The organism is Actinoplanes lutulentus (assembly GCF_003259845.1).
GTDB classification, from domain to species: Bacteria; Actinomycetota; Actinomycetes; order Mycobacteriales; family Micromonosporaceae; genus Actinoplanes; species Actinoplanes lutulentus.
Genome location: NZ_QLMJ01000004.1, coordinates 402620 through 513746 on the forward strand (window position 1 = coordinate 402620; position 111127 = coordinate 513746).

118 protein-coding genes, 2 tRNA genes, 1 pseudogene and 1 riboswitch (2 of these 122 cut by a window edge) are annotated in these 111127 nt (G+C 68.5%); of the genes and pseudogenes, 58 read left to right on the plus strand and 63 right to left on the minus strand.

The features are described 5' to 3' along the window. Positions 1-750 carry the 3' portion of a hypothetical protein gene (locus B0I29_RS45700; RefSeq protein WP_181557776.1) on the plus strand. The gene continues 210 nt to the left of window position 1, outside the view, so only the last 750 of its 960 coding nucleotides appear in the window; its start codon lies beyond the left edge, outside the window; the stop codon is at positions 748-750. Continuing rightward, positions 747-1142, plus strand: a complete 396-nt coding sequence (locus tag B0I29_RS12150; RefSeq protein ID WP_245972458.1) for a hypothetical protein — start codon at positions 747-749, stop codon at positions 1140-1142. Before B0I29_RS45700 ends, B0I29_RS12150 begins: the two co-directional genes overlap by 4 nt. Positions 1143-1205: 63 nt before the next feature. On the opposite strand, the gene B0I29_RS12155 is transcribed toward B0I29_RS12150, so the two are convergent. The 3 genes from B0I29_RS12155 to B0I29_RS12165 form a co-directional block, all read right to left on the minus strand. Further along, positions 1206-2678 carry a transcriptional regulator gene (locus B0I29_RS12155; RefSeq protein WP_111649013.1) on the minus strand — a complete coding sequence of 491 codons (1473 nt, stop codon included), beginning with the start codon at positions 2676-2678 and terminating at the stop codon, positions 1206-1208. Between the two features lie 52 nt (positions 2679-2730). Next, positions 2731-3867 carry a hypothetical protein gene (locus B0I29_RS12160; RefSeq protein WP_221401983.1) on the minus strand — a complete coding sequence of 379 codons (1137 nt, stop codon included), beginning with the start codon at positions 3865-3867 and terminating at the stop codon, positions 2731-2733. Positions 3868-3930: 63 nt separating this feature from the next. Continuing rightward, positions 3931-5931, minus strand: a complete 2001-nt coding sequence (locus B0I29_RS12165) for a prolyl oligopeptidase family serine peptidase (RefSeq protein ID WP_111649014.1) — start codon at positions 5929-5931, stop codon at positions 3931-3933. Positions 5932-6190: 259 nt separating this feature from the next. On the opposite strand from B0I29_RS12165, the gene B0I29_RS12170 reads away from it, so the two are divergent. Next, entirely contained in the window at positions 6191-6862 is a 672-nt protein-coding gene (locus B0I29_RS12170; protein WP_111649015.1) for a class I SAM-dependent methyltransferase, read from the plus strand. Here the strand turns inward: B0I29_RS12170 and B0I29_RS12175 are convergent, their stop codons facing one another. Both B0I29_RS12175 and B0I29_RS12180 read right to left on the minus strand, forming a co-directional pair. Continuing rightward, complete coding sequence (locus tag B0I29_RS12175; protein ID WP_245972460.1) at positions 6863-7681, minus strand: DUF4142 domain-containing protein; 819 nt, start codon at positions 7679-7681, stop codon at positions 6863-6865. A 233-nt stretch (positions 7682-7914) separates the two neighbouring features. Beyond that, entirely contained in the window at positions 7915-9264 is a 1350-nt protein-coding gene (locus B0I29_RS12180; protein WP_111649017.1) for a helix-turn-helix transcriptional regulator, read from the minus strand. Between the two features lie 53 nt (positions 9265-9317). On the opposite strand from B0I29_RS12180, the gene B0I29_RS12185 reads away from it, so the two are divergent. Both B0I29_RS12185 and B0I29_RS12190 read left to right on the plus strand, forming a co-directional pair. Continuing rightward, complete coding sequence (locus B0I29_RS12185) at positions 9318-10451, plus strand: 3-oxoacyl-[acyl-carrier-protein] synthase III C-terminal domain-containing protein (protein WP_111649018.1); 1134 nt, start codon at positions 9318-9320, stop codon at positions 10449-10451. A gap of 79 nt (positions 10452-10530) precedes the next feature. Then, positions 10531-11199, plus strand: a complete 669-nt coding sequence (locus B0I29_RS12190; protein WP_111649179.1) for an aggregation-promoting factor C-terminal-like domain-containing protein — start codon at positions 10531-10533, stop codon at positions 11197-11199. A gap of 7 nt (positions 11200-11206) precedes the next feature. Here B0I29_RS12190 and B0I29_RS12195 read toward each other — a convergent pair whose 3' ends face one another. Further along, entirely contained in the window at positions 11207-14014 is a 2808-nt protein-coding gene (locus tag B0I29_RS12195; protein WP_111649019.1) for an EAL domain-containing protein, read from the minus strand. A 411-nt stretch (positions 14015-14425) separates the two neighbouring features. Between B0I29_RS12195 and urtA the strand changes: the two genes are divergently transcribed. The 8 genes from urtA to B0I29_RS12235 all read left to right on the plus strand — a co-directional run bounded on the left by urtA (position 14426) and on the right by B0I29_RS12235 (position 22164). Then, entirely contained in the window at positions 14426-15724 is a 1299-nt protein-coding gene (gene urtA, locus B0I29_RS12200; RefSeq protein WP_111649020.1) for an urea ABC transporter substrate-binding protein, read from the plus strand. Positions 15725-15804: 80 nt separating this feature from the next. Next, positions 15805-16689: an urea ABC transporter permease subunit UrtB gene (urtB, locus tag B0I29_RS12205; RefSeq protein WP_111649021.1), complete on the plus strand. Its 885-nt coding sequence runs from the start codon at positions 15805-15807 to the stop codon at positions 16687-16689. Then, complete coding sequence (gene urtC / locus B0I29_RS12210) at positions 16686-17780, plus strand: urea ABC transporter permease subunit UrtC (RefSeq protein ID WP_111649022.1); 1095 nt, start codon at positions 16686-16688, stop codon at positions 17778-17780. Before urtB ends, urtC begins: the two co-directional genes overlap by 4 nt. Next, a complete protein-coding gene (gene urtD / locus B0I29_RS12215) occupies positions 17777-18580 on the plus strand; it encodes an urea ABC transporter ATP-binding protein UrtD (RefSeq protein ID WP_111649023.1) in 804 nt (267 codons plus the stop codon). Before urtC ends, urtD begins: the two co-directional genes overlap by 4 nt. A gap of 1 nt (position 18581) precedes the next feature. Then, a complete protein-coding gene (locus tag B0I29_RS12220) occupies positions 18582-19265 on the plus strand; it encodes an ATP-binding cassette domain-containing protein (protein ID WP_111649024.1) in 684 nt (227 codons plus the stop codon). Between the two features lie 6 nt (positions 19266-19271). Beyond that, the gene (locus tag B0I29_RS12225; protein ID WP_245972461.1) at positions 19272-21026 is read left to right on the plus strand and encodes a purine-cytosine permease family protein; all 1755 of its coding nucleotides are present in this window, start codon (positions 19272-19274) and stop codon (positions 21024-21026) included. After that, a complete protein-coding gene (locus B0I29_RS12230) occupies positions 21026-21592 on the plus strand; it encodes a TetR/AcrR family transcriptional regulator (protein ID WP_111649026.1) in 567 nt (188 codons plus the stop codon). Before B0I29_RS12225 ends, B0I29_RS12230 begins: the two co-directional genes overlap by 1 nt. After that, positions 21589-22164, plus strand: a complete 576-nt coding sequence (locus B0I29_RS12235) for a TetR/AcrR family transcriptional regulator (RefSeq protein ID WP_111649027.1) — start codon at positions 21589-21591, stop codon at positions 22162-22164. The genes B0I29_RS12230 and B0I29_RS12235 overlap by 4 nt, the downstream gene beginning before the upstream one ends. A 177-nt stretch (positions 22165-22341) precedes the next feature. Here the strand turns inward: B0I29_RS12235 and B0I29_RS47940 are convergent, their stop codons facing one another. From B0I29_RS47940 to B0I29_RS12260, 5 genes are read right to left on the minus strand one after another with little or no spacing between them, the layout of a single operon-like run. Further along, a complete protein-coding gene (locus B0I29_RS47940; protein WP_483887902.1) occupies positions 22342-22536 on the minus strand; it encodes a VapC50 family PIN domain-containing toxin in 195 nt (64 codons plus the stop codon). A 9-nt stretch (positions 22537-22545) separates the two neighbouring features. Further along, positions 22546-23016: a helix-turn-helix domain-containing protein gene (locus tag B0I29_RS12245; RefSeq protein WP_111649028.1), complete on the minus strand. Its 471-nt coding sequence runs from the start codon at positions 23014-23016 to the stop codon at positions 22546-22548. A gap of 40 nt (positions 23017-23056) precedes the next feature. Continuing rightward, complete coding sequence (locus B0I29_RS12250; RefSeq protein WP_245972462.1) at positions 23057-25417, minus strand: DEAD/DEAH box helicase; 2361 nt, start codon at positions 25415-25417, stop codon at positions 23057-23059. A gap of 44 nt (positions 25418-25461) precedes the next feature. Next, positions 25462-26601: a hypothetical protein gene (locus B0I29_RS12255; protein WP_111649029.1), complete on the minus strand. Its 1140-nt coding sequence runs from the start codon at positions 26599-26601 to the stop codon at positions 25462-25464. Then, entirely contained in the window at positions 26598-27020 is a 423-nt protein-coding gene (locus tag B0I29_RS12260; protein ID WP_245972463.1) for a calcium-binding protein, read from the minus strand. Before B0I29_RS12260 ends, B0I29_RS12255 begins: the two co-directional genes overlap by 4 nt. Before the next feature lie 115 nt (positions 27021-27135). Here B0I29_RS12260 and B0I29_RS12265 point away from each other — a divergent pair, with 115 nt between their 5' ends. Genes B0I29_RS12265 through B0I29_RS12280 form a run of 4 tightly spaced genes read left to right on the plus strand, consistent with a single transcriptional unit; the run spans position 27136 to position 28065 of the window. Beyond that, complete coding sequence (locus B0I29_RS12265; RefSeq protein ID WP_111649031.1) at positions 27136-27348, plus strand: type II toxin-antitoxin system HicB family antitoxin; 213 nt, start codon at positions 27136-27138, stop codon at positions 27346-27348. Further along, positions 27348-27494: a type II toxin-antitoxin system HicA family toxin gene (locus B0I29_RS12270; RefSeq protein WP_111649032.1), complete on the plus strand. Its 147-nt coding sequence runs from the start codon at positions 27348-27350 to the stop codon at positions 27492-27494. Before B0I29_RS12265 ends, B0I29_RS12270 begins: the two co-directional genes overlap by 1 nt. 56 nt (positions 27495-27550) lie before the next feature. After that, positions 27551-27808, plus strand: a complete 258-nt coding sequence (locus B0I29_RS12275) for a type II toxin-antitoxin system Phd/YefM family antitoxin (protein ID WP_111649033.1) — start codon at positions 27551-27553, stop codon at positions 27806-27808. Further along, a complete protein-coding gene (locus B0I29_RS12280) occupies positions 27805-28065 on the plus strand; it encodes a Txe/YoeB family addiction module toxin (RefSeq protein WP_111649034.1) in 261 nt (86 codons plus the stop codon). Before B0I29_RS12275 ends, B0I29_RS12280 begins: the two co-directional genes overlap by 4 nt. 21 nt (positions 28066-28086) lie before the next feature. Here the strand turns inward: B0I29_RS12280 and B0I29_RS12285 are convergent, their stop codons facing one another. Further along, complete coding sequence (locus B0I29_RS12285) at positions 28087-28281, minus strand: hypothetical protein (protein ID WP_111649035.1); 195 nt, start codon at positions 28279-28281, stop codon at positions 28087-28089. A gap of 550 nt (positions 28282-28831) precedes the next feature. Further along, complete coding sequence (locus B0I29_RS46620) at positions 28832-29323, minus strand: hypothetical protein (RefSeq protein ID WP_245972464.1); 492 nt, start codon at positions 29321-29323, stop codon at positions 28832-28834. Here B0I29_RS46620 and B0I29_RS47780 point away from each other — a divergent pair. After that, complete coding sequence (locus B0I29_RS47780; protein ID WP_375790588.1) at positions 29282-29500, plus strand: helix-turn-helix domain-containing protein; 219 nt, start codon at positions 29282-29284, stop codon at positions 29498-29500. The two genes, B0I29_RS46620 and B0I29_RS47780, sit on opposite strands and share 42 nt — an antisense overlap. 265 nt (positions 29501-29765) lie before the next feature. After that, complete coding sequence (locus tag B0I29_RS12300) at positions 29766-30002, plus strand: hypothetical protein (protein ID WP_111649038.1); 237 nt, start codon at positions 29766-29768, stop codon at positions 30000-30002. A 433-nt stretch (positions 30003-30435) separates the two neighbouring features. Here the strand turns inward: B0I29_RS12300 and B0I29_RS45705 are convergent, their stop codons facing one another. Then, positions 30436-30612, minus strand: a complete 177-nt coding sequence (locus B0I29_RS45705) for a hypothetical protein (protein WP_181557778.1) — start codon at positions 30610-30612, stop codon at positions 30436-30438. 690 nt (positions 30613-31302) lie between these two features. Further along, a complete protein-coding gene (locus tag B0I29_RS45200) occupies positions 31303-31599 on the minus strand; it encodes a hypothetical protein (RefSeq protein ID WP_146616774.1) in 297 nt (98 codons plus the stop codon). Between the two features lie 524 nt (positions 31600-32123). Between B0I29_RS45200 and B0I29_RS12310 the strand changes: the two genes are divergently transcribed. Beyond that, the gene (locus B0I29_RS12310; RefSeq protein WP_245972466.1) at positions 32124-32624 is read left to right on the plus strand and encodes a helix-turn-helix domain-containing protein; all 501 of its coding nucleotides are present in this window, start codon (positions 32124-32126) and stop codon (positions 32622-32624) included. On the opposite strand, the gene B0I29_RS12315 is transcribed toward B0I29_RS12310, so the two are convergent. After that, positions 32593-32997 (minus strand): hypothetical protein, encoded by a 405-nt coding sequence (locus B0I29_RS12315; protein WP_111649039.1) that lies wholly within the window; start codon positions 32995-32997, stop codon positions 32593-32595. The genes B0I29_RS12310 and B0I29_RS12315 overlap by 32 nt on opposite strands. A 91-nt stretch (positions 32998-33088) precedes the next feature. On the opposite strand from B0I29_RS12315, the gene B0I29_RS12320 reads away from it, so the two are divergent. Both B0I29_RS12320 and B0I29_RS46630 read left to right on the plus strand, forming a co-directional pair. Continuing rightward, positions 33089-33931 (plus strand): hypothetical protein, encoded by an 843-nt coding sequence (locus tag B0I29_RS12320; protein ID WP_245972467.1) that lies wholly within the window; start codon positions 33089-33091, stop codon positions 33929-33931. A 105-nt stretch (positions 33932-34036) separates the two neighbouring features. After that, on the plus strand, positions 34037-34321 hold the full coding sequence (locus B0I29_RS46630) for a hypothetical protein (RefSeq protein ID WP_245972468.1): 285 nt from the start codon (positions 34037-34039) through the stop codon (positions 34319-34321). A gap of 42 nt (positions 34322-34363) precedes the next feature. Here B0I29_RS46630 and B0I29_RS12325 read toward each other — a convergent pair whose 3' ends face one another. Beyond that, positions 34364-34762, minus strand: a complete 399-nt coding sequence (locus B0I29_RS12325) for a hypothetical protein (protein ID WP_146616775.1) — start codon at positions 34760-34762, stop codon at positions 34364-34366. 45 nt (positions 34763-34807) lie between these two features. Between B0I29_RS12325 and B0I29_RS12330 the strand changes: the two genes are divergently transcribed. From B0I29_RS12330 to B0I29_RS45710, 4 genes and pseudogenes are all read left to right on the plus strand, one after another. Then, positions 34808-36421 (plus strand): phage capsid protein, encoded by a 1614-nt coding sequence (locus tag B0I29_RS12330; protein WP_146616776.1) that lies wholly within the window; start codon positions 34808-34810, stop codon positions 36419-36421. 10 nt (positions 36422-36431) lie between these two features. Then, positions 36432-37433: pseudogene (locus tag B0I29_RS12335) on the plus strand (phage minor capsid protein); the annotation flags it as partial. Positions 37434-37475: 42 nt separating this feature from the next. Next, positions 37476-38249 (plus strand): ADP-ribosyltransferase, encoded by a 774-nt coding sequence (locus B0I29_RS46635; protein WP_245972490.1) that lies wholly within the window; start codon positions 37476-37478, stop codon positions 38247-38249. Next, the gene (locus B0I29_RS45710; protein WP_181557779.1) at positions 38233-38406 is read left to right on the plus strand and encodes a hypothetical protein; all 174 of its coding nucleotides are present in this window, start codon (positions 38233-38235) and stop codon (positions 38404-38406) included. Before B0I29_RS46635 ends, B0I29_RS45710 begins: the two co-directional genes overlap by 17 nt. Here the strand turns inward: B0I29_RS45710 and B0I29_RS12340 are convergent. The 5 genes from B0I29_RS12340 to B0I29_RS12365 all read right to left on the minus strand — a co-directional run bounded on the left by B0I29_RS12340 (position 38403) and on the right by B0I29_RS12365 (position 41332). Then, positions 38403-38855: a hypothetical protein gene (locus B0I29_RS12340; protein WP_111649042.1), complete on the minus strand. Its 453-nt coding sequence runs from the start codon at positions 38853-38855 to the stop codon at positions 38403-38405. The two genes, B0I29_RS45710 and B0I29_RS12340, sit on opposite strands and share 4 nt — an antisense overlap. Positions 38856-39462: 607 nt before the next feature. Then, positions 39463-39536 (minus strand) — tRNA-Ile (locus B0I29_RS12350). 51 nt (positions 39537-39587) lie between these two features. Continuing rightward, positions 39588-39758 (minus strand): hypothetical protein, encoded by a 171-nt coding sequence (locus B0I29_RS45715; RefSeq protein WP_181557780.1) that lies wholly within the window; start codon positions 39756-39758, stop codon positions 39588-39590. 5 nt (positions 39759-39763) lie between these two features. After that, entirely contained in the window at positions 39764-41029 is a 1266-nt protein-coding gene (locus B0I29_RS12360) for an NAD(P)/FAD-dependent oxidoreductase (RefSeq protein WP_111649045.1), read from the minus strand. Positions 41030-41256: 227 nt separating this feature from the next. Continuing rightward, positions 41257-41332: transfer RNA gene (locus B0I29_RS12365), tRNA-Asn, on the minus strand. A 199-nt stretch (positions 41333-41531) separates the two neighbouring features. Between B0I29_RS12365 and B0I29_RS12370 the strand changes: the two genes are divergently transcribed. Beyond that, positions 41532-41858, plus strand: a complete 327-nt coding sequence (locus B0I29_RS12370; RefSeq protein WP_111649046.1) for a hypothetical protein — start codon at positions 41532-41534, stop codon at positions 41856-41858. Positions 41859-41942: 84 nt separating this feature from the next. Here the strand turns inward: B0I29_RS12370 and B0I29_RS12375 are convergent, their stop codons facing one another. The 7 genes from B0I29_RS12375 to B0I29_RS12405 form a co-directional block, all read right to left on the minus strand. Next, positions 41943-42947 (minus strand): sugar phosphate isomerase/epimerase family protein, encoded by a 1005-nt coding sequence (locus B0I29_RS12375; protein WP_111649047.1) that lies wholly within the window; start codon positions 42945-42947, stop codon positions 41943-41945. Positions 42948-43156: 209 nt separating this feature from the next. After that, on the minus strand, positions 43157-44080 hold the full coding sequence (locus tag B0I29_RS12380; RefSeq protein WP_111649048.1) for an apurinic/apyrimidinic endonuclease family protein: 924 nt from the start codon (positions 44078-44080) through the stop codon (positions 43157-43159). A 530-nt stretch (positions 44081-44610) separates the two neighbouring features. Then, on the minus strand, positions 44611-45801 hold the full coding sequence (locus B0I29_RS12385) for a Gfo/Idh/MocA family protein (RefSeq protein ID WP_111649049.1): 1191 nt from the start codon (positions 45799-45801) through the stop codon (positions 44611-44613). Between the two features lie 11 nt (positions 45802-45812). Next, positions 45813-46850 (minus strand): substrate-binding domain-containing protein, encoded by a 1038-nt coding sequence (locus B0I29_RS12390; RefSeq protein ID WP_111649050.1) that lies wholly within the window; start codon positions 46848-46850, stop codon positions 45813-45815. A gap of 11 nt (positions 46851-46861) precedes the next feature. Further along, entirely contained in the window at positions 46862-47878 is a 1017-nt protein-coding gene (locus tag B0I29_RS12395) for an ABC transporter permease (protein ID WP_111649051.1), read from the minus strand. Next, complete coding sequence (locus B0I29_RS12400; RefSeq protein WP_111649052.1) at positions 47875-49416, minus strand: sugar ABC transporter ATP-binding protein; 1542 nt, start codon at positions 49414-49416, stop codon at positions 47875-47877. The genes B0I29_RS12395 and B0I29_RS12400 overlap by 4 nt, the downstream gene beginning before the upstream one ends. Next, a complete protein-coding gene (locus B0I29_RS12405; RefSeq protein WP_111649053.1) occupies positions 49413-50618 on the minus strand; it encodes an ROK family protein in 1206 nt (401 codons plus the stop codon). The genes B0I29_RS12400 and B0I29_RS12405 overlap by 4 nt, the downstream gene beginning before the upstream one ends. Positions 50619-50928: 310 nt before the next feature. Here B0I29_RS12405 and B0I29_RS12410 point away from each other — a divergent pair, with 310 nt between their 5' ends. After that, positions 50929-52035 (plus strand): YihY/virulence factor BrkB family protein, encoded by a 1107-nt coding sequence (locus B0I29_RS12410; RefSeq protein WP_111649054.1) that lies wholly within the window; start codon positions 50929-50931, stop codon positions 52033-52035. Positions 52036-53321: 1286 nt separating this feature from the next. Here B0I29_RS12410 and B0I29_RS12415 read toward each other — a convergent pair. From B0I29_RS12415 to B0I29_RS12440, 6 genes are read right to left on the minus strand one after another with little or no spacing between them, the layout of a single operon-like run. Beyond that, the gene (locus B0I29_RS12415) at positions 53322-54095 is read right to left on the minus strand and encodes an ABC transporter permease (RefSeq protein ID WP_111649182.1); all 774 of its coding nucleotides are present in this window, start codon (positions 54093-54095) and stop codon (positions 53322-53324) included. 10 nt (positions 54096-54105) lie between these two features. Continuing rightward, positions 54106-54855 (minus strand): ABC transporter permease, encoded by a 750-nt coding sequence (locus B0I29_RS12420; protein ID WP_111649055.1) that lies wholly within the window; start codon positions 54853-54855, stop codon positions 54106-54108. 1 nt (position 54856) lies between these two features. Beyond that, positions 54857-55780 (minus strand): ABC transporter ATP-binding protein, encoded by a 924-nt coding sequence (locus B0I29_RS12425; RefSeq protein WP_111649056.1) that lies wholly within the window; start codon positions 55778-55780, stop codon positions 54857-54859. 10 nt (positions 55781-55790) lie between these two features. Continuing rightward, entirely contained in the window at positions 55791-56321 is a 531-nt protein-coding gene (locus tag B0I29_RS12430) for a hypothetical protein (RefSeq protein ID WP_111649057.1), read from the minus strand. Beyond that, on the minus strand, positions 56318-58183 hold the full coding sequence (gene dnaG, locus B0I29_RS12435) for a DNA primase (protein WP_111649058.1): 1866 nt from the start codon (positions 58181-58183) through the stop codon (positions 56318-56320). The genes B0I29_RS12430 and dnaG overlap by 4 nt, the downstream gene beginning before the upstream one ends. 34 nt (positions 58184-58217) lie before the next feature. Further along, the gene (locus B0I29_RS12440; RefSeq protein ID WP_111649059.1) at positions 58218-59432 is read right to left on the minus strand and encodes a deoxyguanosinetriphosphate triphosphohydrolase; all 1215 of its coding nucleotides are present in this window, start codon (positions 59430-59432) and stop codon (positions 58218-58220) included. A 71-nt stretch (positions 59433-59503) separates the two neighbouring features. On the opposite strand from B0I29_RS12440, the gene B0I29_RS12445 reads away from it, so the two are divergent. Then, positions 59504-61042, plus strand: coding sequence for a methyl-accepting chemotaxis protein (locus B0I29_RS12445; protein ID WP_245972469.1), 1539 nt, complete (start codon positions 59504-59506; stop codon positions 61040-61042). A gap of 28 nt (positions 61043-61070) precedes the next feature. On the opposite strand, the gene B0I29_RS12450 is transcribed toward B0I29_RS12445, so the two are convergent. Then, positions 61071-61427: a VOC family protein gene (locus tag B0I29_RS12450; protein ID WP_111649183.1), complete on the minus strand. Its 357-nt coding sequence runs from the start codon at positions 61425-61427 to the stop codon at positions 61071-61073. Between the two features lie 297 nt (positions 61428-61724). Between B0I29_RS12450 and B0I29_RS12455 the strand changes: the two genes are divergently transcribed. The 6 genes from B0I29_RS12455 to B0I29_RS12480 all read left to right on the plus strand — a co-directional run bounded on the left by B0I29_RS12455 (position 61725) and on the right by B0I29_RS12480 (position 66408). After that, a complete protein-coding gene (locus B0I29_RS12455; protein ID WP_221401756.1) occupies positions 61725-62072 on the plus strand; it encodes a roadblock/LC7 domain-containing protein in 348 nt (115 codons plus the stop codon). A 33-nt stretch (positions 62073-62105) separates the two neighbouring features. Beyond that, positions 62106-63164: a DUF4388 domain-containing protein gene (locus B0I29_RS12460; RefSeq protein WP_111649062.1), complete on the plus strand. Its 1059-nt coding sequence runs from the start codon at positions 62106-62108 to the stop codon at positions 63162-63164. A gap of 37 nt (positions 63165-63201) precedes the next feature. Continuing rightward, a complete protein-coding gene (locus B0I29_RS12465; protein WP_111649063.1) occupies positions 63202-63690 on the plus strand; it encodes a roadblock/LC7 domain-containing protein in 489 nt (162 codons plus the stop codon). Positions 63691-63735: 45 nt separating this feature from the next. Then, positions 63736-64107, plus strand: coding sequence for a hypothetical protein (locus B0I29_RS12470; protein WP_111649064.1), 372 nt, complete (start codon positions 63736-63738; stop codon positions 64105-64107). A gap of 71 nt (positions 64108-64178) precedes the next feature. After that, positions 64179-65255: a DUF2786 domain-containing protein gene (locus B0I29_RS12475; protein WP_111649065.1), complete on the plus strand. Its 1077-nt coding sequence runs from the start codon at positions 64179-64181 to the stop codon at positions 65253-65255. Positions 65256-65319: 64 nt separating this feature from the next. Beyond that, the gene (locus B0I29_RS12480) at positions 65320-66408 is read left to right on the plus strand and encodes an MFS transporter (protein WP_111649066.1); all 1089 of its coding nucleotides are present in this window, start codon (positions 65320-65322) and stop codon (positions 66406-66408) included. 575 nt (positions 66409-66983) lie between these two features. Here the strand turns inward: B0I29_RS12480 and dusB are convergent. Beyond that, positions 66984-68147, minus strand: a complete 1164-nt coding sequence (gene dusB, locus B0I29_RS12485) for a tRNA dihydrouridine synthase DusB (RefSeq protein WP_181557781.1) — start codon at positions 68145-68147, stop codon at positions 66984-66986. A gap of 8 nt (positions 68148-68155) precedes the next feature. Between dusB and B0I29_RS12490 the strand changes: the two genes are divergently transcribed. Further along, a complete protein-coding gene (locus B0I29_RS12490) occupies positions 68156-68641 on the plus strand; it encodes an XdhC family protein (RefSeq protein ID WP_245972470.1) in 486 nt (161 codons plus the stop codon). Between the two features lie 40 nt (positions 68642-68681). Here the strand turns inward: B0I29_RS12490 and B0I29_RS12495 are convergent, their stop codons facing one another. The 3 genes from B0I29_RS12495 to B0I29_RS12505 form a co-directional block, all read right to left on the minus strand. Continuing rightward, positions 68682-70061: a glycine--tRNA ligase gene (locus B0I29_RS12495; protein ID WP_111649067.1), complete on the minus strand. Its 1380-nt coding sequence runs from the start codon at positions 70059-70061 to the stop codon at positions 68682-68684. A 70-nt stretch (positions 70062-70131) separates the two neighbouring features. Continuing rightward, on the minus strand, positions 70132-70620 hold the full coding sequence (locus B0I29_RS12500) for an Rv0361 family membrane protein (protein WP_111649068.1): 489 nt from the start codon (positions 70618-70620) through the stop codon (positions 70132-70134). Positions 70621-70636: 16 nt separating this feature from the next. Next, positions 70637-70978: an antibiotic biosynthesis monooxygenase family protein gene (locus tag B0I29_RS12505; RefSeq protein WP_111649069.1), complete on the minus strand. Its 342-nt coding sequence runs from the start codon at positions 70976-70978 to the stop codon at positions 70637-70639. A 33-nt stretch (positions 70979-71011) separates the two neighbouring features. Between B0I29_RS12505 and B0I29_RS12510 the strand changes: the two genes are divergently transcribed. The 7 genes from B0I29_RS12510 to B0I29_RS12540 are packed head-to-tail and all read left to right on the plus strand — an operon-like array spanning position 71012 to position 75320. Continuing rightward, a complete protein-coding gene (locus B0I29_RS12510; RefSeq protein WP_111649070.1) occupies positions 71012-71266 on the plus strand; it encodes a DUF6703 family protein in 255 nt (84 codons plus the stop codon). A gap of 53 nt (positions 71267-71319) precedes the next feature. After that, positions 71320-72240 (plus strand): metal ABC transporter substrate-binding protein, encoded by a 921-nt coding sequence (locus tag B0I29_RS12515; RefSeq protein ID WP_111649071.1) that lies wholly within the window; start codon positions 71320-71322, stop codon positions 72238-72240. Next, positions 72237-73022, plus strand: coding sequence for a metal ABC transporter ATP-binding protein (locus B0I29_RS12520; RefSeq protein WP_111649072.1), 786 nt, complete (start codon positions 72237-72239; stop codon positions 73020-73022). Before B0I29_RS12515 ends, B0I29_RS12520 begins: the two co-directional genes overlap by 4 nt. After that, positions 73022-73888, plus strand: coding sequence for a metal ABC transporter permease (locus tag B0I29_RS12525; protein ID WP_111649186.1), 867 nt, complete (start codon positions 73022-73024; stop codon positions 73886-73888). Before B0I29_RS12520 ends, B0I29_RS12525 begins: the two co-directional genes overlap by 1 nt. 30 nt (positions 73889-73918) lie before the next feature. After that, positions 73919-74218 (plus strand): ArsR/SmtB family transcription factor, encoded by a 300-nt coding sequence (locus B0I29_RS12530; RefSeq protein ID WP_014441320.1) that lies wholly within the window; start codon positions 73919-73921, stop codon positions 74216-74218. Further along, positions 74215-74616, plus strand: coding sequence for a Fur family transcriptional regulator (locus B0I29_RS12535; protein ID WP_111649073.1), 402 nt, complete (start codon positions 74215-74217; stop codon positions 74614-74616). The genes B0I29_RS12530 and B0I29_RS12535 overlap by 4 nt, the downstream gene beginning before the upstream one ends. A 59-nt stretch (positions 74617-74675) precedes the next feature. Further along, positions 74676-75320: a hypothetical protein gene (locus tag B0I29_RS12540; protein ID WP_111649074.1), complete on the plus strand. Its 645-nt coding sequence runs from the start codon at positions 74676-74678 to the stop codon at positions 75318-75320. On the opposite strand, the gene B0I29_RS12545 is transcribed toward B0I29_RS12540, so the two are convergent. Both B0I29_RS12545 and B0I29_RS12550 read right to left on the minus strand, forming a co-directional pair. Next, positions 75250-75750: a DUF6328 family protein gene (locus B0I29_RS12545; protein WP_111649075.1), complete on the minus strand. Its 501-nt coding sequence runs from the start codon at positions 75748-75750 to the stop codon at positions 75250-75252. The two genes, B0I29_RS12540 and B0I29_RS12545, sit on opposite strands and share 71 nt — an antisense overlap. A gap of 31 nt (positions 75751-75781) precedes the next feature. After that, positions 75782-76600 carry an alpha/beta fold hydrolase gene (locus B0I29_RS12550; protein ID WP_111649076.1) on the minus strand — a complete coding sequence of 273 codons (819 nt, stop codon included), beginning with the start codon at positions 76598-76600 and terminating at the stop codon, positions 75782-75784. Between the two features lie 37 nt (positions 76601-76637). Then, positions 76638-76742: riboswitch (TPP riboswitch) on the plus strand. 36 nt (positions 76743-76778) lie between these two features. Here B0I29_RS12550 and B0I29_RS12555 point away from each other — a divergent pair. The 6 genes from B0I29_RS12555 (at position 76779) to B0I29_RS12580 (ending at position 83049) form a co-directional block, all read left to right on the plus strand. Continuing rightward, entirely contained in the window at positions 76779-77369 is a 591-nt protein-coding gene (locus tag B0I29_RS12555) for an ECF transporter S component (RefSeq protein ID WP_111649187.1), read from the plus strand. Positions 77370-77372: 3 nt separating this feature from the next. Then, a complete protein-coding gene (locus tag B0I29_RS12560) occupies positions 77373-78803 on the plus strand; it encodes an ABC transporter ATP-binding protein (RefSeq protein WP_111649077.1) in 1431 nt (476 codons plus the stop codon). Continuing rightward, on the plus strand, positions 78800-79603 hold the full coding sequence (locus B0I29_RS12565) for an energy-coupling factor transporter transmembrane component T family protein (protein ID WP_111649078.1): 804 nt from the start codon (positions 78800-78802) through the stop codon (positions 79601-79603). Before B0I29_RS12560 ends, B0I29_RS12565 begins: the two co-directional genes overlap by 4 nt. Before the next feature lie 222 nt (positions 79604-79825). After that, a complete protein-coding gene (locus B0I29_RS12570; RefSeq protein WP_111649079.1) occupies positions 79826-81535 on the plus strand; it encodes a PHP domain-containing protein in 1710 nt (569 codons plus the stop codon). Next, entirely contained in the window at positions 81532-82101 is a 570-nt protein-coding gene (locus tag B0I29_RS12575; protein WP_245972471.1) for a hypothetical protein, read from the plus strand. Before B0I29_RS12570 ends, B0I29_RS12575 begins: the two co-directional genes overlap by 4 nt. 24 nt (positions 82102-82125) lie before the next feature. After that, positions 82126-83049, plus strand: coding sequence for a methylenetetrahydrofolate reductase (locus B0I29_RS12580; protein WP_111649080.1), 924 nt, complete (start codon positions 82126-82128; stop codon positions 83047-83049). Positions 83050-83157: 108 nt separating this feature from the next. Here the strand turns inward: B0I29_RS12580 and B0I29_RS12585 are convergent, their stop codons facing one another. After that, positions 83158-83388: a PIN domain-containing protein gene (locus B0I29_RS12585; RefSeq protein WP_111649081.1), complete on the minus strand. Its 231-nt coding sequence runs from the start codon at positions 83386-83388 to the stop codon at positions 83158-83160. After that, positions 83381-83626, minus strand: a complete 246-nt coding sequence (locus B0I29_RS12590; RefSeq protein WP_111649082.1) for a DUF2191 domain-containing protein — start codon at positions 83624-83626, stop codon at positions 83381-83383. Before B0I29_RS12590 ends, B0I29_RS12585 begins: the two co-directional genes overlap by 8 nt. 114 nt (positions 83627-83740) lie before the next feature. On the opposite strand from B0I29_RS12590, the gene B0I29_RS12595 reads away from it, so the two are divergent. Both B0I29_RS12595 and B0I29_RS12600 read left to right on the plus strand, forming a co-directional pair. Beyond that, on the plus strand, positions 83741-84034 hold the full coding sequence (locus tag B0I29_RS12595) for an MTH1187 family thiamine-binding protein (protein ID WP_111649083.1): 294 nt from the start codon (positions 83741-83743) through the stop codon (positions 84032-84034). Further along, the gene (locus B0I29_RS12600; RefSeq protein ID WP_245972472.1) at positions 84031-84723 is read left to right on the plus strand and encodes an HAD family hydrolase; all 693 of its coding nucleotides are present in this window, start codon (positions 84031-84033) and stop codon (positions 84721-84723) included. The genes B0I29_RS12595 and B0I29_RS12600 overlap by 4 nt, the downstream gene beginning before the upstream one ends. A gap of 45 nt (positions 84724-84768) precedes the next feature. Here the strand turns inward: B0I29_RS12600 and B0I29_RS12605 are convergent, their stop codons facing one another. From B0I29_RS12605 to recO, 3 genes are read right to left on the minus strand one after another with little or no spacing between them, the layout of a single operon-like run. Next, entirely contained in the window at positions 84769-85293 is a 525-nt protein-coding gene (locus B0I29_RS12605) for a phosphoglycerate mutase family protein (protein WP_111649085.1), read from the minus strand. Positions 85294-85315: 22 nt separating this feature from the next. After that, entirely contained in the window at positions 85316-86098 is a 783-nt protein-coding gene (locus B0I29_RS12610; RefSeq protein WP_111649086.1) for an isoprenyl transferase, read from the minus strand. Further along, positions 86095-86871 carry a DNA repair protein RecO gene (gene recO / locus B0I29_RS12615; protein ID WP_111649087.1) on the minus strand — a complete coding sequence of 259 codons (777 nt, stop codon included), beginning with the start codon at positions 86869-86871 and terminating at the stop codon, positions 86095-86097. The genes B0I29_RS12610 and recO overlap by 4 nt, the downstream gene beginning before the upstream one ends. Positions 86872-86979: 108 nt before the next feature. Here recO and B0I29_RS12620 point away from each other — a divergent pair, with 108 nt between their 5' ends. Next, positions 86980-87744 (plus strand): DUF4097 family beta strand repeat-containing protein, encoded by a 765-nt coding sequence (locus B0I29_RS12620; protein WP_181557782.1) that lies wholly within the window; start codon positions 86980-86982, stop codon positions 87742-87744. Here the strand turns inward: B0I29_RS12620 and B0I29_RS12625 are convergent. From B0I29_RS12625 to B0I29_RS12660, 8 genes are all read right to left on the minus strand, one after another. Next, positions 87703-88758 carry an acyltransferase family protein gene (locus B0I29_RS12625; protein WP_111649089.1) on the minus strand — a complete coding sequence of 352 codons (1056 nt, stop codon included), beginning with the start codon at positions 88756-88758 and terminating at the stop codon, positions 87703-87705. The genes B0I29_RS12620 and B0I29_RS12625 overlap by 42 nt on opposite strands. Positions 88759-88841: 83 nt before the next feature. Then, complete coding sequence (era, locus tag B0I29_RS12630; RefSeq protein ID WP_111649189.1) at positions 88842-89762, minus strand: GTPase Era; 921 nt, start codon at positions 89760-89762, stop codon at positions 88842-88844. A 293-nt stretch (positions 89763-90055) separates the two neighbouring features. After that, entirely contained in the window at positions 90056-90436 is a 381-nt protein-coding gene (locus tag B0I29_RS12635) for a cytidine deaminase (RefSeq protein WP_111649090.1), read from the minus strand. Then, positions 90429-91799, minus strand: coding sequence for a hemolysin family protein (locus tag B0I29_RS12640; RefSeq protein ID WP_111649091.1), 1371 nt, complete (start codon positions 91797-91799; stop codon positions 90429-90431). The genes B0I29_RS12635 and B0I29_RS12640 overlap by 8 nt, the downstream gene beginning before the upstream one ends. A gap of 2 nt (positions 91800-91801) precedes the next feature. Then, a complete protein-coding gene (gene ybeY, locus B0I29_RS12645) occupies positions 91802-92272 on the minus strand; it encodes an rRNA maturation RNase YbeY (protein WP_111649092.1) in 471 nt (156 codons plus the stop codon). 24 nt (positions 92273-92296) lie between these two features. Then, positions 92297-93373 (minus strand): PhoH family protein, encoded by a 1077-nt coding sequence (locus B0I29_RS12650; protein WP_111649093.1) that lies wholly within the window; start codon positions 93371-93373, stop codon positions 92297-92299. Positions 93374-93489: 116 nt separating this feature from the next. After that, positions 93490-94929 (minus strand): serine hydrolase domain-containing protein, encoded by a 1440-nt coding sequence (locus B0I29_RS12655; protein ID WP_111649094.1) that lies wholly within the window; start codon positions 94927-94929, stop codon positions 93490-93492. After that, positions 94926-95273 (minus strand): HIT domain-containing protein, encoded by a 348-nt coding sequence (locus tag B0I29_RS12660; RefSeq protein WP_245972473.1) that lies wholly within the window; start codon positions 95271-95273, stop codon positions 94926-94928. Before B0I29_RS12660 ends, B0I29_RS12655 begins: the two co-directional genes overlap by 4 nt. Before the next feature lie 69 nt (positions 95274-95342). Here B0I29_RS12660 and B0I29_RS12665 point away from each other — a divergent pair, with 69 nt between their 5' ends. Next, complete coding sequence (locus B0I29_RS12665) at positions 95343-97748, plus strand: beta-glucosidase family protein (RefSeq protein WP_111649096.1); 2406 nt, start codon at positions 95343-95345, stop codon at positions 97746-97748. Positions 97749-98058: 310 nt separating this feature from the next. Here the strand turns inward: B0I29_RS12665 and B0I29_RS12670 are convergent, their stop codons facing one another. The 3 genes from B0I29_RS12670 to hrcA form a co-directional block, all read right to left on the minus strand. Then, positions 98059-98793 (minus strand): 16S rRNA (uracil(1498)-N(3))-methyltransferase, encoded by a 735-nt coding sequence (locus tag B0I29_RS12670; protein WP_111649097.1) that lies wholly within the window; start codon positions 98791-98793, stop codon positions 98059-98061. A 314-nt stretch (positions 98794-99107) separates the two neighbouring features. Further along, positions 99108-100244, minus strand: coding sequence for a molecular chaperone DnaJ (gene dnaJ, locus B0I29_RS12675; protein WP_111649098.1), 1137 nt, complete (start codon positions 100242-100244; stop codon positions 99108-99110). A 34-nt stretch (positions 100245-100278) separates the two neighbouring features. Further along, complete coding sequence (hrcA, locus tag B0I29_RS12680; RefSeq protein WP_111649099.1) at positions 100279-101301, minus strand: heat-inducible transcriptional repressor HrcA; 1023 nt, start codon at positions 101299-101301, stop codon at positions 100279-100281. A 155-nt stretch (positions 101302-101456) separates the two neighbouring features. On the opposite strand from hrcA, the gene B0I29_RS46640 reads away from it, so the two are divergent. After that, on the plus strand, positions 101457-101975 hold the full coding sequence (locus B0I29_RS46640) for a DUF4870 domain-containing protein (protein ID WP_221401759.1): 519 nt from the start codon (positions 101457-101459) through the stop codon (positions 101973-101975). Here B0I29_RS46640 and hemW read toward each other — a convergent pair. Then, positions 101968-103170: a radical SAM family heme chaperone HemW gene (gene hemW, locus B0I29_RS12690; RefSeq protein WP_111649100.1), complete on the minus strand. Its 1203-nt coding sequence runs from the start codon at positions 103168-103170 to the stop codon at positions 101968-101970. The two genes, B0I29_RS46640 and hemW, sit on opposite strands and share 8 nt — an antisense overlap. Positions 103171-103197: 27 nt before the next feature. On the opposite strand from hemW, the gene B0I29_RS12695 reads away from it, so the two are divergent. The 3 genes from B0I29_RS12695 (at position 103198) to B0I29_RS12705 (ending at position 106597) form a co-directional block, all read left to right on the plus strand. After that, a complete protein-coding gene (locus B0I29_RS12695; RefSeq protein ID WP_111649101.1) occupies positions 103198-103944 on the plus strand; it encodes an enoyl-CoA hydratase-related protein in 747 nt (248 codons plus the stop codon). Between the two features lie 57 nt (positions 103945-104001). Continuing rightward, on the plus strand, positions 104002-104868 hold the full coding sequence (locus tag B0I29_RS12700) for a hypothetical protein (protein ID WP_111649102.1): 867 nt from the start codon (positions 104002-104004) through the stop codon (positions 104866-104868). Positions 104869-104959: 91 nt separating this feature from the next. Continuing rightward, on the plus strand, positions 104960-106597 hold the full coding sequence (locus tag B0I29_RS12705) for a PAS domain S-box protein (RefSeq protein WP_111649103.1): 1638 nt from the start codon (positions 104960-104962) through the stop codon (positions 106595-106597). A gap of 59 nt (positions 106598-106656) precedes the next feature. On the opposite strand, the gene B0I29_RS12710 is transcribed toward B0I29_RS12705, so the two are convergent. From B0I29_RS12710 to B0I29_RS12725, 4 genes are all read right to left on the minus strand, one after another. Next, the gene (locus tag B0I29_RS12710; RefSeq protein WP_111649104.1) at positions 106657-106932 is read right to left on the minus strand and encodes a GlsB/YeaQ/YmgE family stress response membrane protein; all 276 of its coding nucleotides are present in this window, start codon (positions 106930-106932) and stop codon (positions 106657-106659) included. A gap of 81 nt (positions 106933-107013) precedes the next feature. After that, complete coding sequence (gene lepA / locus B0I29_RS12715; RefSeq protein ID WP_111649105.1) at positions 107014-108894, minus strand: translation elongation factor 4; 1881 nt, start codon at positions 108892-108894, stop codon at positions 107014-107016. A gap of 142 nt (positions 108895-109036) precedes the next feature. Then, entirely contained in the window at positions 109037-109747 is a 711-nt protein-coding gene (locus B0I29_RS12720) for an MOSC domain-containing protein (RefSeq protein ID WP_111649106.1), read from the minus strand. A gap of 118 nt (positions 109748-109865) precedes the next feature. Next, positions 109866-110402 (minus strand): DUF4240 domain-containing protein, encoded by a 537-nt coding sequence (locus B0I29_RS12725; protein WP_111649107.1) that lies wholly within the window; start codon positions 110400-110402, stop codon positions 109866-109868. A gap of 36 nt (positions 110403-110438) precedes the next feature. Between B0I29_RS12725 and B0I29_RS12730 the strand changes: the two genes are divergently transcribed. Further along, positions 110439-111127: the 5' portion of a phosphotransferase gene (locus tag B0I29_RS12730; protein WP_111649108.1), read on the plus strand. It continues 289 nt past the right edge of the window; the window shows 689 of its 978 coding nt (coding positions 1-689); the start codon lies at positions 110439-110441; its stop codon lies off the right edge, out of view.

A 111127-nucleotide genomic window follows, 5' to 3' on the forward strand; every position in this document is an offset into this window, starting at 1 on the left:
GGCGCCGGCCTGCTGGTAGCCCTGGTCCGAGGCATCGTCCGCGACTTGATCGCCGAGTTCGTGGCCACCCTGGCGGTCCGCCTGCCGCAGTGGCTGGCCATGGAGGGCCTGACGCTGGGCATAGCCACACCCGCGGTGGTAGGCCAGGTGTCAGCGCTGGTCCTCAAATGGACAAACCGAATCCAGCAGTTCATCCGAGGCCTACTGTCCAGCCTCCGCCGCCTGCACCCCCTGCTCGACAGGCTGATCGGGGCCCTGACCAAGCTGACCAGCGGCAGCAAGGCCCAGGCGAAGGCGGATCCGTTCCAACCTCAGCACCGTCAGTACCTACGCCACTCGGAGGCTGATCCGCTGGCGCGCTGGGGACCCGCACGCCAAACTCATCCGGAGCAGTGGGACGCCGCGATCCGGGAGGCGGAGGAGGCCGGCGTAGAGGTGAGTTTCCGGTCCGGCGGTCTGGCCTACGGCCCGAGTCCGTCGCCTGGACAGCCCGGCGTCATGGTCCTCGACCCGGAGGCGTCCTATGGGGCGTTGCTGCACGAGATGCAGCACCTGCGTGACGACCGGGATGTCGGGTGGGCCGGCATGCGAGGCTGGTTCGAGAGCCGGGAAGTGCGATACGCCGGCGAGGCTCGCGCCTACGACCAAGAGATTCGGTACGCGGAATCGATCGGCGACCACGAGTCCGTCGCCAAACTCAAAGAACTGGTCGCCGAGGAGTACCGGCGGATTTTCGAGGAGATGCCATGACGTTTTCGATTCCGCCCGGCATGCCGGTGCCGCCCCGGTTGCCCGAGCCGCCGGTACGCGAGATGAGCAATGCGGAACTCGCCGAGCTGGTCCGCGCGGGCAGCCCGTTCCGCGGCAAAGCGGTCTACGCACTCGGCGACCGGGCGGTGTCCGACGACGATGCCGCGACGGTCCTCGGTGAGCTGACCTACCTGCCCGTGCTTCGCGAGGACCGGTTCCATCTCGTCTCCATGGCCGGGGCCGCAATCGTCGCGTTGCTGGCCGCGGCAACTCCGCACGCTCGGCAGGTGGCATACCGCGCTTTCGCCGCCCTGCCCGAGTCCGAACAGCGCGACCTGCTCCTGCACCTCCGCAGCGACCGCATCGAGAACGCCCACCCCACCACCCCCTGAAACGTGTCGACTTCAGGCGCAATCCGCGCCTCAACTCGACACGCTTCCGGGTGGCCGGTGCGGTTACTCGGCGTTCTTTGCTGACCGGGCTGCCCAGAACCTCTGGCCCGCTTCCGCATAACCCTCGGCCGCCGACCGGAACCGGACCCGTGCGCCCACCCCATCCCCCGCCGCCGACAGTGCCCACCCAGCCGCCGAGTCAGCCATCGCGCTCCACCCCGAGCCAGCGAACGACCCCGCGACCCGCTCCGCCGAAACCGCCAGGGCCTGGGCACTGTCCACCGCCCCGACCAGCGCATACGCCTGCGCGCCGATCGGGTTCACCAGTGCGCTGCAGGACAAGCACTCGCCGTGCCGGGCCGCTGCGCTCTGCACCGCGCGTACCGATCGGATCGCCTCCGAGGGTGAGCCGCGTTCCATCGCCGCGAGGGCGGCGGTCGCGTGCAGCCGCGCCCAAGCGTGCCGTGGCATCGGGGTTTCCTCAGCGATCACGGTGGCCCGCTCAAGATGAGCCAAAGCCTCGGCATGTTCCCCGACGCAGGCGGCAAGTTCAGCGCGACGCAACCAGGGCAACGCCACCGATCCGCGAGTGAAAGAAACGGATAGCGACTCATACAGATCGCAACTGCGCTCCAGACAAACCGCCGCCTCGTCCCACTCGGCACGCAGCAGAAGCGACTCCCCCAGCAGACACCAGGCAAAAGCCTGCCCCGGGACAGCGCCAAGGCCGGCGGCCAAGAGACGCCGCGCATCCTCGACCTCGTAAAGACGCGACTGGCTGAGGCAGTGGTTGTAATCCCACACGTGAGGCAATTCGTGCAGTTCAGGACGCCATTCACCCCGCAGATGCGCGATGAGCGAAAGCGTCTCCCCGGAAACCCAGGCGCCCTCAGCGTCGCCGTGCGTTAGAGCAACCTCCTGCGCCCGCACAGCAAGCTCCTGCGCCCCGCCGAAATCACCGAGCTCAACAGCGAGATTCGCCCGCACACCCAGCAACCGCCCACTCTCAGCGGGATCCGGACCGAGCGCCGCCGCAGCCGCGAGATGAGGCTCCGCCTCATCCACGTCATGCTGCGACAACCACGCACTCGCGCATTTGCGATGGATCCGGCCTTCTTGGGTACGCGAAACCGACTCCAACGCCTGATCAAAAGCGCTCAATGCCCCGCCCGGATCACCCGCTCGCACCCGCAGATCACCGACCTGTTCCCACAGCCCGGCCGCCCGTTCACCACCCTCGGCAAGCACAGCGATCCGGGCCAGCCAGGCCTGCGAATCCAAAGAAGCAGAAGCAGAAGAGGAAGCAGCAGAAGCATCGATGAGCAACCGCACAGCCCCCGCCGCCCCACTCAAATCCCCGGCAGCCTCCAGCAGCCCCGCATACTCCTCGACGAGCAGAAAGAACTCATCCTCGGAATCTTCACCAAACGAACCATCCCGATAGATCGATATCGCCGTCGCATAGGCCTCGGCGCTTTTCGCCCGTCGCGCGACAGCGACAAACGCCCAGAAGAGATCTACCCGCTCGTCCGTCACGCCGGGAACGCTGTCACATCCGCAGGTCAGCGCCGGTCAGGCGTTCGGTTCGTCATTTTCGGATGCGGGATCCGTTGACGGACGGCTCACCGGATCCCAGATAGAAGATGCCCGGCAGTCCGGGCGTCTCAAATCCGTCGTTGGGGTTCTTGCGGAGCGTGGAATTCCGCACGGTCAGCGTCCCGGTCCGGTCGTTGCTCACGAAGAAGATCGCGCCGCCACCCTCGACCGCGGAGTTCTTCTCGATCACGGTGCCGTCGAGGGTCAGCGAGAACGTGTTGCCGTCCAGATAAATGGCGCCGCCGCTGCCGCCACCGGGTGTGCCCGCTTTCGCCGGGTTGGCGCCGCTGCCGACGGCCGAGTTGCCGGAGAAGTGGCTGTTCAGCACCTTCCAGGAGACTCCGATGCTGCTCAGCGCCGCGCCGTTGGAGCAGACGCCGCCGGTGAACGTGCTGCCGACGACGTAGACCGGTTTGCCACCGCCCTGGTCGAGCACGCGCATGGCCGCGCCGCCGAGGTCCGGCCCGGTCCGGTCGCACTTGTTGCCGGTGAACCGCGAGTTGACCACCTTGACGTGCCCGCCGCGCACGAAGACCGCGCCGCCACCACCGCCGTCGGTCTTGTCACCGGTGCTGTTTCCCTTGGTGAACGCCATGTTCTGGATCGTCAGGCGCGGTTCGTCCTGGTCGTTGCAGTGCGAGGTGGTCCAGACCTGCGCCTCGTCGCACGTGTTCATGTAGAGGATGCGTCGCTTGCCGGCACCGCTGAGCGTGACCCGCCCGCCGCCGTCGAGCACCACCTGTGAGCTGGTGTTCCGCACCTTCGCCGTCTTGGCCATGGTGATCGTCACCGGTTTCGGCCCGCAGTCGAACGTGATGATCCCGCCGGCCGCGACGGCTTTCACCACGGCGGCGGAGGTGCAGCTCGCCGCGGTGCCGCTGCCGACCGTACGCGTCGGTTTGCTCGTGTCGACCGCTTTGGCCGCGGCCGGAACTGACGCTTTCCCATCCGGATTGCCTGGCTTGGGAAGCTTCTCGATCTTGGTGGCCGACGGTGACGCGGAAACCGACGCCGACGGCGTCGCAGACCCCGACGGTGCTGATCCAGGCGCGGATGTCCCGCTTTTCGTGGGTACGGGCAAAGAGCTCACCCGTCCCGTGGAACCACCGCTCTGACAGGCGCTCAGCATCAGCACGCCGACCACTGCCAGAGCCAGTCCTCGATTTCGCACCGCCCGATGGTACGGGCTGGGTCACGCCTCGTCAGGGCTCAATTTCCGCCAGAGGAATTCGAGGGTCAGAGCCTCTTTCGTGGCGGCCTGTTCGTTGTCCGCCGCAGCGCCGTGACCGCCTTCGACATTCTCGTACAAAAGGCTCTCGTATCCGTGCTGGCGAAGCAGTGCCATCATCTTGCGGGCGTGCCCGGGATGCACCCGATCGTCACGGGTCGACGTGATGAAAAGCGCCGGAGGGTACGGCCGATCCGGCTGGACATTCTGATAGGGCGAATACTCCCGGATGAATGCCCAATCAGCCTCGACGTCCGGATCTCCGTATTCGGCGATCCACGACTTCCCGGCCAGCAGCTTGGTGTACCGGCGCATGTCGAGCAGCGGCACACCCGCGACGACGGCACCGAACAGCTCCGGATAACGGGTCAGCATGACGCCCATGAGCAGCCCGCCGTTGCTGCCGCCGGTGATACCGAGCCGCTCCGGCGTGGTGATGCCGCGGGCCACCAGGTCACCGGCGACGGCCGCGAAGTCCTCGTACGCCCGGGACCGGTTCTCCCGCAGCGCCGCCTGATGCCAGGCCGGGCCGTACTCGCCGCCGCCGCGGATGTTCGCGAGGACGTAGGTGCCGCCGCGCGCGAGCCAGCCCCGGCCGCGTACGCCGCTGTAGTTAGGGGTGAGCGGGATCTCGAAGCCGCCGTAACCGGTCAGCAGGGCCGGGCCCTTGCCGTCGCCACCCACCACGAAATAGGGCACCCGTGTCCCGTCGGCGGACTCGGCGAAGAACTGCCGCACCGCCAGGTCGTCGGCGGCGAAGAACGCCGGCGCCCGCTTCAGAACCGTCACCTCACCGCCGACGCTGCCCAGGCTGAGGGTCGCCGGCTGCAGGAAGCCTTCCGAGGCGATCAGGTACGCGTCATCGTTCTCCGGATCGGTGTCGACGATCCACGTCGTGCCGAACTCGGCAGTGCCGGGCAGCGGCCGGCTGGTCCACTCGGGCGCGCCCGGGGTGAGCGCGTGCACCCGCGTCACCACGTCGGTCATCGTGACGAGCAGCAGGTGGTTACGCGTCCACGAGTACGAGACGAGCGACGTGCTCGGGTCCGGCCGGAACAGGACGGTGAACTCCCGCTCCCCCGCCAGGAACTCCTCGAAGCCGGTGGCGAGCAGAGCCCCTGCCGGGTACGACAACCACGGCGACCGCAACCGGACCAGCATCCACTCCCGGTGCACGTCGAAATCGGCGTCCTCCGGCAGATCAACGAGCACCAGTTCCCCGCCGGCCCGGCGCAGGTAGTACTGCGTGCGGAAGAACTCCACCCGCCGGATCACGTAGTCCCGCTCGTAACCGGGTGTCGGATCGTGGCCGGCGCTGATCAGGACGTCGTCGGGCTCACCGGCGAACACCGTCTCCGCCTCGGCCAGCGGGGTGCCGCGCTGCCACTGCTTCACGACGCGGGCGTACCCGGACGAGGTCAGCGAGCCGGGACCGAAGTCGGTGGCCACGTAGATGTGGTCGGCGTCGATCCAGTCGACGTCGGTCTTCGCCTCGGGCAGCACGAACCCGTCGGTGACGAAGACCCGGTCCACCAGGTCGAACTCGCGCACGACCACCGCGTCGGAGCCGCCGCGGGCCAGCGAGATCAGGCAGCGGCCGTAACCGGGGCGCAGCACGGTCACGCCGCTCCAGGTCCAGTTCTCGTCCTCGGCCGCGTTCAGCGCGTCGACGTCGAGCAGCACGTCCCAGTCCGGCTCGTCGCGGCGGAACTGGTCGAGGGTGGTCCGCCGCCACAGCCCGCGCGGATGGTCGGCGTCGCGCCAGAAGTCGTAGTAGAAACCGTCGCCGCGCCAGCCCGGGAAGGAGATCCGGTCCTTGCTGTCCAGCACCTCGCGGATGGCGTCCTTGAGCCGGGTGAACCCCTCACCCCCCAGTGCACCCAGCGTCTCCGCGTTGCGCTCGTCCACCCAGGGGAGGACGTCGGCCGAGTCGAGCTCTTCAAGCCAGAGGTACGGGTCGATCACGCGCTTGACGATTTCATCAAGACGGTCGGTTGCCAAGAGTCAGTGCGCGAATACGCGTACAGAGGAATGGAGCGCAAGTGGGTCACCGTGCGTGCCCGATCGTGGCATACAGACCGGTTGTCCGATTGACCTTTGGGGCATCGCGTACCGTTGGTTGCGTCGTTGGGCCGCTCACGCCGTCCAGGCGCTGCCAACCAGCGGTGGGGCTGACGTACGAAAGTACGTGGCGGCCTACTGAGCGGAGCACTCCCTGCCTACCATGACCGAAACCCAGCTCACGCCCTTCATCGCCTCGCGCACTGATGGGTTCGATGGGCTGCGCCTGGTGCGCCCCTCGTTCGTCCCGGAGCTCCAATTGCACCTGGCGGACGACCCGATCGTGCTGCGCGCGCGGATCGAGGCGGAGTTCGGGCCGGGGTCGACGCCGTTCTGGGCGATCGCCTGGATCGGTGGGCAGGCGCTCGCGAGGTACGTCCTCGATCACCCCGAGGTGGTGGCCGGACGGCGGGTGCTCGACGTGGGTTCCGGCGGCGGGATCGCCGCCATAGCCGCGGCCAAGGCCGGCGCGCGCACGGTCATCGCGAACGACATCGACCCGTACGCTCTGGTCGCCGCCACCATGAACGCCCAGGCGAACGCGGTCACGGTGACGTTCAACGAAGACGAGCTGCTCGACGGCGACGGCGGCGACGCCGAGGTGATCCTGGTCGGCGACGCCTTCTACGCGTCCAGCCTGGCCGTCCGGATGCAGAGCTTCCTCCAGCGTGCCGTGGCGCGCGGCGCGCACGTCCTGGTCGGCGACCCGGACCGCGGCCACCTGCCGGCCAGCTGGCTGAAGGTGCTGACCAGTTACCGCGTCTCCGGTCTCGGCGCCGCCGAGGACTCCGAGATCACCCGGGTCTCGGTCCTCGGCCCCGCCAATCGCCGCTGATCAGCCTCCGTAATACCGGGTTCGACGGCTCCGGTACCCGGGCCGCCGGTTGCCGACGATCTGCCGGGTAGCGAAGACACCGGCGACGAGTCCGCCGGCGAGCGCGGCGAGGATCAGCGGCAGATTCTGGCTCTGTCCCCCGGTGCCCTGACCGCCCTGGCTCTCCTGGGCCGCCAGCGCCTGAGCGGGCGCCGACGTGGCAGCGGCCGGTGCCGGCGCGGTGGGCAGGGCCGCGAAGTCGACGATGCCACTGCTCTCCAGCAGCGTCATGTGCGTCATCACGAACTGGTTGGCCTGCTGCGCGAGTTTGCGCACCGTGTCGTTGCGGGTGCTGGCCCGGATCGTCGCGATCGCCGGGAAGATCTTGCCATGCGCGGCCCGGAGCCGGTCGATGTAGATCTCGTCGAAGTCGGTTCCCTGCGACTCATCCATCTCGTCGAGCCAGCCCTGCTGATCCTCGTTCGGCTCGTTCGGAAGCTTGATCTCCAGCTTCTTCGCGGCGTTCCGGGTGAGCAGGTCGAGCTCGGCGTGCTGGTCGGCGATGCTGCGGCCGATCCGCTTGACCCGGGTGCTCTCCGACTTCTCCTGCGCCATCTCCCCGGCCGGGATCTCCCACAGCCCCGCGAGACGGACCCTGATGACGAAGTCACGGTCGGCGTCGGTGAGCTTGCCCTCGCCCTGGTCGGAGAGCAGATTCTCCGGAGGCACCGGCACGTCGGCCGCCATCGCCTTCTCCGGAGCGAGCAGCGTCACAGCGGTGGCGATCACTGCCGCCGCCCACAGCCTGCGCCATGTGGTCATCGACCCGACAGCAGCCACGCGAACCTCCTGGACTCGAGCGTGTGCGCCCCCACAGCGAGGGCCGGCCACACAGGTGACAGCCGGTGATACGGATCACTGGCCGGATCGGATCACCGCGGGTTTCTGTGCCGCGCAACACAGTCGGTAACCTTTTCCCCATGCGGCCCGGCTCGAACGAGCGGGAACAGGCCCGTGCTCAGATCCGCGACGACATCGATCGCGTCCTCGACACGTGGCGACGCGGCTGAGTCCTAGAGGAGGCGGGCGAGTTCCGTACGGTTGCGGATGTCCAGCTTGCGGAAGATGTTGCCCAGGTGGAACTCGATGGTCTTGACCGAGACGAAGAGGTGCTCGGCCGCCTCCCGGTTGCTCAGACCGTCGGCGACCGCCACCGCCACCCTGATCTCGGCGCCGGTCAGGGCGGCCTCGCCGGGTTTCGCCGCGAACGGCTGCGGCGGCGGTGCGACCCGGCGGCCGGTCACCGCGAGCAGGTCGGCGGAGGCTTGTGCCAGCATCCCGCCGGCGCCGATCGAGGCGTACCCGGCGCAGGCGGCCTCGAGCAGGCGTACCGCCGGCGCCCGCCGACCGGCCCGGCCGTGCGCGGCGCCCAGCAGCCATGACATGCGGGCGCGTGGGAGACGTTCGGCCGGCTGGGTCAGCGCCGGCAGCACGGCCTCGAACTCGTGCATCGCCGGCACGTCCGACGGATTCTCGATCCACGAACGCCACGCCGCCATCGCCGCACCACCCGGCAGATGCACGGGTGCCGCCGGGACGCCGCGCATCAGGGCCGCCGCACGCGCTGGATCGTCGTGCAGCGCGTAATGGGTGGCCAGCTCCCAGCGGTACTCGAAGACCAGTCCTGAATCGACACCCAGACCGGCCGCCACCATCAGCTCCAGCATGGCGACCCACGCCTCGGTGTCACCCCGCGCCAGATGCAGCGCCGCCGACCCCTCGGTGATGTGCCCGGCCACCCACTCCGAGCCGTTCCGCGCGGCCAGCGCCCGGGCCTCCGCCAGGTGAGCCGCGGACGCCTCCAGATCACCGCGCAACGCCTCACACTTGATCAGCCAGGACGTCACCTCGGCCTGCACGTCCGACCGGCCCGCCGCGATCGCCAGGTCGCGCGCCTCCAGCATCTCGGCCTGCCCGCGGACCAGGTAACCCGCCCACGCGTCACCCAACCCGATCATCGCGAGCAACCGGGCCCTGCTTGCCGGATCAAAAGTCAAACGATCCACATAAAGGGCAAATTTCGTACGCGTCTCATGCGGCCGAATCAACGTCAGTGTCACGAAAATGGCGCATTCCAGGGCGAGCGGATCGCCGTACAGTCTCTGGTCTTGAAAGAGAGCGAGAGCGGTCTCGAGATGGGTGACCGCAGCGGGGTTTCCGGCGCGGCGCAGGGCGACGCCGGTGAGAACGTGGAAGAGGAACGGCTCGCTGTCGCGGAACTCGGCCATCGCCGTGACCAGCGGTTGTAGGTCGCGAGCAGCGGCGTTGCGGCTCAGCATCAGGAAAGCCTGGAACAGGACGCGGGGATCCGAAGCCTGGAGCGCCTCGGCCATCAGCCGGTCGACCTCAAGATCGATGGACACGGTACGAGCGTAGGAACTAGGGATCTCCCCGGTGTATCAGCCGATCGGTGACCATGAGACTCGGATTCATGACAGTGGACGGCGCGCTCCCTCTGCCCTATGTGATCACCGGAATCAGTACCCTTATCGGCCGTGTCCTGACAATCGACGAGTGGGCCTCGGCTGCCAAGATCCCGGCACGCACCGGCGGCGTCATGAGCGGGGAGCTGGTCGAGCGGATCCTCGGCATCCAGGGCAAGAGCTGGGACCCGTGGACCTTCGCCGATCTGGGCCGGATCGCGGCGACGGCACGCGACGCACTGCTCTCCGCCGACCTGGAACCGCACGACATCGACACGATGATCGTGGTGACCTGCTCGCCGTACGAGATCATGCTGGACCAGGACGCGTTCCGGATGGCCCGTGAGCTGCAGCTGCCCGACTCGGTGGTGCCGATCCAGATCGGCGCCGGCTGTGCGGGCCTGGCCCGTGCCGCCGCGCTGGCCGCCCGGATGAACTCGCGGCACGCGCTGATCGTCACCTACAACGCGCCGAGCCGGATCACCGGCGACCTGGACGGCGGCGTGAACCCGATCTACCTGAACAACGACGTCCACCCGCTCGGCCGCAGCCTCTGGGCGTCCGCCGGCATCTTCTCCGACGGCGCGGCCGCCCTGGTCCTGAGCCGGCAGGAGGAGGAGCCCGGCCTGGTCCTCTACTCCCGCGACTCACAGACGTTCGGCGACGAGCCCGGCTTCACCGACCCGCTGATCCACCACTTCGGAGGCGGCTCCAGCAAGCCCTACGGCACGCCGGAAGCCGCTGAGCTGGCGTGTTACGGCATGAACGGTCCACAGGTTCGCCGCTATTACACGCAGGGCATGATGCTGAACCACTCCGCCCTGAACCGCGAGCTACCGGGCTATGTGGACCGGGTCCGCCGGATCTACACCCACCAGGCCAGTCCCGCGCTGGTGCAGAGCTTCGCCCGCCTCGCCGAACTGCCACCGGACAAGGCCCCGACAAACGCCCGTCGCTTCGGCAACCTGGTAAGCGCCAGCACAGCCAAAATGCTCCACGACGATCTGTACGCGGGTGAGGTCACCAACAACGACCTGATCTGTGTTTCGGTGGTCGGCTCGGGCCCGGAACGAGGCGCCTTCGTCCTGCCACTCCAGGTCGCAAAGCTGATCCAGCCCGAATCCTGACCCCGTCGGCCCGTGGAGTAGCGGCTCGGTCACAAATCTGGTCTGGTCCGAACGCGCGGCAGAAACCATGATGGGCACGGTGAATCGAGCTTGGAGCGTGGCCGGAGCCAGAACTGCCTCGGTGGCGCTACTGATTGCCGGTGTGGCCGGGGGCGTCTACCTCGGCAAGCAGAGTTCGTTCTCGCCGTCCGTCGCCTCGTTCGCCCAGGCTGAGGTCAGCGACATGCAGCTGCTCAAGGACCGGCAGAACCAGCACACCGCCGCCCGCGCGATGCGTCACCAGGCCGAGAACGACGCCGCCAAGAAGGCCGCCGCCGAGGCGAAGAGCGCTGCCACCCAGGCCCGCAGCCTGGAGAAGAAGCGGATCGCCAAGAAAAAGGCGGAAGCCGAGGCGAACGCCGGCCCGGTCGCCTTCACCGGCCCGATCCCGAGCTCATGCCAGGAATTCAGCGGCAGTCGCGCGATCGGCTGCACCCTGATGCTCGACAAGGGCTTCGGCCTGGCCGAGTTCCCCTGCCTGAACCAGCTGTGGAACAAGGAGAGCGGCTGGAACTACAAGGCCGAGAACCGCAGCTCAGGCGCGTACGGAATCCCCCAGGCCCTGCCCGGCAGCAAGATGAGCTCGGTCGCCGCTGACTGGAAGAACAACCCGGCCACCCAGATCAAGTGGGGACTGGGTTACATCAAGGGCCGTTATAAGAGCCCGTGCGGCGCCTGGACGTACTTCCAGAACAACGGCCACTACTAAAGGCTGGTCAGGGGGTCGGGTTGCCCTGCTGGAGGATGCGGATCGGGTTGCCGGAGGGGTCGCGGAGGCCCATGTCGGTGCCGTAGAAGTGGTCGGCCGGCTCCTGGGTGAAGTCGGTGAACCCGCTCGCCTTGAGGGACTCGAACAGACCTCGGACGTCGTCGGAGTTGAGGACGAGGCCGGTCAGGGCGCCCTTCGCCATCAGCTCGCGGAGCTGCTCGGCTGTCGCTTCGTCGTGCAGTGGCGCGCCCGGCTGTTCCAGGGAGATCTCGGTGCCCGCGTCACCGGGGACGCGGACGGTCAGCCAGCGGTACGAGCCCTGCTGGACGTCGTTGCCCTTCTCCAGGCCCAGCTTGCCGACGTAGAACTCCAGCGCCTCGTCCTTGTCGAGGACGTAAATGGACGTGACGTTCAACTTCGTGATCATTACGCGCTCCTCGCTCATCGGATGGGAACGTCGTAAGGATAGGAAAACCACCGGCCCGGCGGCTTGTCCAAAACTGCTCGATCCGGCCGCTGCCGCCTGCTGGCGGGCCAGCAGGCGGGATACGCCCTCGGCGGGCATCGGTTCGGCCAGGTGGAAGCCCTGGCCGAGGGTGTATCCGAGTTCGCGGAGGGCGGTCACCTGCTCGGGGCTCTCGATTCCCTCGGCGACCGTGTCCAGGCCCAGCGCGTGCGCCAGCTGGATCACCGCGCGGGCCACCGCCTGGCGGGCGTCGGCGGCGGCAGGGAGGCCGTCGTCGATCTCGATGCCGTCGACGAACGACTTGTCCAGCTTCACGATCGCGGCGGGGAACGCGCGCAGCAGGCTCAGCGACGACTCGCCGGTGCCGAAGTCGTCCAGGGCCAGGCGGATGCCCATGCGGTCGAGTTCGTAAAGCGCCCGGGAGACCTGCTGGCCGCGGAGCACCGCTGACTCGGTCACCTCCAGGACCAGCCGCTCGCAGGGCAGGCCGCTGTCGGCGAGCACGCCGGCCACGTCGGAGACGAAGTCGGGGTCGTGCAATTGTCGCGCGGAGACGTTCAGGCCGGCTTCCTTCAGCGCGTCCGGGCCGAACTCGTCCAGCCACGCAACCGCCTGACGGCAGGTCTCACGCAGCACGAACAGGCCCAGCGGCACGATCAGGCCGGTACGCTCGGCGGCCGGGATGAACTCGGCCGGGCTGACCACGCCACGGGTCGGGTGATGCCAGCGGACGAGAGCCTCGACGCCGATCACCCGGTTGCCGTCCAGCCGCACGATCGGCTGGTAGACCACCCGGAACTCGTCGTGGTCCAGGGCCCGCCGCAGCTCACCGCCGAGTTGCATGTGCGCCAGGACGGGCTCACCCATGCCGTCCACATACCGCACGAAACCGGCCTTGCCCTGCTGCTTGGCCGTGTACATCGCGACGTCCGCGTTCCGCAGCACCACGTCGACGGTCTCGCCCGGCACGGCGACAGCGATGCCGATACTGGCCTGCACCAGCAGACGATGCTCACTTATTGGGTACGCGAGAGCAGCAAGCAGTCGTCCGGCAAGTTCCTCCGGGCCGGCGCCGGCCTCGGTCAGTACTACCGCGAACTCGTCGCCGCCCACGCGTACCGAAAGGCCGTTGTCTTTGACCTCGGCTTGTAAAAGCCGGGCGACCGAGACCAGCAGCCGGTCGCCGACGCCGTGTCCGAGCAGGTCGTTGACTGTCTTGAAGTCATCCAGGTCGATGAGAAGCACCGACACCGGGCCGGTCGCGCTCTCGGCCAGCGCGGTCGTGAGGTGGTCGCGGAACAGCGCGCGGTTGGCCAGCCCGGTCAGACCGTCGTGGCTGACCTCGTATTGCAGCCGTTCCTCCTGGACGCGCGCGATCCGGAGCAGGCGGGCATTGTCCTGATAGGCGACGTATTGCCGGATCATCACCAGCACGGTCACCACGACAGCGGCGATCAGAACGACCCGGACCGGCCAGCGCAGCGGCGCACCGAGGGCGACGGCGATCAACGGCACGTCGACCAGGATCATGGCGAGGTAGGGCAGGAGCGTACCCACGTGGTCCTCATCGCGGCGCAAGCCGCGGTCGGCGCGACCCTGGGCAGCGACGCCGAGTGTGATCAGAATCGGAGCCAGCGGCATCACGATCGCCTGAGCCGGAACGCTGGCGATGTAGCCGAACTGCACCGCGAGCACGGCGACGACCCCGGCCGGAACACCACCGGCCGCAGCGATGAAGCGGATCGCGACACGGTCGACCGGACCACCGGCGATGTACGAGACCTTCGTCGCGGCACCGACGGCGACCAGGAAACCGAGCCCGACCAGCAGCGTCGCCTGCGTGCTCCACGGCTCGCGGGCGGAGAGCATCGGGGCGAGGCCGACGTACCAGACGACGGCCGCGCAGCCGAGGAACGCGATCGTCCGGTCCAGCAGCATCCGCCACCGCTCGACACCGCCGGCCGCGACGACCGGGACCCGGCCCAGCGCCCAGATCGCGATCAGAAATCCGACGCCGGCGAAGGCCGCCGCCGGCGCCGGCATGCTGCGGGTGCGGGCCTGGTCAGCGTGGGTGAGCATGTCGACGGCGAGCCAGGCGTAGCCGACGGTGATCGAGACGAGGGCGATCAGGATGCCGCGCCAGAAACCTCGGGCTTGCGGGGTTCGGGTTCGGCGCGTGAGGTCGTAGACGGACGCGGTGGCGATGGCGGCACCGATCGGTACGAAGACGTAGGCAACCGCTTCGATGCTGAAGCCGGTCGTCAGGTAGGCGACGCACCAGAGGGTTCCGGCCACGGCGACCGCGGTGGCAGTGCGGTGGGCCGTCAACTGAGGTGCTTCCCGCGTCACGGGCCGAACACTAGTGGGTCCGATGTAGACCTGATCTCATCCAAACGTTCGACCTTCAACGATTCCCGGCCGGGCAGGTCCAGGCTTCCGGCTTCTTCGGCCTGGCCCGGTGAGGGCGGCTTGGTCGATGTCAGGACTGTGCCATACCTGTCGCGCCCTCTCCAGCGATGGCAGAACTCTGACATCGAAGTTTCGTGAATCTCCGTGCACTTCCAGGGGAAACGCAACTTGGCCGATGCGGTGGCTACAGAGTTGGAACAGTCAAGAAATGTCAGAGCAATGACTCGCAGTCAGTCTGCTTTCACTAGCGACAGCCGACGGCACCGGGTGTGGAGTCCGGGACAACGGCGGCTCGCCCTGAACTTTTCATCCGCACGATCGCCCCCTTCACCAGGAACGGAGTTCTCACATATGTCCAACTCCAGCAAGCGGATGCGCGCGCTTATGGCGACGGGTGCCCTCGGTACGGCCATGGCCCTTGTGCTCGCCGGCTGTGGCGCCCGGGCCGGTGACGACACGGCCGGCGCCGGGTCGTCCCCGGCGGCCAGCTGCGTCGACACGTCCGGAAGCACCGTCAAGCTCGGCTTCCTCAACTCCCTTACCGGCGGCATGGCGATCTCCGAGAAGACCGTCTCCAATGTGCTGCACATGGCCTCCGACGAGATCAACGCCAGCGGCGGCATCCTCGGCAAGAAGATCGAGTACGTCCAGGAGGACGGCGCCACCGACTGGCCGACCTTCGCGGAGAAGACCGAGAAGCTGCTCACTCAGGACTGCGTGGCCGCGATCTTCGGCGGCTGGACCTCATCCTCACGCAAGGCCGTGAAGCCGGTCGTTGAGAAGCTCAACGGTCTCTTCTTCTACCCGGTGCAGTACGAGGGCCTCGAGTCGTCGCCGAACATCTACTACACCGGTGCGACCACCAACCAGCAGATCATCCCGGCGATGGACTTCCTCGCCTCCAAGGGCGTGAAGAAGCTGTTCCTCGCCGGCAGCGACTACGTCTTCCCGCGGACCGCGAACGCGATCATCAAGTTGTACGCGGCCAAGCTCGGCATCGAGATCGTCGGCGAGGAGTACGTGCCGCTCGACAAGGACGACTGGACCAGCCAGGTGGCGAAGATCGTGGCGGCCAAGCCCGACTTCATCTTCAACACCATCAACGGCTCGTCGAACGTCGGCTTCGTCAAGGCGTACTACGACGCCGGCCTCACCCCCGCGAAGACGCCGATCATCTCGGTGTCGATCGCCGAGGAAGAGGCGCCGGCGATGGGCCACGAGGTCACCGGCAACTACGCGTCCTGGAACTACTTCCAGTCGCTCAAGACCGACACCAACCCGAAGTTCATCGAGAGCTGGAAGGCCTACCCGAACAGCAGCGGCGTCACCTCCGACCCGATGGAGGCCGCCTACATCTCGATGTACCTGTACAAGGCACTCGTCGAGGCAGCCGGCTCGTTCGACGTCGACAAGGTGAACGCCGCGGCGAAGGCGAACAAGATCACGTTCGACGCGCCGGAGGGCACCGTCACGCTCGACGGCGAGAACCACCACATCTCCAAGCCGGGCCACATCGGCCAGATCAACAAGGACAACCAGTTCGACGTCGTCTGGGCCTCCGACAAGTTCATCGAGCCCGACCCGTACCTCGAGGGCTACGACTGGTTCCCGGCTGACGTCCGCAAGCAGCTGGTGGACGCAGCGGGCTGACCGCCCGGCGGGGTCACGCGTCGCCTGCGGCGCGTGGCCCCGCACTCGGAGAACATCAACCCGCTACAGGGAGAGAGCACGTGGACGCACTGATCGCCCCACTGCTTAACGGCAGCGCACAGGGTGCGCTGCTCCTGCTCGCCGCGCTGGGCCTCTCGCTCACCTTCGGCCAGATGGGCGTGATCAACATGGCCCACGGCGAGTTCCTCATGATCGGCGCCTTCGCCGCCTACCTCGTCCAGCAGGTCATCAAAGCCAGCGACCTGTCGATCCCGGTCGCGCTGCCGGTCGCGTTCGTCGTCGCAGGCCTGTTCGGTCTCCTGCTGGAGGTCACCATCATCCGATGGATGTACCGCCGGCCCCTCGACACCCTCCTCGTCACTGTCGGTGTTGGCCTGATCCTGCAGCAGGCGGCACTGCAGATCTTCCCGTCCCAGGGCGTGCCGGTGGAGAAGCCCAGCTGGCTCGACGGGCAGCTGAACATCCTCGGCTACGCCTGGCCGTTACGACAGCTGTTCACCATCGTGCTCGCGGTCGCCTGCGTCGCCGCCCTGTCGGCCTGGCTCAAGTACACCTCGTTCGGCCGCCGCATCCGGGCGACCGTGCACAACCGGGACCTCGCCGAGACCACCGGGATCTCCACCCGCGCCATCGACCGCCTGACCTTCTTTGTCGGATCGGGCCTGGCCGGGGTCGCCGGCGTGGCGGCGTCGCTCATCGGCGGCACGAACTCCCAGATGGGCGCGCAGTACATCATCCCGGCTTTCCTCGTGGTCGCGGCCGGTGGCATCGGCCAGCTCAAGGGCACCATCATCGCCGCGTGGGCGGTGGGCGTCGCTCTCTCGTACTTCGCGTACTGGACGACCGGCAGCCTGGCGCAGGTGCTCGCCTTCATCCTCGTGATCGTGTTCCTGCAGCTGCGCCCGCAGGGCCTGTTCACGGTGCGAACCAGGAGTCTGGCATGACCAAGTCGAAGTCATGGCTTTCCCTCAGCGGTATCGGGGTGTTCGCCGTCCTGCTCCTCGCGGTGGCTCCCCTCATGCTCACCGATCACTGGCTCAACAATCTCGGCAAGTACTGCTGCTGGGCCATCGCCGCGGTCGGCATCGGCCTTGCGTGGGGCCGGGGCGGGATGCTCGTGATGGGGCAGGGGGTGTTCTTCGCCCTCGGCGCGTACTCGATGGCCATGCACCTCACGCTGGAGACCGCCGGTGACCGGATCCCCGGCTTCATGGTGCTCTACGACCCGCTCGCGCCGCTCCCGATGTTCTGGGAACCGTTCCGCAGCGCGACGTTCACCCTGCTGGCGATCGTGCTGCTGCCCGTGATCGTGGCCGGCATCCTCGGCTACGCGCTGTTCAAGCGCCGTGTGAAGGGCGCTTACTTCGCGATCCTGACGCAGGCACTCGCCGTCGCGCTGGCCGTTCTGATCAGTTCCACGATCCGCGAGACCGGCGGCGACACCGGGCTCAGCGACTTCAAGTACTTCTTCGGCTTCGTACTGAACGACCCGGCGAACAAGGCCATGGTGTACTTCATCGCGGCCGCACTGCTCATCGTGTGCCTGCTCGCGGTGTGGCAGCTCTACCGCAGCCGTTTCGGTGAGCTCCTCGTCGCCACCCGGGACGCCGAGGAGCGCGTGCGCTTCCTCGGTTACGACCCGGCCAACGTCAAGCTCGTCGCCTTCATCGTCTCCGCGCTGATGGCGAGCATCGGCGGCGCGTTGTTCGTACCCATCGTCGGCATCATCACCCCGGCCGAGATCGGCGCCGCCGCCTCGATCCTGATGATCGCGGGTGTCGCCTTCGGCGGCCGCGCATCACTCTTCGGCCCGGCGCTCGGCGCGATGGCGGTCGGCTGGGGACAGTCAAGCCTCGGCTCGACCTGGCCGGAGGGCTGGACCTACATCCTCGGCCTGCTGTTCATCGTCGTCGTCCTCTTCCTGCCGAACGGGCTGTCGTCGCTGCCCGCCCGGCTCGCCGCTGCCCGCCGGAAGCCGGACGTCCAGCCCACCCCGGTGATCGTCGCCGCAGAACTCGAAGAGGTGCGGTCATGACCGACGCTTCGCTCGTCGTCACCGACCTCCGCGTCGAGTTCTCGGGCTTCGTCGCGGTCGGTGGTGTCTCCTTCGACGCGCACCCCGGCGAGGTCCGGTTCCTCATCGGCCCGAACGGCGCCGGCAAGACGACCTGCATCGACGCCATCACCGGGCTGTCCAAGGGCACCGGATCGGCGAGGCTCGGCGAGAAGGAGCTACTCGGCAAGCAGGTGCACAAGATCGTCCGCCTCGGGGTCGGCCGCACGTTCCAGACCGCGAGCGTCTTCGACGAGCTCACCGTGCTGCAGAACCTCGACATCGCCGCCGGGCGCCACCGTTCGCCGATCTCGCTGCTGCGGGCTCGGCGTGGCGTCGACCCGTCGATCGAGCAGGCGCTGGAGGAGACCGGACTCTCCGGCGAACTCGCCACGCAGGCCGGCATCCTGTCGCACGGACAGAAGCAGTGGCTGGAGATCGCGATGCTGCTCGTGCAGGACGCGAAGGTGCTGCTGCTCGACGAGCCCGTCGCCGGCATGAGCCACGACGAGCGCACCGCGACCGGCGAGCTTCTGCAGCGCATCGCGGCGAAGCGGATCGTGCTCGTGGTCGAACACGACATGGACTTCATGCGCCGCTTCGCCACCCGCGTGACAGTGCTGCACCAGGGCAAGGTGCTCTCGCAGGGCTCGGTGGCCGAGGTTCAGGCCGATCCCAAGGTGCAGGAGGTCTACCTCGGCACCGCGGGCGCCGCCACCACGGCCGCCATGTCGGTCGTGCCCGAACCGGTGGCCGCGACGAAGAACCGGACGGAGGACTGACATGCTGGAGCTCACCGACATCGAGGCCGGTTACGGGCGCACGCGGGTGCTGCACGGTGTGACAGTGCCGGCCGGCAAAGTGGTGGCAGTGCTCGGCCACAACGGCGCCGGCAAGACGACCCTGCTGCGCCTCGCGATCGGCCTGATCAAGCCGTCGAAGGGCCGGGTGCTGTTCAACGGCGAGGACGTGACCTCGCTCGCCCCCAACCAGCGCGTCCGTCGCGGCATGGCGTACGTGCCGCAGGGTCAGCAGTCGTTCGGCCAGCTCACGACGCTGGAGAATCTGCAGCTCGTCGCCGACGGGCGCCGGGGCGGCAAGGCCCTCATCGACGCACAGATGGCCCGCTTCCCCGCACTGGAGCAGTTCGCCGCACGGAAGGCCGGCCTGCTCTCCGGCGGGCAGCGCCAGCAGCTCGCGATCGCCCGTGCCCTGATCACCCAGCCGAAGCTGCTCATCCTCGACGAGCCGACCGAGGGCATCCAGCCCACGATCGTCGCCGAGATCGAGCAGACCATCATGCAGCTCGCCGCGGAGGGCATCGATGTCCTGCTCGTCGAGCAACACATCGGCTTCGCCCTCGAAGCTGCCGAGCGTTACGTCGTACTCGCCTCGGGCTTCGTCACACAGACCGGGGTGGGTGGCATGACAGCCACCTCCACCGTGCGGGCCGCCATGGCGATCTGAGCCGGCATGACCCACGCCAGCAATGCCGTCGTAACACAGGATAGGGAGTATGCCCCAACGCAAGGTGCCTTAGGGGATGCCACTGTGTCGACGGACAACGCGCGCGCGGCCGCAGAGGACAGCCTGGAGGACTACGCCTTCCGTTATGTGCCACGCACTTTCCGGCGCTGGAGCGCGGCCTCCGTCGGCGCGACCGCGCTCGGGTCCATCGCGTTCCTCGCCGATTTCTCGATCGGCGCGAGCATCGGCATCGACCACGGCACCTCCAACGCCGTGCTCGGCATCGTGTTCGCGTCGGTCATCATCGTCATCGTGGGCGTGCCCGTCGCCTACTACGCCGCCCGCTACAACCTCGACCTCGACCTCATCGCCCGCGGCTCGGGATTCGGCTACTACGGCTCCATCATCACGACGGTGATCTTCGCGGGCTTCACCTGCATCTTCTTCGCCCTGGAGGGCGCCATCATGGCGCAGGGGCTGCAGCTGGCGACGGGGATGCCGCTATGGCTCGGCTATCTGATCTCCACCGTCGTCGTGATCCCGATCGTCATCTACGGCATGCGTGCGCTGGAACGCCTGCAGTTCTGGACCACGCCCCTGTGGCTCGCCCTCGCCCTGCTGCCGCTGCTGTGGATCGTCGTCTCCGACCCCGAGGCGGTACGCGCCTTCACGTCGTTCACCGGCGACTCCGACGGTTCGATCAGCTTCGGCGCCGTGGTCTCGAGTGCGGCAGTGTGCTTCGCACTCACCCCCCAGCTGGCGGAGCAGATCGACTACATCCGCGCCATGCCGCCGCGTACGCCGTCGAACGTCCGCTCGTGGTGGACCTCGTTCGTGTTCGCCGGCCCGGGCTGGGTCATTTTCAGCGGTACCAAACAGGTGATCGGAGTGTTCCTCGCCGTCTACCTGCTCGTGAAGGTCGAACCCACTCTCGGGCGCCAGGCGACCGAACCGGCCAAGCAGTTCGTCGTGATGTACCAGACCCTCCTCCCCGACTGGCTCGCGATCGTCCTCGCCCTGGTGCTCATCGTGGTCGCGCAGGTGAAGATCAACGTGACGAACGCGTACTCGGGTTCGCTCGCGTGGTCGAACGTCTTCACCCGGGTGGCGAAGCACTACCCGGGTCGCACGATCTTCGTGCTGTTCAACCTCGTGATCGCCTACGTGCTCATGATGCTCGACGTCTTCACCCTCATCTCCTTCGTGCTGAGCCTCTACGCGAACGTCGTCATGGCCTGGCTCGTGACGATCGCCACCGATATCGCGATCAACAAGTGGGTGCTGCGTATCTCGCCGCGTTTCCCCGAATTCCGCCGCGGCATGCTGCACGACTGGAACCCTGTCGGGCCCGTCTCGGTGGGGCTCGCCTCGGTGCTGTCGCTGCTCGCGTTCGCCGGGGTATTCGGCGCTGCCCTCAAGCCGTTCTCGGTGCTCATCGCGATCGGCGTCGCGTTCGTGGCCACGCCTGTCATGGCCCTCGCCACGCGGGGGCGTTACTACCTGCGCCGCCGCTCCGACGGCATCGACTCTCCCCGGTTCGACGAGAACGGCAACCCCTCGGGCGAGCGGCTCCGCTGTCACGTCACGGGGTACACCTTTGAGCGGCCGGATATGCTGGCCTCGGCTGAGCGGGGACCGCACGGCGAAGTGCAGTACGTCTCGTCGCTCGCGCTCACGCTCGACGATTCCGATGACTACGTGCTCCCGCCGGAAGCCACCGGTCCCCCGTACCGGACGGCCGCCCGACAGAGGGAGACGTGATGGAGGAGCCGGTCGACACCGCGACCGCGATTCTCGCGAGCGCGGCGGTGCTGCTGCGCGAGCGCACCTTCGACGACATCTCCTATCGTGCCCTCGCCGACGAGGTCGGCATCTCGGAGCGCACGATCTACCGCCAGTACCCGACGCGCGCGCACCTGCTCGCCGCGCTCTCGAACTGGATCGAGCAGACCCGCTTCCCGCTGCCGCCGTTCGTGACCGTGTCCGATTTCCGGGCCGCCGTGCACGAGCGTTTCCGGGCCTTCGACACGTTGCCCGCCTACGCGTACGTCGGCGCACGGGCGTCCGCGATCTCGCCGACGCTCGACATCGAGCCGGCCTACATCACACGTGCGATCGAGGCGATGCTCGACGTGGCGGCGCCGACGCTCAACCGGCGGGACCAGCGGCGGATCGCGGCATCCCTGCGCTTCTTCTCGTCGGCGATGTTCTGGGCGCGCCTGCGCACGGGCTTCGACATGGATGCCGGCGAGATCTGCGACGCGTTCGATCGCGCCGTCGACAACGTGCTTGCCAAGCTGCCCGACGGGACGCGGGCAGAGTCGTGACCGGGTCGAGTGCGGTCCCGGAGCTGAGCGGCACGCAAGCGTCGATCCTCGCCGCCTACGCCGAACTGATCGAGGAGCTCGGCAGCGACGACGTGTCGTACCGGGTCATCGCGCGCCGAGCCGGCATCGCCGAGCGCACGGTCTTCCGGAACTATCCCACGCGCGTCGACCTGCTGCTGGCGACCGCAGCGTGGATCGAGACGACGCTGTTCGCCCGCGAGGAGTCGCATTCGATCTTCGACATCCCCCTCGCGATCCGCGACGCGATGCAGCGTTACGACCTGCGGCCGGAGCTCGCGCATGTCGTCGCCGAGACGGCGATGCGCGGCGTGAGCGGCGCGGCGCCATCGCCCGACCGGGCGCACCTCGAGCGGCTGCTGGATGCCGAGGTGCCATCCCTCGACGCGGCGCAGCGCAGGGCGGTCATCGCGGCGCTGTCGCACCTCGACTCCGCGGGGACCTGGGTGACGTTCCGCCGCGAGTTCGGTATGGACCGGCGAGACATCGCCGACGCCGCTGCCTGGGCGGCGGAGGCGGTGCTCGACAGCATCCGCGATCGCGTCGCCTCGTAACGGGACGCAAGGCACAGCTCGCGGAGTGTCCGCGAGGCGAGTCGGGATCGTCGCGGCGATCGCCCACGCCGAAAAGCCCGTCCGCGTTCAAAGTAGACACCACTGGCGACGCGCCGCGACCTGGACCGACGCATCCAGCACACCACCGCCACGCGGGATCTGGGGGTCACGGCTGCGCTACCAGGCCGGGGGACCAAGATGACGTCGCACTTCAGCCGCGAATCCGGGCACGCCGGTGCGCTGAAGAAGGACGAGGACCTCCGGCACGGTGTTCGGCGCTCGCCGATAGCACGCGGCCTTGTGCCGGAGCACGTCCATGGTCAAGCCGGGGTGGAGCACACAGGTGTCAAGGAACGCCGGGAACGCCACCATGACCGGCTGTCACCTCGACGGCGGGGAGTCCCGGGTGATCTCGTACAGGTCGTCGTCCTCGGCATCGGCGGCCATCTGGTCCAAGGCGCGGTGGCGTTCGGTGCGAGTGCGTTCGGAGTAGTTGAGGATGTCACGCAGCAGGACTCGTCGATGCCGACCGCGCAGGCTGTGCGGAATCTCGCCGTCGGTGAGCAGGCGGACCAGCGTGGGTCGTGAGATGTTGAGCAGGTCAGCGGCTTCTTGGGTGGTCAGCATCGTGTTGTGCGGGGCGATCGAGATTGCCACACCCTGCGACAGGGCACCGACGACATCGCGCAGCAGTTCGTAGAGTTCGGCCGGGATGTCGAGCTGCGAACCGTCCGGGCCCACCAGCTTCGCTCGCGCGGAGGGCTCGGCGTCGGCCAGACCCCGCGCGAAGCGCACCAGGTCGGCGGGGTTTTCCGGCGGCAGAACGGTCCGTTCACGCAGGGTGCTCGACATGGGGGCCGGCCTACCGATATTCGAAAAATCCGAAAGACCGCTACGGCTTGACGAAGCCCAGCGCCCGGTAGCCGGGCATACGACGCTGCAGCGAAACGGCCAGGATCGGCGTCGCCGGATCGTGGTAGTCGTGCACCTCCGCGACGTCCTTTCCGGGCGCCGCGCGGATGACCCGGCCGGCGCACTGGACCAGGAGACCGTCGAAGGAGATCGGCCCGGCCAGGAACAGGGTGTCGAGTACAGGTGCGTCGAAACCTTCGCCGATGAACGGCGTGGTGCCGATAACCAGGATCCCGTCGCCGGCCTCCGCCTCGGCGAGCCGATCGACCGCAGCACGCCGATCCGCGGCAGTCATTCCACCCTGCAACAGAAGTGCTTGATGTCCGCGGTCCGCGAGGAGCGAAGCCAGAGATCCAACATGGGCAACCCGGCGGGTCAGCACGAGACAGTTACGCCCCTTGGCGATGGCAGCCGCGACATCGTCGACAATCTGGGCGTTTCGTGCTTCATCCCCGATCAGGGAGCGGTACACGGCCGCCAGTGCGCCCGGCGACGACAGGTCCTCCTCATCAGCCCGGAACCGGGTCTCGTGCACGAAAAACAGGCGGCGCGGACCGGCCTCTTTCTGCCAGACGGCGGCGAGCGTATCCGGATCCTCGTCGGTCACGGTGTGCCGAACAGGGCCGAGCTGCCAGGTCACGAGTTCCCCCAGGCCGTCCCGGCGAGCCGGTGTCGCGGTGAGCCCGAGCCAGAACTGCGCACCGATCCGTTTGACCGCATGGTCGTACGCGGCGGCGGCAAGGTGGTGACATTCGTCGACGATCACGTGCCCGTACCCGGCGGTGAGGTCCGCGACGTCGGCACGCCGGGCCAGCGAGGGCAGCATCGCGACATCCACGACACCGGTGAGCTTGCGCCGGCCCCCGCCGATCTGCCCCGGCCGTACGCCGAGGAACTGCTTGATGCGTGATCGCCACTGCTCGGCCAACGCTTTGCGATCGACGAGAATCAGGGTCGAGGTGGCGCGTTCGGCGATCATCGCGCAGGCCATGACGGTCTTGCCGGAGCCCGGTGGAGCAACCAGCATGCCGTCGTCGTGGGCGAGCATCGCACTCACCCCGGCACTCTGCCTGGTAGTCAGCTCGGCGGTGAAAGCGACCTCGATCTCCCTGCCGGCATCCCGCGTATCCGTGATCACCAGCCGGGATCCGGCGTCCTCAACGATTCGTCCGACAGCGTGCCGCAACCCGCGCGGCAGAACCAGACGGCCGTCCAGCGTGATGTCGTACCCGCGAAGGAACCGTGGCGTGTCCCAGGTCGACTTGCGAAGCCGCTGCAACTCGTAGAACTTCGGATTAGCCAGCGAGGCCGCGTGCTTGAACGTGGAGAGGGCGGCCGCTGGCAGTTGCGAAGCGTCGATACTCAGTCCCGCCGCAAGATCTGCCTGCACCGTCGTTGGCAGCGGTGGGTGAACCTTGGTGGCATCCGACCTGCTCATCTTCGCCACACCGGCGCCGACGACGGCCCGTTTCGCGCGACGGGCCACTCTTTCCGCGTCGCCTGGGCTGAGCCGGTCGAGGACCGACAGGAAAGTCCACTGATCCTCGTGTGGCTCCAGGGTCGCCAGGTCGAGGAAGAGCGTGAGGCCGTCTTTGCGGCGCCGACCCTGCAGCGGCGCTGCGATCAGGTTGCCGAGGCCGCCGTCGGGCAGGATGTCCTGGTTCGGGAACAACCGGTCGTACGAACGCAGGTCCATCGAGCCGCGCAGCACCATGGCCTCATGCACCAGGACCGTTCCCACCGATCGGGCCGTAGCAGAAGGAATCGGGTCGGTAAAGAAGACCCAAGCGTGCGCCCCACGTCCTGACTGGGAAATCTCCAAAGCCGCCGGGATACCGCTGACTCGGGCGGCTTTGCAATAGGCCAGCGCATCGAGCATCGCAGTACTCCCGTCGAAGTCCGCGACCAAGAACTGGCAGGTGTTGTCGGTGAACAGCGGATACAGACCCATGAACACGTCACCGACCAGATGGGCGGCAACCACCTCCGCGGTGAGCGGCAGATAGGCCGCCGTGCGCCGGTCCATCCCCTTGCGCCAGCCACCCGCCACAGCGGGAGACCACCCCGCCGTACCGAGCCGGTGGTTCTCCCATCGCTTCGCATAAGCATCCCGCCGCGTCCGGAACAGGCTGGCGTAGAACGCCAGCTTCTCCGGCACCGGAGACGCCATCGTGACCGGCCCCGGCGTGGCCATCGCGGCAAGCTGCTCCGGTGCTGGAGCGGTGTCCTGGCCCCGCAGCTCCAACAGGCGCGACAGCCGATGGTTCTCCGACCGTAACCGCTCCAGCTCACGACGCAGCCGAGCGACCTCGTCATCAGTCACCGCGTCAACGGACACCACCGGCCAATCTTCACACGCCAGGCGCCGCGAACCCGACAGCCGACTCAGTCAAGCCGGGCACGATCGAAACGGTCGATCAGGCTCGGTTTGCGGGCATGACGCTCCCGCAGCCGCATCATCTGCTCCGCAAACTCGAAGATCTCACCCTCCCGTACCGCAAGCGCCTGAAGATCCGAAAGCAGGGTCACCGCGGCGTCATAGTCCTTCGGACGCTTGGTCGCGATCAACTCGTCCGCCTGGTCCCAGGCCCGAACCGGGTTCCGTGCCAGTTCGTCCAAGCGCTGCTCGCGAGCCGCAGCGGCCGCTTCCTCACGACGCTGACGCTCGGCCGCTTCTCGCTCCCGCTTCTGCTGCTGCCGTGCAGCCCAGCGTTCCTCAGCGACAGCGAGCAGGTCCCCGGCGGTCCGCCGCTCGCCGGCAGGCGGCTCCTCCGTCACACCGCGAAACGTCCGCAGCAACTCCGACCGCAGCGACCCGGCGTCGTCACGCAACACCCGCAGCAGCATCTCGTCCTTGTCCGCCACCGGCAGATCCGTCACCCAGCGACGCAGCTCGGCGGCGGAGGGATTCTTCTCGACCAGCGGCCGGCTCGCCGCTGCCGCCGCATCCAGCAGATCGGGATCCAGGCGAAGGAAATCTGCCAGAGCCTGCAACGGCCCACTCAGCTTCGCCAGCCCCGCCGGGACCGGCGGCTCCGGCACGTCATCGTCCAGTTCCCGGTTCTGCACACACAGCAGCCAGGCCAGATACAGCAGCCGCCGATCACCACCGGCCAGCTCCGCCCGGGCCGGCACGATCGCCGCGAGCCGTCCCTCCTCGTCGCACCACTCCTCGTCACCGTCCTCATCCTCACTACAAAGATCGAGGATCACATGGGTACGAGTAGCCCACGAGCCGGCCGACTCACCGACGCCGAACCTCGACGCCGTCGCCGGGTCGAGCACCGTTTTGGGCAGCCGAAGCGTGATCCGCCGTGTGCCCCAGTTCGCCAGATACAGGTGCGCGTCGAAGTAGCGCTCCATCCACTTGGCCGGGTCAGCCTTGAGATCGCCCCACTGATAGTCGTTGACGAAACTCGACGACGTGATCCGGGCGCGCGACGACACCGCCCGCAACTCGCCCTGCTGTTTCGCTGACAACGCCTGATCAAGCGCCACGAACTCGTAATACTGGTACTCGCTCACTGCGCCCCCGCCCACCACCGGTAGGCCTCGATCCACTGCGCACCATCCGGCGCAGGATCCGGCAACGGCCGATCCAAAATCCCGATCGCCTGCCGCAGCCGCCCACGATGACAAATCGCCACGATCCCCGACGAACGCAGATCCATCTTCCGGACCACCACCGGCACACCGAGAACCTCGGTACCGAAAGGCACCGCCAGATTGTCCTCGATCATGACGAAGACACCACTGAGCTGCTCATGCTTGTCGTAGCAATCCACGACAACCTCGGCGACCAAGGCATCGAGCTCGGTACCACTGAGCGAAGACACCCGCGCAGGATAGAGAACCGCCTCCAGCGCAGCGCCAGCAACCGACGACAGCCAACCACCGGGCGGTGGTTCGCATGAAAGATCAACGTGGGGTGGACGTTGCGCCATGCGAACCACCCGATCCTCATCACCGGCAACCCACTCCCGGAGCGTTTGACCAGTTCACGCAGACAGGGACAGTCACGAGGGACTGACAGTCGCCCGCCCGCGCTATCGTGAGCTCATGGTCGGCTCTCGCACGGTAACTGTGCCGGTCGTCGTCGAGCGCGACGAGAATGGCGTCTGCTGCGCCCACGCCCAGATGCGTCCGGGCCTCGGAGCCCACGGCGAAGGCGACACCGAAGAGGCCGCACTGGAGGACCTCCGCGAGGCACCTACCGGGCTCATCGAAGAATTCGGCGCCCCACGGGAGCTGTCGATCACCATCGCCGCCTGATGCCCCCGATCCCCTCCATCTCCGGCCTGCGGATCGTCCGCGCCTTGGAACGACACGGTTTCAAGACCGCAAGGATCGCCGGCAGCCACCGCACCATGCGCCACCAGGACGGGCGTGGCACCCCCCGTCCCGGCGCACGGCAATAACGGGCACGACGGCCATCCTGAAGTGGTACCGTATCTGGTACAACTTTGGAGGCGTCGTGACTTCAGCGATCAGCGCCAGCGAGGCGCGCAAATACCTCTTTCCGCTCATTGAGCGCGTCAACGAGGACCACACCCCGATCGAGATCGTCTCCAAGCGCGGTAACGCCGTCCTGGTGAGCAAGGAAGACTGGGACTCGATCATGGAGACCAACTACCTGCTCCGATCCCCCGCCAACGCAAAGCGCCTCGCGGAAAGCGTCGAGCAGTGGAGAGCCGGCCGAGCCACCGAGCGCGATTTTGGGCCCGAGGAGTGAAACTCAGCTGGACCGACCACGCCTGGGACGACTACCTGTACTGGCAGACTCAGGACCGTAAGACTCTCAAACGCATCAACGCACTGATCGCCGACATCAAACGCGACCCCGACGGCCCTGGCATCGGAAAACCGGAGATCCTCCGAAACAACCTCGCGGGGCTCCGGTCCCGGCGCATCGACGACGAACACCGCATGGTGTACGCCGTCGAGACCAACGAGATCACCATCATCTCCTGCCGATACCACTACGAATAGCCGGCGGCCTATCACCCCTCATCAGCGGCATTTGGCGAACTCCGCCAAATGCTCACTGAGCGGGCTCAGCCTCGGGCGCGGCGGCCGGTTCGAATAACCCGGCTTGACCTCACGCAGCAGCCCCTCGCTGTCCCGCGCCGCATCGAACCCCACCGGTCGGCCGCGGGCTTCGTCACCGGGCTGCTCGCTGACCTTCAGGTCAAGACGTCCGGCCACGCGCGATCGAAACGTCGCTCAGGTGAAGACGACGCCGAGGAAGCCGGATGCCACCACGCCATGTCGATCATGCCGCCTGGGAGCCGCCTGAGCTTTCGCCTGCCAGTGGCGCAGCGAACCTCCGCAGCTCCACGCATGTCCGCTGTCGAATCGATGACTGCCTGCATTGTTCGTCATCATCCCGGACAAGCGATTCCGCGTTCTCCGCACGTTCGACGGCCACGGCAAGCGCTGACTGCAACTGCTCAGCCTCGAGGCCGCGATCGAGCGTCGCAAAGGGACAAATGCCACTCGTGGACGGGCCCGCCGCCAGCGGCTGAAAGAGCAGCGTGTGGATCCTGCGTCCGCACGTGTGGATCCTGAGCGCACACGTGTGGTCGCAGCGCCCCCGAACCACCCACGAACCTCCCGAGAACCCTCCCGGGAACCGCCCACTGGGGGCGCGCCGCCCCCAGACCCCCCGCGGCTCCCGCCGACTACGCCGTCGGGACTCAACTCAGATCGCTCACTCTCCGAGCCGCTTACCCCAGCCCAAGACCAACAGGGTGAGTCACTCCCGCATGCGAGCGAGCGCGAGAGCGGCCCGGAACTCCGGCTCGTCCCCGGAGACGGTGAATCCGGCACAGCCCCACAGCGCGGCATCTTTCCCATCGGCGTACCCGGCCCACGGCGTACCGCCGCCGAGATCGAGATCGCTGCCGCAGCATCCCGACGCGAGGCAGCCCGAGTTGCCCATCAGGCCCGCGAAGGCACCGCATAATCCGCTATCAAACGCACCGCTGCGCCGCTGAGACCGCCGTAGCCCGCGCCGTGGCCCGAGCACGTTTACCAGAAAGCCACCCAACGACGACACCCGCCGCGGTACAGGTGCTGGCAGGCCGCCCTGACTGCTGTGCTCGCCCTGGTGCCCACCCCCGGCATGATCCGCATCGCCAACCCCGAAGACATCGGCCTTGCCCTCGCCGACCTCCGCCACCTCCACCAGCTCACCCGCCGCCGGCTGGCCGACCGCGCGAGCGTCGACGTATCCGTGCTCGGTCACTACGCGCGAGGCAAGAACAACCCGTCCCTGCCCAGCCTGGTGCGGCTCATGAACGTCTACGGGTACGACCGGCGCTCGTCTCCCGGGAGCAGGCGTGACCGACCAGCTCCACCCTGCCCAGCTCCGCGCCAGCGCCGCCCTCTGGACGCTCTGCACCTCGATGGACGCCCTCGTTGACCGCTACGACGAGGACACCGCGCCATCCGGATCGAGCGCGCCGCCCGCTTCGAGCCGCTGAAGAGCCCAACCTTCGGCCGCTGGCACGCCTTGGGCGGCCACGGCGACCCCACGGGCGACGCAGTCGGCACCATCGGCACCGACCGGCCCAACCCGCTGGCAGTCCCTTCTCGACGAGGTCAGCGACCAGCTGGACGGCGTTGCCAAGCACCTGCCGCCGGCCAGTGGCGGCACCCTAGAACGGTTCGTCGCCGCGGTGCCGAGCATGAGCCGGGCCGCCGACGCCACCCGGATCCTCGCCGACCGCCTCGACGGCCGGATTCGCCGGCAAATCCGCAACGGCCACGACCGCCAGCTAGTGCCGCGCATCCCCTGCCCCGACTGCGACACCACCGGCCTGATGATGCGCCTCTCGCCGCCGCTGGCCGCCCGGGTGATCGAGTGCCCGACGTGCGGCGCAGCCTGGCCTCGGGCTGACGTGCTCGGGAGCGTCGCAGCGTGATCGAGCTGGACGGCGAGATGTGGGGAACCGCCGCCGAGATCGCCGACCACCTCGGCCGCGGCCGCACCGAGAAAGCCGTCCGGCGGTGGTAAGAGCGTGGCCAACTGCGTGGCGTGCGCATGACAGACGAGGCGGGCCGGCCCCAGGTCCGGCACCCGCTCACCGCCGCCGCAGGCATCGACGCCCGGATCCGTCGCGGAGGGCGTGTCCAGCGTTGCGGTTGACGCTGAGTCGATCTTTGGGGGAACTGGCCGCGGCAGAATTGTGCCCACAGCCCGGAGAGTTATTACTCCCGGGCTGTTGTGCGTCCGGGGGCGGATGGGCCAGGTGCCGGGCAGTCTCGGCAAGTCGCGCCCAACAGCGGCGCCCTGCTCTTGGTCGAAGCGGGTTGCTGGTGCGGGTCGACCGGGAAGCCGGCCCGCACCAGACGAGCTCAGCGGCGTGTGATGAAGATGCCGGCCACGACGAGGGCACCGACCATGATCACGCAGAAGACGATCAAAGCGACGATGACGACCCGCTCAGAAACCGCGCCGAACGCGCCAGCGCCGACAATTCCGGTGATGCCCGCCGCAGACACGCCCGCCGTGCGCAACGCGTATGTGCCCACCTTGCTGCGGTGAGACGTCGGCGAACCGCCATCGTTTCCATGACGTGCCGAGTTGGTGCTGGTTGAATGTGGCATGTCGTCCTTTCATTACTTGCTTTTGACCGGGCAGTTCTTGAGGCGGCGACACGGGCGGCCCGCTGGCAGGCGGGCCGCTCCGCTTTGTCGGTGGTTCACGAGCTCGATATCGCAAGGCGAGTCCTAACGTCTCGACCCGAGTGGCGACCTCTAGATGACCGATTGCCTTGTTGAAATCAGTTGTCATCATGGTTTCGTCGCCGACATCCTATTACGCTGCGTGAGCGGGCGAGCCGCCTCATAGGGCACTTGACCTGCTGTTTCATCAGGATGAAACATATACCCATTAGGGTATACGAAAACGATTTGTCCTGAATGGGAGCTTTGATAAAGCCGGGTCACGGCGCCAACTCTGGTCGCCGCGCTCGTACATATAGCAGTGACGAGGTGCCATCCCCAGTGAGGTGACCATGACCCGAGGACACCCGCCCGTCACTGAAAAAGAGCGGCAATGCGTTGCCGAGCTCCACGCCGAAGGCAAGAGCCGCAACACCATTGCCCATGCGCCACCTCGAATTTCAACATCGAGGTGAGGCTGACCCTTGACCACGTCTGCGCTGAGGACTGGTTGCTGGTGCGGGCCTACCCGGAGGCCGGCCCGCACCAGCGAACGGATCAACGACGCGTGATGAACATGCCAGCCACGATGAGCGCGCCGAGCATGACCGCGCCAAAGACAATCAAGGCAACGATGGCGACTCGCTCAGAAACCGCCCCAAATGCCGCAGCGCCGAGGATGCCAGCGACTGAGGCGCCGGCCGTGGTCAACGCGATCGCGCTGACCTTGCTCTGGTGAACCGTTGGCGAGCCGTGATCGGGGATACCGTGACCGGGCGTCGCTGCGTTGGGTACTTTGGCTATGTCACTCCTGCAGTAACGCTCGCGAGAAGGCATTGCGTGGATCGACGCCACGACGGCCCGCCCGCCAGCGGGCCGTCTTCATCTTTGCTATCTCTGATGAAGACCTCGCGGCGCTGTTGAACACCGTAACTGGCCCCCCATCCCGGCTCATGCAGGAGTTGTGGGTGTGAGGTATCTGTGACCTTCAAGGTGGCCGTACGGGTGAAGGTCTTGTCATGAGACAGGCCTCCTTTCTGCGTTGCGTCTCTCTTACCAAACGCCGTCGCTGATTGGTCTCCACGACCAGGTGATGTCCATCGCACACCCCTTGCCTGTGGACAAGATCCATTTCTGTGGATACCAGCGTTGTGTCCAGTGACCGTGATAGCGCCTCGGCAAAGGGCACTTTGGTGCACGAAGATCTCGGCGAGATCTCATTTGGAGGATGTCGACCGTCGGCCGAGCCGGACCCGCACCTCGCCGTAACTTGGTGCTGAGCCTCAACATGCGCCCAGCTCAACCGGTGGAACGCTCTCTTTCAAATCCCTACGGCGAGGTGACAGCGCGGTGAGGTGACCATGGCCAAACACCCGCCCGTGACCGACGCCGACCGGCAACGCGTTGTTGGGCTCCACGCCAAGGGCAAGTCGCGGAACGCGATCGCCACCGAGCTGGGCCGCTCCAGCAGGACGATTTCGAAAATCTGCGCCGAACACGACCCGCCGTTAAGCTTCGAGCGCACCCGCACCGCCGCCGCCACCGCGGCGAAGAAGGCCGACGGCGCCGCCCTCCGTGCCGAGCTCCAACTCAACGCCCCGGACGCAGCCGGCAAGCTCATGGCGCAGATGTTCGCCCCGACGAAGGTCTTCAACTTCGGCGGCAAGGAGAACGACTACAACGAGGTCCAGCACGACGAGCCGCCGTTCCACGACAAGCGCGACATCGCCACCGCCATCCAGGCGCTCGCAAACACCGCGCTCAAGCTCGCCGAGTATGACAAGGCCACCGGCCACGAAGACGACCGCTCCATGCTGACCGACTTGCGCGAGGCGCTTATCGAGGCGCTTATCGAGGCTCGTACCAGGACAGGCCGTTGATCTTGCGACCGTCGGCCAGCACACGCTTACGGTGGCGCAATCTCAAGATCGCAAGCGTGATGCCACCGAGGAGAAGGATCGAGGCCCAGGCGAGGCCTAGCGGGCTGTTGATGAAAGGGTCTGTCTCGACTCCTCCGATGTTTGCGATGACGAGCGATCCGCTAAAAAACACCAGGCCAACCGCTCTCGCTGAACGCCTCGACTCCTGCCGGAGCAAGCGAGTCGCCAGCATTGCCCCGTAGGCCGCAGCTAACAAAACCGCTGTTACAGCCGATGCGACGGCCTTCGGCTCACGCGGAAACAAGCCGATCATGACTCCGCCGAGGTAGATGACTGCAGCCGCGACGAGGTTGGCTACAACGTTGGTGATCACGTTTCCTACGAGGGCGATCCCTCTGCGCCGACTCTGACCGTTCTCCACTCCTTGATCTTGGCGTGAGCAAGCAACGCGGGCAGAGAGCAACATGATCTATTTACGTAAGTTGCCGCTGTCGGAGAAGCAGATCGAGTACGTCTGCGAGAGCAACTTCTTCGTCAACCTCGCCGAGGGCGCCATCCGCTCCGGCAAGACACCGTCCGGGCTGCTGCGCTGGCTGATGTTCATCGCCAACCCCAAGACCCCGAAGACCGGCGACCTACTCGTCACGGCGAAGACGTACGACACCGCGGTCCGGAACATCTTCAACCCGCTCCGTGACCCGGTCCTCTTCGGCCCGCTCGCCAAGGCCACCTTGTACACCCGGGGCACACCGACCGCGATGATCCTCGGCCAGCAGGTCGAGGTCATCACGTTCAACAACGCCCAGTCTGAGGAACGTCTCCGCGGCATGACCTGCCGGGACGCGTATGTCGACGAGTGGTCGCTGATGCAGAAGCCGTTCCATGAGCAGCTCCTCGGCCGCTGCTCCGTTGACGGCGCGCAGATCTTCGGCAACACCAACCCGGACAACCCCCGGCACTGGCTGATGACCGAGGGCATCGAGCGCGCGCTTCCGGGCGCCGAGCTGGCCGGCGACTGGTACGTGCTGAAGTTCCTGCTCGACGACAACCCGGTGCTGTCCGAGCGGGTCAAAGCAGGGTACCGGCGCCAGTACACCGGCCTCTACTACCGTCGGAACATCCTCGGCGAGTGGGTGCGTCGCCGAGGGCACCGTCTACGACATGTGGGACCCGGCGAAGCACGTCGTGAAGACGCTGCCGGGCATCACCCGGTGGATCTCCCTGGGCGTGGACTACGGCACCACCAACCCGTTCGCTGGCCTGCTCCTGGGCATCGGCGTGGACGGGCGCATGTACCTGACGCGTGAGTGGTGTTGGGACTCGAAGAAACAGCAGTGTTTGCTGACCGACGCCGAGTACTCGGTCCGCCTGCGGGGCTGGCTTGAGCAGCTGAGCGTCCGCCCGGACTGGGTTTGCGTCGACCCGTCAGCCGCGTCGTTCTCGACCCAGCTGTTCCGCGACGGCATCACCCCGGCCCCGCCGACAACGCCGTCCTCGACGGCATCCGTCTCATCGCCTCGCTCCTCTCCGAGGGCCTGCGCTTCGTCCACGAGTCGTGCGCCGGCTGGATCGAGGAGATCGGCGGCTACGTCTGGGACGAGAAAGCCGCGCTCCTGGGCGAGGACAAGCCGGTCAAGGTCGGCGACCACTCACTCGACGCCGGCCGATACGCGATCAAGGCCCCTGAGGTGTTGTAGCTCCCCTTGGTGAGGGGCGCCCTAGACCTTGCAGCCTGATCTTTAGCCCTTCTCGCCTCCACCTTGCAGGTGCCAGGTGAGGTCTTTGGCCAGTTCGCGGAGTTGCTCATCGCTGATCACGAATGTCAATGACTCCTCCGAGCCGCCAGCGCTCTTTGCAATCAAAGAGAGAACACGGCGTGGAGTCGCCGTTGAACTCGGTGAGGTTTCCCAGCTCATCCGAAATCCATGGAAGAGAAGGTCACCAGCGATGACGTCGTCACCGATCAAAATGGCGGACCCATCTGAACCGAGGTTTTCGATGCACCATGCGGCGCCACCCTCGATCGCGGCCAGGTGCTGCTGGCAAACCCAAAATTCGCGCCTCATGGCGGTCGCGCCGTCCGTAGCGAAGATCGTTTCGCCTGCTCGTGGGCAACGCATCACTTGACAATTAGCCATATTCAGACAATACGGCGTTCGAAGTAATAACGAGGAGGAGGGTTGGTGCCGAGCCCCACCGGCGGCGCCTGGCCGCCCCCGCACGTCGCCCCTGCCTACGACGCCTACCGCGACTGGGGTGCCTGGTACACCGGCGACCCGGACGGCCTTCGTGCCGACTACTCCGGCCGCGGACCGTCCGGCAAAGGGTTGTCCCCGCAGCAGCGCGTCCGGTCCGGTCAGTACGCCGGCGGCATCACCGGCATGGTCTCCCGCTGGCTGTGGGGCGCACCGCGCCCGGCCGGTCGGCGTGATGGCCGGCTGCACGTGCCGCCGCCCGCCGACCTCGCCGCGACCGCAGCCGGGCTGGTATTCTCCGAGCCGCCCAAGCTCACCGTGGAGAGCACACAGATTCAGGAGAGCCTGGACCAGCTGGTCTACGACGGCCTCTTCACCCTGCTCTTGCAGGCCGCCGAGGCGAACAGCGTGCTCAGCGACATCTACTTGCGGCCGGTGATCGACCGCGACGTCTACCCCGACCGGGCGTTCTTGGCCACGGTGCACGCCGACGGCGCAGCCCCCACGATCCGCTGGGGCAAGCTGATCGAAGTCACCTTCTGGTCGATGCTGATCGTCGACGGCGACACCCACGTCCGGCTCCTCGAACACCACGAAGTCATCAACGGCGCCGGCCGAATCGTCTACGCCGTGCACGAGGGCACCAGCGCCCAACTCGGCCGAGCCGTCCCGCTCACCGACTACGCCGCAACCGCGCACCTGGCCGACCTGATCGACGAAGAGAGCGCCCAGCCGACCGGCCTGGACCGGCTCGACGTGGTGCGGATCCCCAACTCGGGGCCGCAGCGCAGCTGGCGCACCAACGGCAGCCTGAAGTACTTCGGCCGCAGCGACTTCGACGGCAACGAACAGTGGTTCGACGCCCTCGACGACGTGTGGACGTCCTGGATGCGCGATGTCCGCCTTGCCCGCAGCCGCATCACCGTCCCGTCGTACATGCTGGCCTCGAACGGCCCCGGCCAGGGCGCCACCTTCGACGCCGAGCGGGAGATCTTCACCCAGCTGGAGATGATGCCCGGCCAGCAGTCCGGCGCGGCCATCACCCCGAACCAGTTCGCGATTCGCTGGCAGGAGCACCAGGCCACCGCCAACGAGGTTCAGCAGGTCGCGATGCGTCACGCTGGCCTGTCCTCGCAGACCCTCGGCGAAGAGGGCGGCGACGTCGCGATGACCGCCACCGAAGCCCAGGCCCGCGAGCGCCTCAGCTTCACCACCCGGGGCGCGCGGATTGCCGGTGCGTGGAAGCCCGGCGTCGCCGACGCGGTCGAGCTGCTCTTGGAGCTCGAAGCCGTCGCGTTCTCCCGGCCGGCACCGGAGCGGCCCAACGTCGAGTTCGGCGACAGCGTCTCCGAATCACCCGAGACCATAGCCCGGACCGTGCAGCTCTACCGCGCCGCCCAAGCCATCTCGATCGACACCGCCGTCCGCATGGCCCACCCCGGCTGGGAAGACCCCGAGGTCGCGGTGGAGGTCAAGAAGATCCAGGAGGAGATGGGCGGCGGCGCCGACCCGGAGGTGATCCTCGCGGGTGCGGCCGGCAACACGCCACCGCCCGGCACCGAGGACCAGGACGCAGAGGAGCAGGACGATCCGGAGGAGTAAGTCGTGGCCGTTGACCCCGACCGCATCGCTGAATTCGTCCGCGCCACCACCGACCTGTACCGCGCTGGCGAGGAGGGGCCTGCTCCGGCTCGTCACCCGCTACCTCGCCGCGGGCATCGACACGCCGAACTGGGCGGTCGAGCGCCTCGTTGCACTTGCGAAGCTGCGCGGTGCGGCCGAGGGGATCCTGAGCCGGATCAGCGACGAGCTGGCCGCCAGCGTTTTGCAGGCCGTGGCCGATGCGTACGCCGCCGGCGACGAGTCGGTGCTCGGCGAGATCCCGCGCGAGCTGTCGGCCACCGCGGCCGCCGGAGCAGCAGCCACCGCGGTCGTGCCCCGCTCGGCCGCCATGGAGGCGCTCGCCCAGGCGCTCGTGGAGGACATCGGCTCGCGGCACAGCAACGTGTTGCGCAACGTCTTGGACGTGTACCGGCAGGTCGTGACGTCGGCGACCGCCAGCAGCATCGCGAGCGGTCTCACCCGTCGCCAGGCCGCCCAGCTTGCGTACGCTCGCCTAGTCGAGCAGGGCGTCACCTCGTTCACCGATCGCCGTGGCCGCCGCTGGCGCATGTCCAGCTACGTCGAGATGGCGCTGCGCACGGTCACCCAGCGCGCCGCCGTCCAGGGCTAGACCGACAAACAGCAGCGCCTCGGCCTGCCCTTCGTGATCGTGAGCAACGAGAGCCAGGAGTGTGAGCGCTGCCGGCCGCATGAGGGACGCGTGCTCCGGATCGACTCCGGGCCGACCGACTCGATCACCGTGGCGCACCAGACCACCGGCGAGCCGGTCCGGATCGACGTAGAGGCGACGCTCGATTCCGCTCGAGCAAGCGGCTTCCAACACCCGAACTGCCGCCACTCGGTTAGGTCGTACCTGCCGGGGATCACGAAGCTGCCGAAGCAGCCCACCGCTGACCCGAAAGGCGACGAGGCCCGGCAGCGGCAGCGTGCAATCGAGCGCTCGATCCGGAAGTCGAAGGAACGCGAGCTCTCGGCGCTGACCCCGGAGGACGCCGCCAAGGCACACGCCAAAGTGCAACTGTGGCAGAGCCAGATGCGAGACCACCTGGCAGCCAACCCGAACCTCAAGCGCCTGCTCTACCGCGAGCAGATCGGCGCCGGGAACCTGCCGACCACAGCCACCAAGCCCGAAACGCCGGCCAAGCCGAAGCCCGCCTCGGCACCGAAGTCAGCTCAGGTCAAGAACGCAAAGGCCAGCTATCGCGACCGGCTCAAGACCGCCGCCACCGGCGACCAAGCGCTCAATGCGCCGAAACTCAGCCTGACCCGCCCCAGCAGCGGCCTCACCAGCGACCAGCGCCGTGCTCTGACCGACTACCAGGGCTCAGACTTCCGCCTGATCAACGGCAGGCTGCACGATCAAGCCGCAGGGCTCGACGCGGACGACAACCTGCGGACCACCGAGCAGATCCGGCACCTCGATGCGGCCATGGCCGCATCGACGCTGGACCGCGACGTGGTACTGCACAGAGGGTTCCGCCAGGCCAGTCGGACGTTCGGCGACCGCGCGGCCGGCGACCTGACGGGCGCCGAGTGGACCGAGCCGGCTTACCTGTACACCACGGCAACGAGGACATCACCAAGCACTTTTCCGGGACGCGCCGCGATCCGGTCGTCATGCGGGTCCTGGCATCGCGCGGTACTCACGGGGTCCAGATTTCGGAGGGCCGCGACGAGCGCGGGCACGAGGACGAGGCGGAGATCCTTCTCGCCCGTGGCCGGCGGCTCCGCGTCGTCGCCGACTATGGGATCGTCGGCGGTGTGCGCCGGATCGATGCGGAGGTCATCTCGTGACGGATCGTCCTGACCGCCCCGCCAATGACGAGCGAGAGCGGGAACTGCGCCGCGAGCGCCTGTTCGAGCGGATGGACCCCGGCCCCGTGACCATCGACCGCGAACCTGTCGGCGGGCCAATCCCGCAGCTCACAGACGAGGAACTGCGGGAAGCCGGCCTCGATCGCTAGGCCTTCGGACAGATGTACTTCACGATCACCTTATTGATCTTCTTCGCGGTGGCATCCCCGAATCCGTTCGGGTGATCAGGCGAGCTGAACCGGGTGTTGGTGAACATCAGGACCTTGTCCGGCTCATCCGGGAACGACTTGATGGTCACGCACTGGTCGCGGCCCCGGTCGACGATCCGTTCCGGGTCTCGGTCGTCCAAGATCTCCGGGTTGATCTTCTTCAGCGCGGCCAGGTACTTCGCGACCGTCTCATCGTCGGGGTACGGCGGGATACCAGCTGCCTTTTCAGCCTCAGCGATGGCCGCCGCAGCAACCGACGGGTCAACCGTCGGAGTAGCCGGCACAGCTGGCGCGGATCCTGCGTCGTCGGCGCCGCCACTACCGCAGGCGATCATCATCCCGGCCGCTGCCACCGCAGCCACCACCGCCCATACCTGACGTGCCCGCATTCCCGCTCCTGTCCCCTGTGGAGTGATCACGCGAGCACGGTACGGCGTTGCGGCAAGGCCCGGGACGGACGAACGGTCTGCGGCCAAGGGCCGCCACGACACATCGGAGTACCTGCATGTACCGCACCGCGCACAGCATCGCCCTGGGGCACCAGCCTGAGGACTACCCCGAGCGCCCGGTTGGCACCGGGCGGCTCCGGCGATAGGCCATACCCCCGATCGAGCACCCACGCCGGCGAGTTGAGCCGCGCCGTCCGGCAAGCGCCGGGCTACGCGCGCTGCGGCCTCCCAAGGCCCGCCGACGACGCATGTCCGCGCCGTGGAGCTGACACCGGAACGGCCAAATCGAGCGCTCCGACGCGCTGACAATCCGGCGGGACGGCATCGAGGACGTGCCCAGAGCAACGTCACCCGCGACGATCAAGCACATCCGCGAGCACCTGACGCGCATCATCACCGATAGCTCCACGACAGAGCGCACGTCCACTATGGAACAATTGATAACCGAGATTTGGATCACCGAGAACGACGAGGTCATCCCGGTCTTCAGAGTTCCCGTCCCAGAGGCCGAAACCGCTGACGCGGTTCGCCCCCAGGCGAATACGAGTGGGGCGGGCGGGACTCGAACCCGCGACCGAGGGATTATGAGTCCCCTGCTCTAACCCACTGAGCTACCGCCCCGTACCGGCGGCGATCCTATCCCGTGCCCTGCTCCCACAGCTAGGCGATCTATCACTGCACCAGGGATTTCGGCAGGAGGACGATCTGCCTGGCCGGATCCACCACCATCTCAGGCGGCTGTAGATCCTCTATCCGCGGTAACTCATCGTCGCCCACGCTCGGCTCTCCCGGGCCGTCCTGCGTGGTGAATTCTGCGTAATTCTCCGGGTTGAAATCGCTCATGATGGTCACACCCCTACATGGGCGCCGAGTGCGGACAGTACCGCTCCGGCGGTGCGCCAGCCGCCGGCGAGCGCGCCCTGGATTGACGGGCTGTCGCGATGATCACCCGCTACGAACAGGCCGTCGCCGAGGGCGACCGGCTTTCGGAGGCGGGATTGCGGCACGCGGGCCGCGGGGAGGGCGTACGGCATGCTGATCACTTCGAGCAGCTGCCAGTCGTCGGTGGGCACTCCGTAGATGCGGGACAGCTCGACCCGGATCACCGTCTCGGAGGCGCTGGACGGTGCTGAGACGCCGACGACGGTGGCCGCGATGAGGCTCATGCCGCCGGGTGCGTATTCGGGCGCCGCGTTGCTCATCACGACGGTGTTGGCGATGATTTCGCGCCGGTCGCCGTCGAGGAGCAGGATCGGCTCGTCGATGGGTGCGCGCGGCGCCCCGAAGTAGAAGGTCGTGAGCCCGTGCACGTCGGGTCGCGCGATCCGGCCGCCGAGCAGCTCGGAGGCGTGCAGCGGGTCGGTCGCGACGATGATGGCCCGGCAGTGGATCTCTCCGGCCTCGGTGACGACCATGCCCCGGCCCAGCGACAGCGTGCGGGCACCGATCAGCAGCTGCGGGAACGGCAGCGGCCCGGCGATGGCGGCGGGCAGCGCGGCCATCCCCGCCGAGGGCACACCGAGCCGGCCGCGGGTGAAGGATCGCAGCGTCATCGCGGCGACGTGGCTGGAGGTGTCGAGGCTGCGGTCGCCGAAGACACCGGAGAAGAACGGCCGCAGGACCTCTTCGATCATCCGGTGCGAGAGGCCGGCGTTGCGCAGCATCTCCTGGGTGGTGATCTCCGGCATGTCGAGCAGCTTCGCGGCGGGCACTGTCGCGCACCGGGTCGCGAGTGCGGCGAACTTCAGCCGGTCGGCGAGACTGCCCACGCCGGAGAGCAGGGTCTTCGTGGTGGTGAGTGGCTCGCGCAGCGGGTTTTCCAGGCGATGCAGCGAGCTGCCGCGGCGCACCAGCACACCGGACGTGAAGTACCGCATGTCCAGCGCGTCCACGTCGACGAGCGCGGGCAGCAGCGGATAGGCCGTGTTGATCGTCTGGAACCCTCGATCCAGGTGCCAGCCGTCGATGACGTCGGTGGCGACACGCCCGCCGATCCGATCGCTCGCCTCGACGAGAAGCCATTCGACCCCGGCGCGATCGAGCCTGCGGGCAGCCGCCAGCCCGGCGAGCCCGCCGCCAACGATGACGACGTCCACCTCAACCGGCTGCGACATAACCACCTCACATGCTGCATTCAACGCGGAACTCAGCGTAACCGGGCAGACGTGCCCGAGGAGGCGAAAGGCCAGGCAAGGCAAGACCATCAAGATCAAGAGCCTGCTTGGGTACGCGTAAAGCACGCACCAGTCGGATAACCGTCAGCACACAGGGCCGGGCCTGGGGTTATACAAGAGTGCAGACGACAGAAAACCCCAGGCGAGTGATCGCCTGGGGTGATGTGTGGCTCCCCGAATTGGACTCGAACCAATAACCTGCCGGTTAACAGCCGGCTGCTCTGCCAATTGAGCTATCGGGGATCGTTCCGTTCCTCGCCGCCGGGTTTCCCTGGCAACGGAGAACAGACTACATGACCATCCGGGGTCCTCAGCAACAGGGATACCCACCCCGACAGGGCGACATCCGGGAAACCGGCTGAACGGGAGTATCGCCCCGACAGGATGGGTATGCACCACTCGTAAGACGCACGCGCGTCAACGAACGGAAGGAGCCGCCACCATGCGCGGAAAGCTGATGTTCCTCACGGGTCTCGCGGCAGGCTTCGTCCTGGGCACCCGTGCCGGCCGGGAGAAGTACGAAGAGATCCGGGCCAACGCTCAGAAGATCTGGGAGAACCCCACGGTGCAGGAGGCGGCCGGCGTCGCACAGGCGCAGGCCAACAAGCTGTACACCGAGGGCAAGGACAAGATCCAGGCGTCCAAGCTCGGAGAGAAGCTGAGCACCACCGGCACGACGTCCAGTTCCACGAGCACGACCGACGAGCTGCTGGCCCCCAGCGACTCGCTCGCCGGGTCGAAGGGCACCAGCACCGGTACCACGTACTGAGGTACCGCTAGCCAGTCAAACGTCGCCCGGGCCGCCCCGCACTGTTGCGGGGCGGCCCGGCGGCATTTCACGGCACCAACTACCTCAGCGGGATGAGAAGGCCGCGTCGAACGCGGCCGACGGCGCGTCGAACGCCAGCTTTCGCACGAACTCGAGCGCCTCGGGCGCCCCGACCAGACGGTCCATGCCGGCGTCCTCCCACTCGATGGAGAGCGGCCCCGCGTACCCGATGCTGTTCAGCGCCCGGAAGCAGTCCTCCCAGGGAACGTCGCCGTGCCCGGTGGAGACGAAGTCCCACCCGCGCCGCAGATCCGCCCAGGGCAGGTGCGAGGCAAGCCGCCCGCGCCGCCCGTCGCCGGTGCGTACCTTCGCGTCCTTGCAGTCCACGTGGTAGATCCGGTCCTTGAACTCCAGGATGAACCCGACCGGGTCGAGGTCCTGCCAGACGAAGTGCGACGGATCCCAGTTGAGCCCGAACGCCGGCCGGTTGCCGATCGCCTCCAGTGCCCGCCGGGTCGTCCAGTAGTCGTACGCGATCTCGCTGGGGTGCACCTCGTGCGCGAACCGGACGCTCACCTCGTCGAAGACGTCGAGGATCGGGTTCCAGCGGTCGGCGAAGTCGGCGTACCCACGGTCGATCATCGAGACGGGCACCGGCGGGAACATCGCGACGGTGTGCCAGATCGACGATCCGGTGAAGCCGACGACCGTACGCACACCGAAGCGTGCCGCGGCGCGCGCGGTGTCCTTCATCCGCTCCGCCGCCCGCTGCCGGACGCCTTCCGCCTCGCCGTCGCCCCAGATCGAGGCGGGCAGGATGTCCTGGTGCCGCTCGTCGATCGGGTGGTCGCAGACGGCCTGCCCGACCAGGTGGTTGGAGATCGCGAAGCACTTCAGGTTGTGCTTGGCGAGCTGCTCGTGCTTGCGATCGAGGTAACCATCCTCGTTGAGCGCCCGGTCAACCTCGAAGTGGTCGCCCCAGCAGGCGATCTCCAGACCGTCGTATCCCCACTCCGACGCGAGCCGGCACACCTCCTCGAACGGCAGGTCAGCCCACTGGCCGGTGAAGAGTGTGATGGGTCGTGCCATGGTCCCTCCTCGTGGCTGGTGATGTGGCCACGAGACGTGGCCGCGTTACCGGCCGGCGAGGGAGACCGGCCCACGAGGGCGCGCCACAACAGACGGCGTTTCGATGCCGGAACGGATCTGCGCATCCACCCCGGCCCGCGCGTCGCAGCGGTGCCTCTCCCCGGACTCTACGGCGGCAGCACCGCCCGCGAAAGAGCAAGAAGAGCGGATCAGGGCGCGGTGCAGGGTTGCTGCTCCGGCACCAGGCCGATCGCTGTCAGCTCCTCCAGGACGTACGGGAGATCCGCCGCCCCCGCCGGGGTGTCGACGTCCACGTACTCGGTCCGGGCCGTGTCGGCGGCGAGCAGGTGCCGCAGTATCGGCTGCCAGTCGGAGGCCGGGTCGGTGATCCGGGCCGTTATGACGGAGAGGCCGGCGTCGGTGATCCGGTCGATGCCGGCTTCCGGGTCGGGCCAGTCGCGGATCACGGTGGCGAGGTCGAGGCAGACGCCGAGCCGGTCCTTGTCGACCCGGGTGAGCGCGGCGACCGTCGCCTCCGGGCTGTCCAGCACCAGGCCGGGTCCGGGCTCGAAGCCGCAGCGGACCGCGCGGCCGACTCGCCAGGCGAGGTCGGCCAGCCCGCCGGAGAGGCGGGAGATGTGCCGGGCGCCGGCTTTCTGATGGTTCTCGTCCCACTCGGCGGCCGGCCCGAGGCCGCAGGTGGCTATCGCACCGCGGACCTCCTCGAAAGGCAGCAGGTCGACGAGGATCCGGGCCAGGGCGAGGGTGTGGCGCACCCGGGACGGCGTGCTCCAGTCCCCCGGGCTCCGGGGGTCGCTCTCGACATCATCCGCTGTGGTGTCCTCGCCGCCGCCCTCGGCGTCGGGCACTCCGCTCAGCGTGACGACCTCAAGCCCTTTGGCGTCGAGCTCGGCGCGCAGCCGGGTGCGGGCGCGCCCGTCGTCAGCGAGGGCGGCGGCGAGAGGGTACGAGAGCCGCAGGGCCACACCGAGCAGCCCGGTCCCGAAATGGGTCCGCAGCTCGCCGGCCGCGGCCTCGAGCCGCTCCAGCCCATCTGTCGGCGTCTCCGCGTGGACTAGGCTGATGCCGCAGCTCAGGTGCACGATCCGGCCGGAGGGATGGCGCAGCCGCATCAATTTCCTCCCCGGACGAGGTCTCCCGTGCAGGTGCACGTGCATCCGCTCGTGCTAACGCCTCCAGTATGGACCATCCGGCGACCTGTCTCGGATCGGCCGCTGCCACGCCACCGGGTTGTCATCGTCGCCTCCATCCGTGGAATGCATGTCCTCGGATACGAGACTGCGTCACATGACGGATCACCGGCACACCGGCCGTGCGACATCCTGACCGGCCACAACATGATCTAAAACAGACCAGTAAATTTACCGACGCCAATGCCTCCGACCCGGGTGACCAGCGAGTAGCTTTTGTTGTCACGCACCGGAAGGGCATAGTCGGACAGCCGTATTGTTCATACTCTGAACAAACGGACATGCAACGACCGGCTGCTCGTGCGTTCGGCGCGTGCCACGCGCCGGTGCGGATGCACAGGGGATCCCCGTACACCCGCACCGCCCGTCGCGGACGGCCGGCGCGGGGCGCAGCCACGCCGTCCCTCGCCGCCCCCGACGGGACGTCATCGGCTCTGAGCAGCCGTTACCTCTCAGCCCTGCACGGGCTCCAGGACGGTCTCCACCTCGGCCCAGGAGCCGTCGGCGGCAGACCGCTCGACCGCATCCAGAACCAGCTGAACCTGCAGCGCGTCGGTGAACGACGGCGCCGGCGGCCGCCCCGCCGCGATGTCCTCGATCAGGTCACGGACCTCATGGGTGAACGAGTGTTCGTACCCGATCGCGTGGCCCGGCGGCCACCAGGCGGCCAGGTACGGGTGCTCCGGCTCGGTGACCAGGATCCGGGTGAAGCCCTGCTCGGTGCTCTCCCGGGTGCCGTCGTAGAACTCCAGTTCGTTCATCCGCTCGAAGTCGAAAGCGAGCGAGCCGAGCGCGCCGTTGAGCTCGACTCGCAACGCGTTCTTACGGCCGGTGGCGAACCGCGTCGCCTCGTACGTGGCGACCGCTCCCCCGTCCAGCCGGGCCAGGAAGAGTGCGGCGTCGTCGACCGTCACGTCCCCGAACAGGGTGCCGTTGGCGGACGCCGCCAGACCCGACGACTCCGACGGCAGTGGGCGGGATCGGACGAACGTCTCGGTCAGCGCCGACACCGCGCTGATCGACTGCCCGGTGACGAACTGGGTGAGGTCGACGATGTGCGCGCCGATGTCACCCAGCGCCCCGGAACCGGCGATCTCCTTGCGCAACCGCCAGACCAGGGGGAACTCCGGATCAACGATCCAGTCCTGGAGGTATTGCGCCCGGACGTGCCGGATCGCACCGATCCGTCCGGACGCCACCAGGTCCCGCATCAACGCGACAGCCGGGACCCTGCGGTAGTTGTAGCCGCACATTGCGCGTACCCCATGGGTCTGGGCTTGGGCCGCGGCCGCGGCCATCTCTCTCGCCTCGGCCACCGAGTTGGCCAGGGGTTTTTCGCAGAGAACGTGCTTGCCGGCGGCGAGCGCCGCGAGCGCGATCTCGGCGTGGGTGTCACCCGGCGTGCAGATGTCGACCAGATCGATCTCGTCGCTCTCCACCAGGGCACGCCAGTCGGTGGTGTGGTTCTCCCAGCCCAGGCGCACGGCGGCGCGTGCCACCTGGTCCGTGGAGCGGCCGCACACCACCGACATCCGCGCCCGCAAGGGCAGATCGAAAGCGTGGTTGACGGTTCGCCAGGCCTGCGAGTGCGCGGCCCCCATGAACGCGTAGCCGACCATGCCGACTCGCAGGTCCTGCGACATGCTGCCCCCTCTTAGAACCCGAGCTTGGCGTACTGTGCGGCGTTCTCCTTGGTGATCGTCTCGGAGGCGAGCGTGATCTCCTTCGGCACCTGGAGCTCCACCAGGTCACTCATGCCCTTGCCCTGGGCGATCAACCGCGCCAGGGAGATCGCCGAGGAGGCCATCGAGGGGCTGTAGGTGACCGTCGCCTTGAGCACGGTGTCGTCCGCCGTGATCGCGTCGATGGCGGACTTGGCGCCGGCGCCGCCGACCATGAAGAACTCGCTGCGGTTCGCCTGCTTGATCGCGGCGAGTACGCCGACGCCCTGGTCGTCGTCGTGGTTCCAGAGGGCATCCATCTTGGGCAGCGCCTGGAGCAGGTCGGTCGCCGCTTTCTGGCCGCCGTCGATGGTGAAGTCGGCGGGGCGGCGGTTGGCGACCTTGAAGCCGTAGACGGCGAGCGCGGTGTTGAAGCCGTCAGACCGTTCCTGGGTCAGCTCCAGCGAGTCGATGCCCGGGATCTCGCCGATGATCGGGTTGCTGACGCCCTTGGCCTTGAGCTGCTCGCCGATGTACGACCCGGCGGCCAGCCCCATCCCGAAGTTGTCACCCTTGATCTGGAGCCGGTACGCGTCCCGCGAGGGGAACGCCCGGTCCAGGTTGACCACCGGGATGCCGGCCCGCATGGCTTCCTCGGCGGCCGAGTTCAGCTCCTTGCCGTCGTGCGGCAGCATCACGATGATCGTCGGCTTCTCGGCGATCATCGTGGCGAGTGCCGCACGCTGGGCCGCCGCGTCCGAGCCGGCCTCGGTGACCTTGAGCTCGACGTCGGAGTACTGCTGAGCCTGTGCCTTGGCGTTGTTGGTGATCGCGGCGATCCAGCCGTGGTCGGCGGCCGGAGCGGTGAAGCCGATCACCACCTTGTCGCCGGGCGCCGCGTTCGCGTCGCCGCTGTTCTGGTTGACCTGAGCAGGGGTACCGGTGTCGTTGCTGGTGCAGGCGGTGAGCAGGGCGCCGGCGCCGACGGCAGCGCCGCCGAACAGAACGCGCCTACGGGACAATGAGGACATTATTGCTCCCGTCATCGTTTGAATAGCTGCGTGAGCGACTGATAGCGGAACTGCTGGACCAAGACCGCGGCGACGATGATGCCGCCCTTGACCATGTTCTGAACTTCGGTGGAGAGGTTGTTGATCGCGAACAGGTTGGTGATGGTGGAGAACACCAGCACCCCGAAAAGGGCGCCGACGATGGTTCCGCGGCCGCCGCTGAGCAGCGTGCCGCCGATGATGGCCGCGGCGATCGCATCGAGCTCGTACAGGTTCGCCATCGCGGCCTGCGCGCTGGTCGCCTGCGAGGTCAGCATGATCGCGGCGATGCCGCAGCAGAGGCCGGAGAGCATGTAGAGCAGCAGGGTCTGCCGCTTCACGTTGATGCCGGCCAGCCGTGCGGCCTCCGGGTTGCCGCCGACGGCGACCGATCGGCGGCCGAACGTCGTGCGGTTGAGCAGCACCCAGCCGGCAGCGACCACCGCGGCCAGGATGATCACGAGCAGCGGGATCCCGACGATCTTCGTGGTGGCGATGCCGTTGATCACCGAGCTCTCGGAGATCTGGGTCTGCTTGCCGGAGATCTGCGCGGCGAGGCCCCGGGCCGCCACCAGCATGGCAAGCGTCGCGATGAAGGGAACAAGCCTTCCGTACGCGATGAGGACCCCGTTGACCAGGCCGACACCGAGACCGACGGCGAGAGCCGTGAAGATCATGCCGACGGCGCCGAAGCTCTGCGTCGCGACAGTGGTGCACCAGACCGCCGCGAGCGCGATGATCGCCCCGACCGACAGATCGATGCCGCCGCCGATGATCACGAAGGTCATCCCGACCGTCACGACACCGATCGCCGACGCCTGCTGAAGAATCGTCAGGAAGTTGTTCCGTACCCAGGTCGGGTCGCTGTACAGCTCCGGCCTGGTGATGATTCCGATGATCACCAGAATCACCAGGACGGCGACCAGTCCCAGGTTGCGAATCGTGCCCTCGTCGAGGCGGCGGCGCTCGCGGCCGGCTCGCGTCTCGGCGGGTGCCGTTTCAGTTGTCACGCCGGCTCTCCTTCCAGAAGCGACCCCGCCATCACGAGGTTGAGAACGGTGTCTTCTTCGAGCTCCCCGGCCGGGGCCTCGTGGATCAAGCGGCCTTCACGCATCACCAGCACCCGGTCGGCCAGACCGAGCACCTCGGGAACCTCGCTGGAGACCAGCAGCACACCCACACCGCTCGCGGCGAGGTCCCGGATCACCTGATAGAGCTCCGCCCGGGCGCCCACGTCCACGCCACGGGTCGGTTCGTCGAGCAGCAGCAACCTGGTGCCACCGAGCAGCCAGCGGCCCACCACGACCTTCTGCTGGTTGCCGCCGGAGAGTGTCCGGATCGGACGGATCACGTCGCGCGGGCGCAGCTCCAGCTGATCCGCGGTCCGCATGGCCGCCGCCCGCTCCCCGCCGGTGTTGGTGAAACCCACCCGGGCGAACTTGGCGAACGACGCGAGCGTCATGTTCTTGTAGACCGGCTCGTCCAGCAGCAGCGCCTGACTCTTGCGCTCCTCCGGGGCCATGCCCATGCCGGCCCGGACCGCGCCGCCCACCCCGCGGATCGTCTTGCCCTCGACCGTGACGGAGCCGGAATCCGGCCGGCGAGCGCCGAAGATCGTCTCCAGCAGCTCGGACCGGCCGGACCCGACCAGCCCGGCAACCCCCACGATCTCGCCGGGGCGGACCGTCAGGCTCACCTCGGCGAACTCGCCGGACCTGGTCAGGTTCTCCACGACCAGCAGCGGATTGTCACCCGGGCTGCCTTCGCGGGGCGGGAAGACGTACTCGATGGAACGGCCGGTCATCCGGCCGACCAGCTCCTTGGTCGGTGTGGTGCGGGCCGGCAGGTTCGCCGCGGTGGTCCGGCCGTCCTTCAGCACGGTCACCCGGTCGCCGATCTCGCGGATCTCGTCGAGCCGGTGCGAGATGTAGATGACCGCGATCCCGTGCGACGTCAGCTCCCGGATGATCCGGAACAGGTTCGCCACCTCGTCGTGGGCCAGCACCGCGCTCGGCTCGTCCATCACGATCAGGCGGGCGTCGTGCGACAACGCGCGGGCCATGCTCACCACCTGCTTGGCGGCGGCGGGCAGGCTGTGGACCATCCGGCGCGGTGAGATCTCCCCGTGCCCCAACCGGCCCAAGATCTCTTTGGTACGCGACGCCGTGACCCGTCGCCGGGTGAACCCGGCCCGGCTCGGCTCGTGCCCGAGGAAGGCATTTTCCGCCACAGACAGGTCGTCCACCAGATCGAGCTCCTGGTAGATCGTGGCGATGCCGGCCCGCATCGCGGCCTGCGGCGTGGGCGGCGCGAACGGCTCGCCCAGCCAGGTGACCTCGCCGGCGTCGGCGTGGTGCACACCGGCCAGCACCTTGATCAGGGTGGATTTGCCGGCGCCGTTCTGCCCGAGCAGGCAGTGCACCTCGCCGGCCCGGACCTCGAGCTGGACGCCGTCGAGGGCACGCACCCCGGGGAAGACCTTGACCACGTCGGTCAGCCGGAGAACGACAGGGTGTTCCTGCTCCTTCTGCTGATCCGGGGCGGTCATGACGCCTGCTCGAAGAGCGCGTCGCTGGCCAGCACGGTCGCGCCGGTGACGCCGGCCCGGCTGCCCAGCTCGGAGAGGACCACCGGCAGGTTGCCGGTGGCGAGTGGCAGCGACCGGCGGTAGACCACGCTGCGGATCTCGGCGAGCAGCACGTGGCCGAGCTGCGCCAACCCGCCCCCGATGACGATCATCGACGGATTGGCGAACGAGACCAGGGTCGCGAGCACACTGCCCACCCGGCGGCCGCCGTCGCGGATGAGCCGGATGCAGGTGATGTCACCCTCGGCGGCGCCGATCGCGACGTCCCGGGCCGTGAGCGTGGCCCCGCCGGATGCCGCGCCGCCTAGTGCCTCCAGGCGGGCGGCCAGTGCGGGTGACTCCCCCGACCGGGCTGCCGCCAGGGCGTCCCGCGCCAGCGCCGCGCCGCCGAAGAGAGCCTCCAGGCAGCCGGTGTTGCCGCAGGAACAGGCCGGGCCGTGCGACTCGACCTGGATGTGCCCGATGTCGCCGGCACAACCGTCGACACCCCGGAAGACGCCGCCGTTGAGATGGATGCCGCAGCCGACACCCGTACCGATCTTGACGAACAGGAAGTCGTCGACGGAGTGGGCGACGCCGCCGTGCCGCTCCCCGATCGCCATGATGTTGACGTCGTTGTCGACCACGGCGGGGCAGCCGTACTCCTGGGTGAGCAGTTCACGGACCGGGTACCGATCCCAGCCCGGCATGATCGGCGGGGAGACCGGCACACCGTCGCGGAAACTGACCGGGCCCGGCACGCCGATGCCCACCGCGTCCAGACGGTCGTAGACGCCGTCGGTCCGCGCTTTCGCCAGGAGCTCGTTGACCCGCAGCAGGATCGCTCGCGGCCCGGAGCGGATGTCAGCCGCCTCCTGGTACGCCGCGAGTGGCTCCAGCCGCCCGTTTGTCACCTCCACATTGATCGAGGTGGCGCCCAGGTCGACAGCGGCGAACCGCAGCCGTGGGTGCAGCTCGACCAGCGTCGAGCGCCGGCCGCCCCGGGAGGCCGCCATCCCGGCTTCGACGATCATCTCGGCGGCGACGAGGCGCTCGACCTCGGCCAGCAGACGGGGCCGGCTCAGCTCCAGGCGGTCACCGAGCTCGGCACGGGACACCGGGCCCTGGTCGCGGAGCAGCCGCAGAAGTCGCAGGTGAGGAGCCGCAGGCTGGTACACGTACACCTCCGTTAACAGCGTGTTACGCGGGTCACACTAGGGCGGTTCCGCCACATCGAGCCATACCTTTTTCTTGATCAACACAAACTTTTGCAAATCCTGGCGAAAGTTGGGTCTCGTGATCGACAAGTGACAATCAGCGGAGTCAGTGATGCGGCGGGAGCGTGCCGCTTACGGGTGGCTCGGGTTAGCGTCGGCGAACACGGGGAACTGTCCTGGCACGGCCGTTGTCGCACGTCGCAGCTGGGTTCTCGAACGTCGCAGCTGGGGTGAGCGACCACGAGCCATCGGTTCGGCACCCCGAAGGAGGTCCTCGATGAAACTTCGCCCCACCAAGGACGAGCAGTCCACCGACAACGAGAGCACCGAGGCCCGTGATCGGGGAGCGGCCGACTACGACGTTTCCGCCGCCACGAGCACCAGGACCGCCGAGGACAAGGGCACCGAGATCAACGCGCCCGGACCCGACGCCGGCCCGGACAAGCCCACCCAGCTGCGCGTGAAGGGCGTCTTCGCCGCGGTGAAGCGGACCTTCAAGCAGTTCTCCGAGGACAACGTCTCGGACTGGGCGGCGGCACTCACCTATTACGGCGTGCTGTCGATCTTCCCCGGCCTGCTGGTGATCGTCTCGCTGCTGGGCCTGCTCGGCTCGGACGGCCAGACGACGGTGCGGGACGCGGTCAGCCAGCTGGCGCCCAACCAGGAGCTACGTGACCTCGTCGAGACCGTGCTCACCCAGGTCAAGGGCACCGGCAAGGCCGGCCTCGCCGCCATCATCGGTGTCGTCGTCGCCTTCTGGTCCGCGTCCGGGTACATCGCGGCGTTCATGCGGGCCTCGAACGCGATCTACGACGTGCCGGAAGGCCGGCCGATCTGGAAGACCCTGCCGATCCGGGTGGGCGTGACAGCAGTCGTCGGCATCATGCTGATCGCCTCGGCCGCCATCGTCATCTTCACCGGTGACCTCGCACAGATCGTCGGCGAGAAGATCGGCCTCGGCGGTGTCGCCGTCACCACCTGGAACATCGTCAAGTGGCCGGTGCTGATCATGCTGATCAGCCTGATGTTCGCGGTGCTGTACTGGGCCTCGCCGAACGCCAAGACCGGCGGTTTCCGCTGGGTGAGCCCCGGCGGCATCTTCGCGGTGCTGCTCTGGGTGATCGCCTCCGCCGCGTTCGCGATCTACCTGGCCAACTTCGCGAACTACAACGCGACGTACGGCACGCTCGGCGGTGTCATCGCCTTCCTAGTCTGGCTCTGGATCTCCAACATCGCGATCCTGCTGGGCGCGGAGCTCGACGCCGAGCTGGAACGCGGCCGGGCCATCGCAGCCGGCCACCCGGCCGACGACGAGCCGTTCCTCCAGCTGCGCGACACCCGCAAGCTCAAGAAGGGCAGCGAGCAGGGCCTGGGCGAACACTGACCCACAGCTCGACCGCCGCCGCTTCAACCCTTTCCACGGGGTTGGGGCGGCGGTTGCCGTCTCCCCCACGCAATCTTGGAGCGCCCCGCCCCATAGTGCGGGGTCAATACTTCGCCTAGTGCGGGCGCGGCTTGCCAAGATCGCGCAGCGGCCGGGCGCTCAGCACACCCCTCCTCATCCGGTCACACCTGCGACTCGGGTGCAAGGACGGCCGGAGGGTTTGACCTGGTGAGTTCGCGGCTGACAGGGCGGCGCAACCTCACAAGATCCGCGAGCGACCACCGGTGCAGCCGCCCAATGACCAGACAGGCGCCGGTAGCCCCGCGTCGCGACTGCCCACTCATCCACTCGACGGCTCGCCCGCTCACCCGTCCGCCCGCCCGTCCGTCCGTTCGCCCGTCCGTCCGCTCGCCCGTCCGTCCGTCCGCTCGACCGCTCGACCGCTCGTCCGCTCGTCCGCTCGTCCGCTCGTCCGCTCGTCCGCTCGTCCGCGATCTTGGCAAATTTCGGTCGTTGGATTTTTGCCATTTGCGGGTCGGCCCGGTCTCGACGCGGGCCCACGTAACGGCTCGGCAGCGGAGATGGAGTCCCACCGAGCGCGTGCGTGATCCCCTGTCTCGGCCCTGGCGGTGATGAAGTCGCACAGTGTCGTTGCGTGCGACCTCATCCCCGCAAACCGTCCGTTGCGTGCGACCTCATCCCCGGACCGTCCGTTGCGTGCGACCTCATCCCCGCGAGCCGCGTCGGATTCGCCGGCTCACAGTCGCTTGATCGGCCGGCTCCGACCGAACCGGCCCCCGCGGTGAGCCTGCGCACACGACCCACGTCACGGATGGTGATGACCTGTGGAAATGGCAGGCATGTTTGTGGAGACCTGTGGGTGCTCAGCCCCCAGCAAGTCTCCAAGAACGCCTCGAAAAGCAGTCAGCCACCGCACATCCATCACCATGCGTAACGACGGCACGGCGGCAACGCCCAGTGCCCCGAAATGGCGAACTCAAGCACCCGAAACCCTCCAAGATCGCGCAAGGGCGGGCGCGGAAACAGCAGCGCGGAGGCCAGCACCCGCGGAGGCCAGCACCCGCGGGGGCCAGCACCCGCGGAGGCCAGCACCCGCGGAAACGACAGCGCGGAGGCCGACATGCGCAACGAGAAAAGGCGGCGGGCAGGGCGGCCTCCCCCGGGCAGCAAGTGAAATCGGCGCCCAGGGGCAACACGTCAAAACGACGCGTCGGGACCGCACGCTGCGGTGGCGGGCCGGGCCGGCGCGAGAACGGCAGCGGGTGTTACTTGCAGAGCAGCTTGTTCATCCGGCGGCCGGCCACGGTCAGGCAGAGCGCCATCAGCGCGAGCAGGTAAAGCACGTCGAGCACCTGCACCCACCCGACCGTGCCAGTCGTGATGCCGCGGACCAGGTCGACCGCCCGATAGAGCGGCGACGCCTCGACCACCCAGCGCACCACCTCCGGGTACGCCGTAGCGGGCACGAACGTCCCGGAGAACAGGAAGAGCGCGAACTGCGCCGACCCGATCAGATCGAAGTCCTGCCAGCTGCGGATCAGCGTGGCCGTGGCCATGCCGGCCGCACCGAACGCGAAGCCGGTCAGAACCGTGGCCGGGAACGCGGCGAGTGCCCGCAGCGGCGTCGTCAGGTCCATCAGCACCATGATCACCAGGAACGCCGCCGAGTACAGGCTGCCGCGGATCATCGCCCAGGTCAGCTCGCCCAGCGCGATCTCGATGGGCCGGATCGGCGTGGCGAGCATGCCGTCGTACAGCCGCATGAACTTCATCTTGCCGAAGAAGTTGAAGGTGGTCTCGGCGAGCGCCCCGCTCATCGCCGACGACGCGAGCATCGCCGGGGCCACGAAGGCCGCGTAACCCACCACCTCGCCGCCGGGCAGGGTGATGTCGCCGATCAGCGCGCCCACCCCGACGCCGATCGAGAAGAGGTAGAGCACCGGCTCGAGGAAGCCCCCGAGCATCACCAACCAGTACGCCGAACCGAGCGCCGTCACGTTGCGAGCGGTCACCGACGACGTCCGCCGAAGGGAAACCATCGTCAGCACGTCACACCACCAGCCGGCGGCGGAAGCGGCTCAGCGCGAGAAGCCACCCGCCCGCGCACCAGACGAGTAGGTAGAGCAGCTGCCACAGCCCGTCGAGGCCGGGGTTGACCCCGAGCGTGGCGGCCCGGCTCAGGTCGACGCCGTGCGAGAGCGGCAGCACCCACGCCACCGCGCGCAGCACCGGGTGCAGCGAGTCGATCGGGAAGAACACCCCGGAGAACAGCGACATCGGCAGAACCGCGAACCGGATCAGGATCGCCAGGTAACTGTCGCTGCGGATCGAGGCGCTGTAGGCGACGACCGGAGCGGCCACCGCCAGCCCGACCAGCACCGAAATCGGCAGCACGGCCACCGCCCAGGGCGAGCGCAGCGTGCCGAAAGCCGCCGCGATCACCAGGAACGCGGTGACGCTGAGCAGCACCCGGAACATCATGAAGGCCAGATGACCACCGAGGATGTCGGCGGGCCGCAGCGGCGCCGCGGCCTGCGCGAAATAGACCTTGAGCCACTCGAAGTAGCTGAGCACCGGCCAGGTGGCCTCACCGATCACGGTCTGCACGGCGGTCGAGGCGATCAGGCCGGGGACCATCCAGTCCAGATAGGAGACGCCGTCGATGCCGGCGGTCACGTAACCGCCGACGCCCAGGCCGAACCCGACCATGGTGAGCAGCGGCAACAGCAACGTGGACAGCACGCTGGACCGCCAGGTCCGCCGGTAATGGACCAGGTGGTATTCCAGGACGGAGGTCATCTCAGTCCACCAGCGTCCGGCCGGTGAGGTGCAGGAACACGTCCTCCAGGCTGCTGCGCCGGACCAGGGCGCTGGCCGGGCTCAGCTCGCGCCGGTGCACCTCGGCGAGCGCGTCGTCGCCGTCGGCCACATAGAGCAGGATGCGGTCGGGCAGCACCTCGAAGCGCTCGGCGATGCCGGACAGCTTCTCCGCGTAACTCCCCTGGTCGTCGGCGGTGAACCGCAGCTCGACCACCTCGCGGGTCGAATAACGCTCGATGAGCGCGCGCGGCGAGTCCTGCGCCACGATGCGGCCGCCGTCCATCACCACGAGGCGATCGCAGAGTTGCTCCGCCTCGTCCATGTAATGCGTGGTCAGCACCAGCGTGACGCCCTGCTGCTTGAGCCGGAACAGCCGCTCCCAGACCAGGTGCCGGGCCTGCGGGTCGAGGCCGGTGGTCGGCTCGTCGAGCAGCACGATGTCGGGCTCGTTGACCAGGGCGCGGGCGATGGTGAGCCGGCGTTTCATGCCGCCGGAGAGCGGCTCGACCTGGCTGTCGGCGCGCTCGGTGAGCTGGACGAAATCGAGCAGCTCGGCGGCGCGGGCGCGGGCCACCGCGCGCGGGATGCCGAAGAACCGCGCATACGTCGTCAGGTTTTCCCGGACGGTGAGCTCGACGTCCAGATTGTCCAGTTGCGGGCAGACGCCGAGCCGGGCGCGGATGGCCGGGCCGTCGCGGCGCGGATCCATCCCGAGGATCTCCAGCACGCCCTCGGTGGGTGGGGAGACACAGCCGATCATGCGCATGGTCGAGCTCTTGCCCGCGCCGTTGGGCCCGAGGAAGCCGAAGGCCTCACCGGGCCGCACGTCGACGTCGATGCCGTCGACCGCGGTGAACGACCCGAACCTCTTGACCAGACCACGAGCGTGGATGAGGGAAGACACCCCAGGGACCTTAGGGCGGGGGTGCGACAGTTTCTCGTGCGGCGCCGACCAGCTCGTCGGTCGCAACGATCACCTCGTCGTCCTCTGCGGGGGTGCCGCTGTCATATCGCACCGCCCAGGAGAGCCCGTCCTGACCGCTGACCCGCCGCCCGACCACCCGCACCGCACCAGAAGGCAGCGTGTGGTGCGTCGTGTAGGCCACCGATTTGGTCACCCGGGTCCGCACCTGGTCGGGCACCTCGCCCGGCTCCAGCAGCAGGAACGTCACGGCAGGCCCGTCCACCAGAACGGTGTACTCCTCGCGCTCGACGAGAACGGCGGCCGGGATGATCCGCAGCTCGCGCCCGGACCAGGCCACCTTGTGGATCTCGTGCCAGCCCAGGCGCTCGACCGCCGACGGCAGCCAGATCCCGTGGTTGGTGGCGACCACGACGTCCTCCGCCGAGTCACCGGAGGGGCACCACGCCACCACTCGTTCCCCGGAGGCGAGCGGCGGCCGGGACTCGGCCGGCAAGGAGGGACGCCGTCGGAAGAGCTTCACAATCCACCTGCCGCCTGATCGCGCAGGGCACGCGCCTGCTGTTCCAGCGAGAAGAGTTCCCCTGCCAGCGCCAGGTATTGATCCCTGTGCGTGACCGGGTTGAGCCGTTGCACCTTGGACTTGAGATCCCGGATCCGGGTGGTCAGCGCGGCGCCCTGCAGCCTTGCCAGGGTGACCTGCACATAACGAGGGTCGGCGGATCCGTCCACATAGAGCGGTTCGACCGCGAGCTCGCTCACCAGCACCTGACCGCCGAGGTCGGCGCAGGAGTCGCGCACCTTCTCGATCCAGACCGCGCCGCCGGTGGCCGCCGACGCGCCGCCGGCCTCGCTGACCGCCTCACGGACCGCCTGGAGCACCGGGTCGGCGTACATCTCGCTGCCGAGCGCGTCGAACATCGGGCCGGCCAGGACGGGCTCCTGAAGGGCCAGTTTCAGCGCCTCCCGCTCGACCATCCGCTGCGGCGAGTCGGCCGACGCCTGCGAAGCACGCTGCGGAGAAGAAGCCGAGGAATCCTGACGGACCGCGTTGTTCACCGCCCGCTGCACCGGATCCAGGTCCATGCCCAGGTCGCCGGCGAGCTTTCGCGCGTACTCAGGTCTTTTCTCTCTGTCCTTGATCTTGGCGACCAAGGGCGCGGCCTTGCGCATCGCCTCGACCCGGCCCTCGACCGTGTCCAGATCGAATTTGGTGAGAGTCTGCCGGAGCGCGAAGTCCACCAGCGGTTCGCGCGCGGCGATCATGTCGCGCACGGCGAGATCACCCTTGGCGAGACGCAGCTCGCACGGGTCCATGTTGTCGGGCGAGACCGCGATGAAGGTACGCCCGACAAAGCGCTGATCCTCCTCGAATGCCCGCAACGCCGCTTTCTGTCCGGCCGCGTCACCGTCGAACGTGTAGATGATCTCGCCGGTGAAGCTGTCGCTGTCCATCAGCAGGCGCCGCAGCACCTGGATGTGATCGACGCCGAACGCGGTGCCGCAGGTCGCCACGGCGGTCGGCTCGCCGGCCTCGTGGCAGGCCATCACGTCGGTGTAACCCTCGACGATCACCGCCCGGCCACGCTTGGCGATCTCCCGTTTCGCGTGGTCGAGGCCGTAGAGCACGTGCGACTTCTTGTAGATCGGCGTCTCCGGGGTGTTCAGGTATTTCGGCCCGTCGTCGTCATCGAAGAGCTTGCGCGCGCCGAAACCGATCACGTCACCGGTCACGTCCCTGATCGGCCAGAGCAGCCGGCGGCGGAACCGGTCGATCAGCGAGCCGGAACGAGCCGGTTTGCACAGCCCGGCCGCGGTCAGCTCCTCGGCGGTGAAGCCCTTGAGGCGCAGGTGCTTGGCGAGCGCGTCCCAGCTGTCCGGCGCGAAACCGCAGCCGTATTTCTCGGCGGCGTCCCGGCCGAAGCCGCGCTCGGCGAGGAACTCGCGGGCCTTGCGCGCGCCCGGCGAACCCAGCTGGTCACGGTAGAACTCGGTGGCCGCAGCGTGCGCCGCGATCAGCCGCTGCCGCTGACCGGTCTGCGGACGCGGCGTGGAGACACCGGGACCATCGGTCTCGTAACGCAGCTGGATGCCGCTCTTGGAGGCCAGCCGCTCGACCGACTCGATGAACGACAGATGCTCCGCGTCCATCAAAAACTTGATCGCGTCGCCGCCCTGACCACAGCCATGGCAGAAATAGACGCCTCTAGCTGGGGAAACGTTGAACGACGGCGTTTTCTCGTCGTGGAAGGGGCACAGCCCCTTCATGTTGCCGCCTCCGGCCGACCGGAGCGTCACCGTATCGCTGACCACGTCGACGATCGAGGATCGGTCCCGGACCAGTGCGATGTCTTCGTCCTTGACCCTGCCCGCCACGGCATACATCCTGCCTCGCCGGGCACCCGGCCCGCCAGCAGGGTCAGCGGCGCGCCGTGACCAGGCTTCGGTGCCACGCGACGGCCGCGTGGTCGGTCAGGGACGCGACCTGGTCGATCACCACTCTCAGTGCCGCGGCGTCATCCTCTGCCGCCGCATGCAGAGGACCAAAGAGAGGATCCAACTTCTCCGGGGTACGCGTGAGCGACTCCACCAGCTCAAGAAGGATGACGCGCTGCTCGGAGTACCAGTCCTCGGCCGCCCGGGTCCGCATCACGTACCGGAAGGCCATGCCCTTGAGCAGCGCGCACTGGTTGCGGACGGTCCGCGGCACGATCAGGTCGGCGTCGTAACGGCGCATCGGATCCGTCCCGAACCGGCTGTGTGTGGCGCCGACCGCGGAGGCCACGAACCGGCCGGTCAGCACGCTGGTCATCCGTTTCAGGGCGACCTGGGAGGCGTACCCGCCGTCGTACCCGGTGACGATGGACACGGCCGGGTCGGACAGCAGCTGGTCGAGGGCGGCGCCCAGCTCGTCGGTGCTCTCCTCGGAATAGGTGGCGGCGACGTCCCGGCACAGCTCGGCCCGCTCGTCCGCGTCGTTCAGCAGTTGCCCGAGCGTGAGATAGCCGCCGTGCACGCCGTCCTCGACGTCGTGCACCGAGTACGCGACATCGTCCGCCCAGTCCATCACCTGTGCCTCCAGGCACCGGCGCTCGTCGTCACGCCCGTCTCGCAACCATTCGAAGACCGGCCGGTCGTCCGCGTAGACACCGAACTTGCGGTACCCCGGCTTACGGAACCAGGGGTACTTGGAGCAGGCGTCGAGCGTGGCCCGGCTCAGGTTGAGGCCGGCACCGGGCACCTTCGCCTCCAACCGGGTCAGCACCCGCAGCGTCTGCGCGTTGCCCTCGAACCCGCCGCACGCCTCGGAGGCCTGGTCGAGCGCCGCCTCGCCGTTGTGACCGAACGGCGGGTGGCCGAGGTCGTGCGCCAGCCCGGCCACGTCCACGACGTCCGGGTCGCAGCCGAGCCGCGCGCCCATCTCCCGGGAGATCTGCGCCACCTCCAGCGAATGGGTCAGCCGGGTACGCAGAAAGTCGTCCGACCCGGCCGTGTGCACCTGAGTCTTGGCGGCCAGCCGGCGGAACCCCGCCGAATGAAGCACCCGTGCCCGATCCCGCTGGTACGGCGTACGTCCGTAACCACTGTCCTTCGCGGGCTCAGATGCCCACCGCTGGGCGTCCGCAGCCGTCATGATCTCACCCTAAGCCGATTGTCCAGGTTGCCGATGGGTCAACCGTGGAGTCCGTTTCCCGGCGGCGATCCGTGACAATCGTCGGCCGGCTGTTGATCCTGGGCGCGGCCGGTCTTTTCTCGGTCGCCCTGGTGACGGTCTTCGCGGTGCGCAGCTCCGACGACCAGGCGGCGGCGAACCTGGAGATCGCCTCGGTCAGCTCAGCCATGAGCGACCAGTGGAACGCCGACATGATGCACGACGCGCTCAAGGCCGACGTGATGAGCGCGATGTACTCCGGCGACGCCGAGGCCGAGGTCTCCGAGCACGGCGACACGATGGTGGAGAAACTCGACTCGGCGGCGGCGCAGGCACCGGCCTCGATGAAGGCGGCCTACGCGGACGTGCGGCCGGACGTGATCGCGTACGCGAAGTCCGCGGCAACCACCGTCGCCGCGGCCGCCGCGGGCCCCGCCACCGCCCGCGACGAGCTGTCCACCTTCCTGGAGCAGTACGCGAACCTGGAGGAGGACCTCGGCGCCCTGGACGACACGATGCTCGCCGAGGTGGCCGCGGCGAGCGCCCGGGGCCAGAGCGCGTCCGATTCGAGCAGCCAGTTCATCAAGATCGCGGCGGCCGTGGCGAACCTGCTCACCGTCGTCGTCTGCCTGCTCACCGTCCGGGCCGTCCGCCGCCCGCTGCGCGGGATGCTGGAGACACTGCACAGGCTGGCGAAACGCGATCTGACGGCACGAGCACCGATCGTCAACCACGACGAGCTGGGCGAGATGGCGCACGAGCTGAACGAGGCGATGGCCTCGATCCAGAGCACCGTGGCGGCCACCGCGGACCGGGTCGGCACCCTCACCAAGGCCAGCGCCGACCTTCAGGTGCTCGCCGGCGACCTGGATCGGTCGGCCGACCAGACCTCCGCACAGGCCCGCAGCGCGGACAGCTCGGCGGAGAACGTGTCCGGCTCGGTCACCGACATGATGACCGCCACCAGCCAGCTCTCCGCCTCGATCCGGGAGATCGCCAAGCAGACGCTCTCGGCGTCGTCGACGACGAGCGAGGCCACCGCGAGCGCCAACCGGACCGCCGAAGCGGTGGCCCGGCTCAGCGAGGCGTCCCGAGAAGTCGGCGACATCGTCCAGATGATCACCAACATCGCCGAGCAGACCAACCTGCTGGCGCTCAACGCCAGCATCGAGGCGGCCCGCGCCGGTCAGGCCGGCAAGGGTTTCGCCGTGGTCGCCACCGAGGTCAAGGACCTGGCGCAGGAGACCGCGCAGGCGACCGGCCAGATCACCGCGCGGATCTCGGCGATCCAGGGAATGACCACCAGCACCGCCGAGGCGATCCAGGCGATCGCCGAGGTGATCGGCCGGATCGATCACGGGCAGCGCACCATCGCGGCCGCGGTCGAGCAGCAGGCGGCCACCACCGACCTGCTGGCCCGCAATGTCGGAGCGGTCTCCTCGGCGGCCGGGGAGATCAGCGGCACGGTCTCGCACATCACCGCGTCCAGCGCCTCCACCGCCGACGGCGCGAACACCACCCGGCGCGAGGCCGAGCTGGTCAGCACCGCGGCCGAGGAGATCCGGACGCTGATCGGCCAGTTCCGCTACTGACCTCGTCTCATCGGCCGGGCTTCTCGTCTCATCGGCTGGGCTTCGCGGAGAGCACGCAGAACTCGTTGCCCTCCGGGTCGGCCAGCACCACCCAGCCGGCATTGCGCTGGCCGACGTCGACCGGGCGGGCGCCCATCCCGACCAGCCGCTCGACCTCGGACTCCTGGTCGTCCGGGCGCAGGTCGATGTGCAGCCGGTTCTTGCCCCTCTTCACGTCGGTCACCGGCGCGAACAGCAGCGCGGGCAGCTCGTCGGGAGTACGGCGGATCTCCACCTCGTCGGGGGTCTCGTTCACCAGCACGTAGCCGAGCGCCTCGGCCCACCAGCGCGCCAGCCGCGCCGGATCCTCCGCGTCCACCACGACCTGTTCCCAGCGGCTCGGCATCGCACCTCCCATTTATCGACGTGTGACGATCACGTTACGCGACCCGAGTGGGTGACCCGGTGCTGAACAGCGCACCGGAAGTGCGACTACGGCACGGATGAGAGGGCGCAGGATCCTGAGCGGCAGCGCGCTTACCAGGCGTTCGCCGACGACTGGACCATGACGCACAAGACGTGCGACTTGTCGCCTCAGTGTCACCGGAGGATGGCCCACGGTGGCGGCGAGGGGATCGACGAGACGCCACCGGGGCAACGAAGGAGAAAAGTGCCCGGCGTCGACCACTGTCTACAGGAGGCCATGACGATCCCCGGCGCTGTCGGGGCAAGCATCGTCGACTACACCACGGGATTCCCGGTCGCCACGACCGGGGCAGCCCCCAACGAGGACCACGAAGCGGCGGCGACCGGTACGGCCGACGTGGTCCAGGCCGCGAACAGCCGCTCGCTGTTCGTCTCGACCATCCCGCACGACCTGCTCGAAGACCTGATCATCACCACCGCCGGCGGCTATCACCTGTTGCGGATCGTGCATACCGAGTTCGACAGCCGGTTGGTGCTCTACGTATGGCTCGACCGGGTTCGCGGCAATCTCGCCGTGGCCCGCCGGAAGATGCAACGCCTCGCTGACGAGCTGATCACGACATAGCCCGACGCCCTACCACCCGAACAGGAGTAATCGGTGGCCTCCACGAAGCCCGCAACGCCCGGGGACCTGCTGACGCAGGTGGCCGGCGAGCGGCAGACCGGAGCCCTGGTGGTGAGCGGCCAGCCGGGCGGTGCGGTCTACGTCTTCGAGGGACGTGTCATCTACGCCGAGTCACCCGCCGCGCCGGGGGTGGGCGAGCTGCTCACCTCGTCGGGGCGGCTGGCCGGGCGTACCTGGCAGAGCGCGCTCGACCTGGGCACCTCCACGGCGCGGGTCGGGCGGCTGCTGGTCGAACAGGGCCATCTCACCCAGGGCGAGCTTGAACTCTGCGTACTCGGCTCGACCTACGACGCCGCGTACTTCGTGCTGGCCCAACCGGCCGCCACGATCGAGTTCCTGCCCGGTGCGACGCACTGGCTCGGCGCGGTCGTGCACATCGACGCGTCCGCGATCGTCCGGGAGGTGCACCGCCGGGTGAAGCTGCTCGACGACATCTTCCCGAACCCGCGGATCGACATCGCGCCGGTCATCCCGGTCACCCGGGCGCCGCGCGAACGCATCACCCTGACCGCGCCGCAGTGGGAGCTGCTGGCGCACGCCGACGGCCAGCGCACCCCCGCCGACCTGGCATTACTGCTGGGACGCGCGGGCTACGCGACCATCCAGGAGCTGCGGCGCCTCGCGGCGCTGAGCATGATCGAACTTCCCCGGGTACGCGCGGCGGAGTCGCCGGAATTCGTCCGGCTGCCACATCCCCGTGGCGCCGCCGTGCCCATCGATCACTCGGTCGCCGAGATCACCGGTGCTTCACCCGTACCCGTGATCAGTGGCCTGGACCAGGCAGCAAGCCGCAGCGCGCCCCCGCGGCCGGAGCCGGCACACGCTCGCGCCGCGCCGCCGAACGCTGATCCACCGCCGGTTCCTCCCCCCGGTGATCACAACGCCGGGCTCAACCGGCCGCGGCTGGCTCGCCGGAAACCCGGCGCGAAGCTGCCGAAGGAGATCGCGGCGACCGAGTCTCCGCCGGTGCATCAGGGCACCGACGAAGTCCTGCTCAAGCGCATTCGCACCGCTTTGAGGGCCCTGCGGTGACGCGCGCACCCCCTACAGCAGAAGGAGCGAGGATCCGATGACGGTGGATCCGGCGGTACTCGAGGAACTCGGCCGCCTGCGCAGCAGAGTGCCCGAGCTTGCCGGCAGTGTGCTGGCCACCGCCGACGGGCTGGTCGTCGCGCACGACTCGCACGGCCTCGAACCGGACACCCTGGCCGCACTCGCGGCGGCGCACCTGGCGCTGGCACGCAGGTTCGCGCACGCGGTCAACCACGGCGAATTGCGCGAATCCGTGGTGGAGTGCGACGGCGGTTACATCACGTCGTACACCGCAGGGCCGAACGCCCTGCTCACCGTGGTCACCTCGGGCGACGCGAACCTCGCCATGGTGCACCTGGAAGCACGCCGGTGCGTACGCCGGCTCACCAAGATCATGGCCCTGGAGTCCAAGCCGCAGCTGCGGCCGGAGATCCCCACGCAGGCCGGGCCGACGAGTCCGCTCGCCCGGCGGACCCCGATGTCCACGCTTTCCAACGTCGCGCGCCGCCGTCAGGCGACCGGCTGACCCAGCACGCATCAATCCCACCACCTCAATGGAGGAACGAATCCCATGGCAGACATGGACACCGCACTCAAGGAAATCATGGAGATCGACGGCTGCATCGGTGTCGCTCTCGTGGACCACACCAGCGGCATGGCCCTGGGCACCCTCGGCGGCGGCAAGGAGCTCGACCTGACGGTCGCGGCGGCCGGCAACACCGACGTGGTCCGCGCGAAGCTGCGCGCGATGGAGATGCTGAACCTCTCCGAGAAGATCGAGGACATCCTCATCACCCTCGATTCGCAGTACCACATGATCCGCCCGCTCACGAGCCGGTCGGGCAAGGGGCTCTTCCTGTACGTGGCTCTGCGCCGCGACCGGTCGAACCTCGCCATGGCCCGTCACCGGCTGCGCAGCATCGAGAATGACCTCGACGTCTGAGCCGTGAGCGCCACCCCTGGGCGGGGAGGGTCGCACCACCCTCCCCGCCCCCGGCATCTACCATTCTCCGGGTGTCTGCCAGGGAGATCGTCGACCAGGTGCGCCGCGGCGCACTCGAATTCGAGGCCGGCCTCGACGCTCTCACCGGCGTACCCGCAGCGGAGGCCGACTCCGCACTTCAAGCCGCGCTCAAGGCCGAGTTCGATCGGCTCTTCGGCAACGGCTGGCAACCGGCTGAGCTGCACCGGGCCGTGGCCCGCCGCGGCAACCCGATCCAGGCGGGGCTGGTCGCCGAGGCCGCGGTGACCTTCCTGACCGGTCGCACACCTGTCGACGAGCGCTGGAAATCACAGGCGGAGTCGCTGCCGGCGTTCCAGGGCCGCCGGCCGGACCGGATCGCGGTGATGGACGCGTCGCTGAGCCTGCTGTGCGAACTGCGCCTGCTGCCGGCCATCGAGATCCTCGTACCGCCGCCCGGCACCCCGCTCACGACCGTGCCGCACCACGGTGACCAGCGGATCCTCGGCCGGGTCCGCGCTCTGCTGGCGAAAGCGGAAGCCACCGACTTCGCGGCCGAAGCGGAGGCGTACAGCGCGAAGGCCCAGGAGCTGATCACCCGGTACCGGATCGAGGTGATCACCGCGCCGGCCGTGGACGTGGTGCCCTTCGCCCGGCGCATCGGGGTGGATCATCCGTACGAGAACGAGAAGGCGAGCCTGCTCGACGCGGTGGCCCGGGCGAACAACTGCCGCTGTGTCTGGACGCCGGAGCTCGGCTTCAGCACGATCTTCGGCTTCGACGCCGACATCGACGGCGTGGAGCTGCTCTACACGTCACTGCTGGTCCAGGCGAACCGGGCGATGACCCGCGACGAGCCGGCCAAGGGCAAGGCCAGGGTGAAGGCGTTCCGCCGCTCGTTCCTGGTGGCGTACGCCATCCGGATCGGCCAGCGGCTCCGGGAGACCGCCGACCGCGAGATGGCCGCCCGCAGCGACCTGCTGCCGGTGCTGCGCAACCGGGACGTCCAGGTGCAAGAGGCCCTGACCAAGGTCTTCCCGAACACGGTCCGCGCCCGGGGCAGCCGGGTGGACAGCCTGGAGGGCTGGGACTCCGGCCGGGCCGCAGCCGACGAGGCGCAATTGGGTTGACGTCCTCCGGTCGCTGAGCAGACTGGATGGCATGCACCCGATTTGACGCTGACACCTCTATGCGGTGCGCGCCTGTGCCGAGGGCGTGCTCCTCTACCCGGTCTACGCGCTGCTCTTCGCCGACACCGGGCTCACCACCGCCGAGATCTCGTCGCTCTTCGCGATCTGGTCGGTGGTCTCCTTCGTGTGCGAGATCCCGGCCGGCGCGCTCGCCGACGTCTGGTCCCGCAAACGCCTCTACGCCCTCGGCGAGCTCACCACCGCGACCGGTTTCACCCTGTGGCTGATCTGGCCGTCGTACCCGGGGTTCGCCCTCGGTTTCGCCCTGTGGGGGTTGGGCGGCGCATTCAGCTCGGGCACGCTCGAATCGCTGGTCTACGAACGGCTGGGTGATTCGTCCGCTTACGCCACGGTGATCGGCCGCGCCGACACGGTAGGCCTGCTCGCGATGCTCGCGGCCACGTTGCTGGCCGCGCCGGCTTTCGCCGCCGGCGGATACCTCCTGGTCGGCCTCACCAGCATCGCGCCGGTCACCCTGGGCGGTCTGCTTGCGCTCTTCCTAGTGGGTACGCCCGAAGCAGACGCCGTGGAATCCGATGGTTACCTCTCCACCCTCCGGGCCGGTCTGAGCGAGGTGACCGGAAGCGGCACCGTGGCCCGAGCCGCCGTCATCGCCGCCGCTGTGCCGGGCTTCAGCGCCCTGGACGAATATCTGCCGCTGCTCTCCCGTGACAAGGGCGCGAGCGCGGCCACCGTACCGCTGCTCTTCGCCGTGACCGCCCTGGCAATGGCCGCGGGAAGCGCCCTGGCCTCCCGGGTGTCACCAGCGTCATCCCGTCCGCTGACGGTGTCCCTGCTGCTGGCTGCGGGCCTCCTGGCGGCGGGCGCACTGATCCCGCACCTCAGCGGCATGTTCGCGGTGTCAGCGGCGTTCGGCCTCCTGCAGTTCGCCATGGTCCACGCCGAATCCCGCCTGCAGGAATCGATAACCGGCCCGTCCCGGACAACGGTCCTGTCGGTGGCAGGCTTCGGAGCAGAGGTGTTCGCGGTGGGCCTGTATGCGTTCTTCGCGCTGCCGATGCCGTTGGCGCCGCTGTTCGCCCTGGCAGCAATCCCCCTGCTGACAACAGCCCTGCTGACAACCCGCCGCTGACCACCCGCTGCCCGCTGCACCGCTGCCCGCTGCCGCGCTGCCCCGCTGCCCGCTGCCGCGCTGCCCCGCTGCCCGCTGCCGCGCTGCCCCGCTGCCCGCTGCCGCGCTGCCCGCTGCTGCTGCCCGCGGCCCGTCTCGCCCAGACAGCCGGCCCCGCCCGCGTGTCGATTTCGGGTTCGATACGCACCCAAAATCGACACGCTTGCCGGGAAACCGTTGGCCGTGTCGAGTAAGGGCGCGCTCCTACGTCGAGAGAACTCGTTCCCGCGAGGGCCGATCGCCTGCGCGTAGGGCGAGCCGTAGCTCCGACATGTAATCCGGCTGCGATGAGGTGTCTGAGCTACGGCTCGGCGGCCCGAGCCGTAGTCCAGCCACGTTATGAAGGTCCGATAACCCCGCTGCGCTACGGTTCCGGCCCCGCGGCGGCTCGCCAGTGAGCGGCCGCCCACGTTCCCAAGCCGCGCGGCCGTGCCCGCGGTCTTCTTCACCGTGTCCACGGTCTTCTTCACCGCGTCCGGAGATCGACAGGCTGTGGCTGCCGGCAGGGATCGTGTGAGCGGAGATCTGGGTGGCGGTCAGCCGCCGGACTCGTCGGTTTCCGCGCCTTCCGGGACGGTGTCGTCGTCGCGGCTGTCCAGCCAGCCGTGCGGCAGCGTCACCTTGCCGGGGGCGTTGACCCGGCCACGCGGCTGGCCGAGTGCGTCGGCCGGGAACGGGATCGATGGGTCGAGCTTGGCGAGCAGGTCGTCGAGCTCGGTCAGCGACGAGATCATCGCGAGGCTGCGGCGCAGTTCGCTGCCGACCGGGAAGCCCTTCAGGTACCAGGCGACGTGCTTGCGGTAGTCGGCGCAGCCGTGCTTCTCGTCCTCAAGCGCCTCGACCAGCAACTGAGCGTGCCGCGACATGATTTTCGCGACCTCGCCGAGCGTCGGCAGCACCGGCTGGTAACTCGCGCCCTGGGTGAACGCGGCCTCCAGGTCGGCGAAGAGCCACGGCCGGCCCAGGCAGCCACGGCCGACCACGACACCGTCGACGCCGGTGTGCTCGACCATGCGCAGGGCGTCGGAGCCTTCCCAGATGTCGCCGTTGCCGAGAACCGGCACGTCGAGCGCCTGCTTGAGGGTGGCAATCGCGTCCCAGTCGGCCTTGCCGGAGTACCGCTGCTCGGCGGTGCGAGCGTGCAGCGCCACCGCCGCCACGCCGGCCTCCTGAGCGGCAAGACCCGCTTCGACGTACGTCAGATGGTCCTCGTCGATCCCCTTGCGCATCTTGATCGTCAGCGGGATGCCGTACGGCTTGGCGGCCGCGACGGCCTGCGAGACGATCCGCGCGAAAAGCTTGCGCCGCCACGGCAGGGCCGAGCCACCGCCACGACGGGTCACCTTCGGCACCGGGCAGCCGAAGTTCAAATCGATGTGATCGGCCAGGTTGTCCTCGCCGACCATCCGCACGGCGGCGGCGGTCACATCGGGGTCGACGCCGTAGAGCTGCAGGCTGCGAAAACCCTCGTCCTCGGCGAACGCGATCATCTTGAGCGTCTTGGGAATCCGCTCCACCAGCGCCCGGGTGGTGATCATCTCGCAGACGTAGACACCACCACCCTGCTCCCGGCAGAGCCGCCGGAACGCCACGTTGGTGATCCCCGCCATCGGGGCGAGCACGACGGGCGGATTAACAGCATGGTTGCCGAGCAGAAGCGGTGCGGTCACGCGCTCTAGGGTGACACAAGCGCCTAGCATTCTGCCCTGTGGGAGACAGTGAGCTGAGTCCGCGCAAGCTGGTCGTCGTCTTCGAGTCGCCGGTGTCGGAGGCTCTCCAGCGGTTCGCGATCGATCTGGGCTATCACTCGGTGCTCGTGGAGCCTGATCCGACGCGGCTTGCCGGTACGCCTCGGGCGCACGGCGACATCTTCGTGGGTGACCTGGTGGCGGCTGATGTCGACGAGCACACCGACGTGGTGCTGAGCGACCACCACCGGCCGGAGATCGGGTCGGTGCTGCAGGAGGTGCTGGCCGGCAAAAGTCGCTGGATCGGCATCGTGGGTAACCCGCGCCACGAGGGGCCGCACGTGGCGGCGCTGCGGGAGCTGGGTGTGCCGGAGGACGAGATCGCCCGGGTGCACCGGCCGATCGGGCTCAACATCGGCAGCCGGACCGGGCCGGAGATCGCGCTGGCGGTGCTGGCCGGCCTGATCGCCGACCGCAACGGCCGCCCCGGCGGCTTCGCGTTCTGAAGCTCCCGGGACGGCCGGTCAAGAAACGATCAACAGCCCATCAGCAGCCGGGCAGGCGCTTGATCAGGTAATCCTCGATCTGGTCGAGGGAGACACGCTCCTGCTTCATCGTGTCGCGGTCGCGCACCGTCACCGCGTTGTCGGTGAGGGTGTCGAAGTCGACGGTGACGCAGAACGGCGTACCGATCTCGTCCTGGCGCCGGTAACGGCGACCGATCGCCTGGGAGTCGTCGAACTCGACGATCCAGCGCTTGCGCAGGTTCGCGGAGAGCTCGCGGGCCTTCGGCGAGAGCTCCGGGTTGCGCGAGAGCGGCAGCACGGCGACCTTGACCGGCGCGAGGCGCGGGTCGAAACGCATGACCGTGCGCTTGTCGACGCCGCCCTTGGTGTTCGGGGCCTCGTCCTCGTCGTACGCCTCGAGCAGGAACGCGAGCACCGCGCGGGTCAGGCCGGCGGCCGGCTCGATGACGTACGGAACCCAGCGCTCGCCCTTCTCCTGGTCGAAGTAGGAGAGGTCGACTCCGGAGTGCTTGGAGTGCGTCGACAGGTCGAAGTCGGTGCGGTTCGCGATGCCCTCGAGCTCGGCGAACTCGGTGCCGCCGAACTGGAAGCGGTACTCGATGTCGACGGTCCGCTTCGAGTAGTGCGAGAGCTTCTCCTTCGGGTGTTCGAAGAAGCGCAGGTTGCTCTCCGAGAGACCCAGGTCGCGGTACCAGTCCCAGCGCTGCTGCAGCCAGTACTCGTGCCACTCCTCGTCGCTGCCGGGCACGACGAAGAACTCCATCTCCATCTGCTCGAATTCACGCGTACGGAAGATGAAGTTGCCCGGGGTGATCTCGTTGCGGAAGCTCTTGCCGACCTGAGCGATGCCGAACGGCGGCTTCTTGCGGGCCGCGGTCGCGACGTTGTTGTAGTTGACGAAGATGCCCTGGGCGGTCTCCGGGCGCAGGTAGTGCAGCCCGTCCGCGCTCTCGGTCGGGCCGAGGAAGGTCTTCATCAGGCCGTTGAACATCTTCGGCTCGGTGAAGGTGCCCTTGTTGCCGCAGTTCGGGCAGTTCATCTCCTGCAGCGAGGCCGGCGGGTTGCCGTGCTTGGCCTCGTACGCCTCTTCGAGGTGGTCAGCCCGGTACCGCTTGTGGCAGGACTGGCACTCGGTCAGCGGGTCGACGAACGCGTCCAGATGGCCGGAGGCGGCCCAGACGTCACGGGAGAGGATGACGGCGGAGTCCAGGCCGACGATGTCGTCGCGCTGCTGGACCATGGTGCGCCACCACTGACGGCGGACGTTCTCCTTCAGCTCCACGCCGAGCGGACCGTAGTCCCACGCCGAACGGGTTCCTCCGTAGATCTCGCTGGAGGGGAAGACGAAGCCCCGGCGCTTGGCCAGGCTGACGACGGAGTCGATACGGTCGGCAGGCATGATGCGGTTTCCTCCTACGCCGGCTGGGTGTCGGCGGGGAAATTCGTGATTGACAGGACGAAAAGCGAGATTACTCCCCTACGCCGCACACCTCGAACGCGCCTGTCGACGTGTTCTGGGCGAGTTCCGCCTTGAGAACGGCGGTGTCGCCGTCGGCGTAGGTGACGTTGACCGGGACGGTTCCGTACGTCAGATCGACGTCACCCACCGCGAAATCCCGCACCGTCTCGGTGGCGCCCATCCGCGTGGAGAACTCCACCCGGCCCTCTTCAGCCTGTGAATCCTCGCAGAGCAGGTCGTACGCCTTGGCGAAGTCGCGGTCCTGCACGGCGTCCATGTAACGGGTGACGACCACGTCGGCCTGCTCGTTGATCGCGTTGTCCATCGCGGTGGCCAGGCCGAACAGCGCCGCCACACCGCCGCCGCAGACCAGCAGCGCGATGCCGCCGGCGATGCCGAAACCGAGGCCGATCCGCTTGCCGCGTCCCTCGACCGGGGGCGCCGGGAACGGCGGATGCACCCCGGGCCCGGCGGGCGGTGGCGAAGCAAGCACGCTCATGTCCCCAGCCTAATGTTCAGCGCCACGGATCGGCGGCCCGGTCACTGGCGGTCACCACGACGGCCTCACCGGGGCCGGCCTCGGCGAGGGTCTCGTACGCGGACGGCTCGTCGAGCGTCTGCGCGAGCAGCGGAGTGGCGTACATCTTCACGTCGAACGCGCCGAGCGCCCGCCGGTACGCTCCGACGGACTCCCATTCGGTGACCAGAGTCCAGGCGGCAGGGTCCTCCAGCGCGCGGGCCAGGCGGCCGGACTGATATCCCGGGCAGTTCGCCAGGGCGGCGAGGGCGGCGTGCGCACGCTCGACGAAGCCGTCCTGCGTGTCCGGTGGGATGTTGAAGCGGTTGAGCACCAGCATGTGACGAGGGTACGCACGCCGAAGGAGCCGCCAGTGACACCATCCGACCATCTACTGCGCCGGATCGCCCGGGTCAATCCGACAGTGGCGTTCGCCGTGGCCCTTGCCGTCCTGCTGGCCGGGTTGTTCCTGCCGGGCATCGTGGGCGCGCTGCTACTGGCCGTGATCGCCGCCGGGCTGGGTGCGCTGACGTTCACCACGTGGCCGGTGCAGACGCCGATCACCCGGACCGTCCGGCTGGTCCTGCTCGTCCTTCTGGTCGTGGGAGCCGTATCCAAAGCGCTCTGAAAGAACTCATGCGCCTTTGACAATCATTGTCATTATCGACAACAGTTGGTGGCATGATGCGCCGTCTGGTACCCGCCCTCGCCCTTCTCCTCGCTCTCAGCGGCTGCGGAGGCGCGTCCGCGGGCGCCGACGGGAAGCTTTCCGTCGTCACCGCGTTCTACCCGCTGCAGTTCATCAGCGAGCGGGTCGGAGGCGACGTGGTCAGCGTCAGCAACCTCACCAAGGCGGGCGCCGAGCCGCACGACGTGGAGCTCAACGCCCGCCAGGTGGGCGAGATCACCGACGCGGACCTGGTGGTCTACCTGAGCGGTTTCCAGCCGGCCGTCGACGACGCGGTGAAGCAGAACGGCTCCGGCCACGCGTTCGACGCCGCCTCGGCGATAACGATGCTGTCGGCGGACTCCGCGGACAGCCACAGCCACGAGGGCGAGGAGCACGTCGAGGAGAGCACCAGCGGCACCGACCCGCACTTCTGGCTCGACCCGACCCGGCTTGCGACCGTGGCCGAGCAGGTCGGCAAGAAGCTGGCCGAGGCCGACCCGGAGCACGCCGCCGACTTCACCGCCCGCGCCGCCGCGCTCAGCACCGAGCTGAAGACCCTGGACGGCGAGTTCTCCACGGGGCTGAAGACCTGTGAGCGCCGCGAGCTGGTGACCAGCCACACCGCGTTCCACTACCTCGCCGATCGGTACGACCTGACCCAGATCGGCATCACCGGCATCGACCCGGAAGCCGAGCCGTCCCCGCAGCGTCTGGCCGCGGTCGCGGAGGAGGCCAAGGAGCACGGCACCACCACGATCTTCTTCGAGACGCTGGTCAGCCCCAAGGTCGCCGAGACCCTGGCACGGGAGGTCGGCGCACAGACGGCGGTGCTCGACCCACTCGAGGGCTTGACGGACGAGAATGCGGACTACTTCTCGGTGATGCGCGCCAACCTGGTCGCGCTCACGAAGGCTTTGGGATGTGACTCATGACGAACGTGGTCGAGGTACGGCACGCCGCGGCCGGGTACGACGGCCGGGAGATCCTCAGTGACGTGTCGCTGAGCGTGGCACCCGGCGATGTGGTCGCCGTGCTCGGCGCCAACGGATCCGGCAAGTCCACGCTGATCCGTACCGTCCTCGGCCTGGTGCCTCTGCGCCGCGGCGAGATCGAGCTGTTCGGCACCCCGCAGCGCCGGTTCCGGCAGTGGCAGCGGATCGGGTACGTGCCACAGCGCCTCGGCGCCGGCAGCGGTGTGCCCGCGACGGTCGGCGAGGTGGTAGCGTCCGGCCGGCTGGCCCGGCGCGGCATCTTCCACTTCCCCGGAGCGGCGGACAAGGCCGCGGTACGCGAGGCGCTGTCCGACGTCGGCCTGCTCGATCGGATCGGCGACCCGGTCTCGACGCTGTCCGGCGGCCAGCAGCAGCGCACCCTGATCGCCCGGGCGCTGGCCGGCAAGCCGGACCTGCTGGTGCTGGACGAGCCGAATGCCGGTGTGGACGCGGCCAGCCAGGAGGCGTTCGCCGAGTCGCTCACCCGGTTCGCCGGCGCCGGTGGCACGATCATGCTGGTCCTGCACGAGCTGGGCCCGCTGCGGCCGCTCATCGGACGCGGGGTGGTCGTGCACGACGGCCGCATCGCGCACGAGGGGACGCCGCCGGAGCCGGCCGGGCACCACGCCGAGCCGGGGCACGATCACGTGCACCCGCATGCCGACGAGGTCAAAGCCGGCATCTGCGAGTGGGCGCCGACCGAACGGACGAAGGCGTACTGATGGAGTTGCTCGCTTATCCCTTCATGCAGCGCGCCCTGATCGGCGCGCTGATCATCGGTCTGGCCGCCCCGGCGCTCGGCATCTATCTGGTGCAGCGCCGGCTCTCGCTGATCGGCGACGGGATCGGGCACGTCGCGCTGACCGGCGTCGGCGTGGGCCTGCTCACCAACACCTCCCCGGTTCTCACCGCGGTCCTGGTCGCCACGATCGGCGCGGTCGGCGTCGAGCTGATCCGCGAGCGCGGGCGCACCTCCGGTGACCTGGCCCTGGCGCTGCTCTTCTACGGCGGCATCGCCGGTGGTGTGGTGCTGGTCGGCCTCTCCGACGACAGCAGCAACTCGAATCTGATGCAGTACCTGTTCGGGTCCCTGATCACCACGTCGGTGCAGGACATCGCGGTGATCGGCGGGCTCGGCGTCGCGGTGCTGGTCGCCATGCTGGCACTGCGGCCGGCGCTCTTCGCGCTCTGCAACGACGAGGAGTACGCCCGGGTCAGCGGCCTTCCGGTGCGGACGCTCAACATCCTGCTCGCGGTCACCACCGCGGTGACCGTGACGATCGCGATGCGAACCGTCGGTCTGCTGCTCGTCTCCGCGCTGATGGTCGTTCCGGTCGCCGCCGCGCAGCAGGTCACCCGCGGTTTCCGTACCACCATGGCGGCGGCCATGCTGATCGGCGTGGGCGCGGCCGGCGCCGGCATCGTGGTCTCCGCCGAGATCGACACCGCGCCCGGCGCCACCACGGTGCTGCTGGCCCTGGTCGCCTTCCTCGGCGCCACCCTGGCCGCCACGGTGCGCCGCGTGCTGGTCCGGCGGTCACACCCGCCGGTCGCCGCCGAACCTCCGGACGTCGTGTTGCATGGTTGAGCAGATGACCGCTGTACGGTGGTCGCAGCCATGACGACCACCGGTTATGAAGCGTACGAGTCGGCGGGGGCCCTGTTGCGCGCCCTCTCCGCACCGATCCGTGTGGCCATCGTGGTGGAACTTGGCGCCGGCGAGCGCTGCGTGCACGACCTGGTGGAGAAACTGGGCGCCCCACAGCCCCTGGTCTCCCAGCACCTGCGGGTCCTGCGCGGCGCGGGTGTCGTGCGGGGTGTCCGCCAGGGCAGGGAGATCGCATACTCCCTGGTGGACGAACACGTCGCCCACATCGTCGCCGACGCGGTGAGCCACGCCAGGGAGAGCCGACAGTGAATCCGGAAACGACCCAACGCAACACCAAGCAGCGCAGCGCGGTCAGCGCCGTCCTCGGTGAGACCGAGGGGTTCCACAGCGCTCAGGACCTGCACGCGATGCTGCGTGACCGGGGTGAGCGGGTCGGTCTGACCACGGTGTACCGGACTCTGCAGGGTCTCGCCGACGCCGGTGAGATCGACGTGATGCGCCCGCCGGGCGGTGAGCATCTGTACCGGCGGTGCAGCCAGGGACATCACCACCACCTGGTCTGCCGGTCCTGCGGCCGGACCGTCGAGGTGGCCGGTCCCGCGGTGGAGTCCTGGGCGGAGAAGGTGGCGGGTCAGCACGGCTTCGTCGACGTGTCACACACTCTCGAGATTTTCGGGACCTGCCCGGAGTGCGCCGCGAAAAGCTGAGTGCGTTTTCGGGGCCTGCCCGGAGTGCGCCGCGAAAAGCTGAGTGCGAGGCTTCCACTGTGAAGCTCTACGCCGACCGGCTGCCCACCGCGATCCGTCAGCTCCTCACCGACATCCTCGCCGTCCTCTGGGTCTACCTCTGGATCCGCGTGGCCCTCTGGATACAAGACATCGTCGAGAAGCTCGCCGTCCCGGGTCAGAAACTGGAGAGCGCCGGCACCGGCATCGCCGGCAACCTGGCCGAGGCCGGGAGCAAGGTGGGCCGGGTGCCGGTGGTCGGCGACGACCTGACCAAACCGTTCACCGGTGCCGCCGATGCCGCCCGATCGATCGCCGAGGCAGGTCGTGACCAGCAGCAGTTCGTCGATCAACTGGCACTGATCCTGCCGCTGGTGGCCATTGCCGTACCCATGGCCCTGATTGTGTTTTTGTGGTTGCCGTTGCGTCTTCGATGGATGCGGCGGGCCGGTGTCGCCGCGGCGGTACGCGACGACCCGGCCGGCCGTGATCTTCTGGCATTGCGGGCGCTGGCCAGTCAGCCGTTGAGCGTGCTGACCAGGCTCGGTCCGGACATCGCGCAGAGCTGGCGGGCCGGTGACCCAGAGGCCGTCGACACGCTGGCCGAGCTGGAGCTCAGGAGTCTCGGTCTTCGTCGTCGTCGGCCCAGTCCCGATGCGCCAGCGGGAGCCCTGCCCAGAGGGTGAGGAACCAGAGGCCGGTGATCACGGTGAGCGGGATCGCCCACTTCCAGTGCAGCACGTAATCGGTGATCAGCAGGACGCTGCTGACCATCGAGATCAGCATGAAGAAGAGGCCGCCGGTGGCCATCTTGTGCGCGTAGCGGACCAGCTCGGGCTTGCGGCCCTGGCGGAACAGCGCGCGGTGGAACGCCACCGGCGAGATGATCATCGCGGTGGCGAACGCGGCGCTGATCAGGGCCACGATGTACGTGTCCCGCTGGAACGCGGTGGCCTGCGGGAAGCCGCTGCTGAAAGGCAGGGTCAGCAGGAAGGCGAAGAGGATCTGCACACCGGTTTGTGCGACGCGCAGTTCCTGCAGCAGATCGGCGAAGTTCCGATCCCATCGCTGCTTCTCGGTTTCCTTGTCATGACGGGAGGTGGTGTCGACTGCCATGCCGCGCCATTTTCCCCGATCAGGGGCATGGTCAAACGCCGATGCGTGCCAGGACGGCGTCGGCCAGTTCCTGCGGCGCTTCCTCCGGCACCCAGTGGCTGACACCACGCATCGCCATCAGCTGGTAATCGGCGGAGACCCAGTCGGCGGTACGCAACGCGGCGGTCAGCCCGACCACGCCGTCCCGATCGCTCCACACGTACGTGGTCGGCACCGTGATCACACCGGTCTTGGCGATCTGGTCGGTGGTGAAGGCGCGGTACCAGTTCAGCCCGCCGGTCAGCCGGCCCGGTTCGCGCGCCGCGTCCACGTACCGCTGCACCCGCTCGGCCCGCAGCGGCTTCAGCATCCAGCGCAGCACCGCGGCGTCGCGGCCCAGGAGCAGGCGCTCGGCCCGCGGTGAGCGGAACACCTCGAAGTAGGCGAGGCGGGCTTTCTGCGACGGGCGCACCCGGATGGCGAGCATCAGGGCGCGGGGGTGCGGCACGGAGACGGCGGTGAGCGTACGCAAGCGGCCGGGATGATTCGCGGCAAGCAGCCAGGCGATCTGTGCGCCCCAGTCGTGACCGACGACGTGGACTTTTTCGATGCCGAGCTCGTCGAGAACGGCGATGGCGTCGGCGACAGCCTCCCGGAGCCGGTACGCGCTGACCTCCTGCGGCCGGGCGCCCGGCGAGTATCCGCGCTGGTTGAGCGCATAGGTCCGAAGCCCGGCCTCATGGAGATAAGGCACGAGCCGGTCGAATTCCCGGTTGTCCTGAGGAAAGCCGTGCAGCAGAAGCACCGGCTCACCGTCTTCAGGGCCGGCCGCCGAGACCTCGAACGTCAGGCCACGAGCCTTGATCTCCATGCGAGTCCCCCTGGATGTTAGGTTCATCGAAGCAAATGTAATCCGACAGGGGAGCGCACAGCGCTGAGAGTGCGGCCGGAGCCGCAGACCCTAGTACCTGATCTGGGTAATGCCAGCGCAGGAAGCTCGGTCTCTCAAGGCACACGTGTCTCCTCCCGGTACCTACTGGGAGGCTTTCATGAAATCCACCGACAACAACCGCTGGCGCACGATAGACATCGTGATCGCCTCGGTCATCGCCGTGGCATTCGGCGTCATCTTCTGGGCCTGGGGCACCGTCTGGAGCGTCACCGAGAGCGCGTTCGCGTTCTTCCCGCCGGCCCAGGCGATCCTGTACGGCATCTGGCTGATGCCGGCCGTCCTGTCCGGGCTGATCATCCGCAAGCCCGGCGCGTCGCTCTACACCGAGACCGTCGCGGCGATCATCTCCGCGCTGCTCGGCAACCAGTGGGGCGGAACGGTCATCGTCCAGGGCCTGGTCCAGGGCCTCGGCGCCGAACTGGCGTTCGCGGCGCTGCGGTACCGCTCCTTCAAACTGCCGTCCGCGCTGCTCGCCGGGTTGCTGACCGGCGTGAGCGCGGCGCTCTTCGACTTCTTCGTCTGGAACTCGGAGTACGCGCTCGGCAACTACCGCATCCCCTACGCCCTGTTCACCGTGATCAGCAGCGTGATCCTGGCCGGTCTGGGCAGCTGGGCCCTGGTCCGGGCGCTGGCACCGACAGGTGTCCTGGATCGGTTCGGAGCGGGCCGGGAACGGGCACTCATCTAAATCATGAGTGAGGTTCAGCTTCGCGGGTTCGGGTGGCGGCACGCCGGTCGTCGCGCCTGGGCGGTTCGCGGGCTCGACCTGCACGTGCGGCACGGCGAGCGGGTGCTGCTGCTCGGTCCCTCCGGGGCTGGCAAAAGCACTCTGCTCGCCGCGCTCGCCGGTCTGCTACCGTCCGATTCTGGTCAGGCTGAGGGCAGCATCGAGATCGATGGGCTTGATCCGGGCAAGGCCCGCGACCGGGTCGGCATCCTCTTCCAGGATCCGCAGACCCAGCTTGTGATGGCCCGCAGCGGCGACGACGTGGCGTTCGGCTGCGAGAACCGCGGCATTCCGGCCGCCGAGATCTGGCCGCGGGTCAGTGACGTGCTGGATCGCGTCGGTTTCCGGTACCCGATCAACCGCTCCACCGCGGCGCTCTCCGGTGGTGAGGCGCAGCGCCTCGCGCTCGCCGGAGTTCTGGCACTTCGTCCCGGTCTGCTGCTGCTCGACGAGCCGACCGCGAATCTCGACCCGCCCGGCGCGGACCTGGTCCGCGAGGCCCTCACCCGCTCCACCGGTCCGGAAACGACCATGATCATTGTGGAGCACCGGGTCGCCGAAGCGCTCCCGCTGGTGGACCGCGTCGTCGTTCTGGAACCGGGTGGCGGCGTGCGCGCCGATGGCACGCCCGAGCTCATCTTCGCCGCCTACGGCGACAAACTGGCGGACGAAGGCGTCTGGGTGCCAGGCTTCAGCTTCCCGCCCCTCAAGGCCAATTCACGATCAACGACCGATTTCGTACGCGCGGAGCACACGTCCGTCCGTGGCCGGCTGAGTCCGGTTTCGATCAGTGCGGGCGCCGGTGAGGTCCTCGCCGTGACGGGGCCCAACGGCGCCGGCAAGTCCACTCTCGCGCTGCTGCTCGGCGGACTGCTCGCGCCCAGTTCCGGCCGGATCGAGGCGTTCGGCGATAAGCGGCCCCCGCACCGGTGGCGAGCCGCCACGCTGACCCAGCGGATCGGATCGGTCTTCCAGAACCCGGAACACCAGTTCGTCACCGGCCGGGTCGCCGACGAGCTGGCCCTCGGCCCGCGCCGAGTCGGGCGCTCACCCGCCGAGATCCGGAAAATCGTCGATGAACTGCTGGAACGGCTGCGGTTGACGAAGCTGGCCGAGGCCAACCCGTACACCCTCTCCGGCGGCGAGGCGCGGCGGCTGAGCGTCGCCACGGCGCTGGCGACCGCGCCCCGGCTGCTCGTGCTGGACGAGCCGACGTTCGGCCAGGATCGCCGCACGTGGCTGGAATTGATCAGTCTGCTCGCGGAGCTGCGGACGGCTGGGCACGGGATCGTCGCGGTTACTCACGACGAGGCGTTCGTGCGTACCCTCGCTGACCGGACCGTCCCGCTGGGCGAGCCGGATCCCGAACCTCTCCCCCGGCGGGTTCGTCCGTGACCCTCGCCCTGGAACCGATCGCTGATCCGTCCGCGCCGCTCGCCCGCCGCAACCCGGTCGCCAAGCTGGGCGCGGCGCTGCTCTTCTCGCTGCCGCTGATCGCCACCGTCGACCCGTTCACGCCGGCCGCCGCGCTGGTGCTCGAACTGATCCTGCTGCCGTTCTTCGGTGTCCGATTCCGACAACTGGCCCGCCGTGCCGCGCCGCTGCTGTTCGCGGCCGCCGGGGTGCTCGTCGCGATGACCATGTTCGCGGCCGAGCGCAACGGTGACCTGCTGTTCTCGATCGGCGCGTTCGACGTGACCACCGGGGTGCTGGCGTCCGCGACCGGGCTGGTCCTGCGCATCTTCGCCGTCGCGCTGCCCGGCATCATCGTCTTCGCCACCACCGACCCGACCGATCTGGCCGACGCGCTGGTGCAGAACGCAAAAGCGCCGGCCCGGTTCGCGATCGGCGCGCTCGCCGCGTTCCGGCTGCTGCCGCTGCTCGCCCAGGAATGGCGGACGCTCACCCTGGCCCGCCGCGCCCGCGGCATCGACGCCGGGCACAACCCGCTCGCGAAGCTGCGGCTCTTCGTCTCGACCTCGTTCGCCCTGCTGGTCGGGGCGCTGCGGCGCGGGGTGCGGCTCGCGGTGGCGATGGACGCGCGGGGATTCGACTCCGGCACACCCCGTACGTACGCGCGCCGGCAGCATTTCACCGGGGCCGATACCGCGCTGATGGCCGGTGCCGCGGTCGCCGCCGCCGCGATTCTGACGTTATCGGTGCTGCTGGGCTTCTTCCACCCGGTCGTCGGCTGACCGTTCGTTCGCTGGCCTGTGCGTTTGGCGGCCTGTTCGTTCGCTGGCCTGTGCGTTTGGCGGCCCGTTCGTTCGCTGGCCTGTGCGTTTGGCGGCCTGTTCGTTCGCTGGCCTGTGCGTTTGGCGGCCTGTTCGTTTGCCGGTCAACAGATCGACAGCGGAAGTTGTCCTCATCGGACGAGGGTGAGGTGCACTCAACGATCTTCGTAGGAGTTCACCGATATGGGTCACGGCCACGACCACTCTCACTTCCCGGACGCCGCCGGTGCGGCTGACGTCCCCGAAGCACTCGACCTGAGCATCCCGGAGAGCGAGATCTCCCCCGGCGACGCATCCCGTCGCCGCTTCCTGCTCGGCGCCGGTCTGCTCGGCGCCGGCGCGGCCGCTTCCGTGCTCGCCCGCCCGGGCGCCGCTGAGGCCGCCGGCCTCGCGCACACTCACGACCACGTCGGTGGCGGCAACGCCAAGGGCGGGTTCCAGTGGCTCGCCGGCGACCACCACATCCACACGCAGTACAGCTCGGACGCCCAGTACCGGGTGCTCGACCAGGCTCAGAAGGGTCAGGCGTACGGCCTGGACTGGCTGGTCATCACCGACCACGGCAGCGCCGCCCACGCCAAGATCGGCGTGGAGAAGGTCAACCCGGACATCGTGAAGACCCGCGAGGAGCTCAAGGGCCTGCTCACGTTCCAGGGGCTGGAGTGGAACATCCCGGCCGCCGAGCACGCCACCGTGTTCGTCACCCCGTCGAAGAACGAGGTCGAGGTTCTCAAGCAGTTCGAGAACGCGTACGACGGCACGTTCGTACCGGCGACCAACACTGCCGCGCAGAACGAGGCGCTGGCGATCGCCGGCATCAAGTTCCTCGGCGAGCAGGTGAAGAAGCGCAAGATCGACGGCGCGCTGTTCTTCGCGAACCACCCGTCCCGGCGGGGCATCGACTCGCCGCACGAGATCCGCGGCTGGCGTGAGGCCGACCCGACCGTCGCGGTCGGCTTCGAGGGCGCGCCCGGCCACCAGGCCGCCGGCATCCCGGCCCCGAACGGCCGTGGCGGCGCCCGTGGCTACTACGACAACAACCCGTCGGCCGCGTCGTTCGCCGGTTACCCGCTGGAGACGTACCGCACCTGGGGTGGCTTCGACTGGATGACCTCCACGGTCGGCGGCCTCTGGGACAGCCTGCTCGCCGAGGGCAAGGCGTGGTGGATCACCGTCAACTCGGACAGCCACGTCAACTACCTCGACCAGACCGAGCGCGGGCCGGGCAGCGACTTCAACGCCAACGGCAAGTACAACGACCCGGTCTACAACGGCTCGGTCAACACGCAGGCGGGCGACTTCTGGCCGGGCTTCTACGGCCGGACGAACGTGGGCGCGTCGTCGTTCGCGTACAAGGCGGTCGTCGACGGTCTGCGCGCCGGTCGCGTCTGGGTCGACCACGGCCGGCTGATCAAGGGCCTGGACGCCCAGGTACGCGTCTCCGGCGACCGCCGCTGGTCCACCGGCACCCCGCTCGGCGGCGTGCTGCAGGTCAAGCGCGGCACCTCGACCGAGCTGACCCTCGAGATCGACCTGCAGGACATCCCGAACTGGGCCGGTTTCGTCCCGGTCCTCAAGCGGGTTGACGTGATCGTCGGCACGGTCACCGGCCCGGTGTCGGACCAGGACGCCTTCACCACCCCGAACACCAAGGTGGCCAAGTCGTTCGAGATCTCCAAGACCAGCGGCAAGGTCACCTTCACCTACAACCTCGGCCGCCTGGACAAGCCGTTCTACCTCCGGGTACGCGGCACCGACGGCAACCGCACCCAGCCGGGTCTCCTGGGCGCCTCGGTCGACCCGTACGGTCCGCAGCTCGATGTGGCCGGCTCTGCCGACCCGTGGGGTGACCTGTGGTTCTACACCAACCCCATCTGGGTCCTGCCCCGATGACGTACTCCGTCGCGCCGGCCGCCATCTCGGCGGCCGGCACCGCCGGCGCTGCCCGGGTTGTCGGCGCTGCCAGCGCTGCCCGGGTTGTCGGCGCCGCCCGGATCATCGGTGTCAGCCTCGGGCACGCCACGCTGTCCGAGGCCGACCACTGGATTGGCTCGCTGTCACCCGCGCCGGTGCTGGCCTGCACCCACCTGGTCGCCGCGCCGTTTCCGCACGTCGCGATCAGCCTGCTCACCGCTCTTTCGTACGCGAATTCGGACGGCCTGGACGCGGCCGCTCAGGCTGCCGCATCCGGGCAGTTCGGCCGGGCCGTCCGGTTCCCCGGCGTCGAACGCCTCACCGGCGAACTGACGGTCAGCGAGATCCTCCAGCGCAGTTCGATCTCCCGGGTGGAGGTGCTCGGCAGCGGGCTCGCCGACCGGGACACCGTCGTGGACACCGGCGATTTCGTCCGGCCCCAGTTCCGCGGCGGTGAGCTGGTGCTGGTCACCACCCCGGCGGCCGGCGGGCGGCTGATCCCGTTCGAAAGGCGGGATCCCACCCCCTGCTGTGCCGACCACTGAACGACGCCTCCCTACTGTGAGGGCATGAGTCGCCCTCGCCTGCCCCACCTGCTGGCCGATACGCGCAGCGGCGTGCTGCTGTTCAGCATCACGCCGCCCCGGCGCAGCACACCCGAGGAGCGGGTCAAGGAGATCGCCGAAGTCACCCTCGACCGCCTCAGCGGCTTGGACCTCGACGGCCTGATCCTGTACGACATCGACGACGAGTCCGACCGCAATCCGGACGAGCGCCCGTTCCCGTTCCTGGAAACCCTGGACCCGGCCCGGTATTACGCCGACCACCTGGGCGGCTGGGACAAGCCGGTGGTCATCTACCGCTGCGTCGGCAAATATCCCGAGGACGAGCTCCGCGACTGGATGTCCGGCGTCGACAACCGGGTCCTCAGCGTTTTCGTCGGCGCCTCCTCCGGCGGCAAACCGGTCCAGACCAGCCTGCGCCAGGCCCAGGCCGCCCGCGCCGAGGTACGCCCCGAGCTGCCCCTGGGCGCGGTGGTCATCGGCGAACGGCCGGACGAACACCTGCGCATGCTCAAGAAGCAGGAGCGCGGCGCCGGCTTCTTCATCTCCCAGGTCGTCTACCACGCCAACGAGACGAAGAACCTGCTCTCCGATTACTACTACGGCTGCCGGGAACGCGGCATCGCCCCGCGCACGATCATCTTCACGCTGTCCCTCTGCGGCTCCCTGAAGACCCTGGAGTTCCTCGCCTGGCTGGGCGTCGACGTCCCCCGCTGGCTCCAGAACTCCCTGCGCCACGCGAACGACCCGCTGGCCGAGTCGTACCGCCAGTGCATCGCGATCGCCCGAGACCTCATCGACTTCTGCGAACACCTGGGCATCCCGTACGGCTTCAACGTGGAAAACGTCTCCATCCGCAAAACCGAAATCGAAGCCACCACCGACCTGGCAGCCGAAATAGCCGAACTCCTCCACTACCGCCGCCACTAGGGTTGACCGCGTGATCGACTTCAACAATGGAACGTCGACATCCGCCAGCTGAGCCTGATGATCGCCAACTACGTCCTCTGAGGAACCGGCGGCCCCGCAAACCCGTAGTCAGTCGATCGTTCCGGGATCAGCGACCCAGCGAGTCGGCTGGCCGGTCACCTCGGCGACCTGCACGAAATCGGCGTCGTAATGCAGGAGCGTCAGATCGTGAAATTCCGCCGTCGCGGCGGTCGCGATTGACCCGTTCGCAAGCGATCGGTGCCATATGCGGCGCAGTTCGGAGTTGCCCAGAAACCTGAGCAGAGCGCTTGTGTCCGCGAGAAAGCTCACGTCATCCACGAACAGCCTGCTTCCGCTGCCAGGGGCGGTTCCGCTTGTCGAGCAATTCGTCGAACTGGCCGGTCGCGGCGATCTCCACCAACTCGGCGAGCGCGCGGGTGCGGCGAGTCCGAGCGGCGGCGTCGTGCAGCGCGGCGCTGATCGTCTCAGCCTCGGTCGTTGTCCCATACAGCTCTGCGGCGTCAGCCAGCACCTCGCTGTCCGGGTCGACCTCGTGTCCGGCCATCAGATCCCCCATAGTCCGCACCGACCCTTCGAGTGTAGGTGTCCCGGCTAACGACTAGCCGTCATACGACAAGGCTAGTCGTGTGCATAGATCAACTCAAGGGGCAGGCCTGGGAGGATGGGGCCCATGCTCGTAGCCTTTTCTGTCACCCCCATCGGGGCCGGTGACTCCGTCGGGGACGCTGTCGCTGAAGCTGTCCGCGTTGTCCGGGCCTCTGGCCTGCCGAACCGGACCGACTCCATGTTCACCACGATCGAGGGCGAGTGGGACGAGGTGATGGCGGTCGTGAAACAGGCCGTCGACGCCGTCGCCCTGGTCGCGCCCCGGGTCAGTCTCTCGCTCAAGGCGGACGTGCGGCCCGGTGTCACCGGCGCGCTCACCGCCAAGATCGAGCACATCGAGCGGGTGCTGGGCCAGTGAGGCGCCTGGTCATGTGGGACATCGACTACACGCTGCTGCGCGGCGGCGGGGTCGCGGCCCGGTCGTGGAAGGCGGCGTTCACCGAGGTCACCGGGCTCGCCTGGCGGGACACCCCGATCTTCGGCGGGCGCACCGACCTGGACATCTGCGCGGAGGTGTTCGCCGTCCACGGGGTGACCGACTGCACCCCCGAGCGCTTCTTCACCAGATATGTGGAAATAGTCGAGCAGGTCAGGCACGAGTTCGCCGAGCAAGGGTCGCTCATGCCCGGCGTCGAAGAGGTGCTGCGCCGGCTGGGCGACGACCCAGCCGTGGTGCAGACCTTGGTGACCGGCAACGTTCCGGCAGTCGCCCGGGCCAAGGTGGCCGCTTTCCGGCTCGATCACGTCTTCGACGCCGAGGTCGGCGGTTACGGCACCGACGACAGCGTCCGCGCCACCCTGGTCCGGCGGAGCCTGGAGCGGGCCGAGGCGAAGTACGGCGAACGGTTCCTCCCGGTCGTCATCGGCGACACCGTGAACGACGTGACGGCCGCCCTGGCGAACGGCGCGGTCGCGGTCGCGGTGGCGACCGGCTCGACGACGACGGCCGACCTCGTGGCGGCGGGCGCGCACACCGTCCTGCCCGACCTGAGCGACCCGGACCTGGCGATCGCGGCCCTCATGGCCTCAACCCCGGCGGGAACCTGAAAAAACGGTCATGGCCTCAACCCCGGCGGGAACCTGAGAGAACGGTCATGGCCTCAACTCCGGAGGGAACCCCGTCCACCGCAGCTCCGCCGGCAGGTGTGTGAGGTCGTTAACCAGGATCACCCGGGGCACCTGCCCGGCCGGATAACGGATCAGGGTGACCCCGGTGTTGCACTGGTTCACCACCCGGAACCGTTCCGGCGGGGCCGCGTACGCGTCCCGCAGGAACCACCCCACCTGGAAGTTGTGCGTGATCACCAGCTCGTGGCTCTCGTCGGCCACCGGGCTGGTGAACCGGGCGATCATCGCCGCCGAGACACTCGGATCGTCGGTGGGCACCTGGTCGTCGAGTTCCTCCGCCTCCCGGACCGGCACGTCCGGGAAATGGCGGGCGACGATCTGTGCGGTCCGCAACGCCCGGGGTTTCGGACTATGGCTGATCGATTCAAGGGGCAGGCCGGCCAGACGAGCACCGAGCAGCGACGCCTGCTGCCGCCCGGCCTCGGTCAGATCCGACTGATCGGGCACGGCCTCACCGTGCCGCACGAGCCATAGATGCCGGACAGCCACGACGAACCTCCCTGATGGATGATCAGGTAGGACTCACCGGGTTGGGCAGCGCTCCTCCGAACCGGCGGTCCCGCTGGGCGTACAACTCGCACGCATACCAAAGGTGACGCCGATCGAAGTCCGGCCACAAGGTGTCGAGGTAGACCATTTCCGCGTACGCGGATTGCCAGAGCAGGAAGTTGGACGTGCGCTGCTCGCCGGAGGGGCGCAGGAACATGTCCACGTCCGGGACCTCGGGGTGGTACAGGTACCGCGAGATGGTCTTCTCGTTGACCTTGTCGGCCTTGAGTTTGCCGGCCGCGACGTCGCGGGCGATCGCCGCCGCCGCGTCCGCGATCTCGGCCTGGCCGCCGTAATTCACGCAGAACTGCAGGGTGAGCGTCTTGTTGTTCTTGCTCATCTCCTCGGCGGTCTGCAGCTCGGAGATGACGCTTTTCCACAGCCGGCCGGCCCGGCCGGACCAGACCACCCGCACACCGAGGTCGACGAGCTGGTCGCGGCGCCGCCGGATGACGTCACGGTTGAAGCCCATCAGGAAGCGCACCTCCTCGGGCGAACGCTTCCAGTTCTCGGTGGAGAACGCGTACGCCGAAAGGTACGGAATACCGAGCTCGATGGCGCCCTCAATGGTGTCGAAGAGCGAGTGTTCCCCCTGCTCGTGGCCCTTGGTCCGGGACAGCCCACGATCTTTCGCCCAGCGGCCGTTGCCGTCCATGACGATGGCCACGTGTTTGGGCAGCGCGGCGGCCGGCAGCTGCGGTGGCCGGGCGCCGGAGATGTGAGGGATGGGCGGACGCGGGCTCAAGGGTTCAACTCCCGTCGATCGACAAGCGGCAGCGAACGCAGCGCTCGTTCCATGTGCCATTGCAGGTGTGCGGCGACCAGACCGCTGCACTCCCGGCGCACCGAGGGCGCGGACGCGTCGGCGATCACCCAGTCGCCGGAGGTCAGCGCGGACATCAGGCCGAGCGTGTCCGGGCTGGGGTGTGCCGCGCCGGGCGGCCGGCAGTCGGGGCAGACCGCGCCACCGGCCGGGACCGCGAACGCGGCGTGCTGCCCCGGTGTGCCGCAGACCGCGCACTCGGTGACCGCGGGCGCCCAGCCGGCGAAAGCCATGGCCCGCAAAAGGTACGCATCAAGCACCAGCCCACCCGCGTGCTCGGCGGTGGCGAGTGCTTTCATCGCGCCCAGGGTGAGCTGGAAGAGCCGCAGCGCGGGCTCCCGCTCGACCGGGGTGAGCCGCTCGGCGGTCTCACAGATCGCCGAAGCCGCGGTGTAACGCGGATAGTCCGACAGCAGGGACTTGCCGAAAAGGGAAACCGCCTCGACCTGGCTGACCGAGTGCAGCGCGCTGCCCACACCCTCCGGCGAACCGGCGAGCTGCAGGTCGATGTGACCGAACGGCTCGAGCCGCGCCCCGAAACGCGACGACGTGCGCCGCACACCGCGGGCGACCGCGCGGAGCCGGCCGTTGCGGCGGGTGAGCAGGGTGACGATCCGGTCGCTCTCGCCGAGTTTCTGGACGCGCAGAACCACCGCGTCGTCGCGGTAGAGCTGGCGTCGGTATCCGGCGGGCATCCCGTCATTCTGCCCGGTGCCTACGACATACCCTGACCCGGATCTCAGGGTCGCCTCCGGGACGGGACCGATGGCGCTACGGGTGCTCCCGGAAATAGCGTTTCCAGCATGAGCCGAAGAGTTGCCCTTGCCCTTGCCGCCGCCTCAGTGGTTGCCCTGACCGGCTGCGACGGCGTGGTCGGCGCCCGGATGACGTTCGACGACACCGAGAAGGCCAAGGTCACCGACATCGTGCTGGACGGTGGCAGCGGTGACGTGCAGATCAGCACGGGCAGTGTCACCGAGACCCGGATCAAGCGAGTGATCCGCGGCTCGACCGATCCCGGTCCGTCGTACCAGCTGACCGGCTCGACGCTGACCCTGGCGACCGACTGCGGGGCGAACTGCCACGTCAACTACGAGATCACCGCCCCGGCCGGGGTGGCCGTCCGCGGCGAGTTGCGCTCCGGTGACCTGGGCGTCTCCGGCGCCGGCACCGTCGACCTCAAACTGACCTCGGGTGACGTCACGGTGGACAGCGCCACCGGCCCGGTCTCGATCGAGGCGACCTCGGGCGACCTGCTGGTGAGCGACGCGCCGTCCCTGACGGTCGAGCTGACCTCGGGTGACATCACCGCCGAGCGGATCGCCGGCCCGATCAAGGCCAGGGCGACCTCCGGCGACATGCAGCTCGACATCAGCGCACCGGCCTCAGTGACCGCGTCGGTGCAGAGCGGCGACCTCACTCTGCTGGTTCCCGAGGGCGCCTACCAGGTCCGCACCGACACCGGCAGCGGCGACGCCACCGCCGAGGACGTGCCCAACGACCCGAGCGCCAAGAACATCCTCGACCTACGCACGCGAAGCGGCGACCTCCTCGTAAGCACCAGGTGAGACCGAGGCCGGGGCCGGCGAGACCGGCACCGGCAGCCTCTTCCGGCCGGGCACCAGCTGCGGACGCCGTCCGGCCGCCACGTCCTCGACCCAGCCGACCGCCGCGAGCACCACACCGAGCAGCATCACCACCACGACCGCCCGCCACGAGATGCCGACCCAGCCACTGAGCGGCAGACCGTGCGCCTGGCCCACCTGGTTCACCGCCACGATGATCGGGATGTGCCAGAGATAGATCGTGAGCGCCCGCGCGTTCAGCACGGTCAGGGCGCGATGCTCCCGGACCATCGGGGCCACCCCGAGCGCCACCAGGATGAACGCCGCTGACCACAGTGCGTTGCCGAGCGGGATGTCGTTCAGGTCGTACCCTCGTGGTCCTGGATGGGTGATCACCCAGGCCGCGCCGGGAATGGCGAGCGCGGCCGCGAGGGTGAAGAGCCGCTTGCGGCTCAGCCGGCGCAGGTGCCCATCGTGATGGGCGAAACCGAGCAGCCAGGCCCCGCCGTAAAGCGCGAGGTCGCGCGCCACCGCCGGAAAAACAAAACCCGAAAATTCAAGAAAAACCAGCACAAGGTACGGGGTAAGCACCGAAGCCAGTGGAAAACGGCGGAACACCGGCAGTGCCAGCGGGGACAGCAGCACGAACCACAGGAAGTCCCGCAGGTACCAGGCGTGGCTCAGCGACTGCATCCACCAGCCGGTGGCCTCCGGATCGACCAGAGGGAAACCCCAGAGCAGCAGGTGCACGTCGAACGGAGTGCCGGCGATCAGCATCGCCGGCACCGCGATCACCAGGCCGAGAACCCAGAGCGAGGGCAGCAGCCGTCGCAGACGCCGCTCCACCGACCAGACGCCGAACCGGTCGATGGAGGCGGCCATCAGGGAGCCGGCCAGGGCGAACATCACCGACATGGCCGGGAAGATCACCGTCAGCGCCGCCCACCCGGTGAGGTGATAGACCACGACTCGCACGGTCGCCACCGCGCGCAAGAGGTCCAAGTACCGGTTCCGCATGACCGAAGGTGTTACCCGCGCTGAGCCGAAAAGCGCAAATCCCGGTGAATTATCCCATAGTCAGAGAATGTCTACGTATCGATCTAAAAGCCCAGCTTACGGAGCTGCTTCGGATCGCGCTGCCACTCCTTGGCGACCCGGACGTGAAGATCCAGATAAACCTTCGTACCCAGAAGCTCTTCGATCTGAACCCGGGCCTGGGAACCGACCTGCTTGAGCCGCTCGCCCTTGCTCCCGATCACGATCGACTTCTGGCTGGACCGCTCCACGTACAGATCCGCGTAGATCTTCGTGAGCTTCCCCTCGACCTGCATCTCCTCGACGAGGACGGCGATCGAGTGCGGCAGCTCGTCGCGCACACCCTCCAGCGCCGCCTCGCGGATCAGCTCGGCGATCAGGACCTGTTCCGGCTCCTCGGTCAGGACGTCGTCCGGGTAGAGCTGCGGCGACTCCGGAAGGTACTTGACCATCGCGTCGGTGAGCAGCTCCACCTGGTGCCCGGAGACCGCGCTGACCGGGACGATCGCCGCGAACTCGTACAGCTTCGAGACCGCGAGCAGCCGCTCGGCCAGCAGCTGCGGGCTGACCAGGTCGACCTTGGTCACCACCGCGATCACGGTGGCCTTGAGGTCGTTCATCTCCGAGGAGATGAATCGGTCGCCGCGACCCACCGGCTCGTCCGCCGGGAAACAGATCCCGATCACGTCGACCTCGCTCCACGTCTCGCGGACCAGGTCGTTGAGACGCTCGCCGAGCAGCGTGCGCGGCCGGTGCAGACCCGGCGTGTCCACCAGCACGAGCTGCGAGTCCGGCCGGTGCAGGATGCCGCGGATGATGTGCCGGGTGGTCTGCGGCTTGTTCGACGTGATCGCGATCTTCTGACCGATGATCGCGTTCGTCAGCGTCGACTTGCCCGCGTTGGGTCGCCCGACGAAACAGGCGAAACCAGCACGATAAACCCCATCGGTCTGCTTATCGGAACTGGCGGCCTTGTGCCGGTGCACCTTCTGCGAATAAGAGCTTTCGGTACGCGTCTCCGCGGCGGCCGCCTGTGCCTTGCGAGCCCGGGGTTTCCTGGTCGAGCCCGGCTGCGCGCCGCCCTTGCCTGCGCCGAACCGAGGTCCTGCGGGCTTCTGCCCAGTGGCCGGTTTCTGACCGGAGCCGCCGGCCGGCTGGCCACCGCTCTGCTCCAGGCGTTTCGCGGCCTGGCGTTCCTGACGGCGGCGCGCGTTGCGCTCGCCCGGGCTCAGCCGGCGCTCACCCTCGGTCAGACGGCGCTCGCTCTTCTCCTCGGCCATCAGAGGACCGTGCCGAGCAGGGAGCCGTTGGTGCCGGCGACGTGGATCGGCGCGTCGGCGGCCAGGTCACGCACGGCGGCGTGGCCGGAGCCGTCCAGCGCCGACGCCTCGGTCACCACGGCGGCCGCCTCCAGCCGGGTAGCACCGGAAGCCACCGCCTGCGCCACGGCCAGTTGAAGGGCGGTCAGGGCGAGGCTGGGCAGCACGACCGTGGCAGCCGCGTAGGTGCGACCATCCTGGTCGCGTACCGATGCGCCCTCGACCGCGCCCACCCGGGCGCGCGCGCTGCGCGCCAGGGTGACCAATTTGGCGTCCTCGGCACTCAGCGGAGTGCCATCGGTGCCGGGCACGGGTGCGGCGGCGAAGGTCTGCTCAGGCATCTGCTGGTTGTCTTTCCTCTGTCTCAGTGACGTTCTCGTCGTTCTTCTCGGCGGACGGCCCCGGTCCCACCCGGCACACCAGCACCGAGTCGATCCGGTTCCGGCGGCCGGTGGTGCCCTCGGCGATCAGGTGAAGCCCACCCACGTCGACGGCGGCGCCCGGAATCGGAACCCGGCCCAGCGTCTGCGCGAGCAGGCCACCGACCGTCTCCACCTCGTCGGTGGGCAATTCCACCCCGAAGATGTCGCCCAGGTCCTCGATCGGCAGGCGTGCGGCAACCCGCACCGCGCCGTCCTCGAGGTGCTCGATGGGCGGGCGTTCCACGTCGTACTCATCGGTGATCTCGCCGACGATCTCCTCGAGGATGTCCTCGATGGTGACCAGGCCGGCTGTGCCACCGTACTCGTCCACGACGATCACCAGGTGGGTGCGTGCCGCCTGCATCTCGGAGAGCAGGTCGTCGACCGGTTTCGACTCGGGCACGAACGTGGCCGGGCGCATCGCGTCCGCCACGGCCTGAGCGGCCGCCGCCGGGTCGCCGTTCTGTGTGCGGCGGATCACGTCTTTCAGATAGAGCACACCCAGCACGTCGTCGACGCTCTCGCCGATCACCGGGATCCGGGAGAACCCGGAGCGCAGGAAGAGGAAGAGCGCCTGCTGCAGCGTTTTCGGCGCCTCGATCCACACCATTTCGGTACGCGGAACCATCACCTCGCGGGCGATCGTGTCACCGAGCGCGAAGACCGAGTGGATCATTTCGCGCTCGCCGTGCTCCACGACGCCACGTTGCTCGGCCAGGTCGACCAGCTCACGCAGCTCGACCTGGCTGCCGAACGGGCCCTCCGGGAAGCCCTTCCCCGGGGTCACCGCGTTGCCGATCAGGATCAGCAGCTGAGCGAGCGGGTTGAGCACCTTGCCGAGCCAGCGCACCAGCGGAGCCGTCGCCAGCCCCACCGCGTACGCGTGCTGGCGCCCCACGGTCCGCGGCGCGACCCCGATCACCACGAAGCTGACCAGCGTCATCGTGCCGGCCGCGACAAGTGCCGCCTGCCAGCCGACACCCCAGGTGTCCACCGCCACGAGCGCCACCAGCGTCGTCGCGGTGAGCTCGCAGAGCAGGCGGAGCAGCAGGAGCAGGTTGACGTAACGGACCACGTCGGAGGCGACGGCGGCCAGCGCGGTCGCGCCCCGCCGGCCTTCCCGGGCCAGCTCCGCGGCACGGGCCTGGCTGACCATGGCCAGCGCGGCGTCGGTCATCGACGCCAGGCCGGCCAGCAGCACCAGCGCCACCGCACAAATGATCAATTGCAGGTCCGGCAGGCCCGCTGAGGCGGACGCTGCCAGTCCGGAGGCGGGCTCCATGGTCAGCCGGCCTTACGTGTGGTGCGCCAGCTCTGCAGAAGCTTGTTCTGCAGAGCGAACATCTCGCGCTCCTCATCCGGCTCGGCGTGGTCGTAACCGAGCAGGTGCAGCACCCCGTGCACGGTGAGCAGGTGCAGCTCGTCCGCGGCGGAGTGGCCGGCGACGGCGGCCTGTTTCGCGGCCACCTCGGGCGCCAGCACGATGTCGCCGAGCAGCGCCGGCTCACCGACCCCGGACTCGCCGGGGCCGTGGTCGACGCTGCCCTCGTCCATCGGGAAGGCGAGCACGTCGGTGGGACCGTCGCTCCCCATCCAGCGATGGTTGAGCTCGGCCATGTAGTCGATGTCGACCAGGAGGATCGACAGCTCGGCGAGTGGGTTGACACCCATCTCGTCCAGGGCGTGCCGGGCAACCGCGAGGATCGCGTCGGTGTCGACCTCGACTCCCGACTCGTTGGCGATCTCGATGGACATAGCGGTGCGATTACCCCTTGGAAATCAGCGCCGGTGCCCGGTGCGACCGCCGGTGGCGGTCCTGCCCGGCACGGCGTGGACGGATTGTGCGGCCTGTTGCTCCTGCTCGGCATCGAAACGCGCGTACGCGTCGACGATCTCCGCGACCAGACGGTGGCGCACCACGTCGGAGCTGGAGAGCTCCGAGAAGTGCACGTCCTCGACGCCGCGCAGGATGTCCCGCACGACCTTGAGACCGCTGCTCGTGCCGCCCGGCAGGTCGACCTGGGTGACGTCGCCGGTCACCACGATCTTGGCACCGAAACCGAGCCGGGTCAGGAACATCTTCATCTGCTCGGGCGTCGTGTTCTGCGCCTCGTCGAGAATGATGAACGCGTTGTTGAGCGTGCGGCCCCGCATGTACGCCAGAGGCGCGACCTCGATCGTCCCGGCGGCCATCAGCCGCGGGATGGATTCCGGGTCGAGCATGTCGTGCAAGGCGTCATAGAGCGGACGCAGATAAGGGTCGATCTTCTCGGTCAGCGTGCCGGGCAGGAAGCCGAGCCGCTCACCGGCCTCGACGGCCGGCCGGGTCAGGATGATCCGGCTGACCTCCTTGGCCTGGAGAGCCTGCACGGCTTTCGCCATGGCGAGGTACGTCTTACCGGTACCGGCCGGGCCGATCCCGAAGACGATGGTGTTCTCGTCGATGGCGTCGACGTACTTTTTCTGGCCCAGCGTCTTGGGCCTGATGGTGCGCCCGCGCCGGGACAGGATGTTGAGGGTGAGCACCTCGGCGGGACGCTCCGAGGTGTTGGCCTCGAGCATCGCGAGGGTGCGGCGAACGGCGTCGACGCTGAGCGTCTCGCCTTTCTCGATGAGCTCGACGAGCTCCGCGAAGAGCCGCTCCGCCGTGGCGTTGTCGGCGGGCTCCCCGGTGATCGTGATCTCGTTGCCGCGAACATGCACGTCGCTGGCGACGGACCGCTCGATGAGACGGAGGATCTCGTCCCCGGGGCCGAGCAGGTTCACCATGATCTTCGGATCGCTCACCGAGATCTTGGTCTGCACCCGCACCGGGCTGGACGAGCCAGTGCTGGAAGGGTTCGGCGTTCCGGTCATAGGCTGGCCCAGTGGGCCTCCGCCACCTGCTCTCTTTCTCCGTGTCGCCCGGCTGAGGGCGGCTTGCTCGAGGATCGTGCCATCCTATCCGCTCGCCCGCTCCCCCGCCGATGCCATTATCGCCGCCCCGCTGGCGGGTCACCCGCCCGGTAAGGCTCCGGTCCGGACGACGCCGGACCGCCGTCGAAGCCGTCCTGGAACCGCCGGAACCGGTACGTGGCCCAGTGCATCCGGACCACCTCGCCGTGCTCGTCGCGGGTCAGTCGCAGCAGCTCACCGGACTCCCGGCCGGAGACCGTACGCAAAACGTCGTCCTGGCCGGGCAGTGCGCTCTCCTTACCGGGCAGCGGAGCGAACACCGCCGGCGGCCGGTCCGCGGGCGCCTCCGCGAGCCGGGCCTGAAGCTGCCCGTCATGCCACGCGAAAACAAACTCGGAACCCTCGCTCCACCAGTGGCCGAGCACCGATCGGTACGCCTTGGGCGCGGGTGCCGCGATCCGCCACGGCCGGATCTCGGCCGGGTCCAGCTCGACGGCGAGCCGGAGCAGCTCGTGGACCAGCTCGTTGACCTGTCCCGCTGTTCCGGAGGAGCCCAGCACCGCGCAGCCGAGCGCGCCCGGGTTGCCCTCGCCACCCCGGCGGCCGTAGACACCAGCCAGGAAACCGGGCATCGCGCCGTCGTGGCCGACGTGCATCACCCGCCGGCCCTCGGGCACCAGGATCAGGCCGAGGCCGAACCCGGCGCCCCACAGCGCCTCGTCGGTGGTGGTCAGCGGCCAGCGCATCTCGTCGAGGGTGGTCGCCTTCAGCACGCGGCCGTCCGGGTCGACCAGCTCCGGGCTGGTCAGGAACGCGGCCCATTTCGCCATGTCCGCGGCGGTGCTCCAGAGCTGCGCGGCGGGCGCGACACCGCCGAGCGGCACCGGCGGCTCAGGCCGGGCGGCATCCGAGTACGCGTCCACCAGGTAACCCACGGCGGACTGCGGCGGCGCCTCCACCGTGGTGGCGTCCAGGCCGAGCGGGACCAGGATGCGCTCGGCGACGATCTGCTCCCAGGTGCCGCCGCGGACCTTCGCCACGAGCTGCCCGAGGACCGCGAGCCCCAGGTTGGAGTAATGGAACCGGCGCGCGTTCGGCAGCACCCGCTCGGCCCGGTCCAGCTCCTCGACGAGCTTCGCCGCGTCCGGGGCGATCAGGGTGTCCCAGACGTCGCCGTGCGGCTCACGCTGGAAACCGGCCGTGTGCGACAGCAGCCGGCGCAGCGTGGCGTCACCGTGCGCCGGCAGGTCCAGGTACGCGTTCACCGGCTGATCGAGATCGAGCAGCCCCTCGTCCCGGGCCTGCAAAACGAGCACCGCGGTGAACGTCTTGGTGACCGAGCCGATCCGGAACCGGGTGTCCGGGCCGAGCGGATGCGCCGGGTTGCCGGACTCGCCGACGGTGAAGACCCACGGCTCCCGGTCGGCGCGGTGCAGCGCGACCGACAGCGCCGGGATGCGGCCGTCGGACTGTGCCCTGCGGGCGGCTCGCTCGTACCGGGGAGTCGGAGTGTTCACTTGCCGGCCAGCATCGGGCCCAGTGGCGCGCCGCCGACCAAGTGCGCGTGCACGTGGAAGACCTCCTGGCCGCCGTGTGCGCCGGTGTTGAAGATCACCCGGAAGCCGTCGGTGAGCCCCTCCTTCTCGGCCACGGCGGCCGCGGTGGCGAGCACGTCGGCCGCGGCGGACGGGTCGGCGGCGAGCGCGATCACGTCGGCGTGGTGCGCGACCGGGATCACCAGCACGTGGGTCGGCGCTTTCGGGTCGATGTCGCGGAACGCGAGGGTGGTCTCGGTGCGGTGCACGACCGTCGCCGGGATCTCGCCGGCCACGATGCGGCAGAAGAGGCAGGAGTTTTCCACCTGTCGGATCTTATGCGTTGAGGATTGAATGGTCGCCGGATCCATGTCGTTAACGCTGGGAGCGCTCTCATGACCGATCTCGATCATTTCCTCGGGCAACTGACCCTGGAGGAGAAGGTGTCCTTGCTGACCGGGCAGGACTTCTGGTCGCTGCCCGCGATCCCCCGGATCGGCCTGCGCTCCCTGGTGATGTCCGACGGCCCGGTCGGCGTACGCGGCACCGGGTACGCCCCGGACGACCCGTCGATCGCCCTGCCCAGCCCGACCGCGCTCGCCGCCACCTGGGACACCGCTCTGGCGCAGCGAGCCGGCCGGCTGCTCGGCCAGGAGTCCCGGCGCAAGGGTGTGCACGTGCTGCTCGGCCCGACCGTGAACCTGCACCGCACCCCGCTCGGCGGACGGCACTTCGAGTGCTACTCGGAGGATCCGCTGCTCACCGGCGAGATCGCGGCCGGGTTCGTGGCGGGCGTCCAGTCGCACGGCGTCGGCACCACGGTGAAGCACCTGGTCGGCAACGACTTCGAGACCGACCGGATGACCGTGGACGTACGGATTCCGCTGCGTGCGCTGCGTGAGGTCTACCTGGCGCCGTTCGAGCGGGTCGTGGCGGCCGGCGGCTGGGGCGTGATGAGCGCGTACAACGGGGTCAACGGGCTGCCGATGGCCGCCAACGGGGTCATCCAGGACGAGATCCTGAAGCGGGAGTGGGGCTTCGACGGGGTGGTCGTCTCCGACTGGCGGGCCGCCCGGGAGACGGTTCCCACGGCGAACGGCGGCCTGGACATCGCGATGCCCGCCATGGACAACCCGTGGGGTGCCTCGCTGGTCGCCGCGGTCCGGGCCGGCGAGGTGCCGGAGGACGTGATCGACGACAAGGTGCGCCGGGTGCTGCTGCTCGCCGCCCGGACCGGCGCCCTGGACGGTTTCGCCATCGCCGACATCCCGCTCGACGAGGACGGTACCGCGGTCGCCCACGAGGTGGCGGCCCGCTCGTTCGTGCTGGCCACCAACGACGGCGTGCTCCCGCTGTCCACCGTCGACCTGACCCGGGTCGCGGTGATCGGCGCGCTCGCCACCGACGCCCGGGTGCTCGGCGGCGGCAGCGCCCAGGTCACCCCGCCGCACGTCATCTCGCCGCTGGACGGCATCCGCAAGGACCTGCCCGGCGTCGATGTGGCGTACGCGATCGGCGCCGACCCACGACCGTTTCTGCCCGCCGCTCAAGGCCCGCAGTGGGGCACTTTCCACCTCGCCCTCAACAGCTCCGACGGCGAAGACCGCGACGGCTTCGACTTCGGTGTCGAGACCGCGACCGTACGCTGGATCGGCGACCTCCCCGGCGGCCTCGACGTCGCCACGGCCACCAGCCTGGTCCTGCACACGTCGCTGACACCCACCGAGTCCGGCGAGCACATCCTCGCGATCTCCGGGTTCGGCGCGTTCGAACTGACCGCCGGCGACAGCCTGCTCTACAAGGGTTCGCTGCACCCGCCCGGCACCGGCCGCGCCGACCTGCTGCTGCACCCGCGTGAGCAGCGCTTCCCCATCACCCTGGAAGCCGGCGTGACCGTTCCGGTGGTGCTCCGGCAGACCTTCGAACCCGGCATGGCCCACTCGGTCGCCACCACGCTCGGTTACCGCGCCCCCGGCCCGGACGACGAAGGCCTGATCGTCGAGGCCGTCGAACTCGCCGCCCGCTCGGACGTGGCGATCGTCGTGGTCGGCACCACCGAACAGGTCGAGTCCGAAGGCTTCGACCGCACGAGCCTGGCCCTGCCCGGCCGCCAGGACGAGCTGGTCTCCCGGGTAGCCGCCGCGAACCCGCGCACCATCGTCGTCGTCAACGCCGGCTCCCCGGTGCTGCTGCCCTGGTCAGACGAGGCCGCCGCGATCCTGCTCACCTGGTTCGGAGGCCAGGAGGCCGGCGCCGCCCTCGCCGACGTCCTCCTCGGCGTCACCGAACCCGGCGGCCGCCTGCCCACCACCTGGCCGCGCCGCGAAGAGGACTGCCCGGTACTCGATGTCCGCGTCACGGACGGCGCCCTCGCCTACGACGAGGACATCTTCATCGGATACCGCGCCTGGTTGCGCTCACCGGCCAGCCCACTCTTCGCGTTCGGTCACGGCCTCGGTTACACCACCTTCGGGTACGCGAACCTGACGGCCGCCTCGGACTCGGCGACCGTGACCATCACGAACACGGGCGAGCGCCCCGGCCGCGAGGTGGTCCAGATCTACCTGAGCTTCAACGGCACCACCGACGGCAACGGCTCGATCGAGCGGCCGGAGCGCTGGCTGGCCGGCTTCGCCTCAGTCACGGCCGCACCGGGCCAGACGATCACGGTCCGGGTGCCGCTGCCAGAGCGCGCTTTCCAGATCTGGAACGACGGCTGGCACACAATCCCCGGCACCTACACGGTGACCGCCGCCCAAGCCCTCAACGCCCCCCGCCTAACAGCCCACCTAACCCGCTAACCCCACCCACCCACAGCCACCCACGCGCAGTCGCCCACCCGCCCGCAGCTGCCAGCCGCAGCGCCCACCCCTGCCGCCCGCCCCGCCGCCTGCCCGCCCTTCCGCGATCTTGTGAGGTTTGGGCGGCTCGGGCGGCGCAAAGTCACAAGATCGCCGGCGGGCGGCCGGCCAAGCGCGCACGCCTTCGCAATCTTGTGAGCTTGTACCGCCCAGACCACCCAAAACTCACAAGATCGCGGGCGGGCGGCAGGGGCGGGCGGGCGGCGGCGGTTATCACCGCACGATGCGACGGGCGTGGGCGGTGGTGTGGTTACCAGCGGGTTAGGCGGGTGGAGAGGACTGAGAGGGCTGCCACGCCGGCTGTTGAGGTGCGCAGTACCGCGTTGCCCAGGCGGACCGGGATCGCGCCGGCCGTGCGGAACGTCTCCACTTCGGCGTCGCTGATGCCGCCCTCGGGGCCTACCACCAGGATGATCTCGCCGGACTCCGGAAGTGGTGCCGAGGTCAGCCGCTCGGCCGCTTCCTCGTGCAGCACGAACGCGGCCGCCGCGTCGGCGATCCGGGCCGCTACCTGTTTTGTCGAGCAGTCCGGGTCGCCGGCCACCGACGGGAGCCAGGAGCGCCGGGCCTGCTTGGCCGCCTCCCGGGCGGTCGACGCCCACTTGTCGCGAGCCTTGAATCCCCGGTCGCCGCGCCACTGCGCCACCGATCGGGAAGCCGCCCACGGCACGATCTCGTCGACGCCGACCTCGGTCATCGCTTGGACGGCCAGTTCGCCGCGGTCGCCTTTCGCGATCCCCTGGACCACGACCAGACGCGGGTCAGCGGCCGGTTCGGTCGAGCGTTCGCCGATCAGCAGGTCGACGGTTCCCCTGCCGACCGCGCTGACCTCGGCTTTCGCGGTGCCACCCCGGCCGTCGGCGAGGATCAGCGTCTCACCGGCCCGGAGTCGCTGCACGGTGGCGGCGTGGTGCCCTTCCGGTCCGTCCAGGGTGAACGACGTTCCAGCGGGCAGGCTCTCGACCAGAAACAGAGGCGCGGACACCCCCGAACGCTACCGAACCCCACCCCAGCCAGCGCTCACGGTCGCCCAACGCCCGAAATGTGGAGCCACGAGCGCGAGCCGGGCTGGGGCTGAGGTGGTGCGCAGCGCGGCCTGGCACGGGGCACGGGGCACGGGGCTCGGGCGGGCAGCCGGGGCGGTTCGGCCTACCCGGCGTTGCCACGGGGGTGACAGGAAAAGGAGCGTGACCACTCACGCAGGTCGCGCGGCCCGGGGAGCGTCAGCGAACCCGGGCCGGGCCCTCGGCGGGAGCGACGGTCTGCACCATCGCCCCGCTGCGACATCGGAATTTGACTTTAATGTCCGTTGAAAGCGTCTCGCATCCGCGAGAAGAAGCCGCCCTGCTTGCTGAGCTCCGCGATGTCCTCGCCGCGGGTCTTGGCGAAGTCGCGGAGCATGCGCTCCTGGTCGGCGGTGAGTTTCGTCGGGGTTTTGACGTCGAGGTGCACGAAGAGATCGCCGCGACCCTGGCCGCGCAGATGCGGTACGCCCTTGGTGCGGATGCGCAGCGTGCTGCCGGGCTGAGTGCCGGCCTTGACCTCGATGTTCTCTTCGCCGTCGAGGGTCTTGATGGTCATCCGGGTGCCGAGGGCTGCGGCGGTCATCGGGAGCGTCACCCGGCAGTGGAGGTCGTCGCCCTTGCGGGAGTAGACGTCGTGCGGGCGCTCGTGGATCTCGACGTAGAGATCGCCGGCGGTGCCGCCGCCGGGGCCGACCTCGCCCTGCTGGGCCAGGCGGATGCGCATGCCGTCCTCGACGCCCGCCGGGATCTTGACGGTCAGGGAGCGTCGTGTCCTTATCCGGCCGTCGCCCGCGCAGGTGGGGCAGGGCGTCGGGATGGTCGTGCCGTGGCCCTGGCAGTTCGCGCAGGGGCGGGACGAGACGACCTGGCCGAGGAAGGTGCGCTGCACCGACTGGACCTCGCCACGGCCGGCGCAGACGTCGCAGGTCGCGAGGTGCGTGCCGGGGGCGGTGCCGGCGCCGGAGCACTGGGTGCAGAGGACCGCGGTGTCGACGGTGATCGGCGCCTCGACGCCGAAGGCGGTCTCGACCAGGTCGAGTTCGAGGCGCAGGATCGCGTCGGCGCCGGGACGGGTACGCGGGCGCGGCCCACGTGAGCCACCGCCGGCCGCCGTGCCGAAGAACGCGTCCATGATGTCTTGGAAGCCGACGAAAGGTCCGGCTCCGCCGGGGCCGGGCGCGCCGCCACCACCGGGCGCGAGAGGGTCGCCGCCGAGATCGACGATCTGCCGCTTCTGATCGTCCGAAAGGACCTCGTAAGCGGCGTTGATCTCTTTGAACTTCTCGTGCGCCTCAGGGTCCGGGTTGACATCGGGGTGGTACTGCCGAGCCAGTTTGCGGTAGGCGCGCTTGATCTCGTCGTCGGTGGCTTCCCGGCTCACGCCGAGAATTCCGTAGTAGTCCTTGGCCACGGGGTTTGGAGTCCTCAATGTCTGCGCGAATCCGTCAATTCTGTGCCAACAGGTCGCCAACGTACCGTGCCACTGCACGAACAGTAGCGATGGTGCCCGGGTAGTCCATGCGGGTGGGCCCCAGAACACCGAGCCCACCAACGATCGTCGCACCTGGTCCGTAACCGCTGCTCACCACGGATGCCGACCGGAGGTTGTCGATCTCGTTCTCGTCGCCGATCCGGACCCGGGTGGTGCTCGGCTCCAGGTCACCGATCAGTTTCAGCAGGATGACCTCCTCCTCGAGGGCTTCGAGGACGGGGCGCAGCGTGCCCTGGAAGTCCAGCACACCACCGCGGGTCAAATTGGCGGTACCGGCAAGGGCGAGGCGCTCCTCACTGCGCTCGACGAGTGTCTCAAGCAGCACCGAGGCGAGACACGCCATCGCGGGGCGCCGCTCCGGAGCCGACTCGTCGACGAGTTTCTGCACCAGGAGGGGGGTGTCGGCGAGTTTCTGACCGACCAGTTTCTCATTCACCCGGCGGCGCAGCTCCCAGACGTCGTCGGGAGCGATCGGGCCGGGCATCTCGACGAGGCGCTGCTCGACACGGCCGGTGTCGGCGATCATCACGAGGGTGAGCCGGGTCGTGGAGATCGGCACCAGCTCGAGGTGGCGGACCGAGGACCGGGAGAGGCTCGGGTATTGCACCACGGCGACCTGGCGGGTCAGCTGGGCGAGGAGCCGGACCGTGCGGTGCACGACGTCGTCGAGGTCGACGACACCGACCATGAAACGCTCGATGGCCCGGCGCTCGGCGGGGGTCAGCGGCTTTATCCGGGTGAGGCGGTCGACGAAGAGGCGGTAACCCGCGTCGGTGGGCACCCGGCCGGCACTGGTGTGCGGTTGCCGGATGTAACCCTCCTCCTCCAGGACGGCCATGTCGTTGCGCACGGTCGCCGGGGAGACGCCCAGCTGGTGGCGCTCGACCAGGGCCTTGCTGCCGACCGGCTCATGCGTCTCGACGTAGTCCTGGACGATCGCCCGGAGAACCTCGAGCTTGCGGTCGTCGAGACTCAAGACGACCCCTCCCCCCTTTTTGGCACTCCCGCAGACAGAGTGCCAGTCTACGTCGCCAGGGGCGGCAACGCGATGATCGAAAGTACGTAGCGTTCTCAGATCTTGGGCGGCGGGGCGGGCACAACCAGGTGGATCACCAGCCTTAGCGTGGAGATATGACCGAGCCTCCGCGCCCTCCCGAGGGAAATGATCCCTATAACGACCCTTACGCCCAGACTCCACCCCCTGGGTATCAGCCGCCGCCCCCGCCCGGTTACGGCCCGCCGCAGGGATATCAGCCTCCGCCGCAGGGTTACGGGTACGGCGGCGGCGGTTACCAGCAGCCTCCGGGCGCCGGCGAGGACCGCACCTGGATCGTGCTGACCCACTTCATCAGCGCGCTGGTCGCGTTCCTGAGCAGCGGCACCCTCGGCTGGGTCATGCCGCTCATCGCGCTGCTCTCGCAGGGCGCTCGCTCGCCGCAGGTGCGCGCCGAGGCCGTGCAGGCGCTGAACTTCCAGATCCTCTGGTCGGTTCTGACGATCGTGGGATATATCCTGATCTGCGTGTTCATCGGCTGGCTCGTGGTCCTGGCCACCTGGCTGATCGCCTGGATCGTGCCGCTGATCGCGGGCATCAAGGCGACCAACGGGCAGCCGTTCCGTTACCCGCTAAACGTCTCGATCATCAAATAACGTCTCTGATCACGGCGTCGGCGAGCAGCCGGCCCCGCAGCGTCAGCACCAGCTGTCCCCGGTCGTAAGCGCCCTTGTCGAGCAGTCCACCGGCAAGGGCGCGAGCCGCGGCGTCCTTGTTGAGACCTCGCAGCGAGATGCCCTCCCGCAAACGAACGCGGAGCATCACGTCCTCCATGTGCCGATCCTCGTCGGTGAGAACCTCACGGGCCAGGCCAGGCGACTCGCCGGCGGCGAGCCTTTTCGCGTACGCGGACGGATGCTTGACGTTCCACCACCGCACCCCGCCGACGTGGCTGTGCGCGCCCGGACCGAGGCCCCACCAATCGGCACCGGTCCAATAGAGCAGGTTGTGACGGCACTCCCCGCCCTTTTTCGCCCAGTTGGACACTTCGTACCACTCGAAGCCGGCACCGGTCAGCGCCGCCTCGGCCGCGAGATAACGGTCCGCGGCGACGTCGTCCTCCGGGAACGGCAGCTCACCCCGGCGCATCCGGGTCGCCATCCGGGTGCCGTCCTCGACGATCAGGGCGTACGCGCTCACGTGGTCGACCCCGGCATCGACGACCGCGTTCAGCGACCGGGCGAAGTCGTCCGGGCTCTCCCCCGGCGTTCCGTAGATCAGGTCGAGGTTGACGTGCTCGAACCCGGCGTCACGGGCTTCGAGAGCGGCCTGCGGTGCGCGGCCGGCGGTGTGTTTGCGGTCGAGGACGCGCAGAACGTTCTCCGCGGCGGACTGCATGCCCAGTGAGATGCGGGTGAAGCCGGCGTTGCGCAGTGTTTTCAAGTAGGAAATATCGACAGATTCCGGATTTGCCTCCGTGGTCACCTCGGCATCTGCCGCCAGACCCCAGGTGTTGTCGATCCCCTCCAGAATCCGGCCGAGATCATCCGCAGGCAGCAGCGTGGGTGTCCCCCCGCCGACGAAGACCGTGTCCACCCGTTTTCCGGGCTCGATCACCCGCGCGGCCAGTTCCAATTCCTGGAGCACGGTCGATGCGTACTCATCGCGGCTCGCACCGCCGCCCAGCTCACTGGCCGTGTACGTATTGAAGTCGCAGTACCCGCAACGGCTGGCACAGAACGGAACGTGGACGTAGACGGCGAACCCGTTCTCACCCACGTGCCGGGTCGCTTCGTCAGGAAGCGAGCCATCAGTGGGTACGGGTTCACCATCGGGGAGTGCGCCTGCCATCCGTCAAGCGTAGTTATCGTTCCGGACATGGATCCGGTCCGCACCCTGACTCTGGACAACCCTGCCAGCCGCAACGCGCTCTCCACCGCTGTGCTGCGCGGAATGCTCGACGATCTGGCCTCGGCCGCCGCCGATCCGGCGTGCCGGGTGATCGTCCTCTCACACACCGGCCCGGTCTTCTGCTCGGGCGTCGACCTGAAGGAGACCGCCGCGGCCACGCCCGGCGACAAACTCCCCGCTGAACTGCTCGCCGACGTGCTCGCCGTGCTCTGGGAGTTCCCCAAACCGGTGGTCGCCCGGATCGCCGGTCCCGCCCGCGCCGGCGGCCTCGGCCTGATCGGCGCGGCCGACATCGCGGTCTGCGACCGCTCCGCCACGTTCTCCTTCACCGAGGTACGCCTCGGCGTGATCCCCGCGGTGATCAGCGCCACCGTCCTGCCCCGGCTCGCGCCACGCGCCGCCGCCGAGCTCCTCCTCACCGGCGACGTCTTCGACGGCACGCGAGCCGCGGAGATCGGCCTGGTCACTGCCGCGGTCGCCGCCGAGGACCTGGACGAAGCCGTGGCCGGCTTCTGCGCGTCGCTCATTCGCGGCGGTCCTCTCGCGCTTGCCGGGACCAAACAACTTCTCCGGCGTACGCGGAACGAGTCGATCCGCACCGAACTGGCAGATCTGGCACACCGGTCCGCCGGATACTTCAAGTCCGCGGAAGGGCGCGAGGGTGTCGCCGCGGCTCGGGAGAAACGGGATCCGTCCTGGTCCGTCGCCATGTAGTCACGCCGGGCTACGGGCGCTCGTTGGTTAGGCTTGGCGGCCGGCGACAGCTTGGAGGTGGGCGTGCGGAAGAAATCGATCATGGGCGGCATCGCCCTGCTGGCCCTCCTCGGCGCGCTCGGCGTGTTCGTGGTTCTGCGCTCGGTGGTGACCAACATCAAGCTGCCGCAGCTGGGCCCCGAGTGCACGGTCAGCGCCGACGGACAGGTGACCCTCGACTCCGTACAGATGGCGAACGCCGCGACGATCACCGCGGTCGGTGTCCGGCGCGGCCTGCCCGAGCAGGCCGTGGTGATCGCGCTCGCCACCGCGTTCCAGGAGTCGAAACTGGAGAACCTGGACGACGGCGACCGGGACTCGGTCGGGCTCTTCCAGCAGCGCCCCAGCCAGGGCTGGGGCACGTTCGAGCAGATCAAGGACCCTCGGTACGCGGCCGGCAAGTTCTACTCAGCCCTCAAGAAGGTCAAGGGCTGGGAGGAGATGCGGGTCACCGACGCGGCACAGAAGGTGCAGCGCTCGGCGTACCCGGAGGCGTACGAGAAGTGGTCCGACGAGTCGCGGGTGCTCGCCGCCGCGCTGACCGGCCGGGCCACCGGCGCCGTCGAGTGCCGGTACACCGGTACCCCGGCGGCCCGCGGCGCCGAGGCAGCCACCGCCCTGCTCGCCAGCCTCAAGCTGGACTGGGGCAAGAAGCTGCCGAACAAGGCGACCGCCAGCGACCCGGCCGGCCTGACCGTCACGGTCTCCAGCCCCGACACCGGCTGGCGGTACGCGCACTGGCTGGTCTCGCACGCCGCGGTGAGCGGCCTCGAACGGGTACGTTTCGCCGACCTGGAATGGCACGCGCCGGACGGGAAATGGCAGCCGGTAACCGGCGGCACGGGCGGAAACACCGCACAGGTGGTGGCTGAGGTGTTTCGGTGACCGGACGTAACTCTCGATCTGCCGCATACCGGGTTGCGCTGCGTATACATCGACATGGACAGTCCGCAACCACCCTGGTACTAAGTAGAGCGTGCTGAGGGCGATCGAGTGGATCCTGCTGGGAGCAGGAAGCGTCGCCGCCATCCTGTACGGCGTGCGACGTCACCGACCGGCCCGCAAGGCCCCGTGGCTGCTGCTCGCCGGCGCGGTCGCGACGCTCAGTGCCGGTGACGTCTTCTACGCCTACCGGCGGATGGACCTCGCCGAGGTCTGCTACCTCGCGATGTTCGCCCTGGTCGTGGTCTGTCTGCTCCAGTTCACCCGGGACGGCTCGATGCTGGCCGACCGCGCCCGGCTGATCGACTTGGTCGCGTTCTCCTGCTCGACGCTGCTCGTCGTCTGGGTCTTCGTGATCGGCTCGGCCGGGCAGATGGGCGCGGTCAACGCCGCCGACGTGATCGGCGACCTGCTCCTGACCGGCGTCTCGGTCCGGCTGGTCCTGGCCGACCGTCGTAACGTCGCCGCGATCCTGCTGCTCGCCGGTGGGCTCGGCATGCTCGCCGGGGACATCTTCTATCCGCTGACCACGGGTTCGTTCGCCGCCGAGACGACGTACGTGGCCCTCTATCTCTGCTGGGGGCTGTCCGCGCTGCACCCGTCGATGGTCCGGCTCACCGAGCCGCGTCCGCCGGAACCCACCCCGTGGCGGATCCACTGGACCGTGCTGCTCGCCGCGTCGGCCGCCACGCCTCCGGCGGTGCTGCTCATCGAGGCTCTCAACAACGACGTCCGCGACGGGGTGGTGATCGCCGTCACCGGTGCGATCACGCTGCTGCTCACCATCACCCGCCTGGCCGACGCGATCCGTCAGCACAGTGCCGCGCTGAATCGGGAACGTGGTCTGCGTACCGCCAACACGGCCCTGGTCGCGGCGGCCGATCAGCCCGCGGTGGACGCGGCAGTGCGTACCGCGATCATCGGGCTGCTCCCGCCCGGCTCGGTCAGCCGCGTCCTGCTCGCCACCGACGACGGCCGCCTCGCCGCCGAGTCGCTGCCGCCCGCGCCCGCCGGATCCGGTTCGCGCAGCTGGTGGGCGCCGGCCGAGGACCCGGACGAGTGCGTTCTGATCTGCCCGCTGCGGCTGGAACCCCTCGCCGTGGCCCGGCCCAGCGGCGGCGCGCTCATCCTGACCGGCCGCAAAGAGGCACTGACCGCCTGCCGGGACGCTCTCGAAGTGCTGGCCGGCGAGACCGCTCTCGCTCTCGACCGGATCACCCTGGTCGAGGCGGTCGGCCGGCGCGACAGCGACCTCTACCTGCGCGCCGTGATCCGCAACACCGCCGAGATCATGGCGGTGATCGATTCCGATCACCGCATCCGCTATGCCAGCCCGGAACTCCGCCGCCTGCTCGGCGGCGACGAGCTGCCGCCGCTCATCGCCCTCGACGATCTGGTCCACCCCGACGACCAGGCGATGGTACGAGTGAGGCTGCGCGCCGAGGGCGACGGCAAAGTCTTCTGCGCACTGCGCCGTAAGGACGACACGCAGGCCTTCGTCGAGATGACGTACCGCGATCTGCGTGATGACCGGCTCGTGCAGGGTCTCGTGGTGACCATGAAGGACATCACCGACCGGCACGATCCCGGCGAGCGGGTGCCGTACCAGGAAGTCGGCGAGATGCCCGCCCAGGTGAACCGGCGCAGTGCGCAGCACAAGTTCCGCTTCTAACGGCCAAATGCCGGACCCCAATGGGGTCCGGCATTTAAGCCTTGGGTGTTGCCTGTGCCTTATCGGGTCAGGCGACGACGGCCACCGACACCGGCAACCAGCGCGACACCGATCGCGGCGAGCACGACCTGGAAGAAGAACTCGATCCAGTCGAAACCGGCGGTGTCAGCAACACCGGTAGCGCGGGCGATCACGGTGCCGAGCAGCGCTGCGACAACACCGACGACCAGCGTGAGCCAGAGCGGAATGTTCTGCTTGCCGGGGACCACGAGACGGCCCAGCGCGCCGATGATCAGACCGACGATCAGGGCGGTGATGATTCCGGTAACAGTCATTGGTTCCTCCTCGGGGGGTGGAGCATTTGTTGCGTCCGTCGAGCCCCAGAGTTCCCGACCCCCCGAGAAACCAAACCGCTTTTATTTTTTCGTTGATCCCTTGGTGTCAGCGCCCTCCGAGGTGGACAGCGCGGCGATGAAGGCTTCCTGCGGAACCTCCACGCGGCCGACCATCTTCATGCGCTTCTTGCCTTCCTTCTGCTTCTCCAGCAGCTTGCGCTTCCGGCTGATGTCACCGCCGTAGCACTTCGCCAGCACGTCCTTGCGGATCGCGCGGATCGTCTCGCGGGCGATGATCCGGCTGCCGATGGCGGCCTGAATCGGCACCTCGAACTGCTGCCTCGGAATGAGTTTCTGCAGCTTGGCGGCGATCGACGTGCCGTACGCGTAGGCCTTGTCCTTGTGGACGATCGCGCTGAACGCGTCCACCGGCTCACCGTGCAGCAGGATGTCCACCTTGACCAGATCGGCCGTCTGCTCGCCGGAGGGCTCGTAGTCCAGGGACGCGTACCCCTTGGTCTTGCTCTTCAGCTGGTCGAAGAAGTCGAAGATGATCTCGGCGAGGGGCAGGGTGTACCGGAGTTCCACTCGTTCGGTGGACAGGTACTCCATGCCAAGCATGATGCCGCGACGGCTCTGGCACAGCTCCATGACGGCGCCGACGAACTCGTTCGGCACCAGGACCGTGGCACGCACCACCGGCTCGTGGATCTCGGCGACCTTGCCGGCCGGGAACTCGCTCGGGTTCGTCACCGTCCTGAGCTCGGCGTCCTCGGTCATCACCTGGTAGACCACGTTCGGCGCGGTCGAGATCAGGTCGAGGCCGAACTCCCGTTCCAGGCGCTCGCCGATGATCTCCAGGTGCAGCAGGCCCAGGTATCCGACGCGGAAACCGAAGCCGAGTGCCGCCGAGGTCTCCGGCTCGTAGGTGAGCGCCGCGTCGTTCAGCTGGAGCTTGTCGAGCGCGTCGCGCAGCGCCGGGTAATCCGAGCCGTCGATCGGGTAGAGGCCCGAGTAGACCATCGGCTTCGGGTCCTTGTAACCGCCGAGGGCTTCCTTCGCGGGCCGCAGGCTCCGGGTGACGGTGTCACCGACCCGGGACTGGCGGACGTCCTTCACGCCGGTGATCAGGTAGCCGACCTCGCCGACGCCGAGCGCCTGGGCCTTCTCCATCTCGGGCGAGACGACACCGATCTCCAGGAGCTCGTGCACCGCTCCGGTGGACATCATCTTGATCTTGTCGCGAGCCTCGATCCGGCCGTCGATCACACGGACGTAGGTGACCACGCCGCGATAGACGTCGTAGACCGAGTCGAAGATCATCGCCCGGGCCGGTGCGTCAGCGTCGCCGATCGGGGGCGCGAGCTCCCGGACCACCACGTCGAGCAGGTGATCGACGCCGACGCCGGTCTTGCCCGAGACGCGCAGCACGTCGGCCGGGTCACAGCCGATCAGCTTGGCGAGCTCCTCGCCGTACTTCTCCGGCTGCGCCGCCGGCAGGTCGATCTTGTTGAGCACCGGGATGATGCGGAGGTCGTTCTCCATCGCCAGGTACAGGTTGGCGAGGGTCTGCGCCTCGATCCCCTGCGCGGCGTCGACCAGCAGGATCGCGCCCTCACAGGCGGCGAGGCTGCGGGAGACCTCATAGGTGAAGTCGACGTGCCCAGGGGTGTCGATCATGTTGAGGACGGCGGTCTCACCCTTGCGGTCGCCCTCGCGGACGGTCCAGGGCATGCGCACGGCCTGCGACTTGATGGTGATGCCGCGTTCGCGCTCGATGTCCATCCGGTCCAGGTACTGAGCGCGCATCTGGCGTGGGTCGACCACCCCGGTGATCTGCAGCATCCGGTCGGCCAGGGTCGACTTGCCGTGGTCGATGTGAGCGATGATGCAGAAGTTGCGGATGCGGCCGGGATCGGTCGATCCGATCACGTTCACGCCGGGGTCGAGCGGTCCAGGCACGGTCTTCCGTTCTTGTCGCGGTGAGGGTCACGCGTTCTTGTCGCGGTGCGGGTCATGCCGAGGAACAGAGTCGGCACCCCTATCGTCCCACGTCCGCGAGGAGCGATCGGAGCACACCCGATCGAGCGCCGCCTCGGCCGGGTCAGATCATTTCGAGAGCGGCGTGCGATGCCGATGGCAGCTCGACCGTGACCGGGTCGCCGGGGCGGACCGGGCCGCCTCGCAGCACGACCGCCATCACGCCGGCCTTGCGCACCACGTCGCCCTGCTCATCCCGCCCGAGGACCTCCTTGAGCAGGCCGGGCCGGAACCCGTTGATCTGCGCACACGGGTTACGCAACCCGGCCAGGACGATCGCGGGCCGGGCGTCCTCGCCGCTCGCCACGTCACGGCGAACGGCCTCCGCGACAGCGTCCGCGGCCCGCGCGGTCGCCGGGTCGAGCGTGGCCGCCGAGGCGGCGGCGAGAACCGGGTCGACGGGGTGCTCACCGGTCTCCTCGGCTTTTGTGCCACCGGCGACCGCCTCACCGAAGCGCAGGATTGTGCCGCGTGGGAGGCCGAGCAGGTCCAGGCCGGTGGTCGTCACGTTCTCCCCCAGCCCGCCGGCCGGAACCTCGTACCCTTTCCCCGCCACCTCCTCGAAGAGCTCCGCGTGGATCAGGTGGACCTGTCGCAGGTTCGGCTGCGTCGGGTCCAGCGCCACCCGGCTGCGGTGCCGAACATTGACCCCGGCGTGGATGTCACCCTCCACGCCGAAGCCGGCGACCAGCACGATCTCGTCCCGGTTCGGCTTGGTGAAGGTGTAGGCGTCGTTACGGCTGACTGCGGTGACAGTCCCATGCTCAGCGCTCATGCCACCGAGTCTGCCGAACCCGGCAACCGTTTCAAGCCCCGATCCGGGAGCCTGCCAGTCCGGGGGCTCCTCAGTCCCAGGGCTCCTCAGTCTGGGGGTCCCTCAGTCCGGGGGCTCCTCAGTCCGGGGGTTCGAGGAAGAGTTCGGACAGCCGGGGCAGCCGGCGGCGCATCTCGTCCTCGTTGTCGAAGTCCCACAGGTCGGCGACCTCCGGGCGGGTGCGCGGCGGATCCTCGTCGGCCGCCAGCGGCTTGCCTGTCGCTTTCTCATAGGCCCGGGCGGCGATGGTCAGCACCTCCTCGGCCTCGAAGACCGCGCCACTCTCCGCGGCGGCACGCACCGCCGGCATGCCTGCCAGCACGTCAGGCGACTGCACCGAGGCGGCGACCGCTTTGCGCCCGTGCGCGACGAGCCAGCCCCGGAAGTTGTCGAAGCCCTCCTCGGTGCACCCGCCGTTGATCAGATAGGCGGCGGCCCACAAATCTTCCTTGCCGGAGGCGACGAGCACCTTCTCCAGGTGGCGGCCCCAGGCGACGATCTCCTCGGGGTCGTGCGTGGCCAGGTCGGCGACGGCCCGCTCGGCCACATCGGCCGGTGAGGCGGGCCGCTCCGCGGTGGCGCGGTCGACGACCGCCCAGAAATCGTCGGTTCTCATACCTGGATCCTCGCAGCCCGGTATGACAATCCACATATGGAGATCCGGCCGGTCACGCTTCCTGACGTACCGTACGACGCTACTTCCGTACGCCCGGAATGGAGCGACCTGCCGCGAAGAGTGCGTGAAGTGATCAGCGTGCGCCTCGCCTCGCCGGTTGTCGCCGCGCGGAGCGCAGGCGGCGGATTCACCCGTGCGTTCGCCGCGGTCCTCACCACCGAGGCCGGCAGCAGCACGTTCGTGAAGGCGGCGCCGCTGCGCGAACCGGCCTCCGAGTGGTACGCCCGGGAGGCCGCCATCACCCACGCCCTGCCGGATTCGGTCAGGGCCGCCCGGCCGCGCTGGACCCTCGCCGAGGCCGGCTGGTACGCCCTGGGCCTGGACGCGATCGACGGCCGGATCCCGTCACTGCCCTGGAGCAGGCTTCACGTGGAATCCGCCCTGGAAGCGTGGTCGACAGCCGCCGCGGCCCTGGCGACACCACCGCCTTCACTGAACGGGCTTCCACCGCTCCCATCGATCCTGCGCGCCGAGATGTCCTGGTGGCAGCTGATCGAATCCGGTCATGAGCGGATGCCGTCAACCGCCCGCGAAACGACCGCCGCATCCCGGCTGGGTGAGCTGGCAGCCCTTGAACGCGCCCTGCCCGCCCTGGCCGCCGGCACCGGCATGTGCCACGGCGACCTGCGCGTCGACAACGTCATGATCGACAACTCCGGCACGGC

What these genes read in the sequence shown, in the direction of transcription:
- B0I29_RS12545 (WP_111649075.1), bottom strand. Translation starts at nt 75,750, where the DNA reads ATGGCAGTCGACACCACCTCCCGTCATGACAAGGAAACCGAGAAGCAG.
- B0I29_RS12725 (WP_111649107.1), bottom strand. Translation starts at nt 110,402, where the DNA reads ATGAGAACCGACGATTTCTGGGCGGTCGTCGACCGCGCCACCGCGGAG.
- B0I29_RS12710 (WP_111649104.1), bottom strand. Translation starts at nt 106,932, where the DNA reads ATGACTGTTACCGGAATCATCACCGCCCTGATCGTCGGTCTGATCATC.
- B0I29_RS12245 (WP_111649028.1), bottom strand. Translation starts at nt 23,016, where the DNA reads ATGTCGAGCACCCTGCGTGAACGGACCGTTCTGCCGCCGGAAAACCCC.
- B0I29_RS12360 (WP_111649045.1), bottom strand. Translation starts at nt 41,029, where the DNA reads ATGTCGCAGCCGGTTGAGGTGGACGTCGTCATCGTTGGCGGCGGGCTC.
- B0I29_RS12410 (WP_111649054.1), top strand. Translation starts at nt 50,929, where the DNA reads ATGAAACTTCGCCCCACCAAGGACGAGCAGTCCACCGACAACGAGAGC.
- dusB (WP_181557781.1), bottom strand. Translation starts at nt 68,147, where the DNA reads ATGCTAGGCGCTTGTGTCACCCTAGAGCGCGTGACCGCACCGCTTCTG.
- B0I29_RS12720 (WP_111649106.1), bottom strand. Translation starts at nt 109,747, where the DNA reads ATGAGCGCTGAGCATGGGACTGTCACCGCAGTCAGCCGTAACGACGCC.
- B0I29_RS12650 (WP_111649093.1), bottom strand. Translation starts at nt 93,373, where the DNA reads ATGACCGGAACGCCGAACCCTTCCAGCACTGGCTCGTCCAGCCCGGTG.
- B0I29_RS12575 (WP_245972471.1), top strand. Translation starts at nt 81,532, where the DNA reads ATGACGTACTCCGTCGCGCCGGCCGCCATCTCGGCGGCCGGCACCGCC.
- dnaG (WP_111649058.1), bottom strand. Translation starts at nt 58,183, where the DNA reads ATGTATGCCGTGGCGGGCAGGGTCAAGGACGAAGACATCGCACTGGTC.
- B0I29_RS12170 (WP_111649015.1), top strand. Translation starts at nt 6,191, where the DNA reads ATGACCGAAACCCAGCTCACGCCCTTCATCGCCTCGCGCACTGATGGG.
- urtD (WP_111649023.1), top strand. Translation starts at nt 17,777, where the DNA reads ATGACCGACGCTTCGCTCGTCGTCACCGACCTCCGCGTCGAGTTCTCG.
- B0I29_RS12260 (WP_245972463.1), bottom strand. Translation starts at nt 27,020, where the DNA reads ATGGCGCAACGTCCACCCCACGTTGATCTTTCATGCGAACCACCGCCC.
- B0I29_RS12465 (WP_111649063.1), top strand. Translation starts at nt 63,202, where the DNA reads ATGACGGTGGATCCGGCGGTACTCGAGGAACTCGGCCGCCTGCGCAGC.
- B0I29_RS12415 (WP_111649182.1), bottom strand. Translation starts at nt 54,095, where the DNA reads ATGGTTTCCCTTCGGCGGACGTCGTCGGTGACCGCTCGCAACGTGACG.
- B0I29_RS12665 (WP_111649096.1), top strand. Translation starts at nt 95,343, where the DNA reads ATGACCGATCTCGATCATTTCCTCGGGCAACTGACCCTGGAGGAGAAG.
- B0I29_RS12500 (WP_111649068.1), bottom strand. Translation starts at nt 70,620, where the DNA reads ATGAGCGTGCTTGCTTCGCCACCGCCCGCCGGGCCCGGGGTGCATCCG.
- urtA (WP_111649020.1), top strand. Translation starts at nt 14,426, where the DNA reads ATGTCCAACTCCAGCAAGCGGATGCGCGCGCTTATGGCGACGGGTGCC.
- B0I29_RS12505 (WP_111649069.1), bottom strand. Translation starts at nt 70,978, where the DNA reads ATGCTGGTGCTCAACCGCTTCAACATCCCACCGGACACGCAGGACGGC.
- B0I29_RS46640 (WP_221401759.1), top strand. Translation starts at nt 101,457, where the DNA reads ATGACCGAGCCTCCGCGCCCTCCCGAGGGAAATGATCCCTATAACGAC.
- B0I29_RS12520 (WP_111649072.1), top strand. Translation starts at nt 72,237, where the DNA reads ATGACGAACGTGGTCGAGGTACGGCACGCCGCGGCCGGGTACGACGGC.
- B0I29_RS45715 (WP_181557780.1), bottom strand. Translation starts at nt 39,758, where the DNA reads ATGAGCGATTTCAACCCGGAGAATTACGCAGAATTCACCACGCAGGAC.
- B0I29_RS12160 (WP_221401983.1), bottom strand. Translation starts at nt 3,867, where the DNA reads ATGCTGAGCGCCTGTCAGAGCGGTGGTTCCACGGGACGGGTGAGCTCT.
- B0I29_RS12470 (WP_111649064.1), top strand. Translation starts at nt 63,736, where the DNA reads ATGGCAGACATGGACACCGCACTCAAGGAAATCATGGAGATCGACGGC.
- urtC (WP_111649022.1), top strand. Translation starts at nt 16,686, where the DNA reads ATGACCAAGTCGAAGTCATGGCTTTCCCTCAGCGGTATCGGGGTGTTC.
- B0I29_RS12455 (WP_221401756.1), top strand. Translation starts at nt 61,725, where the DNA reads ATGACGATCCCCGGCGCTGTCGGGGCAAGCATCGTCGACTACACCACG.
- B0I29_RS12375 (WP_111649047.1), bottom strand. Translation starts at nt 42,947, where the DNA reads ATGGCACGACCCATCACACTCTTCACCGGCCAGTGGGCTGACCTGCCG.
- B0I29_RS12525 (WP_111649186.1), top strand. Translation starts at nt 73,022, where the DNA reads ATGGAGTTGCTCGCTTATCCCTTCATGCAGCGCGCCCTGATCGGCGCG.
- B0I29_RS12560 (WP_111649077.1), top strand. Translation starts at nt 77,373, where the DNA reads ATGAGTGAGGTTCAGCTTCGCGGGTTCGGGTGGCGGCACGCCGGTCGT.
- B0I29_RS12325 (WP_146616775.1), bottom strand. Translation starts at nt 34,762, where the DNA reads ATGGCTAATTGTCAAGTGATGCGTTGCCCACGAGCAGGCGAAACGATC.
- B0I29_RS12420 (WP_111649055.1), bottom strand. Translation starts at nt 54,855, where the DNA reads ATGACCTCCGTCCTGGAATACCACCTGGTCCATTACCGGCGGACCTGG.
- B0I29_RS47940 (WP_483887902.1), bottom strand. Translation starts at nt 22,536, where the DNA reads ATGGTGGCGTTCCCGGCGTTCCTTGACACCTGTGTGCTCCACCCCGGC.
- B0I29_RS46635 (WP_245972490.1), top strand. Translation starts at nt 37,476, where the DNA reads ATGCGAGACCACCTGGCAGCCAACCCGAACCTCAAGCGCCTGCTCTAC.
- B0I29_RS12450 (WP_111649183.1), bottom strand. Translation starts at nt 61,427, where the DNA reads ATGCCGAGCCGCTGGGAACAGGTCGTGGTGGACGCGGAGGATCCGGCG.
- B0I29_RS12320 (WP_245972467.1), top strand. Translation starts at nt 33,089, where the DNA reads ATGATCTATTTACGTAAGTTGCCGCTGTCGGAGAAGCAGATCGAGTAC.
- B0I29_RS12230 (WP_111649026.1), top strand. Translation starts at nt 21,026, where the DNA reads ATGGAGGAGCCGGTCGACACCGCGACCGCGATTCTCGCGAGCGCGGCG.
- B0I29_RS12385 (WP_111649049.1), bottom strand. Translation starts at nt 45,801, where the DNA reads ATGTCGCAGGACCTGCGAGTCGGCATGGTCGGCTACGCGTTCATGGGG.
- B0I29_RS12550 (WP_111649076.1), bottom strand. Translation starts at nt 76,600, where the DNA reads ATGGAGATCAAGGCTCGTGGCCTGACGTTCGAGGTCTCGGCGGCCGGC.
- B0I29_RS12225 (WP_245972461.1), top strand. Translation starts at nt 19,272, where the DNA reads ATGACCCACGCCAGCAATGCCGTCGTAACACAGGATAGGGAGTATGCC.
- B0I29_RS12370 (WP_111649046.1), top strand. Translation starts at nt 41,532, where the DNA reads ATGCGCGGAAAGCTGATGTTCCTCACGGGTCTCGCGGCAGGCTTCGTC.
- B0I29_RS12640 (WP_111649091.1), bottom strand. Translation starts at nt 91,799, where the DNA reads ATGGAGCCCGCCTCCGGACTGGCAGCGTCCGCCTCAGCGGGCCTGCCG.
- B0I29_RS12580 (WP_111649080.1), top strand. Translation starts at nt 82,126, where the DNA reads ATGAGTCGCCCTCGCCTGCCCCACCTGCTGGCCGATACGCGCAGCGGC.
- recO (WP_111649087.1), bottom strand. Translation starts at nt 86,871, where the DNA reads ATGCCCGCCGGATACCGACGCCAGCTCTACCGCGACGACGCGGTGGTT.
- B0I29_RS12625 (WP_111649089.1), bottom strand. Translation starts at nt 88,758, where the DNA reads ATGCGGAACCGGTACTTGGACCTCTTGCGCGCGGTGGCGACCGTGCGA.
- B0I29_RS12590 (WP_111649082.1), bottom strand. Translation starts at nt 83,626, where the DNA reads ATGGGGGATCTGATGGCCGGACACGAGGTCGACCCGGACAGCGAGGTG.
- B0I29_RS12270 (WP_111649032.1), top strand. Translation starts at nt 27,348, where the DNA reads ATGCCCCCGATCCCCTCCATCTCCGGCCTGCGGATCGTCCGCGCCTTG.
- B0I29_RS12635 (WP_111649090.1), bottom strand. Translation starts at nt 90,436, where the DNA reads ATGCCTGAGCAGACCTTCGCCGCCGCACCCGTGCCCGGCACCGATGGC.
- B0I29_RS12695 (WP_111649101.1), top strand. Translation starts at nt 103,198, where the DNA reads ATGGATCCGGTCCGCACCCTGACTCTGGACAACCCTGCCAGCCGCAAC.
- B0I29_RS12150 (WP_245972458.1), top strand. Translation starts at nt 747, where the DNA reads ATGACGTTTTCGATTCCGCCCGGCATGCCGGTGCCGCCCCGGTTGCCC.
- B0I29_RS12390 (WP_111649050.1), bottom strand. Translation starts at nt 46,850, where the DNA reads ATGTCCTCATTGTCCCGTAGGCGCGTTCTGTTCGGCGGCGCTGCCGTC.
- B0I29_RS12265 (WP_111649031.1), top strand. Translation starts at nt 27,136, where the DNA reads ATGGTCGGCTCTCGCACGGTAACTGTGCCGGTCGTCGTCGAGCGCGAC.
- B0I29_RS12595 (WP_111649083.1), top strand. Translation starts at nt 83,741, where the DNA reads ATGCTCGTAGCCTTTTCTGTCACCCCCATCGGGGCCGGTGACTCCGTC.
- B0I29_RS12515 (WP_111649071.1), top strand. Translation starts at nt 71,320, where the DNA reads ATGATGCGCCGTCTGGTACCCGCCCTCGCCCTTCTCCTCGCTCTCAGC.
- B0I29_RS12530 (WP_014441320.1), top strand. Translation starts at nt 73,919, where the DNA reads ATGACGACCACCGGTTATGAAGCGTACGAGTCGGCGGGGGCCCTGTTG.
- B0I29_RS12400 (WP_111649052.1), bottom strand. Translation starts at nt 49,416, where the DNA reads ATGACCGCCCCGGATCAGCAGAAGGAGCAGGAACACCCTGTCGTTCTC.
- B0I29_RS12300 (WP_111649038.1), top strand. Translation starts at nt 29,766, where the DNA reads ATGAGCCGGGCCGCCGACGCCACCCGGATCCTCGCCGACCGCCTCGAC.
- B0I29_RS12440 (WP_111649059.1), bottom strand. Translation starts at nt 59,432, where the DNA reads ATGACGGCTGCGGACGCCCAGCGGTGGGCATCTGAGCCCGCGAAGGAC.
- B0I29_RS12570 (WP_111649079.1), top strand. Translation starts at nt 79,826, where the DNA reads ATGGGTCACGGCCACGACCACTCTCACTTCCCGGACGCCGCCGGTGCG.
- B0I29_RS12220 (WP_111649024.1), top strand. Translation starts at nt 18,582, where the DNA reads ATGCTGGAGCTCACCGACATCGAGGCCGGTTACGGGCGCACGCGGGTG.
- B0I29_RS12340 (WP_111649042.1), bottom strand. Translation starts at nt 38,855, where the DNA reads ATGCGGGCACGTCAGGTATGGGCGGTGGTGGCTGCGGTGGCAGCGGCC.
- ybeY (WP_111649092.1), bottom strand. Translation starts at nt 92,272, where the DNA reads ATGTCCATCGAGATCGCCAACGAGTCGGGAGTCGAGGTCGACACCGAC.
- hemW (WP_111649100.1), bottom strand. Translation starts at nt 103,170, where the DNA reads ATGGCAGGCGCACTCCCCGATGGTGAACCCGTACCCACTGATGGCTCG.
- B0I29_RS12555 (WP_111649187.1), top strand. Translation starts at nt 76,779, where the DNA reads ATGAAATCCACCGACAACAACCGCTGGCGCACGATAGACATCGTGATC.
- B0I29_RS12495 (WP_111649067.1), bottom strand. Translation starts at nt 70,061, where the DNA reads ATGCCTGCCGACCGTATCGACTCCGTCGTCAGCCTGGCCAAGCGCCGG.
- B0I29_RS12380 (WP_111649048.1), bottom strand. Translation starts at nt 44,080, where the DNA reads ATGCGGCTGCGCCATCCCTCCGGCCGGATCGTGCACCTGAGCTGCGGC.
- B0I29_RS12185 (WP_111649018.1), top strand. Translation starts at nt 9,318, where the DNA reads ATGAGACTCGGATTCATGACAGTGGACGGCGCGCTCCCTCTGCCCTAT.
- B0I29_RS12620 (WP_181557782.1), top strand. Translation starts at nt 86,980, where the DNA reads ATGAGCCGAAGAGTTGCCCTTGCCCTTGCCGCCGCCTCAGTGGTTGCC.